At 70.0% G+C, this 114,215-nt stretch carries 96 protein-coding genes and 2 pseudogenes (1 of these 98 running past the window's edge); 42 read left to right on the top strand and 56 right to left on the bottom strand.

What is annotated here, in order from left to right:
- From Vqi01_RS13170 to Vqi01_RS13125, 10 genes are all read right to left on the bottom strand, one after another.
- Positions 1 to 737, bottom strand: partial view of a serine/threonine-protein kinase gene (locus tag Vqi01_RS13170; protein ID WP_204035047.1) — the beginning only. 1,000 nt of this gene lie to the left of the window's left edge; only the first 737 of its 1,737 coding nucleotides appear in the window; the start codon lies at positions 735 to 737; its stop codon lies off the left edge, out of view.
- A 124-nt stretch (positions 738 to 861) separates the two neighbouring features.
- Positions 862 to 2,691: an AMP-dependent synthetase/ligase gene (locus Vqi01_RS13165; protein WP_204035046.1), complete on the bottom strand. Its 1,830-nt coding sequence runs from the start codon at positions 2,689 to 2,691 to the stop codon at positions 862 to 864.
- Between the two features lie 179 nt (positions 2,692 to 2,870).
- Positions 2,871 to 3,422: a gluconokinase gene (locus Vqi01_RS13160; RefSeq protein WP_204035045.1), complete on the bottom strand. Its 552-nt coding sequence runs from the start codon at positions 3,420 to 3,422 to the stop codon at positions 2,871 to 2,873.
- The gene (gene manD / locus Vqi01_RS13155; RefSeq protein WP_204035044.1) at positions 3,412 to 4,641 is read right to left on the bottom strand and encodes a D-mannonate dehydratase ManD; all 1,230 of its coding nucleotides are present in this window, start codon (positions 4,639 to 4,641) and stop codon (positions 3,412 to 3,414) included. The genes Vqi01_RS13160 and manD overlap by 11 nt, the downstream gene beginning before the upstream one ends.
- A gap of 14 nt (positions 4,642 to 4,655) precedes the next feature.
- A complete protein-coding gene (locus Vqi01_RS13150; RefSeq protein ID WP_204035043.1) occupies positions 4,656 to 5,609 on the bottom strand; it encodes a sugar kinase in 954 nt (317 codons plus the stop codon).
- A complete protein-coding gene (locus tag Vqi01_RS13145; protein ID WP_239098371.1) occupies positions 5,606 to 6,241 on the bottom strand; it encodes a bifunctional 4-hydroxy-2-oxoglutarate aldolase/2-dehydro-3-deoxy-phosphogluconate aldolase in 636 nt (211 codons plus the stop codon). The genes Vqi01_RS13150 and Vqi01_RS13145 overlap by 4 nt, the downstream gene beginning before the upstream one ends.
- Positions 6,242 to 6,243: 2 nt before the next feature.
- The gene (dgoD, locus tag Vqi01_RS13140; protein WP_204035041.1) at positions 6,244 to 7,392 is read right to left on the bottom strand and encodes a galactonate dehydratase; all 1,149 of its coding nucleotides are present in this window, start codon (positions 7,390 to 7,392) and stop codon (positions 6,244 to 6,246) included.
- 6 nt (positions 7,393 to 7,398) lie between these two features.
- Positions 7,399 to 8,214 (bottom strand): carbohydrate ABC transporter permease, encoded by an 816-nt coding sequence (locus Vqi01_RS13135; protein ID WP_204035040.1) that lies wholly within the window; start codon positions 8,212 to 8,214, stop codon positions 7,399 to 7,401.
- Positions 8,211 to 9,113 carry a carbohydrate ABC transporter permease gene (locus tag Vqi01_RS13130; protein ID WP_204035039.1) on the bottom strand — a complete coding sequence of 301 codons (903 nt, stop codon included), beginning with the start codon at positions 9,111 to 9,113 and terminating at the stop codon, positions 8,211 to 8,213. The genes Vqi01_RS13135 and Vqi01_RS13130 overlap by 4 nt, the downstream gene beginning before the upstream one ends.
- A gap of 116 nt (positions 9,114 to 9,229) precedes the next feature.
- Entirely contained in the window at positions 9,230 to 10,471 is a 1,242-nt protein-coding gene (locus tag Vqi01_RS13125; protein ID WP_204035038.1) for an ABC transporter substrate-binding protein, read from the bottom strand.
- 188 nt (positions 10,472 to 10,659) lie between these two features.
- On the opposite strand from Vqi01_RS13125, the gene Vqi01_RS13120 reads away from it, so the two are divergent.
- Both Vqi01_RS13120 and Vqi01_RS13115 read left to right on the top strand, forming a co-directional pair.
- Positions 10,660 to 11,451, top strand: a complete 792-nt coding sequence (locus tag Vqi01_RS13120; protein WP_239098370.1) for a FadR/GntR family transcriptional regulator — start codon at positions 10,660 to 10,662, stop codon at positions 11,449 to 11,451.
- A 23-nt stretch (positions 11,452 to 11,474) separates the two neighbouring features.
- A complete protein-coding gene (locus Vqi01_RS13115) occupies positions 11,475 to 12,104 on the top strand; it encodes a CG0192-related protein (RefSeq protein ID WP_204035036.1) in 630 nt (209 codons plus the stop codon).
- Between the two features lie 23 nt (positions 12,105 to 12,127).
- Here Vqi01_RS13115 and Vqi01_RS13110 read toward each other — a convergent pair whose 3' ends face one another.
- The gene (locus Vqi01_RS13110; RefSeq protein WP_275408790.1) at positions 12,128 to 12,349 is read right to left on the bottom strand and encodes a BON domain-containing protein; all 222 of its coding nucleotides are present in this window, start codon (positions 12,347 to 12,349) and stop codon (positions 12,128 to 12,130) included.
- Between the two features lie 243 nt (positions 12,350 to 12,592).
- Between Vqi01_RS13110 and Vqi01_RS13105 the strand changes: the two genes are divergently transcribed.
- From Vqi01_RS13105 to Vqi01_RS13095, 3 genes are all read left to right on the top strand, one after another.
- Positions 12,593 to 13,522 carry a hypothetical protein gene (locus Vqi01_RS13105; protein WP_239098368.1) on the top strand — a complete coding sequence of 310 codons (930 nt, stop codon included), beginning with the start codon at positions 12,593 to 12,595 and terminating at the stop codon, positions 13,520 to 13,522.
- Between the two features lie 117 nt (positions 13,523 to 13,639).
- A complete protein-coding gene (locus tag Vqi01_RS13100; RefSeq protein WP_204035034.1) occupies positions 13,640 to 14,836 on the top strand; it encodes a sensor histidine kinase in 1,197 nt (398 codons plus the stop codon).
- Positions 14,833 to 15,459: a response regulator transcription factor gene (locus tag Vqi01_RS13095; RefSeq protein WP_204035033.1), complete on the top strand. Its 627-nt coding sequence runs from the start codon at positions 14,833 to 14,835 to the stop codon at positions 15,457 to 15,459. The genes Vqi01_RS13100 and Vqi01_RS13095 overlap by 4 nt, the downstream gene beginning before the upstream one ends.
- A 17-nt stretch (positions 15,460 to 15,476) precedes the next feature.
- On the opposite strand, the gene Vqi01_RS13090 is transcribed toward Vqi01_RS13095, so the two are convergent.
- From Vqi01_RS13090 to Vqi01_RS13075, 4 genes are all read right to left on the bottom strand, one after another.
- Positions 15,477 to 15,779, bottom strand: a complete 303-nt coding sequence (locus Vqi01_RS13090; protein ID WP_204035032.1) for a MoaD/ThiS family protein — start codon at positions 15,777 to 15,779, stop codon at positions 15,477 to 15,479.
- The gene (locus Vqi01_RS13085) at positions 15,776 to 16,891 is read right to left on the bottom strand and encodes a WD40/YVTN/BNR-like repeat-containing protein (protein WP_204035031.1); all 1,116 of its coding nucleotides are present in this window, start codon (positions 16,889 to 16,891) and stop codon (positions 15,776 to 15,778) included. Before Vqi01_RS13085 ends, Vqi01_RS13090 begins: the two co-directional genes overlap by 4 nt.
- Before the next feature lie 211 nt (positions 16,892 to 17,102).
- On the bottom strand, positions 17,103 to 17,612 hold the full coding sequence (locus tag Vqi01_RS13080) for a hypothetical protein (RefSeq protein ID WP_204035030.1): 510 nt from the start codon (positions 17,610 to 17,612) through the stop codon (positions 17,103 to 17,105).
- On the bottom strand, positions 17,602 to 19,407 hold the full coding sequence (locus Vqi01_RS13075) for a RyR domain-containing protein (protein ID WP_204035029.1): 1,806 nt from the start codon (positions 19,405 to 19,407) through the stop codon (positions 17,602 to 17,604). The genes Vqi01_RS13080 and Vqi01_RS13075 overlap by 11 nt, the downstream gene beginning before the upstream one ends.
- A gap of 360 nt (positions 19,408 to 19,767) precedes the next feature.
- Here Vqi01_RS13075 and Vqi01_RS13070 point away from each other — a divergent pair, with 360 nt between their 5' ends.
- From Vqi01_RS13070 to Vqi01_RS13060, 3 genes are all read left to right on the top strand, one after another.
- Entirely contained in the window at positions 19,768 to 20,349 is a 582-nt protein-coding gene (locus Vqi01_RS13070; RefSeq protein WP_204035028.1) for an IS607 family transposase, read from the top strand.
- Positions 20,346 to 21,326 (top strand): RNA-guided endonuclease TnpB family protein, encoded by a 981-nt coding sequence (locus Vqi01_RS13065; RefSeq protein WP_204035027.1) that lies wholly within the window; start codon positions 20,346 to 20,348, stop codon positions 21,324 to 21,326. Before Vqi01_RS13070 ends, Vqi01_RS13065 begins: the two co-directional genes overlap by 4 nt.
- A gap of 97 nt (positions 21,327 to 21,423) precedes the next feature.
- Entirely contained in the window at positions 21,424 to 23,604 is a 2,181-nt protein-coding gene (locus tag Vqi01_RS13060) for an AAA family ATPase (RefSeq protein ID WP_204035026.1), read from the top strand.
- A gap of 54 nt (positions 23,605 to 23,658) precedes the next feature.
- Here Vqi01_RS13060 and Vqi01_RS13055 read toward each other — a convergent pair whose 3' ends face one another.
- The 3 genes from Vqi01_RS13055 to fxsA are packed head-to-tail and all read right to left on the bottom strand — an operon-like array spanning position 23,659 to position 28,751.
- Complete coding sequence (locus Vqi01_RS13055; protein ID WP_204035025.1) at positions 23,659 to 24,660, bottom strand: hypothetical protein; 1,002 nt, start codon at positions 24,658 to 24,660, stop codon at positions 23,659 to 23,661.
- A 10-nt stretch (positions 24,661 to 24,670) separates the two neighbouring features.
- On the bottom strand, positions 24,671 to 28,582 hold the full coding sequence (gene fxsT, locus Vqi01_RS13050) for an FxSxx-COOH system tetratricopeptide repeat protein (protein ID WP_204035024.1): 3,912 nt from the start codon (positions 28,580 to 28,582) through the stop codon (positions 24,671 to 24,673).
- On the bottom strand, positions 28,569 to 28,751 hold the full coding sequence (gene fxsA, locus Vqi01_RS13045; RefSeq protein ID WP_204035023.1) for an FxSxx-COOH cyclophane-containing RiPP peptide: 183 nt from the start codon (positions 28,749 to 28,751) through the stop codon (positions 28,569 to 28,571). Before fxsA ends, fxsT begins: the two co-directional genes overlap by 14 nt.
- A gap of 308 nt (positions 28,752 to 29,059) precedes the next feature.
- Here fxsA and Vqi01_RS13040 point away from each other — a divergent pair, with 308 nt between their 5' ends.
- Genes Vqi01_RS13040 through Vqi01_RS13030 form a run of 3 tightly spaced genes read left to right on the top strand, consistent with a single transcriptional unit; the run spans position 29,060 to position 32,417 of the window.
- The gene (locus Vqi01_RS13040; RefSeq protein WP_204035022.1) at positions 29,060 to 30,265 is read left to right on the top strand and encodes an FxsB family cyclophane-forming radical SAM/SPASM peptide maturase; all 1,206 of its coding nucleotides are present in this window, start codon (positions 29,060 to 29,062) and stop codon (positions 30,263 to 30,265) included.
- A complete protein-coding gene (locus Vqi01_RS13035) occupies positions 30,262 to 31,587 on the top strand; it encodes an HEXXH motif domain-containing protein (RefSeq protein WP_204035021.1) in 1,326 nt (441 codons plus the stop codon). Before Vqi01_RS13040 ends, Vqi01_RS13035 begins: the two co-directional genes overlap by 4 nt.
- Before the next feature lie 23 nt (positions 31,588 to 31,610).
- Positions 31,611 to 32,417, top strand: coding sequence for a hypothetical protein (locus Vqi01_RS13030; RefSeq protein ID WP_204035020.1), 807 nt, complete (start codon positions 31,611 to 31,613; stop codon positions 32,415 to 32,417).
- On the opposite strand, the gene Vqi01_RS13025 is transcribed toward Vqi01_RS13030, so the two are convergent.
- The 3 genes from Vqi01_RS13025 to Vqi01_RS13015 all read right to left on the bottom strand — a co-directional run bounded on the left by Vqi01_RS13025 (position 32,414) and on the right by Vqi01_RS13015 (position 35,317).
- Positions 32,414 to 32,791: a TIGR02679 domain-containing protein gene (locus Vqi01_RS13025; RefSeq protein WP_204035019.1), complete on the bottom strand. Its 378-nt coding sequence runs from the start codon at positions 32,789 to 32,791 to the stop codon at positions 32,414 to 32,416. The two genes, Vqi01_RS13030 and Vqi01_RS13025, sit on opposite strands and share 4 nt — an antisense overlap.
- A gap of 336 nt (positions 32,792 to 33,127) precedes the next feature.
- Positions 33,128 to 33,748 (bottom strand): L-threonylcarbamoyladenylate synthase, encoded by a 621-nt coding sequence (locus Vqi01_RS13020; protein ID WP_204035018.1) that lies wholly within the window; start codon positions 33,746 to 33,748, stop codon positions 33,128 to 33,130.
- 45 nt (positions 33,749 to 33,793) lie between these two features.
- Positions 33,794 to 35,317, bottom strand: coding sequence for an NAD(P)/FAD-dependent oxidoreductase (locus Vqi01_RS13015; protein WP_204035017.1), 1,524 nt, complete (start codon positions 35,315 to 35,317; stop codon positions 33,794 to 33,796).
- A gap of 63 nt (positions 35,318 to 35,380) precedes the next feature.
- Here Vqi01_RS13015 and Vqi01_RS13010 point away from each other — a divergent pair, with 63 nt between their 5' ends.
- On the top strand, positions 35,381 to 36,757 hold the full coding sequence (locus Vqi01_RS13010; protein WP_239098367.1) for a hypothetical protein: 1,377 nt from the start codon (positions 35,381 to 35,383) through the stop codon (positions 36,755 to 36,757).
- On the opposite strand, the gene Vqi01_RS13005 is transcribed toward Vqi01_RS13010, so the two are convergent.
- The 9 genes from Vqi01_RS13005 to Vqi01_RS12965 form a co-directional block, all read right to left on the bottom strand.
- Complete coding sequence (locus tag Vqi01_RS13005) at positions 36,733 to 37,698, bottom strand: HAAS signaling domain-containing protein (protein ID WP_204035016.1); 966 nt, start codon at positions 37,696 to 37,698, stop codon at positions 36,733 to 36,735. The two genes, Vqi01_RS13010 and Vqi01_RS13005, sit on opposite strands and share 25 nt — an antisense overlap.
- Positions 37,695 to 38,033, bottom strand: a complete 339-nt coding sequence (locus tag Vqi01_RS13000; RefSeq protein ID WP_204035015.1) for a PadR family transcriptional regulator — start codon at positions 38,031 to 38,033, stop codon at positions 37,695 to 37,697. Before Vqi01_RS13000 ends, Vqi01_RS13005 begins: the two co-directional genes overlap by 4 nt.
- 324 nt (positions 38,034 to 38,357) lie before the next feature.
- On the bottom strand, positions 38,358 to 39,893 hold the full coding sequence (locus Vqi01_RS12995; RefSeq protein ID WP_204035014.1) for an arabinofuranosidase catalytic domain-containing protein: 1,536 nt from the start codon (positions 39,891 to 39,893) through the stop codon (positions 38,358 to 38,360).
- Positions 39,894 to 39,988: 95 nt separating this feature from the next.
- A complete protein-coding gene (locus tag Vqi01_RS12990) occupies positions 39,989 to 40,660 on the bottom strand; it encodes a response regulator (protein WP_204035013.1) in 672 nt (223 codons plus the stop codon).
- Positions 40,661 to 40,695: 35 nt separating this feature from the next.
- Positions 40,696 to 42,678: a sensor histidine kinase gene (locus Vqi01_RS12985; protein WP_239098366.1), complete on the bottom strand. Its 1,983-nt coding sequence runs from the start codon at positions 42,676 to 42,678 to the stop codon at positions 40,696 to 40,698.
- Between the two features lie 27 nt (positions 42,679 to 42,705).
- The gene (locus Vqi01_RS12980) at positions 42,706 to 43,167 is read right to left on the bottom strand and encodes a hypothetical protein (protein ID WP_204035012.1); all 462 of its coding nucleotides are present in this window, start codon (positions 43,165 to 43,167) and stop codon (positions 42,706 to 42,708) included.
- 157 nt (positions 43,168 to 43,324) lie between these two features.
- Positions 43,325 to 44,383, bottom strand: coding sequence for an ETX/MTX2 family pore-forming toxin (locus tag Vqi01_RS12975; RefSeq protein ID WP_204035011.1), 1,059 nt, complete (start codon positions 44,381 to 44,383; stop codon positions 43,325 to 43,327).
- An 899-nt stretch (positions 44,384 to 45,282) separates the two neighbouring features.
- On the bottom strand, positions 45,283 to 46,434 hold the full coding sequence (locus Vqi01_RS12970) for a serpin family protein (protein ID WP_204035010.1): 1,152 nt from the start codon (positions 46,432 to 46,434) through the stop codon (positions 45,283 to 45,285).
- A gap of 213 nt (positions 46,435 to 46,647) precedes the next feature.
- Positions 46,648 to 47,127: a MarR family winged helix-turn-helix transcriptional regulator gene (locus Vqi01_RS12965; protein ID WP_239098365.1), complete on the bottom strand. Its 480-nt coding sequence runs from the start codon at positions 47,125 to 47,127 to the stop codon at positions 46,648 to 46,650.
- Positions 47,128 to 47,236: 109 nt separating this feature from the next.
- On the opposite strand from Vqi01_RS12965, the gene Vqi01_RS12960 reads away from it, so the two are divergent.
- Positions 47,237 to 47,677, top strand: coding sequence for a MarR family winged helix-turn-helix transcriptional regulator (locus Vqi01_RS12960; protein ID WP_204035008.1), 441 nt, complete (start codon positions 47,237 to 47,239; stop codon positions 47,675 to 47,677).
- A gap of 11 nt (positions 47,678 to 47,688) precedes the next feature.
- Here Vqi01_RS12960 and Vqi01_RS12955 read toward each other — a convergent pair whose 3' ends face one another.
- From Vqi01_RS12955 to Vqi01_RS12945, 3 genes are read right to left on the bottom strand one after another with little or no spacing between them, the layout of a single operon-like run.
- Positions 47,689 to 48,924, bottom strand: a complete 1,236-nt coding sequence (locus Vqi01_RS12955; RefSeq protein WP_204035007.1) for an RNA polymerase sigma factor — start codon at positions 48,922 to 48,924, stop codon at positions 47,689 to 47,691.
- Complete coding sequence (locus tag Vqi01_RS12950) at positions 48,921 to 49,334, bottom strand: YciI family protein (RefSeq protein ID WP_204035006.1); 414 nt, start codon at positions 49,332 to 49,334, stop codon at positions 48,921 to 48,923. The genes Vqi01_RS12955 and Vqi01_RS12950 overlap by 4 nt, the downstream gene beginning before the upstream one ends.
- A gap of 2 nt (positions 49,335 to 49,336) precedes the next feature.
- On the bottom strand, positions 49,337 to 49,873 hold the full coding sequence (locus Vqi01_RS12945) for a dihydrofolate reductase family protein (RefSeq protein WP_204035005.1): 537 nt from the start codon (positions 49,871 to 49,873) through the stop codon (positions 49,337 to 49,339).
- 411 nt (positions 49,874 to 50,284) lie between these two features.
- On the opposite strand from Vqi01_RS12945, the gene Vqi01_RS12940 reads away from it, so the two are divergent.
- Entirely contained in the window at positions 50,285 to 50,791 is a 507-nt protein-coding gene (locus Vqi01_RS12940; protein WP_204035004.1) for a hypothetical protein, read from the top strand.
- A 31-nt stretch (positions 50,792 to 50,822) separates the two neighbouring features.
- Here Vqi01_RS12940 and Vqi01_RS12935 read toward each other — a convergent pair whose 3' ends face one another.
- The 6 genes from Vqi01_RS12935 to Vqi01_RS12910 form a co-directional block, all read right to left on the bottom strand.
- Positions 50,823 to 51,182 carry a hypothetical protein gene (locus Vqi01_RS12935; protein WP_204035057.1) on the bottom strand — a complete coding sequence of 120 codons (360 nt, stop codon included), beginning with the start codon at positions 51,180 to 51,182 and terminating at the stop codon, positions 50,823 to 50,825.
- A gap of 115 nt (positions 51,183 to 51,297) precedes the next feature.
- On the bottom strand, positions 51,298 to 52,572 hold the full coding sequence (locus tag Vqi01_RS12930; RefSeq protein WP_204035003.1) for a serine/threonine-protein kinase: 1,275 nt from the start codon (positions 52,570 to 52,572) through the stop codon (positions 51,298 to 51,300).
- Positions 52,573 to 52,658: 86 nt separating this feature from the next.
- Entirely contained in the window at positions 52,659 to 54,869 is a 2,211-nt protein-coding gene (locus Vqi01_RS12925) for a UvrD-helicase domain-containing protein (RefSeq protein WP_204035002.1), read from the bottom strand.
- Positions 54,866 to 61,294: a DEAD/DEAH box helicase gene (locus tag Vqi01_RS12920; protein ID WP_204035001.1), complete on the bottom strand. Its 6,429-nt coding sequence runs from the start codon at positions 61,292 to 61,294 to the stop codon at positions 54,866 to 54,868. Before Vqi01_RS12920 ends, Vqi01_RS12925 begins: the two co-directional genes overlap by 4 nt.
- Before the next feature lie 204 nt (positions 61,295 to 61,498).
- Entirely contained in the window at positions 61,499 to 62,437 is a 939-nt protein-coding gene (locus tag Vqi01_RS12915) for an NmrA family NAD(P)-binding protein (protein WP_204035000.1), read from the bottom strand.
- Positions 62,438 to 62,459: 22 nt separating this feature from the next.
- The gene (locus Vqi01_RS12910; RefSeq protein WP_204034999.1) at positions 62,460 to 63,350 is read right to left on the bottom strand and encodes a pirin family protein; all 891 of its coding nucleotides are present in this window, start codon (positions 63,348 to 63,350) and stop codon (positions 62,460 to 62,462) included.
- Between the two features lie 88 nt (positions 63,351 to 63,438).
- Between Vqi01_RS12910 and Vqi01_RS12905 the strand changes: the two genes are divergently transcribed.
- The 8 genes from Vqi01_RS12905 to Vqi01_RS12870 all read left to right on the top strand — a co-directional run bounded on the left by Vqi01_RS12905 (position 63,439) and on the right by Vqi01_RS12870 (position 71,511).
- Positions 63,439 to 63,783 (top strand): winged helix-turn-helix transcriptional regulator, encoded by a 345-nt coding sequence (locus Vqi01_RS12905; RefSeq protein WP_204034998.1) that lies wholly within the window; start codon positions 63,439 to 63,441, stop codon positions 63,781 to 63,783.
- 454 nt (positions 63,784 to 64,237) lie between these two features.
- Positions 64,238 to 65,716, top strand: coding sequence for an exonuclease domain-containing protein (locus Vqi01_RS12900; protein WP_204034997.1), 1,479 nt, complete (start codon positions 64,238 to 64,240; stop codon positions 65,714 to 65,716).
- 107 nt (positions 65,717 to 65,823) lie between these two features.
- Positions 65,824 to 66,126: a WXG100 family type VII secretion target gene (locus Vqi01_RS12895; protein ID WP_204034996.1), complete on the top strand. Its 303-nt coding sequence runs from the start codon at positions 65,824 to 65,826 to the stop codon at positions 66,124 to 66,126.
- Between the two features lie 7 nt (positions 66,127 to 66,133).
- Positions 66,134 to 67,798: an alpha/beta hydrolase gene (locus tag Vqi01_RS12890; protein WP_204034995.1), complete on the top strand. Its 1,665-nt coding sequence runs from the start codon at positions 66,134 to 66,136 to the stop codon at positions 67,796 to 67,798.
- Entirely contained in the window at positions 67,795 to 68,334 is a 540-nt protein-coding gene (locus tag Vqi01_RS30705) for a hypothetical protein (protein ID WP_239098364.1), read from the top strand. The genes Vqi01_RS12890 and Vqi01_RS30705 overlap by 4 nt, the downstream gene beginning before the upstream one ends.
- A gap of 360 nt (positions 68,335 to 68,694) precedes the next feature.
- Positions 68,695 to 69,576, top strand: coding sequence for a helix-turn-helix domain-containing protein (locus tag Vqi01_RS12880; protein WP_204034994.1), 882 nt, complete (start codon positions 68,695 to 68,697; stop codon positions 69,574 to 69,576).
- A complete protein-coding gene (locus Vqi01_RS12875; RefSeq protein WP_204034993.1) occupies positions 69,569 to 69,757 on the top strand; it encodes a DUF397 domain-containing protein in 189 nt (62 codons plus the stop codon). Before Vqi01_RS12880 ends, Vqi01_RS12875 begins: the two co-directional genes overlap by 8 nt.
- A 296-nt stretch (positions 69,758 to 70,053) precedes the next feature.
- Positions 70,054 to 71,511, top strand: coding sequence for a restriction system modified-DNA reader domain-containing protein (locus tag Vqi01_RS12870; RefSeq protein WP_204034992.1), 1,458 nt, complete (start codon positions 70,054 to 70,056; stop codon positions 71,509 to 71,511).
- Between the two features lie 620 nt (positions 71,512 to 72,131).
- Here the strand turns inward: Vqi01_RS12870 and Vqi01_RS12865 are convergent.
- The 3 genes from Vqi01_RS12865 to Vqi01_RS12855 are packed head-to-tail and all read right to left on the bottom strand — an operon-like array spanning position 72,132 to position 81,023.
- A complete protein-coding gene (locus tag Vqi01_RS12865; RefSeq protein ID WP_204034991.1) occupies positions 72,132 to 77,048 on the bottom strand; it encodes an Eco57I restriction-modification methylase domain-containing protein in 4,917 nt (1,638 codons plus the stop codon).
- Positions 77,045 to 79,867 carry an SNF2-related protein gene (locus Vqi01_RS12860; RefSeq protein ID WP_204034990.1) on the bottom strand — a complete coding sequence of 941 codons (2,823 nt, stop codon included), beginning with the start codon at positions 79,865 to 79,867 and terminating at the stop codon, positions 77,045 to 77,047. The genes Vqi01_RS12865 and Vqi01_RS12860 overlap by 4 nt, the downstream gene beginning before the upstream one ends.
- A gap of 16 nt (positions 79,868 to 79,883) precedes the next feature.
- Positions 79,884 to 81,023, bottom strand: a complete 1,140-nt coding sequence (locus Vqi01_RS12855) for a serine/threonine-protein kinase (RefSeq protein ID WP_204034989.1) — start codon at positions 81,021 to 81,023, stop codon at positions 79,884 to 79,886.
- Between the two features lie 487 nt (positions 81,024 to 81,510).
- Here Vqi01_RS12855 and Vqi01_RS12850 point away from each other — a divergent pair, with 487 nt between their 5' ends.
- From Vqi01_RS12850 to Vqi01_RS12840, 3 genes are all read left to right on the top strand, one after another.
- Positions 81,511 to 82,404, top strand: coding sequence for a hypothetical protein (locus Vqi01_RS12850; protein WP_239098375.1), 894 nt, complete (start codon positions 81,511 to 81,513; stop codon positions 82,402 to 82,404).
- A 41-nt stretch (positions 82,405 to 82,445) separates the two neighbouring features.
- Positions 82,446 to 82,832 (top strand): hypothetical protein, encoded by a 387-nt coding sequence (locus Vqi01_RS12845; RefSeq protein WP_204034988.1) that lies wholly within the window; start codon positions 82,446 to 82,448, stop codon positions 82,830 to 82,832.
- Between the two features lie 181 nt (positions 82,833 to 83,013).
- Complete coding sequence (locus tag Vqi01_RS12840) at positions 83,014 to 83,472, top strand: hypothetical protein (protein WP_204034987.1); 459 nt, start codon at positions 83,014 to 83,016, stop codon at positions 83,470 to 83,472.
- Between the two features lie 84 nt (positions 83,473 to 83,556).
- On the opposite strand, the gene Vqi01_RS12835 is transcribed toward Vqi01_RS12840, so the two are convergent.
- Genes Vqi01_RS12835 through Vqi01_RS12820 form a run of 4 tightly spaced genes read right to left on the bottom strand, consistent with a single transcriptional unit; the run spans position 83,557 to position 86,087 of the window.
- Positions 83,557 to 83,967, bottom strand: a complete 411-nt coding sequence (locus Vqi01_RS12835; protein WP_204034986.1) for a hypothetical protein — start codon at positions 83,965 to 83,967, stop codon at positions 83,557 to 83,559.
- Positions 83,967 to 85,349 (bottom strand): WXG100 family type VII secretion target, encoded by a 1,383-nt coding sequence (locus tag Vqi01_RS12830; RefSeq protein ID WP_204034985.1) that lies wholly within the window; start codon positions 85,347 to 85,349, stop codon positions 83,967 to 83,969. The genes Vqi01_RS12835 and Vqi01_RS12830 overlap by 1 nt, the downstream gene beginning before the upstream one ends.
- Positions 85,346 to 85,678 carry a type VII secretion target gene (locus Vqi01_RS12825; RefSeq protein WP_204034984.1) on the bottom strand — a complete coding sequence of 111 codons (333 nt, stop codon included), beginning with the start codon at positions 85,676 to 85,678 and terminating at the stop codon, positions 85,346 to 85,348. The genes Vqi01_RS12830 and Vqi01_RS12825 overlap by 4 nt, the downstream gene beginning before the upstream one ends.
- Positions 85,668 to 86,087 (bottom strand): YbaB/EbfC family nucleoid-associated protein, encoded by a 420-nt coding sequence (locus Vqi01_RS12820; RefSeq protein ID WP_204034983.1) that lies wholly within the window; start codon positions 86,085 to 86,087, stop codon positions 85,668 to 85,670. Before Vqi01_RS12820 ends, Vqi01_RS12825 begins: the two co-directional genes overlap by 11 nt.
- 353 nt (positions 86,088 to 86,440) lie before the next feature.
- Here Vqi01_RS12820 and Vqi01_RS31590 point away from each other — a divergent pair, with 353 nt between their 5' ends.
- On the top strand, positions 86,441 to 86,638 hold the full coding sequence (locus Vqi01_RS31590) for a type II toxin-antitoxin system HicA family toxin (protein ID WP_372444352.1): 198 nt from the start codon (positions 86,441 to 86,443) through the stop codon (positions 86,636 to 86,638).
- Positions 86,635 to 87,030: a hypothetical protein gene (locus tag Vqi01_RS12810; RefSeq protein WP_204034981.1), complete on the top strand. Its 396-nt coding sequence runs from the start codon at positions 86,635 to 86,637 to the stop codon at positions 87,028 to 87,030. The genes Vqi01_RS31590 and Vqi01_RS12810 overlap by 4 nt, the downstream gene beginning before the upstream one ends.
- 27 nt (positions 87,031 to 87,057) lie before the next feature.
- On the opposite strand, the gene Vqi01_RS12805 is transcribed toward Vqi01_RS12810, so the two are convergent.
- The gene (locus Vqi01_RS12805; protein WP_204034980.1) at positions 87,058 to 88,977 is read right to left on the bottom strand and encodes an N-6 DNA methylase; all 1,920 of its coding nucleotides are present in this window, start codon (positions 88,975 to 88,977) and stop codon (positions 87,058 to 87,060) included.
- Between the two features lie 99 nt (positions 88,978 to 89,076).
- Here Vqi01_RS12805 and Vqi01_RS12800 point away from each other — a divergent pair, with 99 nt between their 5' ends.
- The 9 genes from Vqi01_RS12800 to Vqi01_RS12760 all read left to right on the top strand — a co-directional run bounded on the left by Vqi01_RS12800 (position 89,077) and on the right by Vqi01_RS12760 (position 94,837).
- Positions 89,077 to 89,601, top strand: a complete 525-nt coding sequence (locus Vqi01_RS12800) for a DUF4352 domain-containing protein (RefSeq protein ID WP_204034979.1) — start codon at positions 89,077 to 89,079, stop codon at positions 89,599 to 89,601.
- A 95-nt stretch (positions 89,602 to 89,696) separates the two neighbouring features.
- Complete coding sequence (locus Vqi01_RS12795; protein WP_204034978.1) at positions 89,697 to 90,716, top strand: DUF6119 family protein; 1,020 nt, start codon at positions 89,697 to 89,699, stop codon at positions 90,714 to 90,716.
- A gap of 61 nt (positions 90,717 to 90,777) precedes the next feature.
- Complete coding sequence (locus Vqi01_RS12790) at positions 90,778 to 91,281, top strand: hypothetical protein (RefSeq protein WP_204034977.1); 504 nt, start codon at positions 90,778 to 90,780, stop codon at positions 91,279 to 91,281.
- A 41-nt stretch (positions 91,282 to 91,322) separates the two neighbouring features.
- Positions 91,323 to 92,108: an Rv1352/Rv1906c domain-containing protein gene (locus tag Vqi01_RS12785; protein WP_204034976.1), complete on the top strand. Its 786-nt coding sequence runs from the start codon at positions 91,323 to 91,325 to the stop codon at positions 92,106 to 92,108.
- Positions 92,109 to 92,295: 187 nt separating this feature from the next.
- Positions 92,296 to 92,865, top strand: coding sequence for a ribonuclease HI (locus Vqi01_RS12780; protein ID WP_204034975.1), 570 nt, complete (start codon positions 92,296 to 92,298; stop codon positions 92,863 to 92,865).
- 12 nt (positions 92,866 to 92,877) lie between these two features.
- Positions 92,878 to 93,138 (top strand): hypothetical protein, encoded by a 261-nt coding sequence (locus tag Vqi01_RS12775; RefSeq protein WP_204034974.1) that lies wholly within the window; start codon positions 92,878 to 92,880, stop codon positions 93,136 to 93,138.
- 97 nt (positions 93,139 to 93,235) lie between these two features.
- On the top strand, positions 93,236 to 93,784 hold the full coding sequence (locus tag Vqi01_RS12770; protein ID WP_204034973.1) for a hypothetical protein: 549 nt from the start codon (positions 93,236 to 93,238) through the stop codon (positions 93,782 to 93,784).
- Entirely contained in the window at positions 93,781 to 94,236 is a 456-nt protein-coding gene (locus Vqi01_RS12765; protein ID WP_204034972.1) for a phage holin family protein, read from the top strand. Before Vqi01_RS12770 ends, Vqi01_RS12765 begins: the two co-directional genes overlap by 4 nt.
- Positions 94,237 to 94,282: 46 nt before the next feature.
- Entirely contained in the window at positions 94,283 to 94,837 is a 555-nt protein-coding gene (locus tag Vqi01_RS12760; protein ID WP_504740169.1) for a DUF3618 domain-containing protein, read from the top strand.
- Positions 94,838 to 94,881: 44 nt separating this feature from the next.
- Here Vqi01_RS12760 and Vqi01_RS12755 read toward each other — a convergent pair whose 3' ends face one another.
- The 4 genes and pseudogenes from Vqi01_RS12755 to Vqi01_RS12740 all read right to left on the bottom strand — a co-directional run.
- Entirely contained in the window at positions 94,882 to 95,601 is a 720-nt protein-coding gene (locus tag Vqi01_RS12755; RefSeq protein WP_204034970.1) for a YqjF family protein, read from the bottom strand.
- A 253-nt stretch (positions 95,602 to 95,854) separates the two neighbouring features.
- Positions 95,855 to 97,624, bottom strand: coding sequence for a family 43 glycosylhydrolase (locus tag Vqi01_RS12750; protein ID WP_204035054.1), 1,770 nt, complete (start codon positions 97,622 to 97,624; stop codon positions 95,855 to 95,857).
- 332 nt (positions 97,625 to 97,956) lie between these two features.
- Positions 97,957 to 98,205, bottom strand: a pseudogene (locus tag Vqi01_RS12745) (hypothetical protein); the annotation flags it as partial.
- 360 nt (positions 98,206 to 98,565) lie between these two features.
- Positions 98,566 to 99,951, bottom strand: a pseudogene (locus tag Vqi01_RS12740) (LVIVD repeat-containing protein); the annotation flags it as partial.
- A 242-nt stretch (positions 99,952 to 100,193) separates the two neighbouring features.
- Between Vqi01_RS12740 and Vqi01_RS12735 the strand changes: the two are divergent.
- Positions 100,194 to 100,913, top strand: a complete 720-nt coding sequence (locus Vqi01_RS12735) for a DUF305 domain-containing protein (RefSeq protein WP_204034968.1) — start codon at positions 100,194 to 100,196, stop codon at positions 100,911 to 100,913.
- 30 nt (positions 100,914 to 100,943) lie between these two features.
- On the opposite strand, the gene Vqi01_RS12730 is transcribed toward Vqi01_RS12735, so the two are convergent.
- A complete protein-coding gene (locus tag Vqi01_RS12730) occupies positions 100,944 to 101,192 on the bottom strand; it encodes a GNAT family N-acetyltransferase (protein ID WP_204034967.1) in 249 nt (82 codons plus the stop codon).
- 287 nt (positions 101,193 to 101,479) lie between these two features.
- Here Vqi01_RS12730 and Vqi01_RS12725 point away from each other — a divergent pair, with 287 nt between their 5' ends.
- Positions 101,480 to 101,758: an RCC1 domain-containing protein gene (locus Vqi01_RS12725; protein ID WP_204035063.1), complete on the top strand. Its 279-nt coding sequence runs from the start codon at positions 101,480 to 101,482 to the stop codon at positions 101,756 to 101,758.
- Between the two features lie 78 nt (positions 101,759 to 101,836).
- Here Vqi01_RS12725 and abc-f read toward each other — a convergent pair whose 3' ends face one another.
- Both abc-f and Vqi01_RS12715 read right to left on the bottom strand, forming a co-directional pair.
- Positions 101,837 to 103,477: a ribosomal protection-like ABC-F family protein gene (gene abc-f / locus Vqi01_RS12720; protein WP_204034966.1), complete on the bottom strand. Its 1,641-nt coding sequence runs from the start codon at positions 103,475 to 103,477 to the stop codon at positions 101,837 to 101,839.
- Between the two features lie 316 nt (positions 103,478 to 103,793).
- Entirely contained in the window at positions 103,794 to 104,984 is a 1,191-nt protein-coding gene (locus Vqi01_RS12715; RefSeq protein WP_239098363.1) for a PucR family transcriptional regulator, read from the bottom strand.
- Between the two features lie 138 nt (positions 104,985 to 105,122).
- Here Vqi01_RS12715 and Vqi01_RS12710 point away from each other — a divergent pair, with 138 nt between their 5' ends.
- The 4 genes from Vqi01_RS12710 (at position 105,123) to Vqi01_RS12695 (ending at position 112,004) form a co-directional block, all read left to right on the top strand.
- The gene (locus tag Vqi01_RS12710; RefSeq protein WP_204034965.1) at positions 105,123 to 107,369 is read left to right on the top strand and encodes an aminotransferase class III-fold pyridoxal phosphate-dependent enzyme; all 2,247 of its coding nucleotides are present in this window, start codon (positions 105,123 to 105,125) and stop codon (positions 107,367 to 107,369) included.
- Positions 107,370 to 107,373: 4 nt separating this feature from the next.
- Positions 107,374 to 108,999, top strand: a complete 1,626-nt coding sequence (locus Vqi01_RS12705; protein ID WP_204034964.1) for a xylulokinase — start codon at positions 107,374 to 107,376, stop codon at positions 108,997 to 108,999.
- Between the two features lie 136 nt (positions 109,000 to 109,135).
- A complete protein-coding gene (locus Vqi01_RS12700) occupies positions 109,136 to 110,938 on the top strand; it encodes a hypothetical protein (RefSeq protein ID WP_239098374.1) in 1,803 nt (600 codons plus the stop codon).
- A gap of 64 nt (positions 110,939 to 111,002) precedes the next feature.
- Complete coding sequence (locus tag Vqi01_RS12695; RefSeq protein WP_204034962.1) at positions 111,003 to 112,004, top strand: glycosyltransferase family 2 protein; 1,002 nt, start codon at positions 111,003 to 111,005, stop codon at positions 112,002 to 112,004.
- Positions 112,005 to 112,018: 14 nt separating this feature from the next.
- Here Vqi01_RS12695 and Vqi01_RS12690 read toward each other — a convergent pair whose 3' ends face one another.
- A complete protein-coding gene (locus tag Vqi01_RS12690; protein ID WP_204034961.1) occupies positions 112,019 to 113,527 on the bottom strand; it encodes a glycoside hydrolase family 43 protein in 1,509 nt (502 codons plus the stop codon).
- A 123-nt stretch (positions 113,528 to 113,650) separates the two neighbouring features.
- Positions 113,651 to 113,917 carry a hypothetical protein gene (locus Vqi01_RS30700; protein ID WP_239098373.1) on the bottom strand — a complete coding sequence of 89 codons (267 nt, stop codon included), beginning with the start codon at positions 113,915 to 113,917 and terminating at the stop codon, positions 113,651 to 113,653.
- Positions 113,918 to 114,215 lie beyond the last annotated feature (298 nt).

Raw genomic sequence — 114,215 nt, 5'->3', positions numbered from 1 at the left:
GGTCGCTCGGCGGGACGCTTGGCCATGCCGAGACGTAGCATGTCGTGCACCGGACGCGGGGCCGGATCGGTGGGGATCGGCGCGCGGGCGTGCTGCTGGCGCAGGGTGGCCAGGTCCCGCCCGTCGTACGGGGGATGGCCGGTGAGGCACTCGAAGAAGGTGGCGGTGGCGGCGTAGATGTCGCACGCCGGGCTGGCGGAAGCCCCGGTCCACTGCTCGGGAGCCATGTAGCGCGGCGTGCCGGTGACGCTGCTGCCGGAGCTGGCACCGACCGGCATGGCGATGCCGAAGTCGGCGAGTTTGCTGGTGCCCTCGGCGGTGACCAGCACGTTCTCGGGCTTGTAGTCCCGGTGCACCACCCTGCGGGCGTGCGCCGCGCCGAGCCCGGCCAGCGAGCCCTTGAGCACACACAACGCCGACTCCGGCGTGGTCGAGCCCTTCGCACGCAGCAACTGCCGCAGCGAGACGCCGTTGACCAGCTCCATCACGATCGCCGAGCCGCCCGGGGCCTCGACGTACTCGTAGAGACGACAGACGTACGGGTCGTCGATGCCGGCGAGCAGCCGGGCCTCGTCGCGGAAGGCGGTGCGGAACGAGACGTCATCGAGTCGACCGGTCAGGTATTTGATCGCCACGGGGGTGCCGGTGGCGGCGTGGACGGCGAGGTCAACGCTGCCGGACGCGCCGGCACCGAGCCGGCGGACCGGGGTGTAGCCGGAAACCCGCCAGCCGGTCACGCCACCACTTCCCGGGTCTTGCACAGCTGGGCATCGAGCACGCTGAACATTGTCGTCTCCACGGCCCGCGCGGCCATCGTCCCCACAGTCGCCGTCACCGGCCGACCGGATACATTGTGGAGCGTCAGTGGCCGCGGTAAAGCGCCGCGATCTCGTCGGCGAAGTGGTCCTGCACCGCCTCCCGTTTGATCTTGAGGGTGGGGGTGAGTTCCCCGTCGGCCTCGGTGAGATCCCGGGGCAGGATCCGGAAGGTCTTCACCTGCTCGGCATGGGAGACGCTCCGGTTGGCCTGGTCGATCGCGCCCTGGATCTCGTCGCGCAGCTGCGGATCGTCGCGCAGGTCGGCCAGAGACGCGCCGGGGCACCCGTGCGCGTTGCGCCACCGCTGCCAGGCCTGTGGGTCCAGGGTGACCAGTGCGGCCACGTACGGCCGGCCGTCGGCGACGAGCATGGACTGGCTGACCAGCGGATGGGCCCGGATGCGCTCCTCGATCGGCGCGGGCGCGAGGTTCTTGCCCGCCGCCGTGACCATGATCTCCTTGGTCCGGCCGGTGATGTGCAGGAAGCCGTCGTCGTCGAGCCGGCCGAGGTCGCCGGTACGCAGCCACCCGTCGTCGGTGAACGCCTCCCGAGTGGCGTCCGGGTTGTTCCAGTAGCCGGCGAACACCGCCTGGCCACGGGCGAGGATCTCCCCGTCGTCGGCGATGCGGATCCGCACCCCCGGCAACGGGCGGCCGACCGTACCGATCCGCATCGCCGTCGGCAAATTCACCGCCAGCGCCGGGGAGGTTTCGGTCAACCCGTAGCCCTCCAGTACGGTGATGCCGGCGCCTCGGAAGAAGTGCCCGAGCCGCTCCGCCAGCGGCGCCCCGCCCACGATGGCCATCCGGCACCGGCCGCCGAGGGCGGCACGCAGCCTGCGGTACACGGCGACGTCGAACAGCAGGTGCGCCAGGCGCAGCGGTACGCCCGGTCCGCGCGGCCGGTCCAGCGCCCGGCTGTACCGCACGGCCACCTGGTCGGCGAGAGTGAACAGCCAACCGCGATGCGTGTCCTCGGCGGCGTGCCGGGCCTGGTCGTGCATCTTCTCGAACATTCTGGGCACGGCGAGGATGAAGGTGGGTCGGAACCGGCGCAGCTGATCGAGCATCCCGGCCGGATCAGGGCTGTGTACCAGGGTGGCGTGGTTGTGCACCATGCCGATCTGGATCAGCCGGGCGAAGGCGTGTGCCAGCGGCAGGAACAGCACCGTCGCCGCCCCCGGGCGCAGCAGTTGCGGCAGCACCTCGGTGGCGGCCCCGACGTCGGCGGAGATGTTGCGGTGGGTCAGCACACAGCCCTTCGGCGGGCCGGTGGTGCCGCTGGTGTAGACGATGGTGGCCATGTCCTCGCCGGTGACCGCAGCCCGGCGGGCGTCGACCTCGGCGACGTCGACGGCATCTCCCTGGGTCGTCAGCTCGATGAGCCCACCGGCGTCGATGCCCCAGACCTGCCGCACCGCAGGCAGGTCCGGCCGCAGCCCGTGCACCGTGGCGGCGTGGTCGGCGGTCTCCACCACGCAGGCCACCGCACCCGAGTCGCCGAGGATCCAGCGGATCTGGTCGACGCTGGAGGTGTCGTAGATCGGCACGGTCACCGCGCCGGCCGACCAGAGCGCGTAGTCGACGAGGGTCCATTCGTAGCGGGTGCGGCAGAGCAGCCCGATCCGGTCGCCGTGGGCCACCCCGGCGGCGACGAAGCCGCGGGCCAGGGCCAGCACGTCATCGCGGAACTGCCGGCAGGACACCGGCAGCGGGCCGCCTCCGGTCGTGCCCGGGACGGGCCACGACCGGGGGTCCGGCTCGGGGCGGACGAACTGCACGGTCTCGGCGTACGCCACGGCGTTGCGCCACACCTGCTCGGCCAGGTTGACGCCACCGTCGCCGACGTTCGGCTCAACCGTTGTCTCCCGCACGCCCGCCCACCCGCCGTTGTGTTCCGTCGCGCTGCGCTAGATGGTGGCTCCCGGCGGACCGGCGGACCGGCGAAACACCGAAACCCGCCCGCCTTCTTGTCGCGCGTGCTATGCCCGCTCCACCCCGACCTTCGTCACCTGCGGAGAGCAACGGGCGGGGTGGAGCGGGAGCGGGGACGTTACGTCGTGGGCTCGGGAGTTGATCTTTCGGGTACGGCGAGGTCGAGCTGCTCGACCGCTGCGGCGACCAACGCCTCCAGGGGCAGTCTGAGGTCGAGGACGATGCCCGGTTCGTCCGGCCAGAGCCGCTCCAGGGTCTCGATCTGCGAGTCGAGCAGGCTGGCCGGCATGTACGGATGGGTGCGGGTCGACATCCGCTCCCGTATCACCTCCGCCGGCCCGTCCAGGTGCACGAACTCCACACCCGGCGGGCCCTGACGCAGCACGTCACGGTAGGAGCGCTTGAGTGCCGAGCAGGCCAGCACCGTCGAGGTGCCCTCCCGGTGGCGGGAGGCCATCCAGTCGGCCAGGGCGCGCAGCCATGGCCAGCGGGCCTCGTCGTCCAGTGGTACACCGGCCCGCATCCGGGCCACGCCGGCCTCGGAGTGGAACTCGTCGGCCTCGGCGAAAGTCAGCCCGGTCGACGCGGCGATGCCCTGGGCCACGGTCGTCTTGCCCGCGCCGGAGACACCCATCACCACGACGTGCCGGGTCGGCCGATCACCAGTCATGGACGGTGCCGTCCATGAGCCGGTTGAACGGCAGGTACGCCGGCTGGTACGGGAACCGCGCCGCGGCCTCCTCGTCCAGTTCCACACCCAGGCCGGGCTGCTCGCCCGGGTGCAGGTAGCCGTCGTTGAAGGTGAACGACTGGCGGAACACCTCGTTGGTGAGCGGCCCGTGCCGCATGTACTCCTGAATGCCGAAGTTGTGGATGGCCAGGTCCAGGTGCAGCGCGGCGGCCATGCCGACCGGCGAGATGTCGGTCGGGCCGTGGATACCCGACTTGATCTGGTATTGGGCGGCGAAGTCGAGCAGCTTGCGCATCGCGGTGATGCCCCCGGTGTGAGTGACGGCGGAGCGCACGTAGTCGATCAGCTGTTCCCGGATCAGCGTCTGGTAGTCCCACACCGTGTTGAAGACCTCGCCGATCGCCAGCGGCGTGGTGGTGTGCTGGCGGACCAGCCGCAGCGCCTCCTGGTTCTCCGCCGGGGTGCAGTCCTCCAGCCAGAACAGGTCGTACGGCTCGAGGTCCTTGCCCAGCTTGGCGGCCTGGATCGGGGTCATCCGGTGGTGGCCGTCGTGCAGCAGCGGCAGCTCCGGGCCGAACTCGTTGCGGACCGCCTCGAAGACACCGGGCAGGTGCCGCAGGTACGCGCGGGTGTCCCAGTCCTCCTCGGCTGGCAGCGGGGTGCGCTGGGCCGGCTCGTAGTCGTACCGTTTGCCGTCGGCGCTGGGCTGGGCGGCGACCCCGTACACCGCGTTGATGCCGGGCACGGAGGTCTGCACCCGGATCGACCGGAAGCCGAGTTCCAGGTGCGCGCGGATCGAGTCGAACAGCTCCGGCAGGTCCCGGCCGGAGGCGTGCCCGTACGCCATGATGCCGTTTCGGGACGCACCGCCGAGCAACTGGTAGAGCGGCATGCCGGCGGCCTTGGCCTTGATGTCCCACAGCGCCACGTCCACCGCGGCGATGGCCGCCATGGTCACCGGCCCACGCCGCCAGTACGCCGAACGGTAGAGGAACTGCCAGGCGTCCTCGATCCGGTGCGCGTCCCGTCCGAGCAGCAGCGGAACGACGTGGTCGCGCAGGTAGGAGGCGACGGAGAGCTCACGCCCGTTGAGGGTGCCGTCGCCCAACCCGGTGATGCCGTCCTCGGTTGTGATCTTCAAGGTGACGAAGTTGCGATCCGGACTGCAGACGATGACGTCGGCGGCGACGATCTTCACGAGGGGTGCCTTTCTCAGCGCAGGGTGGTGCCGGCGGCGCTGCCGGTGATCAGGGACAACTCGTCGCGGCGGGGCAGGCCCTCCCAGTCGCCGTGACCGGCGACCGCGAAGGCCCCGAGCGCCACCGCGCGTCGGAGCCGGTCGACGAGGTCCAACCCGTCGAGGTACCCGGATAGATAGCCGGCGGTGAACGCGTCCCCCGCGCCGACGGTGTCCACGGCGGTGACCGGCACCGCCGGGACGTGCCGCACACCGTCGGCGGTGTGCGCGCGGGCACCGTCGGCACCGAGCTTGACCAGCACCGCCCGCACACCACGGCGGAGCAGGTCGGCGACGGCGGCGTTCTCGTCGGCGTCGGGCTCGGCGACCAGGTCCAGCTCGTCGGTGGAGGCGACGATGACGGAGGCGCACCCGGCCAGCGGAGCCAGGGTCGCCCGGGCCCGCTCCCGGGACCAGAGTCCGGCCCGGTAGTTGACGTCCAGGCAGACCGGGATGCCGGACTCGGCCGCCGTGCGTACCGCCCAGGTCGCGGCGTCGCGGGCGCTGTCGGACAGCGCCGGGGTGATCCCGCTCAGGTGCAGCAGGCGGGCGCCGGCCGCGAGCGGGGCGCGCAGGTCGTCGACGCAGAGCGCCGCCCCCGCCGAACCGGCCCGGTGGTAACGCACCCGGGACACGTCGGCGGTACGCCGCTCCAGGAACATCAACCCGGTCGGCCGGTCCGGGTCCCGGCGGACTCCGGCGGTGTCGACGCCCTCGGCGCGCAACTGCCGCAGCACGAACTCGCCCAGCTCGTCGTCGCTGACCCGGCCCACCCAGGCGGCCCGGTGACCGAGCCGAGCGAGGCCGATGGCCACGTTGGACTCGGCGCCGGCCAGGTGCATGGTCAGCGGCCCGCCGGCGGCCAGCGGGCCGGGCGAGCGCAGCGACACCAGCGCCTCGCCGACGGTGAGCAGATCCCGCTCGCTCATGACGGCACTCCACCGATCGCTGCGAGGTAGGACCGGGCGCGTTCGCGCAGCGCGTGCAGGTCGCCGCCGGAGGCGGCGTCGCCCACCAGCGGGCCGCCGACACCGACGGCGATCGCCCCGGCCGACAGGTAGGCGGGCAGCTCGGCCAGGCCCACCCCGCCGACCGCGACGAACGGGATGTCCGGGAACGGGTCGCGCACCGCCTTCAGGTACGCCGGCCCGCCCACCGAGGCCGGAAAGAGTTTGACCACGCTGGCCCCGAGCCGCATCGCCGTGTACGCCTCGGTGGGGGTGAGGGCGCCGGCCGCGACCGGCAGACCCCGACGGGCCGCCTCGGCGATCGAGTCGACCACGGCCGGGGTGACCACGAACTGCGCGCCGGCCGCCACCACGTCGGCGACGTCGGCGACAGTGAGCACGGTGCCGGCACCGACGAAGGTGTCGGCCGGGGCGTTCGCCCGGATGGCCGCGATGGCGTCGAGCGCCCCGGGGGTGGTCAGGGCCACCTCGACGATCGAGACGCCCTCGGCGAGCAGGGCGGTGCCGGTGGCGATCGCGGCGGCGGTGTCGCTGCCCCGGATGATCGCCAGCAGCCGGGTGGAGGCGAGTTCGGCGGTGAGGTCGACCGACATGCTCACCACTCCGCGTACGAGCCGTCGGGGTGCCGGAAGGTGGGGCTGCGCCAGGCGTGGCCGCGCTTGTCGGCCGCGCGTACCGCCTGCTCGTCGATCTCGATGCCCAGGCCGGGGGCGGTGAGTCGCTGCACGTACCCGTCGACGAAGGCCAGTGGCTGCTGGTCGACGCAGTAGTCGAGCACCTCGGCGCCGAGGTTGTAGTGGATGCCGATGCTCTGCTCCTGGATCAGGTAGTTCGGCGTGGCGAAGCCGACCTGGAGGCAGGCGGCCAGGGCGATCGGGCCGAGCGGGCAGTGCGGGGCGAGTTGCACGTCGTACACCTCGGCCAGCGCGGCGATCTTGCGTACCTCGGTGATGCCCCCGGCGTGCGCGAGGTCCGGCTGGGCCACCGCGATGCCGGCCTGGAGCACCGGCAGGAACTCCTGCCGGTTGTAGAGCCGCTCCCCCGTCGACACGGGGATGGTGGTGGAGCGGACGAACTCCCCGATCAGGTGGGAGTTCTCCGGCACCACCGGTTCCTCCAGGAACAGCGGCCGGTACGGCTCCAGCAGCGGCGCCACCCGGCGGGCGTTGGCGAGGGTGAACCGGCCGTGGAAGTCCACGGCCACGTCGCGGTGCTCGCCGAGCACCTCGCGGGCGGCGGCGACCCGCTGCACCACCGCGTCGAGTTCGGCGACGGAGCCGAGCGGGCTCATCCGCCCGGAGGCGTTCATCTTCACGGCGGTCAGCCCCGCCTCCACCCGCGCGGCGATCTGGTCGCGGACCTCGTCGGGCTCGTCACCGCCGACCCAGCCGTAGACCCGGATCCGGTCCCGGACGGGTCCGCCGAGCAGTTGGTGCACCGGGGCGCCGTACCGCTTGCCGGCGATGTCCCACAGCGCCTGGTCGAGGCCGGCGACGGCGCTGGCCAGGATCGGACCGCCCCGGTAGAAGGAGCCCTTGGTCATCACCTGCCAGTGGTCCTCGATGCGCAGCGCGTCCCGGCCGACGAGCAGCTCGCTGAGCTGCTCGACGGCGGTGCGTACGGTCTCGGAGCGGCCCTCGCAGGTCGCCTCGCCCCAGCCGACGAGCCCGTCGGTGGTCTCCACCCGGACGAACAGCCAGCGGGGTGCGACGAGGAAGGTCTCGACACGGGAAATGGTGGTCATGTTCGATCAGCCCTTCGTCGCGCCCGCGGTGAGTCCGGAGACGATGTACTTCTGCACGAACAGGGCGATGAGCATGATCGGCAGGGTGACCACGGTGGTCGCCGCCATCAGGCCGCCCCAGTCGATGCTGGCGTAGCCGACGAAGTCGAAGATCGCCACGGGCAGGGTCTTCGTGTCCGCGCCGGAGAGCACCAGGGCGAACATGAAGTTGTTCCAGGAGAAGATGAAGGACAGGATGCCGGCGGTGGCGATGCCCGGCAGGGACAGCGGCAACGTGATCCGGCGGAACGCGCCGATCGGGCTGAGCCCGTCGACCTGCGCCGCCTCCTCCAACTCCTCCGGCAGGCCGTCGAAGTAGCCCATCATGATGTAGACGATCAGCGGCAACGAGACGAACATGTGGCTCAGGATCAGCACGCTGAAGCCGCCGACCATGCGCAGGTTCGAGAAGACGTAGTACCACGGCACCAGCAGCGAGACGCCGGGGATGACCCGGGCCATCAGCACCACCAGCGCTGACTTGCGCATGTTGAACCGGCTCATCGAGTACGCGGCCGGCACGCCGAGCAGCAGCGACAGCACGGTCGCCGCGAAGGCCACCCAGAGGCTGTTGATGATGAACTGGACGTAGTTGGCCTGTTGCAGGACCGTCTCGTAGTTGGTCAGGGTGGGTGTGAAGACCAACGCCTTGCCGGAGTCGTAGATGTCCACGTTGGTCTTGAACGACGCGGCGACCATCCACAGCAGCGGCAGCAGCAGCGCGAGCACCACGAACACCAGCGCCACCGCACGGAAGACCTGGAACCCGGTACGCGGCTTCATCGGCCGGCCTCCTTCTTTCTCCGGGCGGTGAGGGCCCACATCAGGCCGATGATGATCAAGAAGAACAGGATCAGCACCGTCGAGGAGAGGCCGTACTCGTTGTAGTCGAAGCTCAGGCCGTAGGCGTACACGTTGAGCGTCTCCACCTCGTGGAACGAACCGCCGCCGCGGCCCTTGGTCGCGTAGAGGATGTCGAAGGTCTTCAGCGCGTCGATGCCGCGCAGCAGGACCGCGACGATCACGGTGGGCATCAGCAGCGGCAGGGTGACGTGCCGGAAGCGCTGCCAGGCGCTGGCGCCGTCGATCATCGCGGCTTCCTGCGGCTCGTTGGAGAGCGAGGTCAGCCCGGCGAGCAGAATCAGCACCACCATCGGCGTCCACTGCCAGATGTCGATGAAGATGGTGGTGGGCAGTGCGGTGTGCTGCCCGGCCAGCCACGGCTGCGGGCCGATGCCGACCCAGCCCAGCACCTGGTTGGCCATACCGATGTTGGGGTCGAAGATGAGCCGCCACATCATGCCGACGGCCACCGGGGTGGCCACCAGCGGCAGAAGGATGGCGACCCGGACCCACTTCTCGCCCCGGAACGGTCGCCACAGCAGCAGGGCGATCGCCATGCCGAGGACCACCTCGAAGAAGAGCGCGACGCCGGTGAACGCGGCGGTCCGCCCCACAGCGGGCCAGAACCGGGTGGTGTCGCTGAGGACGTCGAGGTAGTTGCGGAAGCCGATGAACTCCGACTCGGCGCGGACCGATCCCGACGAGTCGGTGAGGCTGAGGTACGCGGTCCAGGCGAGCGGAAAGATGATCAGCGCGGCGACGAAGGCCATGGCCGGGGCCGCGAAGAGCCACTTGCGATGGTCGTTGGCCCAACGCGCCCAGCCGGGTGTGTCGGGCATGACAGAGGCGCCGCGTGACGCTCTGCTGGGTGCGGTTACAGCTGGCATCTGATCTCCGTGGTGGGGAGGCCGGGCGTGGGTGGCGGGGCCGAAACCCGCCACCCACGCGCACGGACTTAGCGGGCCTCGTCGTCCAGGAACTTCTGGAACGCCTCGTGCGCGGTGTCGGCAGAGGCCGCGGCGTCCTTACCGGTGATGGCGTCGACGATCGGCTGACCGACGATCTCGCGGGCCTGGGCGACCCGCTCGACCAGCGGCCGGTCGTGGCCCACGCCGTTGGCGAGGCTCACCGTGATCGCGTCAGCCATGTCCTTCGGGTAGGTGGCGATGCCCTCCGGGTTCTCCCAGACGGAGGTACGCGCACCGGGGACGCCGGCCTTCTGCTGCTCGAGCGTCTGCTCCTTGCCGGCCGCCCACTCGATGAACTTCCAGGCGTTGCTCTGGTTCTTCGAGGCGTCGTTGATGGCCAGACCCCAGGACGGGACGTTGTACGGCTTCGAGCCGGCCGGACCGGCCGGGAACGGCGCGAACCCGACGGTCTCGGAGACCTTCGACTTGGCCGGGTCGGTGGCGTTCTTGTAGAGCGAGTTGGCCTCCGGGTAGAAGGCGGCCTGGCCCTGGGTGAAGATCGCCATCGCCTCGGACCAGCTCATGTCGGTGCTGATGTTGGCCGGTCCGTGCTCGCGCAGCATGCCGCCGTAGTAGGCGTACGCCTGCTTGGCGGCGTCGCTGTTGACGGTGGACTTGCCCGATTCGTCGACGAAGTCGCCGCCGAAGCTGAACAGGAAGCTGGAGAACTGGGTGACGGCCGCGGCCTTACCGGTACGGGCGACGAAGCCCGCCACGCCCGGGTTGTCCGCCTGGATCTTCGCGGCCTGGGTCTTCAGCTCGTCGAGCGTCTGCGGCGGGGCGGTGAAGCCGGACTTCTCCAGAAGGTCCTTGCGGTAGTAGAGCACCTGCTGCTCGGTGATGATCGGAATACCGACCACCTTCTGCTCGTAGCTGGTGGCGCTCAGCGGCGCCTCCTGGAAGTCGCCGAGGTCGAAGTCGCCGCTCTCCTTGGCCTTGTCGGTCAGGTCGGCGAGGTACTTGTTCTTGGCGAACAGCCGGCCCTCCTGCAGCGGCCGGTACATCATCACGTCGATGTCGCTGGAGCCGGCGTTGAGCTTGACGTTGTACTGGTCCGAGAGCTGGTCCTCGCCGAGCTGGGTCACCTCGACCTTGAGGCCGGACTGTTTCTCGAACTCCGGCAGCGCCTTGCGGATGTTCTCGGTCCAGACGTGGTTGACCAACGTCACCCGAACGGTGTCCGAGGCACCGCTGTCGTCACCACCGCCGCCACAGGCGGACAGCGTCATGGCGGCCACAACCGCCAGAGATGTCCCAATTTTCGATCGACGTCCCACGTCCGTCTCTCCTTCTGTCCTGGCCAGCGCCTCGGGGGGACGGGGCGCAAGTCGGCCTCTTACATCCGCTTATCGTCCGGATGCTAGGCCGATAAAGCAGACTTATACAAGAGGTAGACCCAACTGATATGATCCAGCCCGTGGATCTGACCTCCCCCGGGGTTGCAGCACCCGTCCAGACCGCCCCTGCCGAAGCCGGGCTGCACGGACGCGTCCTCGACCACCTCGGCACCGCCATCTGCGGTGGCGAACTGGTGGCGGGAGCGGTGCTCAACATCGACGAACTGGTCGACCGTTACGCGGTCTCCCGGTCGGTGATCCGCGAGGTGCTGCGGGTCCTCGCGTCGATGGGCTTCATCGAGACCCGCCGTCGGGTCGGCGTCCTGATCCGCCCGGCCCGCGACTGGAACGTCTTCGATCCACAGGTCATCCGATGGCGGCTGGCCTCGGCCGGGCGCATCGCCCAACTGCGCTCGATCACCGAGCTACGCACCGCGGTGGAGCCGCACGCCGCCTGGCTCGCGGCGCATCGGGTCAGCCACGACGACGCCAGTGACCTGGTCGGTCTCGCCGCCAAGATGTGGGCCGCCGGCAAGGCCGGCGACGATCAGCGCTTCCTCAGCCTGGACATCGAGTTCCACTGTCGGGTGCTGCGCGCCTCCGGCAACGAGATGTTCGTCAAGCTCCAGGACCTGGTCGCCGAGGTGCTCACCGGCCGCCACCATTACCACCTGATGCCGCGCCATCCGCACGAGGAAGCACTCCAACGGCACGCCGACGTCGCCCAGGCGATCCAACGCGGCGACGGCGACGGGGCCCGCCACGCCATGGTGCTGATCATGGAGCACGCCTTCGACGAGATGTCCTCGATGTGGACACAGGAGGCCGTCCCGTACGTCACCGGGCCTGATCCCGGGGCCATCGACGTCTGATTCTGCCGCGTACGATGCGGCGCATGGCCCTGCTGCACCGGGCGGACGTTCGCCCCTCCAAGCTAGAACTGTTGGCGGCCTGGTTGCCCGGACGCGACTGGCACCAGGGCGACATCGGCGCCGGGCTGGTACGCGTGGCCGCGTACCGGTTCGACGACCCGGCCGGCGAGGTCGGCATCGAGACCCTGCTCGTCCGCGCCGGCACCGGGCCGGTTCACCAGGTGCCGCTGACCTACCGTGGGGCACCGCTCGACGGCACCGAGGAGTGGCTGGTGGGCACCATGGAGCACTCGGTGCTGGGCACCCGCTGGGTCTACGACGCCTGCGGCGACCCGGTGTACGTCGCCGCGCTGGCCGACGCCATCCTCGCCGGTAGCGGCCAGGCGGAGGAGCACTTCGAGATCGACGGCGGGCGCGAGGTGCGTCCGCCCAGCATGGACATCGCCACCGACGCCGCCGGCGACGCCGAGGTCCCGGCCGCGGGGACGGTACGACGGGTGGTGCAGGGCGACCCGACGGTCATCGTCACCGACACCGTCGAGCTGGCCGTGGTCCGCCGCCCCGGCGCCGGTGGCACCCCCTCGGGCAAGGCCACGCTGACCGGCACCTGGGACGGTGTCAGCGCACCGCTGGCGTACGCCTCGGTGCGCTGATTCCGGGCGCAGCAGGCGCCGGGTCAGGAGACGCGGATCGGTTGCACGGGGAATGACGGGAAGCCGGGCAGTTCGCTGTCGTCGAAGTCGTAGCCCAGCTCGTTGATCACCTCGACGACCCCGCCGACCCGCGCGGCGAGCCGTCCCGCGACATCGACCGCCGAGCGCCGATCCAGCTTCCCGGACATGGTCACCACACCGCCGTACACCTCGACCCGGACCGTCCCGTCGCGCACCGCAAGCACCCGACGCAGCACCCGGCGACTGCCGGAAGCCCCACCACGGCTACCGGCAGAACTTTCGGCAGCCTGCTTGAGCGGCGCCTGCCGGCGCGGTGTTAATAAGGGGCCCTTCCTCTACACGAGGCGTTAAAAGGGGGCCCTTCCTTTCGTCTCCTACGGGGGTAGGAGGTGCGGTCCGACGGGTGGCCGGAGCTGGGGCTTGAGGTCGGGCGCGGTGGGCGTACGCGCCGACCAGCATCTGGTGACATGAGTAGTTACCTGCGCCAGGGTAGGACCTGGCACCGTCCGTTGATGGTGTTCGTCTGGGCGATGGCGGCGCTCGCCGTCGTCTCCGCCGTCGGTATCGTCGCCGACGAGCGGGTGCTGACCGGCGTGCCGATCTGGCTCAAGCCGTTCAAGTTCTCGGTGTCGTTCGTGCTGTACGGCATCACGCTGGCGTGGATGCTCTCCCTGCTGCGGCGGCGCAGCCGGGTCGCGGAGTGGGCAGCCACCCTCATCGTGGCGATGGGGGTGGTGGAGATGGCCGTCGTGGTCGGGCAGGTGCTGCGCGGTACGACCAGCCACTACAACGTGACCAGTCCGCTGAACGCGGCCCTGTGGCAGCTGATGGGCGCCGCGATCATGGTGCTGCTCGCGGCGCACCTCGTACTCGGCGTCGTGGTGCTGCGGCAGTCGATCGCGGACCGGGCCGGCCGGTACGCGATCGGGTTCGGGCTGGGTCTGACGGCACTCGGGATGCTGGTGGCGATCCCGATGGTGCTGCCCGGCCAGGCCCCGGCCGTCGAGGGAATCGCCGGGGCGCACAGCGTGGGCGTGGCCGACGGCGGTCCCGGGCTGCCGTTGGTGGGCTGGAGCACCACCGGCGGTGACCTGCGGATCGGTCACTTCGTGGGAATGCACGCGTTGCAGGTGCTGCCGATCCTGGCGATCCTGCTGAGCCGGTTCCTCGGTGACCGTCTGGACGGACGCACCCGGGCCCGGCTGATGCTCGTGGCGGGTGCCGCGTACGGGGTGCTGACCATCCTGTTGACCTGGCAGGCGCTGCGGGGGCAGCCGCTGCTGCGGCCGGACGCGCTCACGCTGGCCGCCGGGGCGGCGCTGATCGTCGCGACGGTGGCCGCCGCCGGTCTGGTGCTGGCCCGTGGCCGCCGGCCCGAAGTGGCGCTGGTGGCGTGAGCGGGCGGAGCGGGCGAGGAGGAGAGCAGGCATGAGCGGGTTGTTGTTCACGCTGGCGTTCGCGGTGGCCGCGGCCGGCGGTCGCCACCACGGCGAACCCGACCTAGGCTGATGATCGTGGGCTGGGCGGGACGACTGTTCGACGTGCGGGACCCCCTCGTGCGGATGGTGCTGATCATCCTCGCCGGCGTCGGGTATCTGTTCGTCGGAGTCCAGGGCACACCGACGGCCGCCCAGTGGATCCTCGCCGTGATCGCGTTCGCCACCGGGCTGGTGCTGCACCGTCGACCGCTGGTCAACCTGCTCGGGCAGACCGCGTTGCTGGCCGTCGCGATCTGGCTGTTGGACGACTGCACGGTCAACCAGGTCGGCGCCAGCTGGGCGCTGCTGGAGCTGACCATGCGGGCCGACCGGAGGCGGGTCGTCTGGCTGGCCGCCGGGCTGCTGGCCGCGGTCGACCTGACCGACTCGATCGGCGACCCGCTTCCCCGCTTCGTCTCCGGCATGTTCGGGCTGCTGGCGGAGGTGGGTGTCCCGCTGCTGCTCGGCCTGGTCATCCGGACCACCAGGGAACTGGCGGAGCAGGCGCAGCAGCGGGCGGCGGAGGAGGAGCAGCGCCGGCGCGAGTCGGAGGCGCGGGCCGCGCGGGCCGACGAACGCAGCGCCATCGCCCGCGAACTGCACGACGTGGTCGCGCATCACGTGGCCTCGATGGTGCTGCGGGTCGGTGTGGCCCGGCACGTGCTGACCGATCTGGACCCGAGGGTGGGTGAGGTCTTCGACGACGTGCACGGCAGCGGCACCGCGGCCCTGGCCGACCTGCGCCGGCTGGTCGCGGTGCTGCGCAAGCCCGACGGTGTACGCGGCGACGCGGCGCTGACCGCGATCGAGCCGTCGGCGCTGCCGGCCGCCCTCGGCGCGGCGGTCGACCGGGCCCGCCAGGCCGGGATCACCGTGGAGGCCGACATCGATCCGGCGATCGGTTCGATCGACGCGGTACGGGGTCTGGCGGTGCTGCGCCTGACCCAGGAGTCGCTGACGAACGTGGCCAAGCACGCCGGGGCGTCCGCGCTGGCGCGGCTGTCGGTCCGGCTGGTCGACCGGGCCGTGCACTGGGAGGTCGCGGACAACGGGCGGGGCTGGGTGCCGGCCGCGGTGCCGGCCGGTGGCGGCCACGGCATCATCGGAATGCGGGAACGCGTCGAGGTCCTCGGCGGCCGGTTGGAGGTGGGAGCGACGGGTGCGGGTTGGCGGGTGCGCAGCGTCCTGCCTGCCGCACCGGCCCCCTCCCCTACCCGAACGGAGCCGGCATGATCCGCGTCCTGCTCGTCGACGACCAGCACCTCATCCGCGCGGGGCTGCGCATGCTCTGCGACGCCCAGCCGGACATCGAGGTCGTCGGCGAGGCCGACAACGGCCGCGAGGCGATCACCCTCGCCGACCGGCTCCGGCCCGACGTCGTGGTCATGGACCTGCGCATGCCGGGCGTCGACGGGATCACCGCGACCAGCCGGATCCTCGCCGACCGGCCCGGCACCCGCGTGCTGGTGCTGACCACGTTCGGCGACGACGACCACCTCTATCCCGCGCTGACCGCCGGTGCCTGCGGGTTCCTGCTCAAGGACGCGCCGCCCACCGATCTGCTGGACGGCATCCGCCGCGCCGCCGCCGGCGACAGCCCGTTCAGCCAGGAGGTGCTGCGGCGCCTGGTGCAGCGCGCGGTGCACGCCCGCGCCGAGGTGCCTCCGCCGGTGGACGGGCTGACCGCCCGCGAGCAGGAGGTGCTGGACCTGGTTGCCGAGGGGCTCTCCAACGCGGAGATCGCCGAGCGGTTGCACATCGGCGTCACCACGGTGAAGACCCACATCACCAGCCTGATGACCAAGACCGGCAGCCCGAACCGGGTGCGCCTGGCGCTGTTCGCCCGCGGCGTCTGAGCACCGTCGCCGGCGGCCTATCCACCGGCCATCGCACCGAGGATGATCAGCGGTTCCTCACCGGCGACGACCCGCTCGGGCAGGGGTGCGTCCGGTGCGGAGTTGGAAAGATCCTCCTCGCAGGCGTAGAAGCGGACGAACGCGCGGCGCTGGCCGCTGTGCCGGTCGCGGATGGTGCCGAGCAGCATCGGATAGCGCGCCTCCAGGGCGTCCAGCACCCGGCGCTGGGTGGCCGGCTCGGGGCCGGCCACCTCGACGCGTACCTCGCCGGTGACGTTCGCCAGAGTCTTCAGGTGCGCCGGAAGGACCACTCGGATCACGGAAGCACCTGGACTTCGACGGAGAGCACGGGCGGCAGGTCCCGGACGATGGGCGCCCAACTGTCGCCGCCGTCGGCCGAGTGGTAGACCTGCCCGCCGGTGGTGCCGAAATAGATCCCGCACGGGTCCAGCGTGTCGACCGCCATCGCGTCGCGGAGCACGTTGACGTAGCAGTGCGACTGCGGCAGGCCCGTGGTCAGCGGCTCCCACTCGTCGCCGCCGGTGCGGCTGCGGTAGACGCGCAGTTTGCCCTCCGGCGGGTAGTGCTCGGAGTCGCTCTTGATCGGTACGACGTAGATCGTCTCGGGGTCGTTCGCGTCCACCGCGATCGGAAACCCGAAGTCCGACGGCAGGTTGCCGCTGATCTCGCGCCAGATCCCCCCGGCGTCGTCGCTGCGCATCACATCCCAGTGTTTCTGCATGAACAGCGTGTCCGGCCGGGAGGGGTGCTGGGTGATGTGGTGCACGCAGTGGCCGACCTCGGCGTCGTCGTCGGGGATCTCCCCCGAACTCAGCCCCTTGTTGATCGGTAGCCAGCTGGCGCCGGCGTCGTCGCTGCGGAACGCGCCCGCCGCCGAGACGGCGACGTAGATCCGGCCGCGGTGCACCGGGTCCAGGATGATGGTGTGCAGGCAGAGGCCACCGGCGCCGGGCTGCCACGACGGCCCGCTCGGGTGGGTACGCAGGGCGGTCAGCTCGCTCCACTGCTGGCCGCCGTCGGCGGACACGTAGAGGGCGGCGTCCTCCGCGCCCGCGTACACGGTGTCGGGGTCGTCGCGCGACGGCTCCAGGTGCCAGACGCGCTTGAACTCCCACGGCCGCAGCGTGCCGTCGAACCACAGGTGCTCGCCCACGTCACCGGCGTAGGCGAAGTCGTTGCCGACCGTGCGCCAGCTCCGGCCGCCGTCGTCCGAGCGCTGGATCAGCTGCCCGAACCAGCCGCCGGACTGCGAGGCGTAGAGCCGGTCCGGGTCGGCCGGTGACCCGGTCAGGTGGAAGATCTCCCAGCCGCCGAAGTGCGGGCCGTCGACCGTCCAGTCGCCGCGCCGGCCGTCGGAGGTCAGGATGAACGCGCCCTTGCGGGTGCCGACGAGCACCCGTACGCCGCTCATGCCGCCCTGCCTTCCACCGCAGCAAGCCCGGCGATGGTGTTCGTGCGGCCCGGCGGAATCGCTGGCTGCTGGTCGCTCATGTTCGGTGCGTCCTCTCGTCCGGTTCGGCGACCTGCCCGGCGGACCGGCCCGGCGTGCCGAAGCTCCTGCGTCACGTCCTACCCTCCGGGTACGACGATTTCGCCGCGCCAGTGCCGGACCACGAGCACGGTCAGCGGTCGCGGGACGCCCGGCGGGCGTCGGCGGGCCAGATGACCGTGGTCGGGATGGACCGCTGCCGGGCCATGCGCACGGTCCGGTCGGTCGACGCCGCGTGGCAGCCCGGCTCGCCGTCCCAGACCGCCACCAGCCGCTCCACCCGGTTGAGCAGTTCCCGGTTGGCCGCCACGTAGGCGGCGGTGCCGGAGTTGCGGTGGCCGGTGTGCACGACCAGCGTCGCCCGGTCCAGCAATTCGTCGAAGGCGGCCCGGTACGCCGGGTCGATGGTGTCCCGGTAGTCCAGGGCCGGCAGGACCACCTCATAGCTGCCGCCGGTGGCCAGGACCACCCGCGCGAAGACCTGGTCGGTGCCGGCCGCCAGGCAGGTGACGCCGTGCACCGGCCGGGCGCTGATCCGGCGCAGCTCGACGCGGAGGGCGTCGGCCACCAGCCGTTCGGTGGCCGGAGTCAGGTTGATGTGCCCGGCGACGCCGACGCGAACCGGCGCGGGATCAGTCGCCATCGGCCGATCCTCTCCGCTGCCCGGGCACGGCGGAACTCAGCCGGATCAACTCGAACCCGCTGTCGGACAGCACGTCCGGCAGCGTACGGATCTCCTCCCGGTTCTGCTCCTGCACGGCAGGGCTCAGCTCCTCCCACGGCCGCAGTTCCGGGTGCCGCTGCCGAACGTCGTCGCGCGGCTCGCCGTAGCTCCACCCCTCGCCGCGCCGTTCCCGGCACCACCGCTCGTGTTCGAGTCGGGCCAACTGGTCGATCCGGTCGTCGATGGCCTGCCCGGCCGCCGAGGCGTCGCCGCTGCTGCCGTGCCGGGGAGCCACCACGCAGCCGAGGTCCAGCAGCTTGGCCGCGATGTCCTGGACGTAGCTGCGGTTGGCCTGCCGCAGCGACTCGGGCAGCCGGGCCCAGCTGACCATCGCGGGCGCCGCACCGAGGCGGACCCCGGCGCGCATCCTGGCGTGCAGGTAGCGTTCGTGGATCTGTTCGGCCAGTCGCTCGGTGAGGTCCTCGGCGATCAACCGGGCGTCGCAGGCGTGGGTCAGCACCGGATACAGACGCAGCTTTCCGTGCACCTCGTCGAGCAGGTCGTGGTGGGGATCGCCGTGAAAGGCGGCGGCGAGCGCGGCCTGCCGGTAGACCGGCACGAACACCGCGCTGCGCGCTTGCTGCCACAGCGCGGGCGTGTCCAGCACGAACTGGAGGCCGCTGCTCTCGTCCGGGGCGCAGACGTAGATCCGGTCGTAGCCGCCCGCGCCGAACTGGTCCGGCTCGGTCAGATCGCCGATGTCCCGGTCGTACGCCGAGCCCTGGCAGACCGTGTTCAAGAACGGGTAGCGCGAGGTGGCGAGGGCCAGTTCGACGCTGGCGTCCGGAGCCAGGAGTTCGACCCGTAGCGGCGGCGGCGAAGGGCGGCCGGGCTCGGTCCGGTGCCCGCGCCAGTGTCGGGCCGTCTCCACCAGCAGCGCCCGCCGGAAGCTGCCGCTGCCGACGATGAGCACCCGGGTCGGGCGACCCGCGGCGGGCAGCAACGGATGGTGTCGGTACAGCGCGCGGGCGGCGATGTCGTCGACGTGGAAGTAGTCCAGCCGCAGCCGGCTGGACCCGGCGGCGCCCAGCCGCCGGGCCTGCAACGACAGGCACATCTCGGGGTCGTGGACCTGGACGTAGACCCGGGGCGGTCGACGGTTGTCGGCGATCAGCCGGCTGGCGGTGTTGGCGATCGCGTGGTTCAGGTCGTCGTCGTGGGTGCAGGCGTAGATGGTGTGGGCGCGGGGCAGGCCGGCGCCGCGCAGCACTTCGGCGCTGGTCGGGTCGCCGATGACGCCGAGGTAGCGGCGTCGGCGGTACTCCAACGGCCCGAACGGTTCGGAGCGCACCACGACCACCCGCGCGCCGTCGGCGAAGAGCCGGTCGGCGAGCATCTGGGCGAACTGGGAGTCGCCGCAGACCAGCGCGTGACCGCTCGCCCGCCGGGCGCGCAGGCGGCGGATCTCGGCGGCCAGCAGCAGCCGGCTGGCCTCGGCCACGGCGAGCAGGGTGAACAGCGGGGCGAGGAAGCGGGCCACCTGCAGCTGCCACGGCAGCGGGCCCGGTTCCTCGAAGGGTTCGGCGCTGAGGACGAAGAGTTGGAGGGTGTAGTAGTGGACGTCGTACTGGTCGTTGATGGTGCCCGGCCGCACCTGCCCGAAGCGCTGGAAGCCGAGGTGGCCGAGGACCAGGGCGGTCAGCCCGACGATCGCGAAGGCCAGCCGCAGCCACCACACGGCCGGACGGGCGAAGCCGGTTACCGGGTGCGTCATCGAGCGGCGCCCTCGGCCGACGGGCCGGGGCGAGACAGGCCGGCCCGCTCGGGCGAACGACGCCGGCTGCGCGGCCACCGGATCGCGACCATTGGCCCATCGTATTTGACGTAGTCGATCAAGAGAAGCTTCGACGTCCTGCCCTTTTTCGCAGGTGAGACTGAGCCGCCCACCGACGGGGGCCGCCGAAATGGCTACCGAAGGCTACGATTTGAGGACGTTCCGGAGGCGGCGGACGAGGGGCCGGCCTGCGACGTGGGACTGCCTGGTGCCCAGAGCAGAGCTACCGGAGGATCAGGGGGTAACAACTGGTGCCGTGTTGGGGATCTTTAGCGCTCTCTGGACTCCGATAGTGGCGGTGTGAACTTGAAGGAATGGGCAGCGTCTACTGGCGTGGCGTACATCGCCGCCCGGCGGCAGTACGCGGCTGGGACGTTGCCTGTTCCGACGTACCGGGTCGGTCGCCTGGTCCTGGTCGGCGAGCCGGTGACGGGCACCGCGCCGGGTGGCGGGCAGGTGGTGGTGTACGCCTGGGTGTCATCAGCCGAGCAGGAGGCGGATCTGGAGCGGCAGGTCGCCCGGGTCACGGTGTGGGCCACCGAGCAGAAGTTCTCTGTGGATCGGGTGGTGACCGAGGTGGGCTCGGCGCTCAACGGGCACCGCGAGAAGTTCCTCGCCCTGCTGCGTGATGCGCAGGTGTCGACGATCGTGGTCGAGCATCGCGGCCGGTTCGCCCGATTCGGTGCCGAGGGCGTCGAAGCCGCGCTGTCGGCGCAGGGTCGCCGCCTGCTGGTGGTCGACCCGGCCGAGGTCGATGACGACCTCGTGCGCGACGTGACCGAGATCCTGACGTCGCTGTGTGCCCGACGGTACGGCCGCCGCGCCGCCGCGAACCGCGTCCGCCGCGCCGTCGAAGCGGCCACCGGGGGCGGCCCGGTGTGAAGACGATCCAGGCATACCGATTCGCCCTTGACCTCACACCCGGTCAGGAACGCGATGTGCTCGCGCACGCCGGAGCCGCGCGGGTCGCGCACAACTGGGCGCTGGCCCGAGTCAAGGCGGTGATGGACCAGCGGGCGGCGGAACGTTCCTACGCAGTGCCGGAGGAGTTGTTGACGCCGTCACCGTCGTGGTCGCTGGCCGGTCTGCGTAAAGCGTGGAACGCCGCGAAGGACGAGGTGGCACCGTGGTGGCGGGAATGCTCCAAGGAGGCGTTCAACACTGGTCTGGACGCGCTGGCCCGCGCACTCGTGAATTGGCGCCCCAGCTCCGTGGTCGGCGTGGACGTCGGGATCACGCACCTGGCGGTGCTGTCCACCGGTGAACTGGTGGATAACCCACGCCACCTGGCAGCCGCGCATGCCCGGCTGCGGCAGCTCGGCCGGGCGCTGTCGCGCAAGACCGGTCCGGACCGGCGTACGGGGCGGCGTCCGTCGAAACGCTGGCAACGCACGTCCGCCCGACTGGGCCGCGCCCACGCCCGCGTGAGCAATCTGCGCCGTGACGGGCTGCACAAACTCACCACCCGCCTTGCCCGAGAGCACGCCACGATCGTGGTGGAAGACCTCAACGTGGCCGGGATGCTACGCAACCGCAGACTCGCCCGACACATCGCCGACGCCGGGTTCGGCGAGATCCGCCGCCAGTTGACATACAAGGCGCAATGGAACGGCGGCCAACTGATCGTGGCTGACCGCTGGTATCCATCCAGCAAGACCTGCTCAGGCTGCGGCGCGGTGAAAACCAAGCTGGCCCTGTCCGAGCGCGAGTACGAATGCAAGACGTGCGGCCTGGTCATCGACCAACGCCTCGCTCAACCTCGCCGCCCTCGCGGCAGCAACCGCCGGGAGTGGCCCGGTGGCAGCACGTGGAGCCAACCAGAAGACCCGCACACGCGGGCAGGTGGCCGTGAAGCGTGAACCCGGCACGACGCCAGTCGATCAGACCGGGACCGTCCCACCGCAAGACGGGACTATCGATCGTGTGCTCACCAGAGCGCGCTGAAAGGTAACGGCAATGGACGCAATGGAAGATCCTCCGCCAGCCGTCGGCCCGGTCAATCCGTTCTCCCCCACGGCGGTCGCCCGGGTGTCCGAAGGTGACCCGCAGGCGACCACCGTGGTCACCGTGGCCATCCGCGACGCGCTCGCCCACCTCGACAACTACCTGCACACCGGCACCGGCGGGGCGGTCGCCGTGGTGGGCGACTACGGCACCGGCAAGACGCATCTCGCGGCCGAGTTGCTGGCCCACGCCCGCCGGGTCACGGACACCGCCGACCAGGCCGTCTACCTCGACGCCCCGGCCGACACGTTCCTGTCGCTGAGCCGCCGCTTCCTGGGCCGGCTGTCCCGCGACGCGGTGCGCGCCCTGCTCGACGAGTACCGAGCGGATCCGCCCGCCACCGCCGAGACCGGCGGGCGACACCCGGCCATCGAGCTGCTCGCCGAACGGCTGCGCGGGGAACTGACCGAGGTCACCACCGACCCGTCCGTCGGCACCGTGCTGGCGATGCTGGTCGATCCCGCCACCGAGGTGATGGCGTGGGACTGGCTGATGGGTTATCCGCCGGGCCCGGCCCTGACCGCCAAGGGAGTCACCGCGCGACCGGACGTGGAGTCGGCCGCCGTGGAGACGATGGGTGCCCTCGCCCTGCTGTACGGGCGCCGGCACGAGCGCTTCGTGCTCGTGCTCGACGAGCTTGACAAGATCCTCTCCGCGGCCGGGCGCCCCGCCGAGGAGACGATGGCCCGGTTCTCGCGGATGATCGGAGTCTTCGCGTCGGCCGGCGCGTTCCTGGTGATCGCCGGGCTGCCGGACATGCTGCACCTGCTCAGCCCGGAGGTGCGCCAACGGATCGGGCCGATCGTGCGGATGTCCGCGCTGACCGCGGCGGACGTGCGGGACTTCATCCGGCAGAGCCAGGCGCGGGCGTTCGGCCAGGCGCGGCTGACGCCGTTCACGGTGGAGACCACCGAGTACCTGACGAACCTGACCGACGGGGTGCCACGCCGGTTGATCCGGCTCTGCTACCACCTCTACCAGCGGGCGGTGCAGGCCGGTACGCCGGTCACCCACCTGATGGTGCGCGAGGCGGTACGCATCCAGTTCGACCTGGCCAGCCGGCAGGACGTCGCCGCCGACGTCCGGCGGGTGCTCACCCAGGACGGCTGGTCGTACCAGCGGGATCATCTGCTGGGTTCGCTGCGCGACCTGCCGGTCGACTTCTGGGTGCCGCTGGACGAGTTGGGCGCCGGCTGCTGTGTGCTGCTCTCCGAGTCGGTGCTCAAGTCCGAGGAGGTCGACGAGCTCAACCGCCGGGTCGTGACGATCCGGGCCGCGATGCCGGACAGCGAGGTGATCCTGGTCGTCGTCGGGCACCTGCCGGCGGAGTTCGCCGCGGACCTCGCCGAGACGTTCAGCGTCGAGCCGATCGTCTACGACCCGCAGACCTTCGCCGAGGATCTCTCGGGCAGCGTCAAGGCCTCCATGCGCCGGCTGGAGCAGGCGTTGGGCGCCGACGCGCTGACCTCCGTACGGCAGCGGGTCGAACGGATTCAGCGCCAACAGACCAACACCCAACGCTCCATCGAGCGGCTGTCGTACCAGCTCGACGAGATTCGGGGCGACCTGCGCCCCGACTCCCGGGCCTCGGCGCACCGCGACGGTGACGCGGCCCGGCGACGACCGGTGACGGCCGGCGGCACGACCCCGCTGCCGGGCCGGGTGGCCCGCGTCTTCGTCGAGGCCATCAAGGCGTTGGACCAGCTCACCGGCTTCGAAAGCCACCTGCGGGACGCGTTCGCGCCGCCGCGGCCCGAGGCCGGCGGTCGGGCCGGCGGCGGGGCGCCGCTGCGCTCGGGGCTGCGTTCCCGGGACGTACAGCGGGCGTTGGGCACGTCGCTGGTGCTGCGTCGGCTGATCGAGGCGTTCCGGGACGGCGTCCAACAGTGGTACGAGAGCCACCACCGCATGCCCCACCCGGCCGACCTGGAACGGCTGGACCGGCTCTGCGAAACCTACGACGGCATCGCCGAATACCTGCCCCTGTTCCAGCTGGACGTGCTGGGTGACCTGGCCGTACCCGGCCACGACGGCGCGGTCGAGCCGGTGGACCGGTCGCGCAGTTGGTCGGAGGCGCGTTCGGTGTTCGACGGTTTGAGCGGCCGGGTGCGGCAACTGGTGGTGGACGGCTGAGCGGTGCTGCTCGGGCCGCCGACGCTGTGCCGCAGCCGCCGCTGCCCGCCGGGTTCAGCCCGCCGCAGCAGCGAGCTGCCGTCCCAGGGCCGACATGTCCTGATCGGCCTGGCTGACCCAGTCCTGGTCGAGGACCACCCCGAAGAGATAGTTGTCCGGAGCGATCAGGTAGTAGAAAAGCGCCCCGATCTCCAGGTCGAGCACGAGCCGCTCGACCTCGCCCGGAACGGCGCGGCGCAGGTCCCGGGCGACCTGCAACGCCACCAGCGAGAGATCCTCACCCAGGCGCTCGTAGCTGGCTCGCCGGTCGGCCACGGTGCTGCCCCGACTGAAGAACGGTTCCAGCTCCGGGTGGTGCAGGATGTCGACCGCCGCCGTCTGCTCGCCCAGCCGGTGGTGGCTCAGGTAGTGCAGCCCGGTGGTCCGCAACGCCGCGGCGAGCGGCGCGGCGACGTCTGCGGCCCCGTTCACGTACGGCGGCACCGTCTCGCCGTCCGGCGCGTGCGAGGCCGGTTGGCCGTCGGCGGTCGACCAGCCGCCCGGGTTCTGCGAGGGCAGCCGGACCAGCTGACGCAGGTCGGTGGCGAGTCGGGCGGCGGCCCGGTCGATTTCGCTCGCCCGGGCCGGATCAGCCACCTCGTCGGCCGCAGCCGGAGGCAGCGTCGCGAAGCCCACCACGTATTCGCCACCGACCACCGTGTTGCAGAAGACGTAGTCCGTCCGGGTCTGGACGGCCAACCGGACCAGCCCGCCGCACTGCAGCTCCCACACCCGCCGGCTGAGTTCGGCTGCCCGGTAGGCCAGCTGGGCGCCCACCCGGCGGTGGGCGTCGCGGCGCTGCGCCGGGTCGGCCCCCTCGACGGCGGGCGGCGCGCAGGCGTGCGCCAGCAGGTCCAGCGCGAAGTCGAGCACCCCGCCGGTGTAGTACGCGACGTGGTAGCCGCCGCAGCCGCTGAGCAACAGCTGGCGGCACAGGTCCCGCTTCCGGCCGAGGCCGGGTATCTCCTGTTCGGCCGTCTCCTCCACCAGGGCGTCGAGCAGCTGCGGATCGGTCACGTCGTGCTCCTCAGCTTCTCGGCACGTCGATGTCGGTGTCGGTCAGGGCGGCCAGGCCGCCCTCGGCGGTGCCGTCGCGTAGCGCGTGGACGGCGGCGAGGTTGGCGACCGCGTCGATGCTGCACGGGTGCTGCCGACCGAGGTAACGCAGGCTGGTCCGCCGTGCCTCGTCCTGGATCCGGGCGGCATCGGCCAGGTCGCCTCGGGCGGCGAGGTGACCGGCCTGGGCCGTCGTCGCGGTCAACGTCCACGGATGGGCGTCACCCAGCCGGGCGCGCAGCGTACGCAGGCCCCGTTCGCCGTCGCGCACGGCCTGGTCGTACTCGCCGGCACCGCGCTGGAACAGCCCGAGGTTGACCGAGCAGACCGCGGTGAACGGGTGGCCCGATTCCAGCGTCCGCTCGTAGCCGCGCAGACAGCGGAGGGCGTGCTGGACGGCGACCCCGGCGTCGCCGGTCCGGTAGTAGTCCACCGCCAGGCTGAGCAGGCTCGCCCGGGTGAGGGGATGATCCTCGCCGAGCTGGTCCCGGTAGCCGCGGAACGCCTCCGCGCTGCGTTTTTTGGCCGCGATGGTGTGGCCCAGCCGCCGCTCGGTCACCGCGAGGCTGCGGTTGACGTGCAGCTCGTCGAGGTGACCGGCGGAGCGCAGCTCGTGCACCCACGCCAGCGCCTCACGCAGAGTGGCCAGCGACAGGTCGTACTCACCGGCCTCCCGCTCGAAAGTGCCCACCAGGCACGACGCCCGCCACGTCCACGGATCCTCCGGGCCGTACAGCGCCATCAACCGGCCCCGCAACTCGTGGGCGAGTCGCAGCGCCTCCCGCGCATCGCCGGTCAACAGGAACGAGATGGCGAGGTTGTTGATCGCCATCCGGGTGTTCGGGTGATTGTCGCCGAGCACCGTCTGGAAGCCGACGAGGGTGGCCTGGTCCTCGACGAGGGCGTCCTCGAAGCGGCCCAGGCCGCGCAGGTCACCGCCCCGGCCCCGGCCGGCGATCAGCGTCCGGAAGTGCCGCAGCCCGTAGCGGCGGCGCTGTTCGGTGAGCACCTGCTCGTCGAGGCGCAGGGCCTGCGAGTAGTGGCCCAGCGCCCGGTGCAGGTTCGCGGTCTGCACGAACAACCGCATGGTCAGCTGGTCGAACTCGCCGTTGGCCGTCCACCGCTCGCAGGCCGGCTGCGCCAACTGCACCGCGGACTGCCAGGCGTCGCTGTCGTTGAGCAGATAGAGGTAGCGGATCTGCTTGACCACCCAGTGCCGGATGGGTCGCTCGTCAGCGGTCAACGCGTCGGAGGGCACCAGATGCCGTTGCAGCTCGTCGAAGACGGCGGCGTAGCGGGGGTCGTCGGCCTCCGGGTCGGTCGGCGCGTACCCGGCCAGGCCGTAGAGGACCTGCCGGTGCCGTTCCTGCCGCTGCGGTTCCGGGATCGTCTCGCGCAGCAGGACCTGGACGGCCCGGTGCATCCGCAGCGCGGCACCGCGTCCCCAGTCGACGTCGAAGAGCGCGAACCGGGCGCCCACGGTCAGCACCAGGTCGATCTCTCCGGCGGTGAGCAGCAGTTCCTCGGCGTCCACATCGGCCGCGGCGGCGAGTTGGGTGAGCATCGACACCGACCGCAGCAGGGGCAGCCCGATCCCCTCGGGCGAGAGGAACGCGCCGAGCTCGGCCACCCGGATCGCCAACGGCCCGAACTCGGTGTCCCGCAGCGTGGCCAGGGTGATGTCCAGGACCTTGGCGACGGTGGCGGTACGCGAACCCGGTATCCGCTCGGCCGGCTCGCCGTCGGCGCCGCCGCGCAGTCGCTCCAGCAGCTCCGCCACGCACCGGTTGACCGCCTCCAGGTTGGGTACGCCGTCGTGCTCCAGCGACCGGATGCGCTCACGGATCCAGGCGGTGGCCAGCCGCAGGGCCAACGGCAGGTGCTCCAGCGCGCCCGCGATGGCCCGCGCGTCGTCGGCTCGGATGCCCAGCACCCGCCGGAGCATGGCGATGCTCTCGTCACCGCTGAACGCCGCGACCTCCAGCGGCGCGGGCAGATTGGAGGAGCCGTCGTCCCGCGAGGTGATCAACACATGCCCGCTGCCGGGGCGGGGTTGCAGCCCGGTCAGCACGTCCGCGTCGTCGGCGTTGTCGTAGATCAGCAGCCAGCGGGCCACGGCACCACGCGACGCCGAGAGCGCCGCCAGGGCCGCCTCCGCCGCGCCGGCACCGTCGACCGCGTTGATCTCCTCGGCCAGGTCGCCGAGTGCCGCCTGCACCGTCTCCCGATCCTGCGCCGGGATCCACCAGACCACGTCGTAGTCGTAGGCGAAACGGTGGGCGAACTCGCGGGCGAGTTCGCTCTTGCCGACGCCCGCGCCGCCAGCGAGGGTGACCGGGCCGCCGCCGTCGGTGAGCCGGTCACGCAGCCGTTCCAGGTACGCGCCGCGCCCGACGAACGCCTCGTTGCGGGGCGGCAGGTTGCTGCGCAGGCGGCGGTCCATCTCGGCCGGGTACCGGGGCGCGGTCCGCGAGTCGTCAGCGGGCTGCACCGGCGCGATGAGTCCGAGCCGGCTGAGCAGCACCGGCTGGGCCCGACCCGGATCGGCCTGCCGTAGGTCGATCACCCGGCTCGGGTCGAGGTGCTGCTCGGGGTGGTGACGCGGGGTGAGCACGCCGAGCAACTCGGCGTCGTCGGGACCCGGCGCGGTGGAGAGGTCGGCGCCGACCAGCCGGAGCACACGTTCGGACACGATGGCCAGCACGGTGGCGTCCGCCGGGTAGGCCGGCTCGACGCCGGACCGGACGACATGGCGGTGGACCCGGACGTTGGCCCGCCGCAGCTGCCCACCGATCCAGTCGGCCCACGGCCGGTCCACCGGCTCGTACAACACCACGATCTCGTCGGCGCTCTCGGCGCGCTCGAGCAGCACGCCGCGGCGGTAGCGGCGGCGGATCCGCTCCGGCACGGCGGCGGTGCGGGCCACCGCGCCGCCACTGATCCAGGAGGTCATCTGTTCGTAGGCCGCCAGCAGGCTGGTCTCCGCACCGGGCGGATCGGCCAGCACGGCCAGTACGTCGTCGTAGGTGTCGTACGCCTGCTCGGGCACCTCGACGATCTCCACCGCGGGCGACGACGAGGTGCCGTGGGCGGCCTCGTCGAGCAGCTTGGCGAACGCCTTGCGGGCCGAGTCGCGGACCTCGCCATACCACGGTTGGCTGACGTCGCGCAGGGTCGGCGCCGCGAGCACCCGGATGCCGCCGGTGGCATGCCGCTGAAGCTGACCGGCGAGCTCGGCGGCCTGCAGCATCGCCTGGCGTCGAGGCGGCATGCAGACCACCGCGACATCGCTGAGCAACGCGGTGTAGGTGATGCCCGGCAGGCTCAGATCCACCGGGGTGTCGATCAGGACGTAGTCATAGGAGGCGTGCCGCTGCAACATCTGCCGGATGCGCGCCGGGTCGCCGGCCGGCACACCGTCGCTGTCCAGGCCGACACCGACCATGTCGAAGGTGAAGCCCGACCCGGGAATCGCGTAGCGGTAGAGGATGCCCTGCTCCGGCGCGGGCGGGGCGATCACCGGGGCGCTGCGGTGCGACGGCCCGTCCGAATGGGGGTTGATCACGGCGCCGAGATCGCCGCCGAGCACCTCGGCGGCGGCGACGGCGTCCACCCGGAACGGACGAAGGTAGTCGTAGATCCGAGGGGTCCGGGTGCACCAGTCCACAGCGAGCACCCGCTTGCCGTTCGAGGCGAGGATCCAGGCGATGTTGGCCAGCGCGCTGCTGCGCCCGGTGCCGCTGGCGGGTGAGACGAACGAGACGATGGTGCAGGTGCTCGCCGCTTCGTCGCCGCCGGCCGGGCCGGCCTTGCCGGGCGCGGGACGGCGCTGCGGTACGCCGGCCCGGGTGGCCGGACCGCTGCGGGGCTCAGTCTTCGCCATCGAGTGCACTCTGGAAACCGGCGTACTGGTCGCCGGGGTCGGCGCTGCGCCGCTCCAGCCGGCGCAGCGCGGCCAACAGGACCGCGCTCGGCACGGCGTCGAGCGCGGCCGGATCCACCTCGGCCAGATCGATCAGATCGGAGCGCAACATGTCCTCCCCGGTCTCCATCCGGCGATCACCGCCCGTCTGCGTCTCGCACCGATCGCGTCGCCATGAAGCCGGACATCGACCGTTGGCCAGATCCGCTGCGTATGCCCATGATAACGGTGCGCCGCAGCGGCCATCGCCCCCACACCCCGCGAGCCGGACCGTGGGGAGCGGAAAGTACGCCGATCCGCCCCGGGCACCGGCGCCTTCGCAGACGCCGGCCCGGTCGAGCACGGTCACGGACAGCCGATCGAGCGGTCCACATCGATGTATGCTGGTCATCTTCGACGGTGGCCGAAGCGGCCGCCGCCAGAAGGGCGGAGCCCCTGATGCCCGGATCCGACGACGGCCGCCGTCGCGCCGCTGGTCCCGGTGCGGCAGCCCCGCGCACCCCGCCCGTCGCGTTCCGGCAGTTCGTGCTCAAGCTGCACAGCCGGTGCGACCTGGCCTGCGACCACTGCTACGTGTACACGATGGCCGACCAGCGCTGGCAGGCCCTGCCCCGGGTCATGCCGCGGCCGGTGCTCGACGCGACCGCCCGGCGGATCGGCGAACACGCCCACGCGCACGGGCTGCACCGGGTGGAGGTCATCCTGCACGGCGGCGAGCCGCTGCTGGCCGGGCCGGCGATGATCGAGCACGCCGTGGTCACGCTGCGCCGACAGGCGGCACCGGTGCCGGTCCGGGTGACGGTGCAGACCAACGGCACCCGCCTGGACGAGACGTACCTGCGCTTGTTCGACCGGCTCGACGTACGGATCAGCGTCAGCCTCGACGGTGACCGGGCCGCACACGACCGGCACCGGCGCGGGCCGGACGGGCAGGGCAGCCACGAGCGGGTCGAGGCGGCCCTGCGGCGGTTGCTCGCCGGGCCCCGCCACCTGTTCAACGGTCTGCTGTGCACGGTCGACCTGCGCAACGACCCGCTCGCCACGTACCGCGCCCTGCTGGCGCACCGTCCGCCGGCGATCGATTTCCTGCTGCCGCACGGCACCTGGAGCACACCACCGCCGGGTCGTCTCCCCGACACCCGACAGGTGCCGTACGCGCGGTGGCTGACCGCGATCTTCGACCGGTGGTACCGCGAGCCGGGTCCGCCGGTGCGGATCCGGCTCTTCGACGAGATCATCCAGGTGCTGCTCGGTGGCGTCTCCCGGCTGACCGGGGTGGGCACCAGCCCGGTCGCCGTGGCGGTGGTGCAGACCGACGGCGCGATCGAACTGGACGACACGCTCGGCGCCGCGTACGCCGGCGCGGCCCGGACCGGCCGGCACGTGACCCGGGACCCGTTCGACGCCGCGCTCGCCCTGCCGGCGGTACGCGCACAGCAGGCCGGTACGGCCGGGCTCAACGCCACCTGCCGCGCCTGTGACCTGGGCCGGGTGTGCGGTGGTGGGCTGCGCACCCACCGCTACCGCGCCGGCGACGGCTTCGACAACCCGTCGGTCTACTGCCCCGACCTGTACGCCCTCATCAGCCACATCCGGCGCGCGGTGGCCCGGGACGCGGCGCAGTGGCGAGGAGCAGTGCGGTGATCCCGGACGGCCACCGGCTGCCGACCTGGGTGCTGGACGAACTCGCCGCCGGCCGGGGCGGGGCGGCGGCCGTCGAGCGGCTGCGGGCCGCGCAACGCAGCAAGACGCTGCTGGCGGTACGCACGCTCGTGCTGCTCGTCCGCGAGATTCGGCATCCGGATGAGGCGGCGGTCTGCTCGGCGTACCGTCTGTTGGCGGCACTGCCGCCGGCGGAGCGCACGACCGCGCTCGGGCATCCGCCGGTCGCCGCGTGGGCGTTCGACACCGCGTCCCTGCTGCGGCGGGGCGAACCCGGAGCGACCCATCCGGGGTTGCTCGCGGCGGTGGCGGCGACCGCGGCCGTACGCGCCGGCACCGACGCCGACCTCGACGTCCCGCTCGACCCCGGCGCGGCCGGCCGGCTGGACCTGCCCGGCCTCGGCACGGTGCTGCTGCCCCCGTCGGCCACCCGCGCCCGGGTCCGGGTCAGCCACGGCCGGGCGCGGGCGTACGGCGCGGGCGAACGGATCGACATCGGCACCGACCGGCCCGACCCGCGATGGCGGCCGGCGCCCCGGCTGGACGTCGCGCACCGCGGGCTGCCGCTGTCCCTGCTGGTGGACACGCCGACCTGGCGGCATGTCCCGGCCGCCGGTGCCGGCCACCGGATCGGCGGCACGGTCACCGGTGCCTGGCGGGCCCGCCTGGCCGGGGCGTGGCGGCTCCTGGTCGAGCACCATCGGCCGGTCGCCGGGGAGATCTCCGCCGCGCTGCGCGCGCTGGCCCCGATAGCCGCGCCCCCCACCGGTACCCGCAGCGGCACCTTCCACCACGCCTTCGGCTCGGTGGCCATGTCGATGCCGCCGGACGCCCGGTCGGCGGCCGTCACCCTGGCCCACGAGATCCAGCACCTCAAGCTGGCCGCGTTGACCGACATGTTCGCGCTGCTGGAGCCGGGCCCCCGGGAGCTGTTCTACGCGCCGTGGCGCCGCGATCCACGACCGTTGGACGGCCTGCTGCACGGCGCGTACGCCCATCTGGGGGTGGCGGACTTCTGGCGCCGGCAGGCCCGGGTGGTCCGGGCCGGTGCGCCGCGGCACCACGCCGAGGTCGAGTTCGTCCGCTGGCGCCGGGCGACCGATGAGACGATCCGGGTGCTGATCGCGCAGCGCCGGTTGACCCCGGTGGGTCGACGCCTGGTCCACGGCATGGCCGGGGTGCTCGACCAGTGGGCCGACGAACCGGTGTCGCGGGAGGCGACGACCGAGGCCGGCCGGTTGCTGGACGCGCACCGGGCACGCTGGGAGCGGACCCGGGCACCGACCGGGCCGACACGGGGTTGACCGGTCTCCCTTACGCTGTGTCCATGGGGGAGGGTAACGGTGAGTCCGCACGTCGTGAGTGTTTCGTGATCGCACCGATCGGCCCGGAGGGGTCGGAGATCCGCAAACGCAGCGACCAGATCCTCAAGCACGTCATCCGCCCGGTGGTGGAGGAACGGGGTTTCGTCGCTGTACGGGGCGACGAGATCGAACGCGCCGGTCTGATCACCTCGCAGGTGCTGGACCGCATCATCCGCAACGACCTGGTCATCGCCGACCTGACCGACCAGAACGCCAACGTCTTCTACGAGCTGGCGGTCCGGCACGCGCTGCGCAAGCCGTTCGTGCAGTTGATGGCGAAGGACCAGCAGCTTCCCTTCGACGTGCAGGGCATGCGCACCATCCTCGTCGACCACACCGATCTCGACAGCGTGCACGCCGCGAAGGAGCAGCTGGGCCGGGCCATCGACGCGATCGGCCGGGAGGCCGACATCGTCACCCCGATGTCGGTCGCCCTCACTCTCCAGGACCTGCGCGGGTCCTCCAGCCCGCACGAGGCGGGCCTGTCGCAGATCATCGAGACCCTGCCGCAGATGATGGACATCCTCCAGGACGTGCAGCGCCACCTGGGCACGGGCGGCTACCGCGACGGGTCGGCCGAGGACGACCACCGGCGGTTGCGGACCCTCGTCGAGGCGCTGGTCGCCCGGGGCGGGGTGAGCGCGTACGAGCTGTCCGGCCTGCTCGGTGGGGGCAGCAACAAGTTCGAACGCTGGGTGACGCATCTGATCCAGGTGGCCGGGCCCGAGGCGACGGGCCCCGCCAACGACCATCCACCGGGTGACGCCTAGTACCGGGCGGCGTCGCGCAGATCGTCGAGGAGGAGGGCGAGCAGGCGCTCCTCCATCACGGCCCGAAGCAGGGCGTCCCGGGCCACCGCTTCCCGCTTCGCCTCGGTGGGCCGGCTGCGCAGCGGCACCGAGGCGGTGAGCAGATCGCGCAGCCCGACCCCGTGGACCGCGCGAAGCTGGTCGTCCACGTCGGCCAGCCGCACGGTGAGTCGGGTCGATCCGGCGAACCGGTGGGCATCGGTGATCCCGATGATGACGATCCGCTCGTCGTCGCTGGGCGACTGGAGGCTCACCGTGCCGTCGAGTCGTCCACCGTTGCGTTCGAGGCTGCGCCGCGCTGCGGCCAACAGCCGCCGCCAGCCCGGATCCTCCACCAGCCGCTGCCACCCCGCCCCTCTCCCGCGAGCCCTTTGCTCTGCTTCACCGGACGCAACGGTTTCGGCCGCCGGCCGTTGCGTGGGTTGAAGCAGAGCAAAGGGCGGCGGTGTGGGGGCGGTCGCCGCCCGGCTGCGGCCCGCGGCCACTGGCCGGGGGCGAGGTCGAGGACGAGCGGCGGCCAGCACCGGCGGCGGGGCGGGCGGCGGCCGGTGCCCGGCGGGTTTCCGGGGAGCCGATTTCCGGGGAGCCGAGCGCGCAGGCCAGCGTCCCGTCGAAGTCCCAGCATGTGGTAGAAGCGGGCCGCACGCCGGCTCGGAGGGCCGGGCAGCCGATCACTCGAAGCGGGACGGATCGCCGGCGCCCCGGCGCAGGATCTCCGGCTCGTCCTCGGAGAGGTCGACCACGGTGGTCGGCTCCTTGCCGCACTCCCCCGCGTCGACCACCGCGTCGAGCTGGTGGTCCAGCCGCTCCTTGATCTCCCAGCCCTGGGTGAGCGGCTCCTCCTCCCCGGGCAGGATCAGCGTGCTCGACACCAGCGGCTCGCCCAACTCGGCCAGCAGCGCCTGGGCGACGGTGTGCGCGGGTACGCGGACGCCGACGGTGCGTTTGCGCGGGTGCAGCATCCGGCGCGGCACCTCCCGGGTGGCGGGCAGGATGAAGGTGTAGCTGCCCGGGGTGGACGCCTTCACCAGGCGGAAGATCGCGTTGCTGACCTGCACGAACTGGCCGAGCTGGGCGAAGTCCCGGCACACCAGCGTGAAGTGGTGCCGGTCGTCCAGGTGCCGGATCTCGCGGATGCGGTCCAGCCCCTCCCGGTTGTCCAGTCGACAGCCCAGGGCGAAGCAGGAATCCGTGGGATAGGCGATCAGACCGCCGTCGCGGACGAGGTCGACGGCCTGCCGGATGATCCGGGGCTGGGGATTGTCCGGGTGCACGTCGTAGTACCTCGCCATGCCCACCACCCTAGAGTTCCGGCCCGAGACGGCAAACCACGCCGGTCACGGCCGGTCGCGGGCAGGCGACACGGTGGCCGCGGAGGGCGGCGGCGGGGCCGGCATCAGCGGAGCGTCGCGCCCGGTGCCCCGGCGCTCGTCGCGGCGGGCCGTCTCCTCGTGGTAGTCCTTCTCCACGTTGACCGACCAGACGTCGTGGCCGGCGTCGTGGGCGATGTTCTCAGCGGTCAGCATCGCCGTCAGCATCGAGTGGTCCTGGTTGTTGTAGCGGTGCATGCCGTTGCGCCCGACCGGGTGCACGTTCGGCACCTCGCGCGCCAGCCACTGCCGGATCACGTCGACGTTGTGCTGGTAGCGCTCGTCGTAGACCGGGTACGCCTTCGGCATCCGCACCACGTAGCCGGCCTCGACGGCCCCGGGCCGGATCAACCCCAACTGCTCCAGCTCCCTGGTCGCGGAGGCGATCAGGTCGGCGTCGGGCGTACGCCAGGTCTCGTCGTCCACCGACACGAAGTACTCCAGCCCCAGGCAGGTGCGGCCGTCCTTCACCAGGTACGGCGACCAGGAGCCGAAGTTCTGGATCCGGCCCACCCGCACATCGGGGTCGTGAACGTAGATCCAGTTGTCGGGGAAGGAGAACTCGGCGGGCACCACCAGCGCCACGGTGAGGAAGTCCCGGTAGCGCAAATCCTCGGCGGCGGCCCGGACCTCCGGCGGCGGAGCAGGACGCAGCGTCGCCACCAGTTCGGAGATGGGCATCGAGGAGACCACGTGGTCGGCCGCCTCGGTGCGCGGCCCGCCGGCGCCCTCGACGCTGACGGCGACCGCGCGGCGCCGCTCCGGGTCGCGGTGCACGGCGGTCACCCGGGTGCCGATCTCCACCGTGCCGCCGCCCCGGCGTACCTCCTCGGCGCAGCGTTCCCACATCATCCCGGGTCCCAGCTTCGGGTACTGGAACTCCTGGATCAGGCTCGCCACGTCCTTGCGGTTACGTCTCGGCAGCACCGCGTTGCGGACCGCCTTGGCCAGCGACAGGTTCTTGATCCGCTGCGCCGCCCAGTCCGCCTGCAGCTGGTCGGCCGGGATGCCCCACACCTTCTCCGTGTACGTCTTGAAGAAGATCGAGTACAGCCGCCAACCGAACCGGGCCGAGACCCACCCCTCGAAGTGCGACTGGTCCGCCGGTGGCCGCAGCCGCGCCCGCGCGTACGAGCCCATGCACCGGGCCGCCTCCCAGAGCCCCAGGTTGCGCAGCGCGTTGCCGGCGTTCAACGGGTAGTCGTAGAGCGCCCCCCGGTAGTAGATCCGGCTCATCCGGGGCCGGAGCAGGAAGTCCTCGTCGGGCAGGATCTCGTGCCAGAAGTCCTCGACCCGGGACACCTTCGTGAAGAACCGGTGCCCGCCGATGTCGAAGCGCCACCCGTCGCGCTCCACGGTCCGGCTGATGCCACCGACCACCTCGTCGGCCTCGAACACCCGCACCGGGGCGCCACGGCGGCGCAGCTCGTACGCCGCGGTCAGCCCCGCCGGACCCGCGCCGATCACCACGGTGCCGTGTTCGTCGCCCATGCTTCCGCCGCCTCCGTACGCCCATCGGCCAGAACGGTTGGCCGGTTACCCGACCTGCCGCAGATGTCACCTGCGGCGGCGGGCGTGATCGGCTCCGGCGCGGGTACGCGGCACCGGTTCGAGGCGGGTACGGTCGGGGGGCGGATGGTCGGGACGGGCCGGATGCGCCGGCTGCTCGCGCGGGTGCCCGCGCCCTGGCCGTACGTGCTCATCGTCTTCGTCGGCACGAAGATCATCCTCAGTCTGGTCGGGGTGCTCGCGCTCGCCGCCTTCGACGCGATCCACTGGGCGCCGCCGCCCGACGACCTGACCCGTCACCAGCAGCGGGACATCTCGCCGCACCGGTGGCTGTCGCTCTGGTTCGCCTGGGACTCGTTCCTCTACGACCACCTGGCCCGGCTGCCGCTGGACGAGCCGTGGCGCGAGTTCGCCTTTCCCCTGCTGTACCCGTTCCTCGCCCGGCCGCTCGCCCCGCTGCTGGGCGGTGACACCGCGCTGGCGCTGCTGGTCGTCGCCAACGCGGCCTTCCTCGGCGTGCTCTACTACGCCTACCGACTCGGCGAGCGCCTGCTGATCACCGCCACGGGTCAGGACGCCGCCGGTCAGGACGCCGCTGGTCGGGACGCCGCCGGTCAGGACGCCGCCGGTCAGGACGCCGCCGGTCAGGACGCCGCTGGTCGGGACGCTGCCGGGCACGGCCAGGCGGCCCGGCGGTTCGTGCGGTACCTGGTGCTGCTGCCCACCGCCTTCCTGTTCCACGCGGCGCTCACCGAGTCGCTCTTCCTCTGCCTGGCGCTGGCGACCTTCTACTACGCGGAGAAACGGCGATGGCTGCTGGTCGGCGTGGTCGGCTTCTTTCTCGCGCTGAGCCGGTCGGCCGGGTTCTTCGTGGCCCTTCCGCTGGCCCTGGTACTGCTCGGACAGGGCGGTTACCGGCTGGGCCCGCGCGCCCTGAGGGGCTACCTGCGGTCCGGCTGGCCGCTGGTGCTGCTGCCCGCCGGTTGGCTCACCTTCATGGCGTTCTGCCGTTGGCAGGGCGGGGACTGGTTCGCCTACAAGCACGCGCAGGAGCAGGGCTGGAACATCCGCGTGCAGAATCCGCTCGGCGTACTCTGGGGCGGTCTGACCGGGGCGGCGCCGGACGCGGCACGGGTCTGGGTCGCCGTCGGGGTCCTGGCCGTTCTCGTCGCCGGCACCCGTCGCCTGGGCCTGCCCTATCTGGTGTACGGGCTGATGATGGTGCTGGTGCCGCTGTCGATGGGCCAACCCGTCTACAAGAGCCTGCTGCGCTACCTGCTCGCCGTGTTCCCGGTTGCTCTCGTGCTGGCCGGCTGGGCGCGGCGGCCGATGGTCGACGTCTGGTTGACCGCCGCGCTCGCGCTGCTCCAGGGCGCCCTGTTCGTCGTCTGGCTCGCCTACTGGACGCGCTTCATCATCTGACGCGGCGCCGCCTCGCGCGCCCGTACCGCGACGAACCCGCTGGCTCCGATCGTCAGGTACAGCCCGCCGAACAGCCAGAAGGCCGCGAAGAGCAGGCCGGGCTGGACCATCGAAAGGATCATGACCAGGGCGCCGGCCAGCGCGGTCACCGCGTACCCGGCCCGGAGTCCGTACCCGCACAGCACGCCGAGGACCAGCGGCCCGACGCCCCACAGCGCCACGCCGACCCAGTCCACACCGACCGTTCCGGTGGCGATCGAGGACCCGACCAGTATCGCGGGCAGGGCCACGAACGCCGCGGCGACGAGGTGCCACGCCCGTACGGCGACCCGGCCGATCCCGCGCCGCGCCGCCGACGGCACGATCACCGCCGCCCAGAGCAGGAGCACGAGCGGGAAGTAGTACAGACCGATCTCGCCCGAGACGAACGTGAAGGCGGTGAGAACCACGGCGCCGACCGTGCCGGCCACCCGGCGTGCCCGGGCGGGCAGCGCGAACGGCGCCGCCGCGATGAGCGCCGGCAGCAGGGTGAGCAACGCGAACCCGGGGCCGTACCGCTGCACGATGCTCTGCCCGTCCGGACCGACCTGAGCCAGGTCCAGCGGCAGAGCCGCGAACGGCAGCAGGAAACTCACGCACACAGCGGCCAGCACGCCGACCGCCACCGCGACCGCGCGCAGGGTCCGGCCGGCACGCTCCGCGTGGTCGGCAGCGCCACCGGCAAGTGCGAGCTCGTCGCGCGCCTGGCCCGCCACGGCCTGCGGGCTGCCGAGCCCGGCCAGCGCCTGGTCCATGGTCCGGCCGCTGCCCAGCGCGTCGGTGAGGTGCGCGCGGACGTCCTCGACGATCTCCCGTACGGTGTCGGGCGGCGCGTCCGACAACTCCGCACCGAGCGCCCGCAGGTAGGTCTCCGCCGCCTCGGGTAGGGCGTGGCTGGTCATGCTTCCTCCGTTATCAGTTCGTCCACGTGCGGCTGGATGTCGCGCCACACCGCCGCGAACACGCGCAACTGCGCCCGCCCCTGGTCCGTGATCGCGTAGTACCGCCGCGCATGCCCCTGCTCCGGGGTCAGCCAGCGGGTCTCGACGCTGCCCGCCTGCCGCATGCGGGCGAGCAGCGGGTACAGGCTGCCTTCACTCGCGGTCAGACCGCGGGCGACGAGGGTGTCGGCCAACTCCAGGCCGTACATGTCGCGCTGGGAGAGCAGCGCGAGGACGCAGTATTCGAGGACGCCCTTGCGAATGTTGGTGGTGATCCGCTCGCGCGCTCCGTCCATGCCGACAAGATACCTTGCATAACAAGATAACTGTCAAGCCCGCATCCAACCCGTGATCGTTGGCGGCTCAGCGGTCATCGCCCCGGCGTGTCGAACCGCTGAGCTGCCAACGATCACGACCGCGTCTGTTCTGGGGAACCTGCCAGCCCGCTGGTCAGTTCGCTCGCGGAAACCGGAAGCCGAAGTGGGCGAGCTGCCATTCGCTCTGAAGGCGTCATGTCACACAGACATGTGTCACCGCTCAACCAGACAAAGCACCTCCGACCAGGGCGCCCTACGGCATGGGTGTGCCATAGGGCGCCCACAGGCGTCGGAACAAGACCGCTAGCGATAGCCGGCGGCGATGATGTTGGCGTGCACGGCGTTCTCGGTGGCGTCGGAGGGGTAGCCGGCGACCATGGCGCCCTCGTAGAAGGTGCCGGCGCTGAGGTTGGCCCCGCCGTCGGGTTTGCAGCAGTCCCCGCCGCTGCCCAGGATGATCGCGCCCTGCTTCTTCATCGGGCTGTATCCGGGAGGAAGCGGTCCTTCGTAGAGCGTGTAGAGGCTGCCGGACTGGGCGTTGCTGCCCTTGATGGCGAAGCGGGTGGTGCCGTTGTTCTTCAGGGTGGCGGTGACGAACTTGTGGGGGAAGGCCCGCTGGTTCGGGTTCCAGGACTGGCTGCCGCCGGGGTAGAGCCCCCATTCCAGGTCAGCCTGCACCCACGGACCCGACCCCGAGCAGCCGCCGAACCAGCACTGGGTGCTGAAGTTGATCGCGTCCATCGCGCCGGCCGCGTCGGCTTTGCGGGTCGTCTCGCTGTTTCCGTAGTCGAAGCAGCAGCCGTTGTTGACGTGCGTGCCACTGGTCACCATGTACATGCCCTCGGGGGCGCTGCCGGTCGGCACACCAGTGAGGTGACCGTCGCGCCAGTAGCTGTTGCCCGGATTGATGTACAGCGAGTATGCCTTGCTGCCCCCGATGGTCAGCGACTCGGAGGTGGCGATCGCCGGCCGGCTCTGCGGAGAGCCGGGGACGACGCTGGAGCCCTGGTACCACAGGTCGTTGCCGCGGCCGGACTGGTCGTAGATCACGGTGATCACACACTGCGTGCCGGCGCAGAACGAGTCCTGGGTCGCCGCGTTGGACGTACCGCCGGTGGTCAACAGGCCGATGTCGCGGGTGGTGTTGTCCGACGAGCGCCGGACCTGGTACAGGTTCCCGCGGTACGCGGCATACAGCGCTCGGGTCGTGCTGTGCGCCGCCACGCACGGCGTGCCGCCGGCCGCGTAGATGTCACAGGGCAGTGACCCGGCCGGTGGCGAGGGCGGTGGGCTCGTCGGCGGGGGCGTCGGCGAGGTCCACTGCTGGTTGGTGTTGCCGTGGCAGGACCAGAGGATGATCTTCGTGCCGTTGCCGGTGCCGGCGCCGTTGGCGTCCAGGCAGAGTCCGGACTGTACGCCGGTGATGGTGCCGTTGGCGTTGACGTTCCACTGCTGGTTGGTGCCGCCGTGGCAGTCCCAGATGATGACCTGGGTGCCGTTGCTGGTGCCAGCGCCGTTGGCGTCCAGGCACTTGTTGCCGTACACCTGAAGTTGCCTCGCGGCGGTGTAGGTCCAGGTCTGGTTGGTGGCGCCGGTGCAGTCCCACAACTGGGTCTGGATGCCGTTGCTGGTGCTGGAGTTCGGCACCTCCAGGCATCGTCCGGACGCCACGCCGGTGATCGCGGCGCTCTGACCGGGGGCGATGGCCGCAGCGACCGGCGCGGCGATCGCGGCATGGAGCTGGGGAGCCAGGACGGCGCCGCCGACCAGGGTGAGCACTGACGCGCCGATCACCGCCAGCCGTCGGGGGCGATGGCGCCGAAATCTCGCAACGATCATGATGCTTCCTCGGGGTGGTGGAGGGCTGGGTCAGTTGCGTGATCTTGCCTCGATAAGGGTGACCGATTTCCGCAAAGCATAGAGCAACTTAAACGTCATTGGTATGACGTCTTCGTCGTGGCGCAGATGCCGGCGTTCCGGGCGAGCAGCGCCGCCTGCACCCGGTCGGAGACGCCCAGCTTTCCGAGGATCGCCGAGACCTGGTTGCGGATGGTCTTCGTGCTCAGCCCGAACCGGCGGGCGATCTGTGCGTTGTCCTCACCGGCGGCCAGGTGCCCCAGGATGTCCCGCTCGCGCGGGGTGAGCCGGTCGAACGGCGGTGGCAGACTGGCGGCTGCCGTCGGCTGCGCCCGGCCCAGCCCGGCGACACCGATCCCCGGGCCCAGCACCAGACCCCCGCCGGCCACGGTCCGCAGCGCATCCACCACCAGGTCGGGGTCGGTGTCCTTGAGCAGGTAACCTCGGGCACCGATCCGCAGGGCGCGGGCGACCAGCTCCTCCTCGTCGGCCATGGTCAGCATCAACACCCGGATCTCCGGCCGGTGCCGCAGGATCTGACCGGTCGCCTGCACCCCGTCGCCGTCCGGCAGCGCTATGTCCATCGCCACGACGGTGACCTGTCCGTGCGCGACCGCGGCGACCGCCTCGGCGCAGGAGGCCGCCTCCATCACCTCCGCCACCCACGACTCGCCCTCCAGCATGGTGCGCAGGCCGCGGCGCACCACCGGATGGTCGTCCACGATCAACACCCGGGCCCGTTCCGACATGCTCGTCCCCTCACGGTCGTCCCCGCCGTCGCCGGCTACGTCTCCTCGACCCAGGGCAGCCGGACCCGCACCAGGGTCCCACCCCGCGCCCCGGCGGTGATCTCGCAGCTGCCACCGAGTTCGGCCGCCCGGTGCCGGATCGAGTCCAGCCCCACCCCGCCGGGTCGCGGGCCGGCCACTCCGACCCCGTCGTCGGCCACCTCCACCAGCAGCCCGCCGTCACGGCAAACCCGGACCTCGCATCGGCTGGCCCGGGCGTGACGCGCCACGTTGGACAGTGCCTCGGCCACTATCCGGTACGCCGCCACCTCCACCGCGGCAGGCAGCGCCCGCAGGTCACCATCGATGCGTAGGTGCGTTGCCAGCTGCGGGCCGTCGAAGCGCTGACATTCCGCCCGCAGCGCCGACTCCAAACCCTGGTCCAGCGCGGCCGGCCGCAACTGGTCCACCAGCCGACGCACCTCCGCGGTGCAGGTGCGCAGGTCGTCCGCGAGCCCGTCGAGGATCAGCCCGAGCCGTGGCGACCCGGCGGGAAGTTTGCTCGCTGCGCGGACCTGCATCGACATGCCGGCGAACGTGGGCCCCAGCCCGTCGTGCAGATCCCGGCGCAGCCGGCGGCGCTCCTCCTCCCGGGCCAGCACCAGCGCCTCCCGCGACTGGCGCAGTTGGCGGATCAGCCGGGCGGTCGCCACCGCGACCGTGGCCTGCCGCGCCACATCGGTGAGGATCCGGCGCTCCCTCGGGGTGAACCGTTCACCGGTACGGCGATGGGCCACCACCAACTGGCCGACCCGCTCACCGTGGATGAGCATGTCGAACCGCTCCACCGAGGTGGTCGGCGTGCCGTGCACCGCCTGCGGGCGGGGCACCGCGCCGCCGTCGGGCGGGTCGCCTCCCTCGGGATCGTCCACCTCCACCGCCACATAGGGCACCTGCAGGGACCGGGCGATGGTGTCGGTCAGCAGCGCCGGCACCGCGTGCGGCTGCCCGGTCCGCTCCAGCAGGCCGCCGAGACGGGTCAGCATCCCGTACGGATCGTCCCGGTCTCCGTAGAGCAACCGGTTGACGCCCCGCTGCACCCGGCCGCGCAGTGGCTCGAAGGTGATCGCGATCAGTCCGGTGGCGACCAGGGAGGCGTTCGAGGTGTCCGCGCCGACGACCAAATCCCGCAGCAGCGCGACGATGGCCACGAAACCGGCGATCACCAGCAGGCTCATCACCAGCCACACCAGCGTCCGGTTGATCACCTGTTCCAGCTGGTAGAGCCGGTAACGCAGCACGGCGAGGGTGATCGCGCCCGGGATGGCGACCACCATCAGCACCCATGCCCCGGCCAGGTTGAGCATGTCGAGCACACCGCCGAGCAGGAACAGGGCACCCGCCACCAGCAGGCAGGCCAACTGCTGGCGGGTCTGGCCCGTCGCCCGGCGCCATCGTCCGGCCAACGACACCAGGACCGCCACCACCAGCAGCGCCTGCGCGGCGATCGCCAACAGGGCGATGCGTACCAGCACCTGCGCCCGCCCGGTCGCCGCAAGCTCGCCGGAGAAGAGCAGACCGCGCGGGTCGTCGAGGGCGGCGATGGCGAAGGCGCCGGTGGTCAGCCCGGCGCAGCCGACGAGACCCGCGGCGACGACGCGCCACCGCGGGCCGGGTAGCTTCCCGTCGGGGAAGACCAGCAGCGCCAGGAAGACCAGGGCGTACGGCGGCCACCACAGCCACTGGCCCAACCAGGCCAGCGGCAGCCACGACGACCAGCTCAACGCAAGCACCGCGACCGTGGCGACCAGGCCGGCGGCGAGCATCAACCGGCCCACCGGATGGGCGGGCACCCCGGCCAGCACCAGGGCGCCGAGTGCGGTGAACGCGGCGGCGAAGACCGCGGTCAGCGTACTGGGCCCGAACAGCAGCGGGTCCCGCTGGTAAAGCTGGCCGGCCAGGACGAGCAGCGCCACCGCCACCGCCGCGCCGGCCAGCAGGCCGCGCCGACTCGATATGAATCCCTCACCCGGCGCCACGGTGGGCCTCCTGGTCACTGATGCCGGTCAGTGCGCCCAGCCGGCAGCGTGCATGGCGTTGTGCAGGAAGTTGCCCCTGTGCGAGCGGTGGTGCCACGGCATCTCGTCGATGGCGTCGGTCAGCGTGCCGTCCAACAGCGGCAGGGCGTCCACCGCCTCGGCGACGCCGAGCCGGTAGGGGGCCAGGAGCTCCGGGTTTGCCCGCAGGAACCGTTCGAGGTGGTCACGCACCGCCTCCAGCCGCCGCCGCACCGCCGCCGGATCGGCGGGTTCGCTGCTCGGCCGCAGGTCGACCAGGCGCCACTGCGCGTCGAGCACCGGCGCCAGCCGCCGCCCGGTGGTGTCGAAGAACTCCACCGCGCCGCGCAACTCGTCGCCCTCGGACTGCTCCGCCAACAGCTGGTGAAGGTCCAGGTAGGTGTGCGCGAAGGTGTCGTCGTTGGCGATCAGCAGGATACGGCCGTCCGTTTCCGCCGGGACCAGGCTCATCTCGCTCTCCTTTTCGGTGAATCGGACCGACCGTAGGGCACCAGTCCAAACGGTGGTCGGGACGGCTCGGGAAGCCCCCCGGTCGCCCCGAGCCGCCGCCGTCCGGCTGCCGTGGCGGCTTTTCGAGGCCACGGCAGCCGGCTCATCTGCTGTCCTACTACGCTTGCGTGATCTTGAGCAGCTTGGCCTGCGGCTGCACGACCGGGGCGGCGGCGGGCGTACCGTCCAGGTTGTACTGCTTCAGGTTGACCTGAACGTTCTCACTGTTGCCGCCGGCGAACGAGCCACCGACCGTTCCCCAGAGCCGGGCGCCGCTGCGGTAGATGAACTCGCCGCTGAGCGAGTACGGCACCCTGATGGTCGCGTGCGTGACCGTGACCGTCGCCTCCACGATCGATCGCGCCGGCACCACCACGGGCTGCCGCCAGGACACCGTGCGGCTGCGGGAGGTGGAACCGTTCTGCGTCCAGCTGAACGACCCCTCGGCCGAGACCGTCACCTTGCCGTCGGCGAAGATCGGGACTCCGGCTCTGATGCTGGTCGACACCGACACCCGGACGCCGGTGGTGTCCGACCATCCTTCGGTGTCCGTCACCGTCTTCGTACCGCTGATCTCGGTCGTCTGCGTCACCGTCGTGTCGTTCTTGTTCGTCACCTTGTCCAACTGCTGCAGCGTCGTGCCCACCAGTTGCGCCCGCGCCAGGTCGTAGCTGACGTTGTAGGCCATGAACTCGACGATCTCGTCCATCTGACGGCAGCTCGACTTGTTCGGTCCACCGCCGACACTGATCGCCGTCACGCAGATGTTGTGGGGGGCGGCCGAGGCGGGCAGCACCACGTCGAAGCCGTGTGCCGCACCGTACTTCGGATAGGCGGCGGCGACGTCCGACCGGTTCTGGTTGGCGACCATGGACCGGGCCAGGACGCCGTCGATGGTGATGTTCACGGTCAGCGGCGTGGTCGGCGCGTCGTCGTCCGCCGTCCAGCCCCAGACGTGCACCCCGGAGGGGGACACCGTCTGCCGTGCGCCGTCGAAGGCCAGAACCGGAGCGTACGTCGGCGGCGGCGGATCCTCCGGCAGCTCGAAATCGCAGATCGGCGGCGGCGTAGGCACGTCACAGTTGGGTGCTGCGGACGCCGGCTGCGCCATCACCAGGGCCATGGCCCATCCGGTCACGACGGCACTCAGGAGCGCCGCATTTCTTCGTACTCGCATCGAACCTCGATTCCTCGTCGCGCCTCGTGCAGAGGCGTGCCATCCGCCGGAGCGCCGGCAGCGGCCGTTTCGCGTGGGAAGTCTGTTCGGGCGGCAGACCCGAGCACCAGGGACAGCTGTCCCGGCGGGTCGGGATGTTGTCCCGGCCCGCCGAGGCTGGCCGAGTGACGAGGGCGCACTGCTTCTGTCGACCTGACAGCACAAACGAATCGGGCGACCTTGATCATCGCCGCTCGCCGTTCCGCCGCGATGGCGGTGTCCCGGCCGATCGGAGACCGCCATACCGACGAAACGGAGTCGATCAAGGAGACCGGCCGACCGCACGAAAGCTTCTACGCGCCGCCGGACCGGTTTTTCTGCCTCACCCGGCGAGGGTGTCGGCGAACGGGCGCTGGCAAGCTGCGCTTCGCTCCGAGAGCGTGATGTCACAGGGACATGAATATTTCACAGTGACATGACGCTCAACCAGACAAGCGCCTCCGAGTTCGCTGCCTTGGACGATCGCGTCCTGCCGCGACGATTGGTCGCCGCACTACCGGTCTTGGAGGTTTACCGACGTAGTGGGCGGGAAGGGCTGTCCAAGACAGGTGAGGGTTCTATCGACGTCTAGCGAAGGATGACCTGGTGGGTGGCGCACGCGGAACAGAGATCGTCAACGGCTGGCCGGAAGAATCCCGTGAGGCAGCTCGGCTGGTCATCGACGCGTACGGCGAGCCACACGAAGCGACCGAGTCGCTGCTCGTCTGGCACGATGTCGGCCCCTGGAAGCGTATGGTCGCCTCGCGCGACTTCTACGCCCACGAATTCCCTACGTCGCACACCGATTCGGTCGAGTCCTTCATCGACTACCGGGTGCCGGCGGACATGCTCGCCCAGCTCGCTGAGTTCGCTGGAAGCTGCTACGGGCCGGTGACCAGCGGGTCGTGGACCCGGCCGAGAAACAGCGGTACGCCGGTGAACCAATCGTGGATGACGTACAGGAACGGCCGGTTCACGAAGAACTGCGGCCCCTGCGGGACCGACGGCGGCCGGACGATGACAGCCGATCCGGCTGCCGCCTCGGTGCCCTTCTCGTCCACCGCGATGAACGTCTCGTGCATCACGTCGTCGATGCACAGGGCCGGATCGGTGCTCATGGCGGTGAAGTCAGCCTGCGACGTGAATGCCGTGGGCATGCCGAGGCTACTCAGCACGGCAGCCAGCTCGGCCGGCAGGCGGAACGCCCACCGAGGCAGGCGCAGCTCGACGGTGGCGATCCGGAACCCGGCCAGCAACGCGCCCAGCCACGCCACGTCGAGGTTGGCCTCGACCGCGGCGAGGTCGTCCCGGGTCGGCATGACGATGGCCATGCCCAGACCGTCGCCCGCGAACGGCACGTCGACCGCACGCCACCCGTCGCCCTCCAGGTAACCCATCGCGTCGAACGGGCCGCGCATCATCGCAACGTCGACAACGCTGCCGTCATCCCGGGTGAACGGCGCCGTCGCCGTGGCCATGGCGTTGAACGGATACCTCCAGGCCGCCTTGAGGTAGGTCGTGTTGGTGAGGATCAGGCTGGTGTCGGCGCCCACGACGCCGGACGGCAACAGTTCCGGGATCTTCGCGTTGGTCCGGTCGGACACCCAGGTGTTGATCTGCTGGCGGGTCGCCTCCGGCGCGCCGCGGAAGTCGACCGGGTGCGGCGCGGCACCGTAGTAGCCGGCCAAAGTGTCCTGGAAGCCGGGCCGCAGGCCCAGGTCGAGTCGCGTCCACAGGGCGTTGGCGGTGGTCAGCAGAGGCCGCGCGATTCCGTCGCCGTCCTGGTACCGGTCGGCGAGCACCTGATCGATCGTGTTGAGCCCGCTGTCGAGCGCGCCGGGTCGTGGATTTGGCGCGTGGAGCACCGCATCCATTTCGTCCGCCGTGGTCGAGCCGGCACCCGCCCTGGTCATCGCGAGCGCGAGCCCGACCGAGTACGGCGCGCACACCACGTTGCCGCTGGCACGGGTCGACGCCAACGCGCGGTAGAGGTCGGCCGTGAAGCCGCGTACCGCGGTCGCGGCGGCACCCATCGCGGCAGGATCAGGGGGTACGCGTACCGGATCCGTTGTTGTGGCCGACCGGCCGAGCCAACGGGATTTACCTGGGGCGGCGGTGAGGGCGGCTGCTGCGAGCGGCACCGTCCGCAGAACCGATCTACGCGAGACCATGCCGCGACGGTAGTGCAGTCTTGTCGGGATGCACCAGGTCAAGACCGCAAATACATCGAAGTCTGATAATTTTCATTACGGCGAGTGGTGGTCCAGTAGGCGGGTGAGTAGTTGCACGAACTGGTCGCGTTCGGCGGGGAGCAGCGGGGCGAGTAGCTTCTCGTGAAGGTCGTCCAGGACCTTGTCGAGGCGGCGCAGATGCCGGCGGCCCTGGATGGTGATCGTGATGACGTTGCGGCGGCGGTCACCGGGATCCGGCGCCCGCTCGACGAGGCCGCGCTCCGCCAGTTCGTTGAGGACGCCCACCATGTCGCTGCGGTAGATGCCGGCACGTCGGCTCAACGTCGCCTGGCTGCCCGGGCCGTACTCCTGCAACGAGGCGAGCACAGCGTAGTGCCACCTGCGGGCGTCGGCCTTGGCCAGCCCTTCGGTCACCAGCCGATCCGACTGGGCGGTCAGTTGTGACAGCAGGCGGCTGGCACGTCGGCGCAGCCTGTCCGGCGTCTTCATGCCGCCGTGGTCGGGCATGTGCGCGGCTTCGGCTCTGCTGGTCATGACGCCGATCATACCCCGTTGCGTTAGTCGGGCTAACGATGTACGTTCGCTCCCATCACAAACGTTAGAGCGATAAACGTTATCGTAACGAACGAGTTTGGAGGTCACCGTGACGACCACTACGCCTGCCTTCGGCACCGCGCTCATCGGCCAGACCGAGAAGGCGCTCAACGCGATCCTGGACCGGCAGCTCGCCGGGACAGGCATCACCGAAGCCCAGTGGGTGACCCTCACGCTGATCGTGGTCAGCGGCGAAAACATCGACCGGGCCGAGCTCATTCGCCGCATCAGCGCTGCCACCCAGTTCAGCCCGGCGGCGGTGGCCGAACGCGTCACCGAGTTGACCGCCGCAGGGTTCCTGCGCGACGGCGGCGACGGCCGCGTCCAGGTCACCGACGAAGGGCAGGCGCGCTGGACGAACCTCCGCACCGCGATCGGCCCGATCACCCAGCGACTGTGGGGCGACCTGCCGGCCGAGGATCTGGCCACCGCGGGCCGTGTCCTGGGCATCGTCCTGGACAGGGCGAACGAGCTGCTGGTCGACTCCTGAACCCTCAGGGTTCATGTCAGGACGGTTGCGGCCTGTCGGTGGCCATGAGGCGCTTGGCGAACAGCAGGCGCGGCGCCTGCGCGGCGGCCCTCACCAGCGCGGCTTTCGTGCCGCAATCGGGCCGCTTGCTTGGTGAGGTAGTCCCGCTCGGCGGTGTTACGCGCCCTGGCCGCCGCGCGGTGGTAGTGCTCGGCGGCGACGTCGAGGTGTCCCGCCCGCTCGTGCAAGCGGGCCCGCACCGCGTCGAGCCGGTGATGGTCGCCGAGCCGCGCCGCAAGTTTCTCGACGGCGCTCAGACCGGCGAAGGGGCCGTCGACTTCGCCGACGGCGACTGCGCGGCTGAGCGCGGCCACCGGACTGTCGGTGAGGTCGAGGAGTTCGTCGTACCAGGCGAGAATCTGTGTCCAGTCGGTTTCCTCAGCGGTGCGGGCGCCGTCGTGCAGCGCGGCGATGGCGGCCTGGAGCTGGTACTCGCCGCGCCGGTCGCGGGCCAGGGCCGCCTGCAAGATGCCCACGCCTTCGGCGATCTCGGCCTCGTTCCACCGGGTGCGATCCTGCTTGTCAAGGGGAATGAGGCTGCCGTGTTCGTCGGTACGCGCGGCGCGGCGGGCGTGGTGCAGCAGCATCAGCGCGAGCAGCCCGGCGACCTCAGGCTCATCGCAGGCGCGCGCCAGCTGGCGGGTGAGGCGGATGGCCTCGGCGGACAGGTCGACCCGGCCGGAATAGCCCTCGTTGAACATCAGATACAGCACGCGCAGCACGACCGCGACGTCGCTGGGCTGCACGAACGGCTGACCGCTGACCGTTCGTTTCGCGCGGCTGATGCGCTGCGCCATCGTCGACTCCGGCACCAGGAACGCGTCGGCGATCTCTCTGGTGGTCAGCCCACCGACGGCGCGCAGCGTGAGCGCGATCGCCGACGCCGGGCTCAGCGCCGGATGGCAGCACAGGAACAGCAGCAGCAACGTGTCGTCGGCCTGCTCGGCCGGTCCGGGCTCAGGCTCGTGGTTCAGCGTGTCCTCGCGCCGCCGCCGCGCCGCCTCGGACCGCCGAGCGTCGATCAGCTTGCGGCCGGCGACGGTGAGCAGCCAACCCAACGGTTCGCCGGGAGGCGCGTCGCCCCAGGACCGATACGCTTCCAACAGCGCATCCTGCACGGCATCCTCGGCCGCCGCGAAGTCGTTCCCGCGACGGACGAGGACGCCGAGCACCTGCGGCGCGAGGACGCGTACGACGTCCTCGTTCATTCCACCGCGGCCGGGGCGCCGCTCATCACCGGCCGCACCTCGATCCACTCGTAGAGCGGTTGCCCGCCCTTACCCGGCGCGGACGACAGGTACGCCGCAACCTCGTACGCCCGCGCTTCGGACTCGACGTCGATCATGAACCAGCCGGCGGCGAGTTCCTTGGTCTCCGGAAACGGACCATCCGTGGTCACCGGGGCCGCGCCCGGCCCGCCGTAGCGGACGTACGTCCCTTCTGGGCTCAGCGCCTGCACATCGACGAACTCGCCCCGCTTGCGCAGCAGCTCGCCCACGTGACGCTGGAACGCCATGTGCGCGGTGATCTCGTCCTCGGTCCACTCGCTCATCGGCACGAAGTTCGGATGGTGCTCCGGCCCACCCGTGTAGCGCTTGAGCAGAAGATACTTCGGCATTGTCACTCCTCGTGTTCCGTGGCAGCCATCGAGCCCTGACCGGTCGCGTTGGCCGGGGCGGCGGTGGCACGGCGCCGCCGCTGGCCGTCGGCGGCGTACGTCGCAATGATCGCGCCCGTGCTGGTCACCTGGCTGTCGACCAGCCGCAGCGGTCGGTGTGCGTTGTCCTCGCGGAAGAGGCGCTTGCCGCCTCCCACCAGCACCGGATCGATCATCAGCCGGAGCTCGTCCACCAGATCCAGGGCCAGCAGGGTCTGGACGAGCCCGGGGCTGCCGATGACATGCAGGTCCCGCCCCGGCTTCGCCTTCAGCCTGCGCACCGCCGCACCGATGTCGCCTGCCAGCAGCATCGAGTTCGGCCAGCCGAGCGGCTCGGCGAGGGTCGCCGAGGCGACAAACTTGGGCAACGTGTTCAGGGGCTCGGCGAGCACCTGCTGCTCCTGCGGCGCGTTCGGCCAATGAGCAGCGAAAATTTCGTACGTGCCGCGCCCCAGCAGGTAGCCGCCCGCACCCCGTACGTTCTCGATCACCTTCCGCACCCGAATCCTCCTACCGGTCGTCGTCCGCCACTCCACCTGCACGGCGGAGCGGCTCTGTCACCGGCTAGGACGGAGCCAACCGCCCGACTTCGACATGCAGCACGGGCCAGGGCACGCCCCGGTTCAGGAATCCTGACCCACGGCGTTCCGGCCGCTGCTGCCGAAGGCGCGCTGCTCCTGTCGACCTGACAGCACAAACGAATCGGGCGACCGGCGGCTCGTCGTGGGAGTGAGGCCCCATCGGCGTGACAGCACCAACGGTTCAGCTCGACAGGCTCCGGCGCGAGGCAGCGGTAGCAGGGCGTGGCGCGACCACGCCGCGTTAGCATCGATGCGGCGCGAACGGGCCACTGCCCGACTGAAGGGAGGCCAGTGGCGGCGACACAAACATCGCTCCGGCGGTGGGCCGGCGTGCCCAAGTGGGTTCAGGTTGTGGTGTTCACCTCTGTCGGTGTCTTCGCGTACGGGGGGATCGTTCACCTGGGCGACCTGCTCGGGGTCCGGCCGGGTGGCCCAAACCCGTCCACGCCCATCTGGCTGATGTGGTACTTCGCCTTGCTGACCGTGTTCGACCCGCTCGCGGCGCTGTTACTGGCGCTGCGTCGGATCGAAGGGCTGTTGCTCGGCTGCGTCGTGCTCGCCAGCGACGCGGTGGCGAACGGCTATGCCAACTACGTGCTGGACACCGCTCCGGGGGTCACGCTCGGCCGGATCGGCCAAGCGTTCATCGCGGCGCTCGCGGTCGCCCTTGTCGCGGCGGTGCCCAGGGCTGCGCCCTGGCTGCATCGGCCGGGACGTTTCCGGCCAGAGAGAAGCGCCCCGGCGGGCCGGCAACATGTCGGGGACCCGCGCCAGCACTCCCAGCATCCGCAAGGTGGAGCCGTCGTCCATGAGCGGGGTGGCGGAAGTCAACCGTAGCGGCTCGTTCCCACCAAAGCTGCGGGCCTGCCTACTGGCCGAATGTGTAGCGCAGGTTCGCGTTGATCAGTTCGTTGAGCCGCTTGCGCAGGTGTCCCAGCAGCGACGGGTCGGGCAATGGCTCGGCGACCAGCAGCGTCCAGCGCAGCTGCGTGCCTTCGCTCCCGTCGGGCAGCAGGTCGAAACGCACCTGAGCGTCCGGTCGCCTGGGCCACAGCGACGACCATACGACCAGGCGCGGGTGCTCGGCGTGCAGGATCTGCGGCGATTGCTCGTCGTCGAGTAGCCGCAGCCAGGGACGCGCTGGGTCGCGGTCGGGCTCGGTGAGCGCTTCGAAGACGACGGCCGGTGGAGGTGGTTGGCCGCGCATGCGGCTGCCGGCTTCGAGCATGCCCAAGACTAAAGGCGAACAGCCCATCGTGCGCAGCGATGACGTCAGGCGGTCGGCGCGGGTAGCGCGGCGACTCGGGCCAGCACCGGCCGCCACGCACCCTCCTCCCCGTTGATCAGCGCCGCGAGGAAGGAACAGCGGCGGCGGTTGACAAGGTTGGATCGGCGAGCTCCTGCCGGCAGATCGTCGCGTGCTGCCGGCACTCGTCGGCGAGGTCGGCATCGGTCCCCGCCTGATCCAGGTCGTCCGCCAGCGCCTCGAACTCCTGGCACGCTCGCCTGAAGTCGCCGGCGAGCAGGTGCAGGTTGGCGATGTCCATCCGGAGGGCGACGGTCTCGGCGGCGTGGGGCTGCCCACCGGCTGCGCGGAGGATGCGCCCCAACAGCTCGGCCGCCTGGACGAAGCGTTCGTGCTCGGCGAGCTGCTGTGCCTGCGCACGCGCCTCGCTCAGTTGCTGCGGCGACAACCGCACCGGCGCAGGGCCGGCCGCCGACGACGCAGGCCGGGCCGGCACGGGTACGGGTACGGCCGGCAGTGACGCGTTCGGGGCGTCCTCGTCAGCGAAGGGCACAAGCAGCTTCTCGACCTGGGCGGCCGACGGCGGCCGCTCGGCGGGCTCCTTGGCGAGCAGGCAGAACAGGAGGTGCGCCAGATCGTCCGGCACGTCGGGCCGATGTTCGGTGACGACGGGGATCGGCGAGTGCATGTGCCGGCGCAGCATCTCGGGCGCGTTGGCCGCCTCGTAGGGCGGCCTGCCGGTGAGCATCTCGTAGAGGACGCAGCCCAGGGCGTAGAGGTCGGCAGCCGGTCCGACCAGGTCGCCGGCGGCCTGTTCGGGAGCGATGTAGGCGGGCGTGCCGAGGGTACGGCCGGTGGTGGTGAGACGGGACGCGTCGGCCGGCCCGAGCAGCGCGGCAACGCCGAAATCCAGGACCTTCACCGCGCCGCTGGAAGTGATCATAAGATTCTGCGGCTTCAGGTCCCGATGCACGAGGGACGCGCCATGGGCGGCGGCGAGCACGGAACAGATCTGCGCGGCGATCGATGCCGCCTCGCGCACCGGCAGCCGCTCCTGCTCGGCGATGTGGTCACCGAGGACGATTCCCCGGACCAGCTGCATGACCAGGTAGAGGTCGTCACCGTGCTCGCCGAGGTCGTACACCACCGGCACGCCGGGATGGTCGAGCCGGGCGGTGGCACGTGCTTCCCGCCGAAACCGCTTGACCGCGATGTCCCGCTCATCCTCCGGCACCTCCAGCTGCCGGAGGAACTTGACGGCCACCGGCCGGTCGAGCCGCTCGTCGTAGCCCGCCCAGACCTGTCCCATCCCGCCGCGTCCGATCGGATACGTCAACTCGTACCGGTCGCCGATGCGGTCCCGTGCCTGCAACCCTGGCCTCCCCTTGTCGCCCGCCGGCCCCGCGGCGTCGCCCGCCGGCCCCCAGGGCAGGGGCGCCGGCCGGCAGGGGCCGGCTGTCACGGTAACTGGCGTTGCACGAGCCGGCTGGTGAGAAACGGGCTGGGCGTGCCGTGCCAGGACACCACCAGCTCGTCGCGAGCACGGGTCGCCGCGACGAAGAGCAACGACCGGTCTCGCTGGCGTTCGCGCTGGTAGCGCTTGGGGTCGGTGTCCCGGTAGCGGCTGATCAACTGCCGGGGTACCAGCCCATCGCTGACCCCGGCGATGATCATCCGTTGGTATTCAAGGCCCTTGAACCGGTGCATGGTGCCGACGTGGATACCGTCAGGCTGCTTCGGGCCGTCGGGGCCGATCTCCACGGCCGGCAGGCCGTCGGCTTCCAGGCGCGCGATCACGTCGGCCGCGAACTCCCTGGTCGGTACGCAGAGCGCCACCGAACCGTCGATCGGGTTGCCCCAGGCGCGCACCTGCTCGGCGAGAAGATCGCGCTCCTGCGCCCACGTCGCCGCGCCTCGGAAGGAGGGCTGGCCACCACGCAGCAACGAACGGTAGCCGGCCAGATCTTCCTCGCCGCCGTCCAGGTCGTCGTAGACCTCACCGGTCATGATCTGTAGTGCGTCGGCGAGGATCTGACGGGTGGTGCGGTAGCTCAGCGTCAGCCGCGAGGACCGGCCACGAATGTTGATGCCGAGGCTGCTCAGCGTCACGTGGTTGTCGTAGATCCGCTGGTGGGTGTCGCCGGTGAGGAACATGTCGTCCGGGCCGGAGGCGACCATCGCCCGCAGCATCTTCCAGTGGGCCGCGCTGAGGTCCTGCGCCTCGTCCACCACCACGTGGCGGTAGCGGGGGCGATGGCGACTGCCGGAGGACTCTGCCGAGCTGGCGGCGGCACGGTCCATCTCGAGTCGGGCGGCGCGTTCGGCGATCTGTCGCCACGTCCAGATGCCCTGTCCTTCCAACCAGGTGGTGAACCGCTCGGCGAGCCGCCAGATCTGGTCGCGTTCCATCCGGTTGAGGCTGCGTCCGCGGTTTGGGCGCCGGGCCTTGAAGTAGTCGGTTCGGGAGTTGAGTACCTGGCCGAGGATCACCTGGGTCCATTCGGCGGCCAGGAAGTCGGCGTCCCAGCCCGCGTCGCCGGTCTCGATCAGGAAGTCGGCCCACAGCTGCGGCACGTCGTTGTCGTTGACGACCCGCCGCCCACCGCCGGCCCTGGCCTCCGAGACGACCCGGCTGGCCAGCCGGTCGATGTTGACGATGTCGACCCGGGCGACGAGTTCCTCGCCGCCGAGTGCCATGAGACGGGTGCGCAGGTCGGCCGCGAGGTTCCGGTTGAAGGTGGTGAGCAGGATGGGTTTGTCTGTGCCGGGCGGCAACTGCCGGGCGAGGTACGCCACGCGGTGCAGGGCCACGATGGTCTTTCCGGTGCCCGGTCCGCCACCGACCCGGGCGGGGCCGTTGTACCGCCGCTCCACCAGCTTGCGCTGGGTGGGGTGCAGGAAGATCTGCCACCGTCCGAAGGACTCGACAAGCATCGCCTGCAGGGCTTCGTCGTCGGAGGTCACCTGGGTGGCCGGCCGGGCCACTGCGGCCTCGAAGTCCTCCGGGTCGATCGGTTCCTCGGCCCGGACCGGGTCGGTGACCTGGGCGCGTACCTCTTCGTAGGTCTTGCCGTCGAAGAGGGCGAAGAGCACGTCGGTGGTGAGCTGCGGTGCCCGGTCGAGCAGCTCCAGCAGTTCCGCCTCGGTGGTCAGGGCGCGGATCTGCGGTAGCAGCGGCTCGGCGACGCCCAGTTCCAGGAGTTGGGCGTCGGAGTAGTGGCCAAAGATCGGTTGTGACCTCGGCCGCGGCTCGACCACCGACGGATCAGCCACCGCAGGGACGGCCACGGACGAATCCGCGGAGACGACCCGGCCGACGATGCTGTCGCCGACCGGCGCCAGGTCGATGACTTCGATACCGCCGGTGACCCGGTTGATGCGGTACGCGTACCGGCTCAGGTCGTCGTACACCTCGCTGCGGTGCTTGACCGCGACGAGCAGGAAGTCCCGCTCGGCGACGTTCAGCAGCAGCGCGCGGTAATCCCGGTTGATCCGCGCGGACATCAGCCGCGAGTCGCCGTGGAGTGACTTGAGATGGAGGCCCGGGTTGTCCGGGTTGTGGCGGAACTTGTGGGTGAACTCGTAGACCGCCCCCTTGTCCGCGCGGCTCAGCTTCATCACCTCCCTGTCGGCCCGATCGAGCATCCGCAGCATCGCTCCGGTCTTCATCGGTCTGCTCCCCCACTCGTCGCGGACAGCCGCGCCGCCAACTCGTCCACCGACCATTGCCGCGCAGTTCCGGCACGCCAGCCCGCCTCGGCGTACGCCCGATCCCGGTCCTCGATCTCCGGATCGTCCGGCGACCCGCTGAGCACGATGGCGATCCGCCGCTCGGGCCAGGCCAGTTCCGCCTGCCAGCCCTGGTCCCCGAGTTCGTAACCGACGACCGGCAGCGGCAGGTCCCGCTCGGCCAACTGCTGGACCAGACCCTCCAGGGTGCCCTCGTCGGGATCCACGTAACGCAGCACGTCGCCCCAGGGCGAGCCCTCCTGCACCGGCTGCGCCGGGGTCGGCTGGGTGACCGCACCGAGCCAGGTCGCCGTCTCCTCGTCCAGCGGCAGGGCGCGTCGGGTCAGGGAGAGCCCGGTGCCCTCGGCGACGGCCATCGACGCCGGTTCGAACGTGTCGAGGCTGGAGACCACGAGCTGTCCGGCGTCGCCGCCTCCCTCGGCCAGGAACTGGATGACGTTGCCCCACGCCAACCAGCCCGCCCAGCGCTGCTTGTGCCCGTCTGCGGCGACCGCCGCTGGCAGGTCGTCGAGCACCGCCAGCGCCGACCATGTCGGCAGCGGCTTGTTGCGGCCGTCAACGAGGAGCGCCAGGGTACAGTCGGCGGCGTCGCGGGCCCGCACGACCATGATCTTTCCTTGGGCGGCGGGTGGCGGCAGTGGCTCGCCACGCAGCGCCGCGAGGAGCCGGTCGGCGACGCCGCCGGAGTCACAGCGGCTGTTCTCCCGGGCCTGCGGGAGCAGACCGGCGAGGACGGCCTCGGCCCGCCGCTGCCAGCGGTGCAGGTCGGGCTCGGCGAGGAAGCGCAGCAGTTGCTCGATCGGGTTGGCCCAGACCGTCGTCTCCAGTTCGTCCGGGTCGGCGCCCGGCAGGAAGGTGCGGTACCGCTCGCGGGCGGTCTGCCGGCTGATGCCGCCGTACGGCAACCAGCGACCGGGCCGCTCCGCGTTGCCCCACGTCGCCACGTCGTCCCAGGTGGCGGCGAAGACCAGGTAGCCGTGGGCGCGCAGCCTGGCCCGTTTCTCGGCGTCGTCGGCGAGCCGGTTGTACTGGCTGGAGGCGTGGTACTTGAAGCCGTCGAGGTAGACGGCGACCTCGGGCGACGGCGCGTCGAGGCGTGTGAAGTGCACGTCCGGTCGGGTGCCCTGGACGGTGTTCTGGAGCTTCATCTGCCAGTGGGTGACGTTCTGCCCGCCGTCGGTGACGAACCGGAGATCAGCGATGCGGGCGCCGTCGTGGTCGGTGCGCTTCTCGACCCGCAGGCCGGAGTTCGGCGTGGCGCCGAGGGCCAGCAGCTTGGTGAGGAAACGCATTTCCAGCTCGCTCTCCACCTGGTGGATCAGCGAGATCTCGTCGGTGCGGGTGCCCTTCTCCACATTCCAGCTGTCCAGGAGCTTGTCCAGCATGCCCAGCGCCTCGTCGCGGCTCATCAGGGCGAACTGCTCGTTACGGGCGTAGCGCAGCAGGCAGCGGTGGCAGACGGGCTTGGCCTGGCGGCGGCACTCGCAGTTGGCGATCCGCTGCCGGGCCAGTTCCAGCACGCGGCGGAACTCGTCCGGTTCGGCGAGCCGGTGCAGGTATCCGGTGCCCTGCGGCTGGGTGTCGAAGACCACGACGAAGTTGCGCGTGCCGTCGCTCTGCCCGTCCGGCATGGTGGCCGAGACTGCTTGAAGGTGCGCCGGGTCGCCACCGTACTGGGCGGCGATGCCGAGCCGGATCGCCGCGGCGAGGGAGACGACCCGCTCCGCCACCAGCGCGGTCGCCGCCGGGATCAGGATGCGCAGCGCCTCGGTCTCCAGCTCGTGGGCGAGGATCAGGTCGACGTGGGCGTCCGGCGCGGCCGGCGAACGCCGGTACGGGCACCAGGGCCGGTGGTGCTCGGCGCCCTGCACCACCGTCGCCCCGGACGCCTGCGCGGCGAGTTGCTGGCTGATCGCCGGAGCGCCGTCGACGGTGGTGCCGCCGCACGAGGTGCAGGTGTGGAAGCGGTTGATCCGCACCTCCTCGCCGGCGAACACCTCGGCGGCCCGGTCGAAACGTTGGGCGCCCAGGTTGAAGTGGCGGATCATGGCGTGCCGGCTGTAGTCGACACCGAAGGTCTCGTGGGCGTGCCGCCAGGACGAGTCGACCTTCGCCGGGTCGATGTCGACCGCGACCGTGGTGGCGTAGAAGCGGCGCGTACGGTCGTCACTGTCGTCGCGGATGCGCGCGTCGTCGCGCTTGTCGCGGCTGTAGACGCGGCTCGGCTGGAGGACCTGGAAGAGTCGCCCGTGATCGGCGATGCCCCGGTCCTCGCAGCGCGGGCAGGGGCTGGTGTCCTCCTGTGCCAGGTGGGTGCGGACGTAGCCGCACTGGGCGCAGACCCGCCACTGCTCGTACGCGGGCCGATCGGCCGGGCCGACCTCCAAGCCGGAGATCTCATGCTGGTAGCCCCGCACGTAGTAGCTGTTACCGGGGACGATCTCCACCAGCGCCTGACGGGCGGGGCGGGCGTACTCGCGCAGCTCGCTGTGGAAGCGGCGGTCGCCGTTGACCTGTTCCTCCCAGGTGAGGGTGGCCTCGAGGTCGGTGCGGGTGTCGGTGAGGGCGTAGTTGGGCAGCAGTCCGAACTCGACCAGGGTGCCGTGCGCGGCGGCGCCGCTGATCTCCCGCAGCCGGCGTCGTGCGGCGGCCTCCTCCGCCTTGAGCATCTTCAGCTCGCGGGCGTGGTCCGGGTCGCTGGCCACCAGCGCGCCCCGGGCGGCGGCGATCTCCTGGAGCCGGCGCCGCAGATCGGCCAGGCGCAGCTCCCAGTGCTCGTCGGCCTCCTTGACCCGGTGGACGACGCCGTCGACGGCGAACTCGCGCAGTTGATCGGCGGCGGTCCGCAGGATCTTGTCGCCGAAGAGGGCCAGGAAGTCCTCGACCAGGCGTGCCCCGTCGCGGCGACCGGCCTCGGCGAGGTGGGCCAGCCAGCCGCTCGGGCCGAAGAGGACGTGCGCCCGGCGGGGCATCGGCAGCACACCGGGCAGGTGGCCGCGGGCGGCCAGGTCGATCAGGTGGGCGAGGTACTGCCGGCGCAGGATCTCCACGGCGGAGAGGAAGCAGCCGGGTGGCACGATCTGCCCGGCGATCATGTCGCGCGGCTCGGTGAGGTAGTAGCGGTCCCGTTCGGTGCGACCGACCAGGGTGAGCACGAGCGCGTTGCCGCTCTTGCGGCCGGCGCGACCGGCCCGCTGGACGTAGTTGGCGGGCCCGTGCGGCAGCGACGCCAGCACCACCGCGGAGAGCGCGCCGATGTCGATGCCCATCTCCAGCGTCGGGGTGCAGGAGAGGACGTTCGGGTCGGTGTAGCGGCTGCCGTCACGGAACTGCTGCTCGACCTTTTCCCGCTGGGGCCGGGTGAGCATGCCGGTGTGCTCGCCGGTCACCACCCGGAAGACGTCGCTCTCCAGGTAGAGCCGCCGGTAGTAGTCGTGCGGCGCGGTGTCGTCGGGTGCGGGTCGGAGGCGACCACGGCAGCGGTACTGCCGGCACGGCTGGCCGTCCCAGTCGGCGACCCGGTCGGGATGCTCGGTCTGCTGCCACTGGCAGGTGTCGCAGCCGACGCCGGCCGCGACGGCGGCGGTGTCGTCGAGGCGGGTGACCCGCAGGTGACCGGGGAGCAGCCCGTACACGGTGTTGCCGTCCTCGGTGTCGCCGGTGGCGACGATGCCGGCAGCGGCCAGGGCCGGCATCAGCCGGCTCAGGTAGCCGGCGGCCTCGCCCAGGTCCAGGCCGAGGCAGCGGGCGGTCCAGTCCTGGTACCAGTTGCCGCGGGCGGTGATCGCGTCGAACTCGGAGCGGGATTTCGGGGTCGCCAGCAGGAAGGCGGGCGCGGAGACGCCTCGGGGGAAGGCGGGCATGCCGGCGGGACGGCCACCCCACACCTGCCACCGGGTGCCGCCGCGCCGCAGGTACGGCACCAGCCACTCGTGGTAGACCGCGCCCCGGATGCGCAGCCGTTCCAGCAGGCCGCGCAGGAAGGCCAGGTAGCGGGCGTCGTCGGGTGCCGCGCCGTCGAGCTGGCCGGGGCCGGTGAGCTGCACGTCGCGGCAGAGCGCGATCGCCGTCGCCGGGTCGTCGAGCGCCACCTCGACGGCCACGGTCCGGGTCAACTCCAGGGTGCGGCCCTGCCGGGAGCGCAACCCGGCCTCCAGCAACGTGGCGAAGACGAGCCGTTCGCCGATCAGCGACCAGGTCTGCCGGCTGCCGGTCTCGTCCCCGGCGAGCAGGCCGTCCACGCCCGGCTGGCCGTGCAGGTCCGGCGGTACGACGGTGGAGAGGATCTCCGGCCGGGCTGCCTCCGCGACCATCTGCACGACCAGGTCGTCCAGCCCGACGGGCTGGCCGGGGGTGAGCTGGTCGGCCAGCAGCGAACGCAGCGAGAAGGCGTACGACCGGTTGGCGACGAACCCGGCCCGGTGTGCCGCGTCCTGGACGGAGTCGTTGAAGAGCAACGTCTTCCGTTCCGCCCGGTCCAGCTCACCGCCGGTGAAGAGCTGGGTGATGGCCACCGACGCGAGAGTGGCCAGGCCGGCACCGAGGAAGCGGATGCCATGGTCGAGCTGGCAGGAGGGGCAGCGGTCCTTCTCGGCCGCGTCGATGCCGAGCAGGTCACCGAGCACCACGATCTCGTCGTCGCCCGACGTCCGGTCGCGTTGCTCGTCGTAGGGGCGCACCCGGCGGCCGTACTCCAGCACCAGCAGGCCACTCACCCGCTGCCGGATCTCGTCGTCGGTGGCCGCGATCAGCGCCCGCACCCGGCGCTTGTCCCGCCCGACGCTGGCCCGGTAGATCTTGTCCGGGTCGGTCTCCAGCTCCTGCGGGTCCTTTTCCGGCGACAGCGCCATCCAGCCGGAGCGTCCGCAGTGCCGGCAGTAGACGGCCGGCAGCCGCAGGTGACGGTTGTCGGCGATGACCGTGTCGCGCTCGGTGGCGTAGGGGTCCAGCTCGCGGGGCGCTTCGCCGTACCAGCCGAAGGTGGCCTGGTGGGAGGTGCCGCGCAGCAGCCGGGAGACGGCGCGTACCCACAGGTGGGTTTCGATGTTGAGCAGTGGTCTGCGCGGATCGTGCGGGTTGCGGGCCATGGACAGCAGCCCGACGAATCGGGCCAGGGCTTTCGCGGTGGTCTCGGGTCGGCTCTTCATCGCGCTGCCCCAGCCGGTGGCGTTCTTGCGCGGCAGCACGTCGATGATCTCGTCGAAGGTGCGCGGGGCCGGGCCGAGCGAGTCGAGCACCGCCTTGGTCAGCGGATGCTTGAGCAGCAGCTGCCCGAGTTGCTTCGGCTTGCCGAGGCAGTCCTCGCCGAGCACCAACTCGGCGACCTCGGCCATCATCTTCGCCGGATCCCGGCCGTCGACGGCGGCGATCTGCTCGGGGCTGGGCAGCGGCAGGCTGAAATCCTGTCCGGCCATGAACTCGCCGGGCTCGTAGCGCTCCTCCCCCACCAGGGAGTCCGGGTCGAACGCGATGCCGAAGACCTGCTCGGCGACCTCCCGGATGGCGGTCCGGCCGTCCCGGCCGCCGCCTTCGCCGAGGGTGGCGGAGGTGGCCACCGGGCAGATCGGCCCCAGCGGGCGGTCCGGCTCGGCCAGGCCGAGCGCGGCGGCCAGCCGGCGCAGCAGCATCGCCACGTCGGTGCCTTGCGCGCCGTCGTAGGTGTGGAACTCGTCGAGCACCACGTACGCCGGCTCGGCGCCCTCCCACAGCGGCAGGTCGTCGGCGCGCTGAAGCAGCAGGTCGAGCATCTTGTAGTTGGTGATCAGGATGTCCGGCGGGGTGCGGCGCATCTCCGAGCGCCGGTTCATCACGCGCGAGTACTCGATCTCCGAGACGTCGCCGATGTAGAGGCCGGCGGTGACCTCGGCCAGCGCCGGGTCCTTGGTGAGCAGTTCGTTGATGCGCTGGGTCTGGTCGGTGGCCAGGGCGTTCATCGGGTAGAGCAGGATCGCCTTGACGCCGGCCCGTCCCTGCTGCCTGCGCCGGCGGCAGTGATCCAGGACGGGGATCAGGAACGACTCGGTCTTGCCGGAGCCGGTGCCGGTGGTGATCAGCGTCGGCTCGGCGGCCTTTCCCCTGGTCGACAGGCGGGCGAACGCCTTGGCCTGGTGCCGGTAGGGGGTGAAGTCTTCCGGCGCCCAGTCCAGGCACGCCCGCCAATCACCGTCCGCCGGGCGGAAGGGGGTGCGGATCCGCAGGTACGGTCCGCGAAAGATGCCCTGCTCCGGGTGGGAGAGAAAACCCTCCAAGCCCTGGCGTACGCCCTCCTCGGTCAACCCGAAGGTGGTGGTCAGGTACTGCGTGAGGGTCCGGCGCAGGGTGTCGGCGGCGATCGTCGGCCTCATGAGCGCATCACCCGCGGCATGCTACGTCAATATCCACTGTGGTTGACTGGGCGATCAGCCATAGTGGAGCCTAGGTCAGATACGCGACACCCCTTCGCAGCTCCGGATGCCAGCCCAGTGGTCGGGACAGCCTGCGTCAGATGGGCGCAGCCTTCTGCCCTGAGCGATCCGAGAACCACGCTCGCTCAGGGCATCGACAGCCGCTCAGACCGCGGTGGGCCACTCATCCTGCCGCCAGTTCTCTTCCGGCACCGCGAAGTGTGCCGCGCCTGAGCCGGCAAGGTAGGCGGTGACCGAGGTCGGCAGCACGTCCGGATAATCCGCGTTGCGGACGTCCCGCAGCGAGGCCGTCCCGTCGAACATGGCGATCTGGTATTGCAGGGCCAGGTACTCGAACATGCTGGACGCCGTGAACTGGCGGCGGGCGATCTCCGCGCGTAGGTCCCGCAGGGTGCCCTTGCGCACCAATTTCCACCGGCGTCCGGACGCTGCCTCGACCTCGTTGCGAAGTTCCAGCATGGAAAGCTGCTGACCGACCACATGCACCTCGCGGCCCGCGGTCTTGGGGTCGAGCGCGATCGCGGCCGTGTACGCGGCGGTGTCCGGGATCGTGGTGATGTCGATCGGGCGGGTGCCGTCGCCCCATATCGAGAAGGTGCCCGCCACCGGGTCGAGGATCTCGTGGACGTCGGCGAGGAAGTACTCCGGGAACGCGCCGATCGACACCGACGTACGCGCGACAGTCGATGAATCGAACTCGTCGGCGAACCTGCGGCGCAGGTCGGACAGCACGTTGATGCCGTACCCGTAACCGTGGAGGTTGATCGAGAAGTCCGATGGGATCATCCGATGCACACCTGCGCGCTCCGCCGCCCGCAGCAGTTCCCGCTGCCCGTCGATGATGATCTCCGGACCGCCCTGTACCGCGGACACCACGACCTCCACGCCGTCGACGAGCGGCTGGAGCGCGGCGGCGCCGTCGGTCAGGTCGCCGACGTACGGCGTCAGGCGGGGATGGGTCGGCAGTTTGTCCTTCGAGGGCCCACGGACCAGGGCCCGGACATCGGCGCCTCGTTCCAGCAGGTTCTTCACGATCAGGCTCCCGAGACTTCCGGTCGCACCTGCTACCAGGACAGTCGTCATCGTCGTAACTCCTCAGGTTTCTTCAGTTGCCCGCAGGCAGGCGCGTATGGCGAGGGATGCTGCCGAACTTTCCGGAGTGGAAGTCGCGGTAGGCCTGTTCGATCTCGGCCCGGGTGTTCATGACGAACGGGCCGCTGGCGACGACGGACTCACCGATCGGCCGGCCCGCGAACAGCAACACGGTGGTCCGCTCGTCCCCGTCGCCGGTGGTCAGCGTCAGTGTGGTCGCGTCGCCCTGACCGGATACGGGATCGGACCAGGCGGTCTGTCCGGTGCCCACCGAGCGTCCCCCGATCGTCAGCCGCCCCACGATCACGTACGCGAAGGCGCGCTCGGCGCCGTCGATGACCTGCCGGTACTCGGTGCGCGGATCGAGGGTGATCACCGCACCGAGGATGGGCCACTGGTTGACCGCCGGGCCGCGTGCGGCCCCGGTCTCGCCGGAGATCACCTGGACGAGCACACCCGGCTCGGTATGCACGGCCTGCCTGCCGGCCCGTAGGTCCTGGTAACCGGTGGGGACGAACTTCAGGTGCGACGGCAGGTTGAGCCACAGTTGGATCACGCGAGCGTGTTCGGCGCGGACGGCGACCTCGCGGTGGATGACGCCCCGGCCCGCGGTCATCCACTGCACATCGCCCGGCCCGAGCACTCCGGCGTTGCCCAGGGAGTCGCCGTGCTCGAGGGCGCCGTCGAGGACCAGGGTCACGGTCTCCAGTCCACGGTGCGGATGCCAGTCGAACCCCGGCTGGTTGACCAGTTCCTCTCCCATCAGCAGGAACGGGTCGGTCCAGGCGTCGTTGCCGGGGGCGATGGCCAGGGTGCTGCGCGCTGACATGGGCGTCGGGCCCAGGTCGACCTGGTCGACGACCCGATTCACCCGCCGGGCCGCCGGTGCGGAAAGTGTGGTCATGATGCCTTTGCCTCTCGTCGGTCGGAGAAAGCGTCCCGCTTCCCGACAGGCGTTGGCAAACAGCATCCAAGTTGCTTACCTTTTAGAAGTGACTTTGCCACCCAGCACGGCCGTCGACGAGGACAGTTGCCACCACATCCTGCGCGCCATCGCCATCATCGGCACCCGTTGGACCGGGCCGATCCTGCTCGCTGGGGCCCGCGGGGCACGCCGATTCAAGGAGTACCGGGCTCTCGTCCCGGGCATCTCCGATCCACAACTGGCGCTGCGGCTCAAACAGCTTCAGGAGCGCGGGCTCATCGCGCGCACCGTCGTTCCAAGCACCCCGGTCCAGATCACGTACGCCCTCACCGCCGACGGCAGAGAGCTGATCGCCGCCCTACAACCTCTGGCGGACTGGAGCGAACGGAATCTCCCGCACAGCGACGCGTAACGGACCCATTGGGCCAGAACGGACCGAAAGCCGACCGAACGACAGACGTGAGGGGAGCGTTCGAGAGAAACAGACTGGCGGTTGTCTATCGTCCGATGTGGAGCGTTGCCCGCCCGCCCGACGAGTGGCTGGTCCCACCGGGCACGACCGCTTGCCTGAGCGGAGGCGAGCATCGTCCCTTTGCAATCGTCTTCGACCCGTCCGGTCGACGGGATAAGCAATTCCGCTTACCGTCGCCACATCATCACCTGATCTTGGATGTCATGCCTGCGCGGCACCAGGTCAGCATGACGACGCACCACCCCGCGTGATGACCCGGACGAGAGGACGAGTCTTGGGACTGTTGGAGTCATTTCGTCGCCGTAAGCAACAGCCCTCACTGCCGACCACGGACCTTGAGGCAGTAAGGCAGCAGAGCCGAGCAGTTGAGCTGTATGCCGGGATCGGCTTCGCCGTGATCGATGTCGAGACCACGGGATTGTCCGCAGGCCGGGACCGGGTGGTAGAGATCGCGGTGGTCAACACCGACATGTCCGGCAGGATTGTCGACACCTGGACCACGCTGATCAACCCGGGCGGCTCCGTCGGCGCCACCCGTATCCACGGCATCACCAACGCGGATGTCAGGCACGCACCGAGCTTCGCCGACGTGGCGGGTGAGATCACGAGCCGGCTGGCAGGCCGCGCCCTGGTCGCCCACAACGCCCCCTTCGACCTGGCGTTCCTCCGAGCCGAGTACGCCCGAGCCGGCTGGCAGCTGCCCGCCTGCCCGTACCTGTGCACTCTGGATGCGAGCTGGTCATACCTGCCGCACTTGAGCCGGCGGCGGCTGCCCGACTGCTGCTACGCATCCGGCATCGAGCTGAATGACGCCCACTCGGCCCTCGGGGATGCCAGCGCGACCGCGGCGCTGCTTGCCTCGTTTCTGCACCCACATCGGCAGCCGCGACACCAGCACACCCAACTGCCGCTACAGGCCGTTGACGTGGCGTGGCCGTCGGTCCCCCGAAATGCAGTCGCCACCGTTCCCCGTACGCCACGCGTCGAGGCCACACCGGCAGTGCCCGGCACTCTGGCCGCACTGCTGGACGATCTGCCGCTGTCGTCGGTGATGGAAGAGGGAGCGCCGCAGGCCACGACCGCATACGTGGAACTACTCGCGGAGGCCCTCGAAGACGGCATCCTGACCGACGACGAGGCCAGCGCGCTGGCCGAGTTGGCCAAGACGTACGTGCTGACCCGCCAGCAGGTCGACGCCGCCCACCGTGGCTTCCTCCTCGCCCTGGCGCACAAGGCGGTCGAGGACGGCAAGGTGACCCGGGCTGAGCGCAACGACCTACTCGCCACGGCCGCTGTCCTGGGCTTTGCCGACGGCATCGTCAAGGCCGTACTCGACGAGGCGACGGCCGCGTTGCACGAGGCGCGGAGCAATGAGTGCCGTCCGTTGCCTGATTCGTGGCCGCACGGTGAACCGCTGCGTATCGGACAGGGCGTAGCGTTCACCGGATGCGACGAACTGGAGCGCGCCCGGCTGGAGGGGCGGGCACAGGCCGCTGGCCTCCGGGTGACCGGCGCCGTGTCCCGCAAGACCGCGGTGCTGGTCACGGATGGCGCCGACGTCGGCACGTCCAAAGCCAGATCGGCCCGCCAGTACGGCACCAGAATCGTCACCCCGACGGTCTTCGCTGAACTCGTCGCCTACGTCCAACCAGTCACGCCTCCGGATCCGCCCCCGGCATCCCGGTCCGCCTCCTCCGTCGAACCCCGGGAGGTGGCTACGCCTGCAAACATGGCGCAGCCAGACGGTTTGCCCACAGTGGATCCGTCAGCGGTGCGATCCTGGGCACGTCAGCAGGGCTGGCCCATCGGGTTGCGCGGACGACTTCCCGCCGACGTCGTGGCCGCATACCACGCCGCGCACACCGAGCGATGACTGTCCTGACCGACTCCGCCGAGCGATCCAGGAGCATGAGCTCGCTGGCGCTTTTTGCGAGCGCGCGACTACTGTAGGTTCACCTTGCGAGCGGGGGAGGCCAGCAGGTGACGGAAGTGCGCGTCGAGCCGGAGGTGCTGGCGAAGGCAGGCGGCGCATGCGTGGAGCTACGCGACGCGCTGCGACGCAGCGCCACGGATGTCGATGGCGAAACGTTGGCGGCGGTTGCGGGCCTGCCGGGGTGGCGCACCCGGGCGGCGTTGGAGCAGGTGGCGGTCTCCTGGCAGGACGATCTGCGAAAGCTCGTGGGATACCTGTCGACGCTGAGCGAGGCGTTCGACGAATGCGCGAGGGATTACCGCTACAGCGACAACACGTCCGCCGCCCGGTTCGACATTCGCGGCCGGTGAGGGTCCGATGGTCACGTACGCGGATCTGCGGGACGCGCACGTCGCTCCACTGCGGTACGCCGCTCATGCCTGGACGGAGCTGGCGCGGGCCTGCGCGGATCTGGAACAGCGGTGTGGTGCCGAGCTGACCGGGCCGTTGCGTGCCTCGGGCTGGGCCGGGCCGGCGGCGAACGCGGCGATGGGTCGGCTCGATGTGCTCGACGACGAGTTCGAGGTGGCGAGCCTGCAGACCCGCACCGCCGCGAGTGTGTTGCGGGCCGCCGCCGACGACTTCGCCGATGTGCAGCGGCGGCTGGCTGCCGCGGTGGACGCTGCCCGCGGTGTGGGTCTCACCGTCGACGACCACGGACGGGTGTCTCCTCGGCCGATGCCGCCGGCGGCCAGGAACGATCCGGACGCCGCCCTGCTGCACGACAGGGATCAACAGAACGCCGCCATCTACACGGACCTCATCGCGCGGATCGTCGCCGAGGCCACCGAGACCGACAACCGGGTCGCTCGGGCGTTGACCCAGTTGACGGCGGCTTTTCCTGGGCAGCGGCCCTGGGAGTACAACAACGCCCAGCAGGGCGCCCTGGCCGCCGCCGCGGCCCTCGGGCTGGACGACGGCGACATCCCCGCCCCGGGCAGCAGCCCGGTGGAGGTCAACGCGTGGTGGGGCAGGTTGTCCGACGACGAACGGCAGGTTTACCTGACCGCGTACCCGCAGCGGATCGGCGCTCTCGACGGTCTTCCCGCCGCCGACCGGGACGCGGCGAACCAACTGGCCTTGCGGACCTTCATCGGCGACAACGTCAACGTGCACAGCAGCGGGCAGAGCGCGCAGTACACGACGGCGCTGATGCTGCTGGACAAGCTCGAAGCCGCGGAGCACGCGCCACCGCACAAGCGGCTGTACCTGCTGTCGATCGACCCGGTGGGAGACGGGAAAGCGGCCGTGGCGATCGGCAACCCCGACACGGCTGACCACACGGCCGTGCTCGTTCCGGGCGTCGGTACGGAACTGGCTGGCATTCGTGGTCTGCTCGGTCGCGCGAACGATCTGCAGGACGCGGCGATGGACCTGGCGCCCACCGGCAGCGAGGTCGCGGCCGTGGCGTGGCTCGGTTACGACACCCCGTCGATCGGAACGGACGTCGTCACCGCCCCGTTCGGCGGCAAGTCCGAGGCTGGCGCCCGCGCCCTGGACGGTTTCGTCGACGGTCTGCGTGCCGCCCACGACAGCGGGACGTCGCACCTGACCGTCGTGGCGCACAGCTACGGCTCCACCGTCCTCGGGGAGGCGGCCGGCACCGGCGACGGTCTGGCCGCCGACGACATGATCGCGGTCGGCAGTCCGGGGATGCGCGTCGACCGGGCCCAGGATCTGGGTGTCGATCCTCGACATGTGTGGGCCGCCGCCGCGGCGGATGACACTTTCGTGGCCCGGCCCGAGGAGAACGCCCGCTGGCTGACCGGAGTACCTTTGGTCGGCGGTTGGGCCGCCGCGGGCGCGGTGGGCATTCACGGACCTGGCCCGCATCTGCCCGAGTTCGGCGGGAACGTCCTGCACGTCGACACGTCCGGGCACAGCGGATACTGGACCAGGGGCAGCCAGGCCCTGCTATCTCAGGGAGCCATCATCGCCGGCAACTACGAAGCCGCCGTACTCGATCATGGTCAGCGGCCATGACCCGTACCCTCCGCCGGCTCTGGCGGCCCACCGCGGTCCTGGCCGTTGTCGCGCTGCTCGGCGCCGCGTGCACGCGCGGTGGTGACAGCGCCGTACCGGGAAAGGACGATCCGTTGCAGACCAAAGCTGTCGCCGAGGTGCGGAGCCTGGCCGAAGCGCATGCCCAGGCGGTCTCCGCCGCTGCCGGGGTGGCGTTGGAGAACTGGCGGACCAACACCGCGCCCTGTGAGGGCCGAGGCGGCGAGATCGCCGACGACGGACGCTGGACCCTGACCGGCTTCGCCCGACTGCCGGTCGCACCCGACGACCAGATCACCACGTTGCAGCGCGTCCGCGACGCCTGGCGGGAGCAGGGCCACGAGATCACCGAAGACCGTACCTTCACCGAGGGCGACGGCGGCGTGGTCTCCATGCGGGAGGCCGCCACCTCGGTCACGATCAGCCTCGCCACCAACGCCAGCCGAGACCGCATCGCCCTGATCGTCGCCACCGGCTGCTACCTGCCCACCGAGGGCGAAGACCCCGCCAACCCGTAGCCGGCGACACCGCACGCCCCGTCCACGGCGAGGACGTCAAGCACCACCCGCAGCAGCGGCCGGCACCCCTCGATGTGGGGGCGTCCCTGCCGGCATGTCGGCGCTGCGGCCAGCAGATGAGAGTACGCAGAAAAAGGCGAGCCGCCTCCGCTCACCGCTCATCGGCCCGCGCTTCCGACACCCCCACAGCCGCGGATGGGAATTGCGCGGTGATGACTGCTGTCAGGGGTGTCTTGTATGGTCAGAGGCACAATATCTCTTGCGCGGACGGTGCAGAGAGCAATCAATTTCCAGGCAACCGTTCGACGTTTCACCAATGGCGTCCGGATGTAACAAAATGCAACACGAGAGGGGTGGCCGATGGCCGAAGACATGGGATCGACAGTCCCCAGGCGACAGCTCGGGCGAGCACTACGCGACCTGCGCACCGAAGCACGCATGACCCTCGACGGCGCGGCCGAGGCCATGCAGTGCAGCCGACAGAAGATGTGGCGCATCGAGAGCGGCCTCGGCGCGACCCGCGCCGCCGACGTCAAGGCCATGTGCGAGCTGTACGCCGCCACCCCCGACCTGACCGCCGCCCTCGTCGCCCTGGCCAACGAAACCAAAGCCAAGGGCTGGTGGCACTCCTACGGCGACGCCATCCCCGACTGGTTCGAGATGTACGTCGGCCTCGAATCCGCCGCGTCATCGATCCGACGCTACGACGAGGCACTGATCCCCGGTCTGTTCCAGACGCGGGAGTACGCGATGGCGGTCTACCAGCATCGCTCGCGCATGTCGGCCGACGAACGTGACCGGCTGGTAGAGGTGCGGTTACGACGTCAGACTCTCCTGGAACGCCGCCTGCCTCCTGCCCCGAAGTTCGAGGCAGTCCTCTCCGAGGCTGCCCTGATCCGTGTGGTTGGCGATCCGGCCACCATGGCCGGGCAGCTACGTCACCTGCTCGACCTGGACCGGCTTCCTCATGTGGTGATCCGGGTGCTTCCTCTCAGCGCCGGTCTCCACTTTGGCGCTGTGGCCGGGGCGTTCGTGATGCTGGACTTCCCGCTCCGTAACCGAGTCGAGCCCGAACCATCCGTCGTCTACAGCGAGTCGCTCACCGGAGCGCTCTACCTCGACCGCAAGGACGAAATCGCGATCTACGAAGAAGTGTGGGCGAGCCTCACGTCCCTGGCCCTCGATGAGCAACAATCGAGGCAACTGATCAACAAGATCGCCAGAGAGGTCCACCATGACTAAGCTGACCGGCGCCAAGTGGCGCAAGAGCACCCGCAGCGGCGACAACGGCGGCGACTGCGTCGAGGTCGCCGACAACCTTCCCAGCCTCGTCGCCGTCCGCGACAGCAAGGACCCTGCCGGCCCCACCCTCACCTTCTCCCCCAGAGCTTGGGCCACATTCGTCCGGACAACCAAGCTCTGAGCTCTGGCACGTGTGGCGGTGACTAGAGCGCGCTCGGCACACCGCGTGGCGCGCTCCCACCAGCGCGAGCGGGTGGAGTTTTTGGCCTCGGCTTTACGCCCCGATCGAACCAGGGGTTTGCCACCCTTGAAGTCGGCCAGCTTGGTCGTGGTGTTCCAACCATGGCACCCGAGCGGCAGACGCAGGTGGTCTGGCGAGAGAGCATCTCGTCCTGTAGATTTGCGCTGCGCTGCGCGGGGCGATCGCGTCGCCTCTGCTAGCGAAATCAATCTCTGCGGCACCTGGGGGGCAGCGGCATGTCGTCGACAGATAATCCGTCCCGGAACCGCCGCAAACTTCTGTTCTTGCTGAATGGGCGGCGCGTACGCATCTCCGACCTCCTCGAAGCCAAGCTGCTGACTCAGGGACAGACGTTATATTTTCAGCAGTATCGCGGCCAAGAGCCGCACAAGGCGGTGGTAACCGACAGAGCGCAACTCCGCTTAGTTGACGGGCGTGAGTTCGATAGTCCGTCGGCCGCTGCTGCAGCTGCTGGCGAGCTCCGCGCCGCACCAGGCTGGTCCATTTGGCGCGTCGGATCGAACGGCCCCACCTTGCATCAGCTTCGGCGACGGCTGTTAGATTCAGTTGCCAAGGAAGCGGCAAACGAAAAAGATACCATCCCGGATCTTGATATCGAGGGAATTGCGGCTGCAGTGGAGAGGGAAATTTTTCTCCATGGGGCCAGCGATAGCGCCAAAATAGGCGTTCCCAAGGAGCTTTCGGTACGGGAGCTGCTCAGGATTTGGGGCTTGGACGAACGAGATCGCGCAGGGAACGCCGAGATCGACGCTGACCTCGCAAACCACGACCTGACGACCGTGCCCGACTTCCGGGCGGTCAACCTCGATCGAGTCATTCAGATCGTTCCCCTCACTGAAGCCAAATCTGAGACGGCATCCACCTCCGCAGTCAGGGATGAGCCTGAGGAGTTAGGAGCCGAGGTGGACCAGGAAGCCGGCGATATTGGCCTTACGCTGGGTCAACTCTTGCGCCCCGACCACGTTCTCCAATGGGTGCCGCCTTCGGCTACATTTGAAGAGGCAATCACCATCATGCATATGAATGATTACTCTCAACTTGCCGTCCTTGCTGACCCACGCACGCTTCATGGAGCGATCTCCTGGAAATCCATCGCGGAAGCTAAGAACGCCGATACCGGGGCCATTTTTAGCGATGCAATCGATCGCGCAGCGAAGGTGTTTAGTTACGACACCCGCCTCCTAGACGTTTTGGCTACTCTTCAGCGCGAGGAGTTCATCTTCGTTCGCGATCACACCCGCACCATTGTTGGCATCATCACCGCAACTGATGTCGTGGCAACATATGATGCTACCGCGACGCCATTTTTCCTGATTGGAGAAATCGACCAGGAGCTGCGTCAGCTCATACAGAGCCTCTTTGACGAGGAGGCCGTGCGGGAAGCATGTAGAGGGGCAAGGCTTTCCTTTCAGGGATTTGACTCGATGACGTTCGCGCAGTATCGCGCCGTTTTTGACGACCTTGATTGTTGGAAGCGGCTCGGCTGGAAGCTTCACAGAGAATCAGTTGTCACCCACCTCGACGAGGTCCGAAAGATCCGCAACAGAGTTATGCATTTTAATGCCGACACGATCGAACCTGTCGAGGTAAAAAAGCTCAACAACTTCCTAAAAACCGTCCGCACTTACGGCAGGCGCTCCTCAGTCTCTACCGAATCAACGCCCCTTTTCTGAACCATCAGAATACTCCGCCATTCCTACTGCAGAGGCTGAATGGTCAGGATTATGGGGGTTCTGGGTCGAGGGCCAGGCCGGTGTGGTGAGGAAGCTAGTCGGGAGGTCGGGATGCGATTGAGCCGTGTGACCAGACGCCTTCGGTCGGGGGCGTAGGCAGGGTCGCTGATCACGTGGAGCCAGTCGCGGTTCGCGACGAGTTCACGCATGGTGGCGCTGACGTGGGTGTTGAGGTCGTCCCAGATCAGCGCGATCGGCGCTTATGAGGTACTTGTGCGCAGCATCGAGCAGGGCGGCGTAGTAGGTCTCGGCGAGAGTGCACCCCTCGCCCTTGCGGGGTGCCTCGATCGACACCGCCGACTCTCTCCGCCAGTTCTTGAATGGCGCCACAGATATGCCGGACACCCGCATGGCCCTGATCGCCACGGCGAGGTAGCGGTGCGGCGAGGAGGCGTTGAGGAGTCGGCGGATCTCGGCTACGTTGCCGGTCTGGAAGACATTTCGCCCAGATTCGCCGCCAGTCCCAAGACCCTCCGAGGCAACCTGTCGCGGTAAGCTGGCTCAAGCCTACACGTCGAGCCGGACCTGACGCAGTTCTTACATGGTAGGCCGCGAAGAAACTACGACGGCCGCCAACCCGCCTCTATCGCATCCTGAAGCCGCTTGCTGAACACGGCATGCGCCTGCCGATACTCGTTCTCCCGATCAGCCTTGTAGAACGGTCCGATGTACCCCTCAGGAGTTGGGTTCCGCTCCGGATCTTCCAGATAAGCCTGGAAAGCGGTCCAGTGCTCCTTGGTCTGCCCGTATCCGTACGTGTAAGAATCGGCGGCAATCTTTCGTCCATGAGCGTCGAACCACATCTGGTCCTCCCGCTCAGTCAATGTGAAGTAACGAGACCGAAGCATAGCCATTAGCTCTTCGATGCCCACCCCTAGCCACACCGCTACCAAGGCATCGATTTCTACTAACGCGGTTCGCCGCTCCCGCTCCGTCCGAAGTGGGGTGTCGTATGTCCACGTCGGCTTGACGTCTCCAATTTGATTCATCCGTGCCGAATCAACAACCCACTGCTCGGAGAGCCATCGATGGTCGAACAACTCTTCCCACAGCTGGACATACGCCTCCGTGAGGCAGTTCAGTCGAAGTGTTCGCAGCAAGAGGCTAGACGCAAGGGGATGATCCGTGCAAGGTGATGGCATCGCTTTGACTTCACCTTGCTGCAGATCGGATCGGGCGGTGATACGGAGCAAATAGTCCAGCGGCAACGCTGCGAAGAATCCGGCCGTCAGCGTCGTCGCCTTATCGTCGCTTAGGGCGAGACTTTGTACGGCATGCACATGCGTGGGACCCGGAGGGATCAAAGCCGAAAAAAGCGATCGCTCCATGTTGAAAGCAATCATTCTACGCCAAGCTAGACGATAGTACTCGGTGTAGCGGCGACCATTCCAAAGATCGTGGCCCGATCGACTTGCCGACTCTTCTGGGCTCGGCAAATAATTTGTTGCAGGCACAAAATCTTCAGGCAACGTAGTGAGGTCCACTGAATCCCAGTCGTGATTGTTGCGATAGGGAACACGGGGCTGTTTAGCAAAAGGTGTGGCTATCCCGAAGTGCGGACCTTGGACAACGACGTCAGCCAAGCAATCTGGCTGCGCCTGAATCCATCGAATCAATCCGTCCCTCTTGGCATTGGCCTCGTCGTAGCCCCGGCTGATATGCGGATTGTCTATTGAGAGGCGGCGCTTGACCGACGCCAGCGCTGTAATTGCCCGCTCCTCCGCAACAGTGATGGGTTGCAGAAGGGGTGCGCTCGAGGACGAGTTCTCATCCTGATTGCCGCGTAACCGCTGCCATGTAGTCAAGGTCGCCTGGTCGACCTGCACGACTCGAGCCCGGTGCGGTCGGTTGTCCCACGATCCACGGTACCGCTGGCTCGGCAACGGCCCGTCTCCCGGATGTTCCAGCGACTCGGCCAATGGAGAGGCAGCATAGAGTCGGCTGAGGTGGCTAAAGTTGATCGCTCCCGGCGAACCATAGACATGCACACCGAACTCGATGTTTCTGTTCGCGTCAGCGAAGGCCCAGTTGGCACCGTTTACGAAGCCCGCATGAACCCGTAGATGCCGGTAGGATGCACCGCGAAGCAATGCTTCCTTGGCGCCGCCAAAGTGAGTGTCTGGATGCACTAAACCTGCAGTTCCGTACACCCCGAGATGGGTCCATACTCGGCACATCATTGCCCGGTAAAGATTTGGTCGCGTGCCAGTTAGTAACGGATATGCCGTCGGGTGAGAGAGCGCTTCCACCGTTCCGGCGTTCGAGACCATCTCTGCAAGAAAACTAGGCTTGACTGCGAAGGACCGTAAAAGGTCCTTCTTTCGCACTCGCCAAGTCTCTACAGGCACCCGTTCAACTAGGCGGAACCAGGGATCATGCTCGGCAAGCACCTCGTCCTCTTTCCAGTCGGGACGCACCCAGGGTGGGTTGCCGACTTGAACGTCGAAGCCGCCCTTCGCGAACGCCTGGGCGAAGGCCAACTCCCAGTGGAAGAAGCCCTGTTGGTCGGCGATGTGTTCCGCGGTGAGGAACCAGGGGAAGCGGTCGGACAACGTCCAGGGGGAGTCGACGCCGATGACGCCGTCGAGCTTTTGCTCGAAGTCGCTCATCTCGTCGAGGCTGGTGAGTCTACGGCCGTAGAACGCCTCGGTGGCCGCGTCGGCGTCGGTGCGGCCGATGAGGGCCTCCGCGAAGGTCAGCCAGTCGTCCAGGTTGGTCAGGGGGACCTGCTGGCGGAGCTGTTCAGCCACGGTCGTGCGCCGGGTGCCGGTCGCCTTGGTCGGCAGCTTCGTCTGCTGCGGTTGCACGTTGCCATAGAGGTCGGCGACCTCGTAGACGGCCGGTTCCTCGTACGCGGGGATGTCTTTGACGTGCGCGACCTCGACGGGCGTGGCCGGGTAGGCGGGGTCGGAGCCGTCGAGGAGGCCGACCTTGTCCAGCGGCCAGAACCATAGCGCGCACCAGACGTCCATCAGGGTCTTGAGTCGCCAGTACGGGGTGCCGGGCGCGGTCAGGTCGGCGAGGATGTCCTCGCGGGCCACCGCCTCACGCACCTCGGGCAGGTCGTCAGCGCCCCAGACGGTGATGTCGCGGCGGATCTCCCGCTCGGAGATGGCGAGGCGCTGCTGCACCAGCCCCCACAGGAACTCGACCCGGCCGCCCAGCGCCTGCAAGCGTTTGACCTGGGAATTTTTGCCCTTGGTGGACGGGGTGCGCTTCATCGCCGTACGCCAGGCTTTGAGTTTTGCGGTTTCGACCGGGGCCAGTTCGCGGGCCTCTTTCTCCCCCGCTACCGCGCCCCAGCCGTCGGCGGGGAGCAGGAAGTGGTGGATGGTGCCAGCGTCGATCGGGCCGTCGCGGAAGGGTTTCTCGGCCGGGGCGGTGGTGAGCCAGGATTTGTCGGCGAGTTGCTTCGCCTCGTAGGTCTTGCGTCCGCAGCCGATGAGGGAGTTGCCACGTTGCAGGTGCAGGCCGAACCAGGGGGCCTGGAGGCCGGCGTGCATGACGTTGAGCCAGAGGGAGACCTCGGCCAGCTCGACGGCGGTGCGGTTGAGGTCGACGCCGTAGCAGTTGTGCAGCGCGATGTACGCCTTCACCCGCTGGAGTTCGAGGTGGTACTGCTCCGGGTCGAGGGTGACCGCCAGTTCCTTCTGGCGGCGGCGCAGGTATTCGGCGGCGACCTGGTTGATGGCCTCGTTGAGGAACGCGCCGGAGCCGAGCGCCGGCTCGCAGATCGTCCAGTCCAGCAGCTCGCGGGCCGGCGTGACCGTGTCGTCCTGGTCGAGGCGGTACTTCAGGGCGAGCTGGACGGTGACCTCGGTCAGGGACTGCGGCGTGTAGTAGGAGGCGCTGGTCTGCCGGTCCCGGCCGGCGAGCCGGTAGACGAACTGGCCGGGGTCGTAGCTGACCCGGCTGCGCACGCCCGTGTAGGCGTTCTCGCGGTAGACGAAGACGTTGTCGTCGTACTCGTCGGCCTTGGAGGCGGGGATCATCCACGAGCCATCCTTCGGGTCGCCGTTCTTGGCGACCTCGTAGAGCTGCTCGGTGGCGACGAAACCGGTGTACGACATCAGGCCCTCGTAGACCGCGCCGAGCTGGTTGATGCCGAGCTGGGCGTACGAGATGAAGCCGCCGCGCCGCCGCTTGCCGCCCCTGGTGAGCATCAGCCGGCGCAGCACCTCGTAGAGGACCTTGTTGCGCAGCCGGGTGTCGATCTTCGGGCCGTCGGGGTCGTCCTCGTCGCTGCCGGGGACCGGGATCAGCCGGCCGATGAGTCGGGTCTTCTCCGGCAGGAACAGGTCCGACCTCATGGGTTCGAAGCGCAGGCCCTCCCCTTCGCTGGCCTTTTCCGCGACCTCGGCGCCGCCGCGCGGGCGGTGGCCCTCGTTGACCATGCGGAACAGCAGGTTCAGCGACTCGTACAGGTGGGTGCCGTCCTCGGCGGAGGCCGGCAGGCGGCGGGAGACCAGGTCGCCGATGCGGGCCAGGCTGTAGCCCTCGACGTACTGCGGGTCGTTGACCGGCAGCACGCCCAACTCGGGGCGGGCCTCGGCGTAGAGCAGGAAGAGGATCCGGTAGAGGTAACGCAGCGCCTCCCGGCCGAGTTCCTTGGCCAGCTCGTCCAGCACCATCACCTGCTGCGGCTGGTAGCCAGCCTGCCGGATGCGGTCCAGCACCTCGTTGGCGATGAGTTCGACGGAGACCTTCAGGCCCTCGCGGAGTTCGCTGGAAACGCCGACGGCGTGCTGGCGGGAGCCGGCGACCAGGTCGGCGAGGGGTTCGGTGCCGCCCTCGGCGGGCGGTCGCAGCGAGTCGGCACCGAAGAGGGCGGCGACAACGTCGTACTCCCGGTCGTCGTTTCGGGCGTACGCGGTGTCCAGGCTGACGGCCAGGTAGCGGCCCTCACCCCAGGCGGCCCGGTCGGCGAGGGTGACCACTCCCCCGCTGAGGATCAGCACGTAGCGGGGTGGTTGCTCGGCGGCGAAGAGCCAGGAGGCGAGCTTCGCCCCGGTGGCGACGGTCTCGTTGCCGGGCAGGGTCACCGGGTCGAGCAGCCGGCCGGCGCCGTCCGGGTCCTGGGCGGCCTCGGTGTCGACGGCCCAGCCGCAGTCCAACGCGACGATGCCGTGTGCGGTGCCCAGCTCGGCGTGCGCGACGATGATCTGCTGTTCGTGGCCGGCGCGTTCGACGGTGATGGTCTGCGGGGCCGGCTCGAAGCCGAGGGCCTTCAGCAACTCGTGGTGCAGCTTGCGGAGCCGCTCCGGGTCGAAGAACTCCTCGTCGGCCAGCTCGGTCTTCGCGTCGAAGTAGGGCCGGCGCAGGCTCCGCAGGCCGGTGCGGGGGGTCTGCCCGCCGGACTTCTCGGTTTTGATCCAGCCCTTGACCAGGTCGCTGCTCTTGAGGGTGGTGGGCAGGATCTCGGCGAGGTAGTGCGCGGAAAGGTACTCGCCACGGTTGGTCAGCGACTCGAAACTCATGCTGGCACTCCGTGCTCAGGGGCGGATTCCGGGGAGGGGACGAGGACGGCGAGGACGCGGAGCAGCGGTTCGCCGTCGGTTTCCAGACGGTCGAGCAGGTCGTGCTGCTCGGCGACGGTGGCGTCGACGCGCTGGCGGCGTCGCTCGCGGTGCGCGCCGGGCAGCTCGTCGACCAGGCTGGCCTGCTGGAAGGCGGCCAACCGTTCGCGGTGGCGGCGCAGCGGCTCGGCGTTGGCGGCGTCGAACTCGGCGCGCTTGCCTTCCAGGTGGTCACGGGCGGCGGCCACCGCCCGCGCCAGCAGCTCGCTCAGCGCGGCGGTGTCGATGGCCTCGGCCCGGTTGACCATGTCGGGGCCGACGCCGGCCGCCCGCAGCACCTCGTCCATCGGCGCGATGGTGGGCTCGGCGGGCAGACCGGAGACGGCCATCCACTGCACCACCGTGGGCTGGCCGAGCCGGTTGGCGTAGACGCCCTGGATCAGGAAGGTCGGGCTGGTCACCTCGGCGGTGAGCACCGGGGCCTGCTGGCGGCCCAGCCGGATCAGCACCTTGTCGACCAGCCAGTCGACCATCGGGTGCACGTCGCTGAGGAAGGCGATCTCCGGCCACATCGGGGTCCTGCTCTGGCGCGCCTGGTCGAGCTTGCGTTGGGCGAGCGGGCGGTCGAAGGTCACCTTCAGCCGCAGGTCGTCGCCCTCGCGGTGGGCGCGCAGGTAGGAGCGGGGCAGGTCGGTGAGCCGGTGCACCAGGTCGTCGGGGGCGAGGAAGGTCAGCAGTTCGTCCTCGCGGCGCAGGTCGATGCGGTCCTCGGGCCGGTCATCGTAGATCTCGTGCAGGGCGGCGTCGACGAAGTCCCGAGTCGAGTCGAAGAGCTTCGGCACCCGGGCCTGCGGCACCTCTTCGACAACCGGCGCGCTGCCGACATCGCCGAAGAGGTCGGCCATCACGTCGATCTCGGCGTGCACGTCCGCGTACGACTGGTCGACGGTCCTGCCGTGCAGCAGGTCACGGACAAGGCGGTCCTCCTCGGCCTTCGCGTCGTAGAGGCCGGTCGCGGCCTCCACGCTGCCGAGGGTGCGGTGCGCTGTTTCCTCGCGCCGCAGAAGCACCTGGGAGACCGTGCGGTCGTCCTTGGCGTCCTCGCGGGCGGAGGTGAGGATCAGCGCCCGGAACTGCGGCTGGTGGCGCTGCCCGTAGCGGTCGATGCGGCCGTTGCGCTGCTCGATGCGGATCAGGCTCCACGGGATGTCGTAGTGGATCAGGTGGTGGCACTGCTGGTGCAGGTTGACGCCCTCGGAGGCCACGTCGCCGGTGAAGAGCAGCCGCACCCCGCTGCCGGCCAGCTCGAACTCCTGGAGGATCTTCTGCTCGTCGGAGTCGGCCACGCCGCCGTGCAGCACCCGCACGGCGTCCGGCTTGAGCCCGAGCAGGCCGGGGACGGTCTCGGCGAGCCACGTGACGGTCGGCACCCGCTCGGAGAAGACCACCGCCCGGGTGTCGCTGCCCCGACCGACCCCGATCCGCCTCAGCTCCTCGACCAGGTGGCGCAGCTTGCTGGAATCCTGGTCGGTCATCGCCGAGGTCAGCTCCGCGAGCCGGTCCAGCGCCGCGCGCTCTCCGCCGGTGGCCTTCCTGCTCCGGTTCGTCACCGTCTCGTGCAGCGCGCGGTGTGAGGAGAGAAAAGACTTCAACAGGGTGTACGGGAAGAGCCGGTGCTGACCGGTGACCGCCTCGTCGCTCCACTTGCCGGCCAGCCACACGTCGGTCAGCTCGTCGAAGATCTGCTCCTCGATCGGGCCGGCCGGGCAGTGGATGGCCTGCGACGGGCCACGGTCGGCCCAGCGGTCGCCGATCTGGTCGCGTACCTCCGGGCTGATCTTCGTACGCCGCAGGTAGAGGTGGGCGATGTCGCTGGCCTGGTAGTCCTTCGGGTTGGCGATGGCGGCCGGGTCGAGCAGCGAGATGAGTTGGGCGAAGGACTCCTTGTCGCCGTTGTGCGGGGTGGCGCTGGCCAGCAGCAGCGCGTCGGTTTTCGCGGCCAGCCGGCGGGCCAGCTCGTTGCGCTGGGTGCCCTTGTTGATCAGGTTGTGCGACTCGTCGATGACCACCGCGTCCCAGGTGGTGGCCTCGAGGTGGTGGCCGAACTGGCCGGCGTCCTTGAGCGTGTCGACGGAGATGATGGCCCGCTTGAAGTGGGTGAACGGGTTACGCCCGGCCGGGATTTCCTGCTGGATGCGCTGGATGCCGGTGGAGTCGAGGCGGACCAGCGGGATGGCGAACCGGGTCCACAGCTCCCGCTGGAACTGTTCGAGCACCTGCTGCGGCGAGACCACGAGGATGCGGTCGCCCCGGCCCCGACGGATCAGTTCGGCCAGGATCAGCCCGATCTCCAGGGTCTTGCCCAGGCCGACCACGTCGGCGAGCAGGATCCGTGGGCGCAGACCGGCCAGCGCCAGCTCGACCGGGCGCTGCTGGTAGGTCAGCGGGTCGAGCAGGAACCGGTCGGTCAGCGCCAGGCCGCGCTCGGTGCGGGGCAGGGGTGTACGCCGCAGCACCGCCTCCAGGAAGAGTCGGCTCTGCCGGAAGCGGGAGGAAGTGTCCCGGACGAGTTGAGTCTCCTCCGGCCGCATCGCCTGGATGTCTTTGTCGAGTTGGGTGAAGAAGGTCGCCTCGACGTCCTGAACGAACTCGGAGACACCCACCGCCTTGATCATGGTGCCGTCGGCGGTGCCGGTCTTGACGCTGCGTACCAGCCATTCCTCATCGCGGACGACGATGCGGGAGCCGGGCGCGAAGGTCGCGTCCTGGGGGGTGGTCATCGGTGGTGCGGCCTTCCTACAGCGTGGATCGGCGGGCGTACTGGCGGCGCAGCTTGTCGACCAGCCAGGTCACGTCGACAGGCGGGCCGACGGACCGCTCGGGGTCGACCTTCGTGGATGATGTCTCCGGCGCCGCAGCGGTGCTTGCCGCCTCGACGCTGCTGTCGCGCTCGGCGCTGCTGTCGTGCTCGACGCTGCTTTCGCGCTCGGTGCTGCCTGCCTGCTCGAACACGGGCGGGCCCTCGGGATCCCGCTTCGGGTCCTGAAGGTCCGGCGGGATCAGCAGTTCCGCCGCATCGTCGTAGGTGGCCGCGGCGACCTCCTGCCGCAGGTCGTGCACGCTCATGCCGCTGGTGGTGGTGGCGACGGCCAGCAGCCGGGCCTGGACGTCGGCGAGTGCGGGCCGGGCGGTCGGATCGAAGGCGAGCATCGCGCCGAGCAGCGGCACCAGTTCCGCCGGCACGCCGGAGAGGTCGGGCAGGTCGCTCGGTTCGGTGATCCGCAGCAGCAGGTTCCACGAGTTGGTCGGCGGGTAGAGGTGATGGCCGGTCAGCGCGAAGACCAGGATCGCGGCCAGACCGTAGACGTCCACCGCGGGAGTCAGCTTGCGCTCACCCCGGACCTGCTCCGGTGACATGTAGGCCGGAGTGCCGACCAGGGCGCCCGGCTCGGTCAGGTAGTCGTTACGGTCGATGAGCACCGCCAGGCCGAAGTCGATGAGCTTCGGGCCGTCCGGACCGAGGACGATGTTCTGCGGCTTGAGGTCGCGGTGCAGCAACCCGGCCTGGTGCACCTTGATCAACCCTTCGGCGAGCATCGCGCCGGCCATCGCGGCAAGCCGCAGCGGGAGCGGGCCCCGGGCGTCGAGGTGTTGGCGCAGGGTGGCACCGGGGACGTACTCGACCGCCAGCCAGGCAGGGTCACCGTCGGTGTCGGCGTCCTCCAGACGGGCAACCCGGGAGCCGAAGACCAGCTTCAGGCTCTCCACCTCGGCGGCGAACCGCTCCCGGATCGTCGGCGTCGCGATGAGGTGCTTCCTGATCACCTTGAGCGCGACCCGTTGGGCGATCGGCGACACCGCGAAGAAAACGTCGCCCATGCCGCCTGACCCGAGCGGTTTGACCAACACGTAGCCGCCGACGTTGCCCAGCGTCATCCGCCCCCCTCACGATGGTCCACACCCGACGCGTTGGCGGGATTCAGGCCGTACGGACGCACGACCGTACATCGATGTGCCATTGAGAGCCACCGGCCGTTCGGTGCGATGCGGTATCCCGGCGGCCCACAGTCGACTGTCAGCTCTGGTAGACATCAGGTCACGCGCTTGCCGCAAACACGCGGTCAACTCCGGCACACTTTCGGCAGCAACTCGATTCACGACCTGCGGAGCGAGGATGACTCGCCGCCCGGTTCCCAGGCGATGCCCACAAAATCGTCTGGATCGAGGAAGGCCAGCGACTACGGCTGCGCGGCCTCAACGCCCGAGTCCCTTCGGCGCGACAATCGGGATAGGCGACACCGTTACCGGAGGCGCTCAGTTCGATCCGCTACCCGTCATCATTCGGGGCACAGTCGACACCAGAGGGCGCACAGATCGCGAGGTGGTGACGCGACATCGCTGGTGGTGAGATCTTTGGCGGGTGATGGAGGTTGCCCGGCGTGAGCTGGCCCGGATGCGAAGTCTGCTCGCCGAGCATCAACGGGTGGAGGACGTGTGGCTGCACTGGAAGATCAAGCGTGCCAACTTCGACACCTGGTGTGGCTACGACATCGAGCACCTGTTTGCTGCCGGGGCGCAGGCCACCGTCGCTTTCGTGCGCGACAGCGAGCACCCCGACCGGGACGATGTGCTGGAGCGCCTGCTGGACGAGGAAGGCCAGCCGCATGTGTCCGAGGACGATCTGGCGGCGTGGTTGCAGCGTGAGCGGTCGCGTTTCCCGCTCGGCCCGGCCGCCGAGGACCCGCTTCGGTGGGTGCACCGAGCCAAATTTATCGGTGACGGCGAGCTCGCCCGCCAGTGGCTGGACCGCTGGGCTTCCGGCCGCCAGAGAGACGAGGAAACGCTGAGCCAGCTTCGATACCAGTTGGCCGATCTGGGGGCGTTTGCGGAGGCAGCCAAGGCGCAGCGGGAGAGCTTGGTGTTCGCCGACAACCCTTGGGACACCGCCTCGGCCTGGCAGTCCCTGGCCCAGTTGGAACGCCAGGCCGGCGGCCATCATGCCGCCTGGGAGGCGCTGCGTGAGTGCCGCCGAGCCCTCGACGGCGTGTCCGGCTGGACGACGGTGGGCCTTGGTCGGATGTACGTGGAGGAACTGTTCCGCTTGGCCGCTGCCGCAACCGGCACGTTGGCCGGCGTGGTGTTCGCCGAGGCGGAGAGGCAGGCGCTCCAGGTGCCCGGACTGCCCCTGGTGGTGTTGCAGGCCGCCACCGAAGCCGCCGACAACGTCGGAGACCAAACGAGGGCAGCGCACTACCAGAAGCTCCGCCACGCGGAGCAACGGCGCATCGACGTCGAAATGGGCTGGGCCAGCTCCTGATCGCAGGTCACCTCCGACGACCCTCGCCACCTGACAGCGAGTTGGTCGATCACACCGGCCTGCTGCTGACGATCATGGCTGACAGCGGCGGCACGGGCATCACACTCGATCATTATCCGCCCGCGCCCGCCGTTCTGGAGGCTTACTGCGCACACGCCGGCCGCCTGGAGCCATCAGTGCAGCGTTTCTTCATCGCCGCGCAACTGGCCCAGCATCTTCATCAATCAGCAACGGGACGAATGGTATGGCCCGAGAATGGACGAGAACGCGTCCTGGACGGCTATCTCTCCCTCCTCAACCGCGACGACTGGTGCACGATCGCCCGCACCGGACTGGCCACCGGTGATCACCGGGTCACCTGGCTTGCCGAAGCACTGGCACCAGGCCTTGGGCTTCGAGCGTTCACCGACGCCGCGAACGACGAGTAACGCCCGGAGGCCGGCGGAGAGGGCGTCCGCGTTCTCCGCGCCGGCCTGCCGATCGGCGCAGGACGTGCCTGGAGCCGCCGCAGAAGCGCTCAGCGCTGGCTGAGCACGGCTTGACCAGATCGCGCGAGGTGCAGCAGACGCTGGTCCGGCAGGCATAGAGGCGAAGGCCGCGCGTGATGAGATGGCAGCTGCGGTAGTCAGCGAAGTGGACGGCTGGCCGGTGGGCGAAACCCCCGAGGACCTCACCGAGTACGCGATGGCGCAAGGTGCTGAGGGGTACGACGTGCACGAGGTACGGCTGTGCAGGTGCGCGGCGTGTGGCGGGCATGTCTTCGGCGTTCGTGGTGATCTCGAGGAGCACGCAGCGAAGCGCATCTGTCGCAGCTGCGGTGCGGAGCATTTCATCGCGGACAGCGGCCAGTATTGGGATGACGCCAGGTCCGGCATCATGGTCTGCGAGTGCGACGGGGACGGCGACGAAGAGGACTTCAACGTTGCGGTGGGCTACTCCCTCTACGCCGACGGTGACGGAATCCGGGCGATCGCCATCACAAGCCGCTGTGTCGCGTGCGGTCGGCTCGGCTACTGGGACGACTGGATGATCCGCGGTGGCGAGATGCACCTGTTGGACCTCGCGTAGGCCTGAGCGGCCGGGCGCACCGTTCGCAACCTCTTCGACTGGCGCCAGCGCCGCCATGGCCACTGTGGCGGTGCGGGCCGACGGTCAGCTCTGCCAGAACATCAGGTCACGCGCCTGCCGGGAGCACGCGGTCAACTCTGGCACACTCCGAGGTGGGACGGCGTAGTCGCGGTCGCGGATGAGGATCAGGAACTCCTCGGGCACCGCGACCCGGTGGCGACGCACGTAGTAGGCGAGGTCCTTGCGCCACAACCAGTCGCCGTCGGTCAGCACCGTCGACCCGTTGAGCACCTGCTGGCCAGGGTCGAACGGGTCGTCGGCGACGTCCATCACGTCGATGAGAATGTGACCCGAGTTCAAGTAGCCGACCACCTGGGCGAGGTCGGGCAGCTCGGAATCGGCGACGCTGTCGAAGATGCTCGGCTGCGGCTCGGGGGCACGCACCGGCCCGAACTCGACGAACATCCCCGCCGTGCGCAATCGACCGCTGCTCATTACCGCGCGCCCTTCGGGTAGAAGGTCTTCCACTCGCCGTCACCCCGGATCACCGGGCTCTGCCCTACGGGACCATACCGGTCCACACCGACCGCGTCGGTCGGCGCTGTCACGGGTACACCGAGGGCGTCGGCGACCTGCTGTGCCGCCGGTGGTACGCCGGCTTCGGGATCCACGGCCCCGGTGTGACAGGCCACCAGGCGGACCGGTCCGCCGTCGTACTGCGGGTTGTCGCGGATCGCGTTGGCGATCTGCTGCGGGTGGGTGTAGCCGGAGGCGTGGTCCCCGCCGTCGGCACCCAGCAGGCCGGGGCGGAACATGCCGTTGCGCTCGCCGTGCACCACGACGTCATGGTGACCAGGCAGCGGGGCAACCATGTCGAAGTTGTTCATCGTGGCGCTGTCGTAGCCGATCGCGGTGCTGGTCGGCCGGTAGTACACCGGATCTCCCGCCAGGAGATTCGCGTCCGGCGGTGGCGGCGACTGCGGATGTACTGTCGGGTCGCTCCAGTCCGAGCGGTGCCCCATTGGCTCCAGATCCGCCGCACCACGCGGCGCGGCATTTCCCTCGCGTGCGGCACAGCCAGCCGGAGCGACGGGGCCGGTGTGCGACGCTCGGCGCAGCAGGCCATTCAGCTCGTCGATCAGGTCACCCATGCGCCAGAGCAGCGGCACCAGCCGGCGCAGACTGCCGATCAAGGCGTTGACCAGTTTGCCGATGCGGGCCGCCCACTTGGCCACCAGACTGCTCACCCGGGAGACGACCAGTGGGGTGGCCGCGCCCAGCGTCACTCCGGTCTCGGCGAGCCACAGCGGCATCCTGACCGCCAGCACGGACACGAAGTCCGCGATCAGGTCCCGGACCAGCTCGCGCACCAGCGCGACCAGGAGGCCAGCGCTTTCCACCAGCGTGGCTATGCCGTTGGCGGCCCGGGCGAGGCCGTCCATCGCCCGGATCTGGCTGGTCAGGTGGTCCTGGTACGCCTGCGCCGACGCGCCCTCCCAATCGGCCAGCTGCCCGGCCAGCGCCGTCTGCAGGTCGGTCGCCGTGCCGGTGCTCTCCGCCGCGATGTTGCGCCAGGTCTGCGCGTACGCGGTGATCTGGTCCGGGTCGCCGGCCAGCCAGTCCAGCACCTCCGACAGCGGCTTGACGTGCTCCAGCAGCCAACCGACGCCCCAACTGACCAACGAGCCCAACGGGTCCAGCACGGTGGCCAGCGCGTCCAACGAGGTGGCCACACCTCCGATCGTGCTGTCGATCCAGCTACCCGACTCGATGCCCGCCACCGTGTCGGCGATGTCCTCGATCAGCCCCAGCCCCGAGTACCAGCGGGTCGAGTCGAGACGCGGCGCCACCAGGGGGTTGATGGCTGCGTCCGTCACAGCGGCAACTCCAGCCGACCGGCGGCGCCGAGGACCCGCCGTGCGGAACTCTGATCGGTCGACTCGGTCGCGGCGGCAGCCTCCCGAAGATTCGTCGCCGTCTCCCGCAGCGCCGTCGCGGCCTCGTCCAACGCGGCCACCGTCCGGTTGCCCAGCGGATCGATCAGCCGGGGCAGGAAAGCACAGATCTGCCCGTACGCCTCCGTACCCATGTGCACCTGCGCCGCCGCGCTCCGGGCGGTCTGCATCCGGTCGGCGGCGTCGTCCACCGCTGCGGCGTGCCGCACCACCCCGGCGGCCGACATCCGCATGCCCGCGTCACCGAACATTGCCGGCCTCCGGCCGATGTCGGTTCGTCGGTTCCTCGGGCGGTGCGGGGAATCGTCGTGCGAACGAGTCGACGACCGTCCGCCCGGTCTCCGAGTCGGTGCCGACAGTGTCATGGACCGCCGACGTCACCTGCTCGGTCAGTTTGGCCTGTGCCCAGGCGATCGTCGTCATGACGATGTCTGCGAGGTCACCGCCACGCATCCGTTGCACGCGATCGTCGAATCTGAGATCGGTCAATGCACCAGTGGCGGCGACCGTCACGCGCACCGCGCCGTCCACACTGCTAGCCGAGGCGGTCAGGCCGGCGACCCGGTCGGACAGTTCGGCGGCTGCCCGTGCCCGCGTCGACACCTGCGCCGCCCACGACTGCATCCGCTCCTGCGCCTCGTCCGGATCCTGGCTCAGCATCACGCCCCCGGCAACTACAGCCGCCGACGCTGTCATCAAATCCAGCGCGCTGGCGGTTACTCCACGATGCACCATAGTCGCCGTACGTCTGCGTTCGTGGGCCCTGGGCAGGGATGGTGTGGCCGCGTTTCCCGACGACGAGATCTACCGGCGAGGTCACGCCGCACGATGGCACAAACGGTTCAGCTCGACAGGGATAGATGAGGAGGACCATCCTGGCCGGGCCTATCAATTCGCGGATCTCGGGAAGGATTCCGTCGGGACGGATCGGTTCCGAATCAGGACCAGTTGCCCAGGTCAGCTAGACAGCTTCCGTCTAGAGGCACTAGACTCGGCGCGTGGTGTTCAAGTCAATGAAGCGCCGCGACGTCGAGTCCGTGATGACCAAGCACGACTGTGCCTGGCTCCGGTCAGGTGGGCAGCACGACATCTGGGTTTGCCCGTGTGGTAGCCACCAGGTGCCCATCCCTCGGCATACGACCATCTCGGCGGGCGTCGTCGCGAACATTGAGAAGAGGCTATCCTGCCTGCCGCAGAGGTGGTTGTCATGAAGAGCTATCTGGTTCATGCCGAGCGCGAGGGTAGGTTCTGGCTGCTGAGGGTGCCAGAACTCGACATCATGACCCAGGCTCGACGGCTCACTGAGGCAGACGAGATGGCCCGGGATCTGATTGCGACCTGGCTCGACATCGCCCCCGATACGTTCACCATCGATCTGGAGGTCGCTCTGCCGGATGAGCTGGCCCAGCGACGCGACCATGCCCGTCAACTACGCGACGAGGCTGACCGGCTGCGCACCTTGGCCGCCGACGAATTTCGCGACGTGGTTCGTGAAGCCCATGAGGCAGGGCTGTCCGTCCGCGAACTCGCAGTGGCGCTGAAGCTCTCGCACCAGCGCGCTCAGCAGATCCTCACCGAGGCTCGTGAGCGTCGCTCGGCCTGACCATCCTGGCATTGCTGATCGGTTGACTCAGCGCGAGTTCTCGTCGGGCCGGATCGTTCCCCGGGCCAGGCCGTCGGCGGTGAGCTGCACCAGTTCCGCGCCGAGCAGCGCCGCCTGTCGGACCGCTGACTCGAATTTGTCCAGCCGCTGGAACGCCGCCCCGTGCATCCGCTGCTCGTCCAGCGGCAGTCGGCGTACCTGGGCCCGCCTGATGTCGAAGCGCAACGTGCCGGAGAGGCTTGACGCCTGCTTCTCGTTGGTCGAGGTGCGCAGCTGCCCGGCGAGGAACCACGGGTCCAGCGCCGCCGGGTTGGGGCGCAGCAGGTAGAGGTTGCGCCCCAGCAGAGCGCCTTCGGCGGTGATCACCCGGGCGGTGAGCTGCCGGGCGACCATCGGGACCACCACGTCGCCGACGGCGAGTGGGATCTGCTGGCCGAGTCGGCCGTCGTCGTGGCCGGAGGGTGGTTCTCCGTCGAGCACGTCCTGCACGGTCAGCACCGGCGGGCCACCCGCCGTCGGCTCACCGGCCGGGGCGGACTCGCCGGTGGCGCGGATCGGGCCGAGCAGGTGCAGCGCGCCGGAGCGGGCCAGCTCCCCCACCGTCAGGAACTCCCCGTCCGGCCCTTCGGGGGCGGGCGTGACCTGGGGCATCAGCGCCGGCAGGTCGGCGACGACGGCGACCAGCCGCTCTCTGGTGCGTACCACTTGTTCTCCGGTGGCCTCGCCCGCGACGGCGGGTTGCCGGCGCGCGGGGGTGAGGTCGACCTCCTCGTCCAGCAGCTCGATCGTCGGCATCGCGCGGGCGAAGCCGGCCTGGTCGACCTCGGCGTCAGCGCTGAAGCTCCGCCAGGCGGCGAGCACGCGCGGGCCGGTCGCGGCCAGGTCGCCGGCGGCGGCGTCGATCAGCAGCGTCCGCGCCGGTGGTGGCGCGTCGGGCGCGGGCCGCCGCAGCACCCACAGATGCAGCGGTACGCCGTGCGGCGCGGCCACCCCCGCCGGCAGCGCGATCACCGCGCGTAGCGCGCCACGGCGCAGCAGCTCAGCGCGGATCCGCCGGCCGGCACGGCGGCTGGCCACCGTGGGTGGCATCAGGAGTACGGCGTGCCCGCCGACCCGCAGGTGGGCCAGGGCATGCTGGACCCAGGCCAGCTCCGGTTCGGTACGCGGAGTGCTGCCGACGATCCACCGTGGATCGTGGCCGAGTTCGTCGTCGCCCCAGTTCGTGGCGCCGAACGGCGGGTGGCAGAGCACGGCGTCGAAGGTGCGGCCGGTGAACTCGTCGGCGCGCAGCGAGTCGCCGGGGCTCACCTCGCCGGGCACCTCGCGCAGGGCCAGCCAGAGTCCGGCGAGCCGGGCCAGGTCCCCGTCGAGTTCCTGCCCGTACGCCGAGGTGCAGCCGGCGCGCACGGCGGCGCGCAGCAGGGCGCCGGAGCCGGCGGCCGGGTCCAGCACGGCGCCGCCGCCGACGCCGGCCAGCCCGACCATCAGGTCGGCGAGGTCGTCGGGAGTGACCGACGGGCGGCCCGGGGCCGGGGCAGCGAACCGCTGCCACAGGACGTCGAAGGCGTCCTGCGGGCCGAGTTCGTCGGCGAGCGCGTCGAGGTCAGGCAGCAGTGGTGCCAGGTAAGGCGCGGCCGGGCGGCGGGGGCGTTGACCGCGTTGCCGTGCCAGCAGCAGCGCGCCGACGGCGGCGAGGCCGGCTGCCGGGGAGTCGCTGGACGGCGCGAGGCGGCGCCAGAGCCGGTCGGCGGTGCTCAGCTCAGGGAGCTTGCCCTGGGCGCGTAGCCAGTGCTCGACCTGGGTCAGGTCGAACTCGGGGCTGGCGGCCGTGCCGCCCACCGGCACCGGGAAGTCCGGGTGTCGTTTGCGCCAGTTGCTGACCGCGGCCCGACCGACCCCGGCGAGCCGGGCGATCTCCGCCGCCGTGATGGTCGGTGTCTCCTGCACGTTCGGAGTGTGTCACACCTGTCAACCATCATGTCCGTTGACGTGGTTCACAGATGATGCTCTTATTGACGCCGCCACGTTCCGATCAGGAGGACAACGATGCGCAAGACCACGACGATCGCCCTACTCGCCACCGCCCTCGTCGCGCTCGGCTGCGGCGCCGGAGCCACCGACGACGCCGGCAGTTCCGGTGGCGGCGACGCTGCCGAAGACAAGCCCGCCAAGACCGCGAAGATCGGCCAGGCGGCCCGGGACGGGAAGTTCGAGTTCACCGTCAAGTCGGCCAAGTGTGGCGTCAGCAAGGTCGGCAGCGACCTGCTCGGCGCCAAGGCCCAGGGCCAGTTCTGCCTGATCACGGTCAACGTCAAGAACATCGGCAAGGAGCCGCAGACGCTGATCGACAGCAGCCAGAAGGCGTACGACGCCGACGGCACCGAGTACTCCACCGACTCGGCGGCCGCGATCTACGCCAACGAGGACCAGCAGACCCTGTTCAACGAGATCAACCCCGGCAACCAGGTGACCGGCGTCCTCGTCTTCGACATCCCGAAGAAGGTCAAGCTCACCAAACTCGAGCTGCACGACTCGCCGTTCTCCGGCGGCGTCGAAGTCGCCCTGAGCTGACCCCGCGTGTCGAGGGCGGGTCCCGCGAAGCCCGCCCTCGATTCCCGGCACCGCCGCCCGACCGCCACCACGAATCTCTACGCGAGGAGATCGAGATGCGCAGTGCGACCAAGCGGATTCCGCCCAACTCCAGCACCCGCCCGGCGGGTCGGAAGGACCGCCGCGGCCCCAACCCGGAACAGCCCACCCTCTTCGACGGTCCGGAGCTGACCAAAACCCTCGACGAGCAGTTGGGACTTGCCGATCCGCCCGCTCTCGGCGTGGCGGTGCCCGGCGATCTCGTCAGCGACATCGAGCACGTCCGGTCGTACCAGATTCAGGTCCCCAAGTCCGGTCGACGCCCGACCCTGGCTACGGAGCTGGACCTGCCCGCCATCCTCGCCCACACCAACGGGGCGCTGGACGACGATCGGTGGAGCGGACTGCGCAACGGGACCGTCACGCTCTTCGCCGATGCTCGTGGTTCCGAGGAAATGGGGTCGACCCGGGCTTTCCGTTGGCTCACGGCGGAGGTGGCCGTCGGCACCAGCCACCTGCTGCTTCATGAGGGCGAGTGGTACGAGATCGGCGACCGACACCGGGACTTCCTGCGCCAGGAGATCGACGAGATCCTGGCCCGGCCGTCCGCCATCACGCTGCCGCCCTGGACGGCGGACCTTCGGGATGAGGACGCCTACAACCGGGAGGCGGCCCGCCGTGACCCCAGCCTGGTGCTGCTGGACAAGAAGCTGCTGCGAACGACACAACACCGCCGCGGCATCGAGGCGTGCGACCTGCTCGGACCTGGCGGCGAACTGATTCACGTCAAGCGCGCGAAGAGCAGCTCCCCGCTCAGCCACCTCTTCGCCCAGGGCATCGTCTCCTACGAGGCGCTGCGCTACCAGCAGGACGCGCGCGCCAAGTTCCTCGACGCGGTGCGGCGGCAGCCCAACGGACGTGACCTCGGCCAGGATTTCCGGCCCACCAAAGTCGTCTACGCCATCGCACTCGGTGCCGGCCGGACGGTCACCGTCAATTCGCTCTTCACCTTCGCTCAGGTGGCGCTCTATCAGGCGATGAAGACGCTGCGCAACGAAGGCGTGGAGATCCACGTCATCGGCATCCCGCCCGCCTGATCCGCACCCACACTCGCCCGAGCCCGCCCTCCATGATTCGTGTCCATAAGGGAGCTCCTCCATGACCGATCCTTCTCAGCTCATGCCGCCGGACCAGCCCGAGGTCATCACGAGCGCTGAAACCGCTCCGGATTCCGTGCCGACCAGCCGGCGGCACACGTACCTGATCGCCGCTGCCGGGGTAGCCGTCCTCATCGCCGCCATCGGGATCACCCTTCTTCTCGCCGGTGCCGGACACGACGAGCCGGGCGCGGAGCAGCCGACCCGCAGGGTGGTCGAGGCCGCCCACGCGAGGTGCGGCCCCACTGGGACCGAATATGCGCGGGTAGGTGATGGGGGCCGGACCCTCACGCTCAACAGCCACGGCAAGAAGAGCTCCGGCCTCGCGTATGCGCAGCTTGAGTGCTACTGGACCATGCTGGAGATGCCGGACTCCGTACGCGCAGAGGTCGAGGCGACCAGGGCGCTGGACGGCCGGCGATCCGGGGAGTGGGACGGCATCCGGGTCTCCTGGAGCTACCACCCCGACAGCGGCATCCAGATGGTCTTCACGCTCGCGGACTGATCAGCACCTCAACTCCCCCTCCCCGACCCCAGGAGGCCCTCGTGCGTCCCGAAGTCCCCTCCGACCTGCCCACCCGTCGGTGGTTCGGTCCATCGCTGGTCACCGCCGCGCTGACGGCCATCGTGCTGGCCGGCTGCGGCGACGGCCAGGTTGTCGCCGAGGCCGAGCCGACGAAATCGGTCAGCCCGTCAGTCTCGGCGAGCCCGTCCCCGACCCCGTCCCCGACACCGCCCGCCGACCGTGACGGCGACGGGATGCCGGACAGCACCGACCCCTACCCCGACGACCCGAAGAACGTTCCCCAGCAGAAGCCGTTCACGATCGCCTGCGACCTGGACCAGACGCTCCACCCGGTCGGCGCCGCCGAGAAGGCCGCCTACAAGACCTCGAAGTACGACGACGAGGAGGACATCTCCACCCTCTACCGCATCTGCGCCGAGGTCGACCCGGACGACGTCTACGCCGAACCCGGGTTCTCGGCGAGCGAGAGCCAGATCTCGGAGATCAACGGCGCCTTGACCCTCTGCCCCAAGCACCCGTACGCAAAGAAGTGGCGCGGGGCGGCCAAGCGCGGCCAGCACGATATCGAACTGGAGGCCCAGGGCCGACTCTTCGGATCCGGCACCTTCCGGGTCGGCAAGGAAATCAAGCCCGGCACCTACGTCACCCACGACGTCGACGGCTGCTACTGGGAGCGACAGAACCGCTCCGGCAACATCATCGACAACTACTTCACCAACAGGGCTCGGCGGGTGCAGGTCACCATCCGTTCCTCCGACTACGCCTTCAGCTCCCAGCGATGCGGCGAATGGCGGCCGGTGAGCTGACACCGCTGATCGCACCAGCGCCGCAACTCGACGGCGCAGATCGACGGCGCAGGGAGCAGCTTCCAGCGCGCCCAGGCTGATCCGTTTGTGCTCTCAGCTCGACAGCGTCCGCGCAGCAGTCATCCGCCCCGCGCGGCCGATCCTTCCACCCCCACCGCTCGAAACTCAGGAGGCGTCATGCGTCCCGATGAGCTCCTTCGCGCCCTCGACCTGCTCCCCGAACCACTGCACGACGGACGCGAGCTGGAAGGGGCGTGCCGGCGGCATCGGGTACGTCACCAGCGACGGCCGGTACGGGCTGCGCAGCCGCCGGCCGGGGCGCTCCGACCCGACCGGGCAGGCCCGGGTACTGGTCAGCGAGTTGCGCGCGGTCGAGTTCCTGCTGACCGCGTACGAGTCGCCGCCGATCGGAATGACGGTGCTGGTCGACAGCCGCAGCGCGCTGACGTACCTGCACGGCTGGCAGGGCGGACACACCTCGGCGATGCCGACCGGCTACGACCTGCGGGCACGCCGGGCCGGGGCGACACCGACGCTGGTGCGGCTGGCAGCCCTGGTCGCCTGGCGGCGGGACCTGTCGTTCCGGCACGTCAAGGCGCACGACCACCACGCCCTCAACGAGGCCGCCGACAGCCTGGCGCACATGGCCCGACGCCGGGTGGAGGAGCCCTTCGACCCGTACCCACGTGCTCAGTCCCTGGTCGCGGCATTTCTGCGCGAGTGGCACGCCGCGAGACCCGGCCTGACCATCGGCTGAAGGGAGCAGCCCGTGCCGAACGAACGAGAGCCGCGCCCGGGTGACGAGGACGCCGTCCCGGACCGGATCATGACGCGCCGGTACGTGCAGGCGCGGCTGGCCGAGCTGCCGTCGCGGCCGGAGGACGCCGACACCCGGCTGCGGGGCCTGCTGGAGATCTACGAGGAACTGAACGCCAGCGGCCATCCGGAGCCGTTGACGCTGCTGGCCGGGGTGCTGGGCATCCCGGCGGAGATCCTGGTCGTACACCTGCGGGCCGCCGGCCGCAGGTGAGCCCGGCGCCCTGGTTGGGTTGGTTAGCTCTGCGTAGTTCCGGGTATGCGCCGCCGTCCGCTGACGGGCGGGCGTCGCCCACAGAAAGGGCACCGACATGACCAAGCAACAGAGCCCGGCGATGGGTGGCACCCAGTCGAAGGTCCAGGCCGCTCGATCACAGGCACCCGCAGCCGCTCACAGCGTGCAGCATGCGGGCAGCGAGGTGGCGCATGGCGCCGTCGAGCAGGGCAAGGCCACTGCCGCCGAAGCGAACCGGCAGGTCCGTAACCTGCTCGGTCAGGCTTCCAATGAGCTCGCTCAACAAGCCAACACCCAGCAGAAACGTGCGGCCGCCGGGTTGCGGTCGCTGGGCGACGAACTGGCGTCGATGTCCAGCGGGGATGATCGGCACGGGCTTGCCGGCGATCTGGCCCGGCAGGCGGCGGAGCAGGCCCACCGGGCGGCAGACTGGCTGGACGAGCGCGAGCCTGGTGCCGTGGTGGCGGAGGTACGGGATTTCGCGCGCCGCCGCCCCGGCCTCTTCCTGGCCGGGGCAGCGGTGGCCGGCATGCTGGCCGGACGGTTGACCCGCAGCCTCGCCGCCGACGGCCAGGTGGGTACCGATCAACCACCCTCGTCCCACCGGGGTGAGGTGGGCGCATGAGTGCGTCAGCACGGGGCCGAGCCGACGCCCCGACCGATCGGGCGCAGGCATCGCTCGGTGAGCTGCTCGGTGACGTCACCCGTGACGTGTCGACGCTTGTGCGTCAGGAGGTGCAGCTCGCCAAGGCCGAGGCGCGCCAGGAGGTACGCGCTGCCGGTCAGACGGTCGGGATGTTCGGTGGTGCCGCCCTGGCGGGGTTCATGATCGTGCTGTTCCTGTCGTTCGCGCTCTGGTGGGCGCTGGCGAACGTGATGGATCAGGGGTGGGCGGCGCTGATCGTCGCTGGAGTGTGGGTTGTCATCGGTGCTGTCCTGTTCACGGTGGCGCGCGGCCGGCTTCGTCGGGTCAAGGCCGGCCTGCCCCGTACCTCCGAGACGGTCCGCCAGGTTCCGGACGCTTTCACCCACCATCGGAACGCAGGAAGGAACGACGGTGACAACCGATCCAGATGAGATCCGCTCCGACATCGAAATCACCCGGACCCGCCTCAGCAGCGACGTGGACGTGTTGACCGACAAGGTCGATCCACGCCGGATCGCCGATCGGAAGATGCACGAGACGCGGGGCCGACTATCCGCGATCAAGGATCGGATCATGGGCAGCGCGTCCCACGCGGGTGGTACCGGCCGGGCGAAGACCTCGTCCGCCGCCCATCAGGTGGCCACTGCCGGCTCGCAGGCCAAACAGACGGTGGAAACACTTCCGCAGAAACAACGCGAAGCCACGCAGGGCAACCCGCTGGCTGCTGGACTGATCGCGTTTGGGCTCGGTGCTCTCATCTCGTCCCTGCTGCCCCCGTCAGAGCCGGAACGACGTGCGGCCGGCCAGGCGAAGAGCAAGGTCGCCGAGCACTCCGAGGACATCAAGCAACAGATGAACACCACCGCCCACCAGATGCAGGACAGCCTGCGCCAGCCCGCGCAGGAAGCAGCCGGTGCGGTGAAAGACCGGGCGGCCAAGGGCGCCTCGTCAGTACGCGAGCAGGGACAGTCCGCCGCCGGGGATCTGCGTGGGCAAGCGGAAGAGACCAGGGAGAACATCCGCCGCCAGTGACGGTGAGCGACGGAGAGGCAGCGCCGGGCCGCGTGACGAGCGGCTCACCGGCGCCACCTCCCTACCCGCACCCGCACGCCTGCCGAGGCGTGGGCGAGAACGTCGCCCCGGGGCGGCGGAAGTCCGCCGGCGGCGAGCAGATTCTCGTCCAGCCGCAACGGTTCGGCGTGATGCAGGAGCCAGGGCGGGTGCTCGGCCTCAGCGGCGACAAGCTGTCCAGCGAACACCGAGAAAAGCCGATACCGCGCGGTCAGGAAGTGGGCCAGCGGGTCCACTTCGACGCCGCTCAGGGCGGCGCCGATCCGGACCTCGGTGTCGCAGCGCGCGCCGCGGGGCCCCGGCCAACGACGCCGGGACCGATAACTGAGCCGGTCGCCGTTGGCGTGGACCCGCATCCTCGACCAGAAGTACGGCAGCCCGTACGTGGCCCTGGCGGCGAGCACGGCCGGCAGGCGGGCCGCGTCCAGGGAGAAGAACCAGATGCCGCTTCGCCCGCGCTGGTCCCGCACGTACGTACGGACGTTGGTCTCGGGAAACTGCGACAGCCACGGCGCGGCGGGCACCAGCGGTGGCCGTACGTCCCGCATGAGAAACGGCACCAGGCCGACCCACGCGGAACCGTCCCAGGTCTCCGCTTCCAGACCAGGCGGCAGCAGCGCCTGGACGGTTTCCGGTCGGTAGCGCCAGTGCAGGAAGGTGAGCCGCCTCCATTCCTGGTACATGACGGGCCGGGACACCCGCGGGGGCGGAGGTGGCGTTGTCATGGCCCACCCTCGTTCTTCGGTGACTCAGGCTTGCCTCGGTGCATAGGGGATCGGGTTTTCCAGCAGATCGTTGATGGTCCCCGTGATCCTCGATATCCGGAAACTCCTGCACACTGGCCCCCGACGTCGCCTGCCGCCCGCTTGGAGGTTAGCCGGGAGGAAACACGGGTGCGGGGTTTGCGGCGGGTTCACCCTCAGGAGGTGGACGACTGCGGGCCCGGTCGGCGGCCGGGCCCGCAGTCGGGTCAACGGGTCACTGGATGGTGACGTCGTCGAGGTAGAAGCTGTCGGTGCCGGACGCGGTCTCGACGTAGAATCGGGCGTTGGTCAGGCTGCCGCTCCACGACACCGTCGCCGTGCCGGTGAGCTGGGTCCAGCCGTTCGCGTTCACCGTCGCCGACGGCGTCAGCTGGAGGTAGCTCGTGGTGCCGTTGGCGGTCAGCGCCAGCGTCGGTCGCACCGAGGGGGTGCCGCTCTGCGACCGTACCCAGAGCGTCGTGGTGTACGTCCGGCCGTTGGTCAACTGCGACGTCAGGTCCTGGCTGGGACCGTTCCACGACCCGGTGCGCCCGGTGTGCAGCAGCGACCGGGAGCCGCTGCGGACGACGCTGGTGTTGGACGACAGCGTGCCGCTGCCGAAGACCGACCAGCCGGTGGTGCCGCTCTCCATGTTGCCGTTGGTCACCAGGCTCCCGCCGGTGCCGCTGCCGGCGGTGAACCGCCAGTTGTTGATGTTGAACAGGTAGCCGCTGCCGCCGGTGAAGCGAAGGTAGAGGTCGCGGGTGCCGGTGGCTCCGCTGACGTTGCAGGTGGTGTTCGTCCAGTTCTGCCAGCCTCCGGTGCCGGTCACGGCGCAGGTGCCGACCAGCGGACCGGTGACGCTGTCCAGCCGCAGCTCGATGTTGCCGCCGCTGGAGCCCGAGGCCACCCGGGCGGTGAAGGACGACGCGCCGGTGCCGAACGCCACGCCCCGGACCCGGATCCAGTCGCCGTTCTCGATCCAGCCGACGTTCACCCCGCCCTCGCTGGACGGTTCGGTCTCGATGCCGTTGGCCCAGTTGATGGTCTCGGCCTCCTGCGTGACGTACGGGTTCAGCGTGCCGATCTGGGGCGGGCCGGCGCTGGTCATGTTCATGGTCGGGATCGACCCGTCGGCGTTGTAGGAGAATCGTTCCACCGCGACCGAGCGGGTGTAGCCACCGCCGCCGGGCAACGCGCCGTTGTGGTAGAAGAAGTACGAGTTACCGGCGTAGTCGATGATCCCGGGGTGGTTGGTGAAGCTGGTGCCCTGCCGGGGCATGACCGTGCCACGGTAGGTCCACGGCCCGGTCGGACCGGGCGCGGTCGAGTAGCCGATGAACTCGCTGCAGCACTCCGCCGCGAAGACGTTGTAGTAGATGCCGTTGCGCTTGTAGACCCAGGGGCCTTCCTCGTACAGCGTCGGTCGGCTCGCGTTGCCGGTCCGGGTGCCGAAGCCCGCGGTGGTCAGCGGGATCTGCGTCGGGCTACCGGAGTAGGAAATCATGTCCTGGTTCAGCCGGACATACCACAGATTCGGGTTGCCCCAGTAGAGGTAGGCCTGCCCGTTGTCGTCGATGAAGGCGTGCGGGTCGATCTCGCCGTTGCCGACCAGCGGACGGCCGAGCGCGTCCCGGAACGGCCCGGTCGGGGAGTTGGAGACCCCGACACCGATCGCCCTTGCCCCGGTCGACCGCTGGCGCACCGGCACGTACCAGTAGAACTGACCGTTGCGTTCGATGACGTGCCCGGCCCAGGCGTCGGCGTCTGCCCAGCTGAACGTGGCCAGGCTCATCGGCACGCCGTGGTCGGTCCAGTTCGACATGTCGGTGGTCGAGAAGACCCGCCACTCCCGCATGGTGAAGTACGTCGAACCGTCCTCGTCGCGGCCGGTGTAGAGGTACAGCCGACCGTTGTGCACCATCGGCGCCGGGTCGGCGGTGTAGACGTGCTGGACGACGGGATTGTCCGCCCTGGCCGGGACGGCGAAGAAGGTCGCCAGCATCAGGGGAACCAGCACCAGGGCGAGCCGACGCCTGGTCCTGCCGCCGCGCGGTGGCGGGGATGCGAGGTTCACAACGGGCTCCTGTGGTGGTGTGCGTCCGTCACGCAGCCGGTCCGGGACGTGACCGCCGCGCCGGGCTTGGTCGCGGGTGCGGGGAGCTCGCATTTGCCGAGCCATGCAGGAGGGTGGATGTTAGCGCCAACACCGATCGTCACAAACAGCACCAGCAAGCTGTGCGAGCAACGCTAACATGTGAGCGATAACATAGACAAGGACTCATTGACTTCGATTGCAGCCTCAGGCGTCCGCCGTTCGCGCGCCGCACCGTCAAGCTCGGCGGCGAGAGTCTCGGGTGCTCGCATCCGCCACGCGTCGGTCACCAACTCCTCGAGGCGGTCGACGTCCACCCGGGCCAGCCACAGCATGACCAGGGGCAGCCCGTCGTATCCGGGGGTGGTGAAGAACCTCTCCGGCTCGCCCAGGAGCAACGCCTGTTTCTCGGCCTCGTCCCCGACGTACAGCACCGCGATGTCGGTGCGCACGACCCGCGGCTTGCCGGGCCGGCGTTCGGGATAGGACCAGGGTCGGACATCGCCTCGCCCGCGCTCCGGCCCGACGGGAGACCGCCGGGCCGGAGCTACTGCTGTCGACCGGGGGGATCAGCTGTTCCGTACCGATCCGTTGATCGTGCTGTCCCGGATGACGGCACCGGGGGCGTTCACCGAGCCGTTCACACTGCTCTCCACGATCGACACCACCGAGGCGTCGACGGCGTGCAGCGAGCCGTCGAGGCTCGAGTTGAACACGATCAGACCGGCGCCGGGATTGACCTTGATCGCGCCGTTCTGGTTCACCCGGTCGAAGCAGGTGATGCCGGACTTGATGGTGAGGCTACCGTTCTGCCGGCCACGCAGGACGGTGGTGCAGGCCGGGTAGCTGGGCTGGGTCTGGACGTTCAGCTCCGCGAAGGCGATGGCCCGCGCGTTGTTGGTACGCGCGTCGTCCAGCTTCAGAACGTCCAGGCCCTTCTGGATGTCGTTGGAGTAGAGGTACCCGTTGTGCCAGTACGTCGACCAGGATCCACCGAGGACGGAACGGGTGTCCGAAAGCGGACCCCGCTCCCAGTAGGCGAGCTCGACCGGGTTGGCCGAGTCGGTGAAGTCGATCACCGAGACGCCGCCCTGGTACCACGCCTGGACCATGATGTCGCGGCCCATCGCCGGGATCAGCGAGCCGTTGTGGGCGACGCAGTTCTCCCGAGGGCTGTTCAGCCGCGGAATCTTGAAGTAGCTCCGGAAGACCAACTGCCGGTCGGCACCGGAGCCCACGATGTCGTAGATCGCGTTGGCGCCCTGGTTGGTCCGGTAGTTGGCGGTGCAGATCGCGCCGCTGCCACCGCCCAGCTCGTCAGTGAAGACGACCTTGGTGCCGGCGTTGTTGAACGTGGCCGAGTGCCAGAAGGCGAAGTTGGTGTCCCGGACCTGGCTCAGGATCACCGGATTCTCCCGGTCGGAGATGTCCATCAGCACCCCGTCACCCATGCAGGCGCCGGCGGCCAGGTCCAGCGCCGGGTAGACGGTGATGTCGTGGCATCCGCTGGTGGAGTTGGCGCCGCTGGTTCCCGGGAACAGCACCGGAGCCGCCACCACGGCGGCGCTGGTCGGTGCGTCCAGCGGAACCTTGATGATCGAGACCTTGTCGTGCGGCGGCTTGCAGTACGCCCCACTGCCGTTGGCCGGCGGGCCGTACGACTGGACGTAGACGTACACGTCCTTGTCGTCCTTGCTCGGCACCACCGTCAACGTGTGCGAACCGCAGTCGGTGCGGACCGACTTGATGTACCGCGGGTTGGCCTTGTCGCTGATGTCGAAGATCCGGACGCCCTCCCAGTGGGCCGGATTGCTCACCGAGCCACCCGTGCTGTTGCACGAGTCGTCGCTGCGGGGCGCGTCCACGGCGAGGAACAGCAGGTCGCCGAAGACCGACGGGTCGCCCTGCCCACCGGGACAGACGACCTGGCTGACCACCTGCGGTGACGCCGGGTCACTGACGTCGAAGACGTTGAACCCGTTGTAGTTGCCGGCGAAGACGTAGTCGCCCTGGAATGCCAGGTCGCTGTTGTACGCCGACTCGTCGGCGAACGCGCCGAACTTCGGGACGTTGGCGATCTGGGTGAGGTTCGAGCTGCTGACGATCTCGTCAACGCCCGGGATCTCGTTCGCGGCGGCGCTGGCCGGCACCGCCGCGACGGTGGTCAGGAGCAGGGCGCCGGTTGCGGCCAAGCCGAGAACCAGGTTCCGTCTCCCTCGTGGGGATGATTGGGACATGTAGGAAACCCTTCCTCATGGGTGAGCGGGGTAGCGGGACGATAACCCGATGTCACCATCAGGTTTTGTGACTCAGCTCACAGTCAGCCCGGTCGATGGGTCACGATTAGGCAACAGCGGGAACACGGAGAACCGCGAGCACGACTAATAACGCTTTTTTGCCGGGCCCAACCCCTGCTGTCACATCCCGGTGCCGCGTTACGATCCCGGCCAACCTCGGTCCCCATGGCGGGAGGCAAGTTGTGCTACGCGTACCGATCCGCAGGTTTCTCCGCCAGTCACGGCCGGTTGTGCTGATCGAGGTGGGCGTGCTGGTGCTGGCCGTCGGGGCGGCAGTGTTCCTCTGGCTGCCCGACGACGGGCCGGAACCGGCAGCGAGCCCGTCGACCTCCATCGAGCTGCCCGGCCTGCCGGACTCCACCGCGCCGGTGCTGATGCCCGGTCGCCCCGGTGAGCCGGCGAAGACGGCTGCGGCGAACGACATCTCCGCCTTGCCGCGCCAGCCGCACAACAACGCCGACGTGCGCTTCGTCACCATGATGATTCCGCATCACGAGCAGGCGCTGGTGATGGCCCGACTGGTGGCCGACCGCGGCGAGAACCCCCAACTCAAGAGCATCGCGGAGCGGATCCTGGCGGCTCAGGGGCCCGAGATCAAGTTCCTGGAGGTCTGGCTCGCCGACCGGGGCCTGGACCGCGACTCCGGCGGCGACCACCGGCACACCATGTCCGGCATGCAGTCGGCGGAGGCGCTGAACCGTCTCACCGCGGCTCGCGGCGTCGAGTTCGACCGGATGTTCGTCGCCATGATGACCGATCATCATCAGGGCGCGATCGAGATGGCGGACGAGGTGCTCGCGCTCGGCACCGACGGCATCGTCAACGAGATGGCCAGCAGCGTCGTGGTGGAACAGGCAGTCGAGATCAACCGGATGCGCGAGGCACTGGCCGGCGGCAGGTAGCGGGCTGTACGACCTCCGATGTCCCGGCGCTCAGTAAGCGATCGTCCGGTGCAGCCGGAGGAACGTCTCGGTGAAGCCGAGCCTCGGCCAGGTACGGGAGGACAGCAGGTTGGTCACCCGCCAGTCGGTGACCACGCTGCCGAAGCCGCTGTCGGCGGCCCAGTCGATGACGGCTGTCCCGAGTGCCCGGCCGGCGCCGACCCCACGGGCGGGCGGGAGGACCGCGGCGCGGCCCTCGTCGACCCAGCGGGTCGCGGCGACGCCGTACAGGTCGCGCATCACCTCGGCGTCGGGACCGCCTCGCGACGAGGTGCCATGGCCCGGGCCTACCTGCGCTGCCGTTTCCGGTGCAGGTGGTCCGCCAGGTGGAGGCACTCGGCCGGATCAGCCGCAACTGCTTGCCGCCTGCGACCCTGTCGAGCTGAACCGTTCGTGCTATCGCGCCACAGCCTCCACCGGTGGCAGGCCGCCGCGATCCGTTCACGCCATCAGCTCGACAGGGCCGCCCCCACCATCCCTCGTTCCCGGGTGTCACCCACCCGACATCACACAGAGCAGCCACTCGAATGCATTCAGTCACAGACGGACCGGTGTACGTCATCGGCCGGTGCACCGGCCTCCTGGCCGTACTGTTGGCTCTGGTCATGATTCTGCCGGCGGGCGTTGCGATGGCGCACCCGCGCTCCCTGCTCGACCGGGTGATCGCGGTTGCGGCCAGCTCGCACAACCTCGCCCTCCGTGCGGACGGCACGGTCGTCGCCTGGGGCTCTGGTTACCTCGGCGACGACGGCGACCCGAACGAGATCAGGACCACACCGGTACGTGTCCTGGCGCCCCGCCCTTGAGCCGTGTCTGGACACGGCTTGCGGCAGGTCGGGCCGTCCCGCTGGCGGGACGGCCCGACCTGCCGCGACTCTGACGGATCAACCCTCGGGGCTGGGCGCCGGGATCTCGCGCAGGCCGGCGCCGTCGAGCCGCAGCCACCGGCGTACGCCGATGTCGCGCAGGAACCGCTCGTCGTGGCTGACCACCAGGAACGCGCCCCGGTAGGCGTCCAACGCGTTCTGCAACTGGCCCACGCTGACCAGGTCGAGATTGTTGGTGGGCTCGTCGAGCAGCAGCAGGTGCGGCGCCGGCTGGGCGTAGAGGACACAGGCCAGGGTGGCGCGCAGGCGCTCGCCGCCGGAGAGCACGCCGACCGGCAGGTGGGCCCGATTGCCCCGGAACAGGAACCGGGCCAGCAGGTTCATCCGCTCGGCCGGCAAGCGCTCCGGGGCGTACGCGGCGAGGTTCTCCGCGACCGTACGCTCGTCGTCGAGCAGGTCCAGCCGCTGCGACAGGTACGCCACCCGCCCGTCGGCCCGGCGTACCTGACCGCCCTCCGGTGCCAGTTCGCCGCAGAGCAGGCGCAGCAGCGTCGACTTGCCGGCACCGTTGGGTCCGGTCAACGCGATCCGCTCCGGCCCCCGGATGGTCAACTCGACACCGTCGCCGGCGAACAACGGCCGGTCGGCGTGCCACACCTGCGCTCGTTCGGCCTCGATCAACGTCCGGCCGGCCGGCACGTCGGTCTCCGGTAGGTCCAGCGTCAGCGTCTGGTCCTCCCGCAGCGCCCGGCTGGCCTCGTCGAGCCGGCCCTGCGCCTCGCTGACCCGGCTGGCGTGGGCCTGCCGGGCCCGCCCGGCCGACTCCTGGGCGCTGCGCTTGAGCCCACCGGCGACGATCCGGGCCAGGCCGGCGTTGCCGAGGTTGCGGGCGGCGTTGCCGGCCCGGCGCTCGGCCCGCTCGCGGGCCTGCTGCATCTCCCGCTTCTCCCGCTTGACCTCCTGCTCGGCGCTGCGCACGTTGCGCTCCGCCGCCTCCCGGGCGGCCTGTGCCGCCTCCTCGTAGGCGGTGAAGTTCCCGCCGAACAGCCGCAGCTGCCCGCCGTCGAGTTCGGCGATGCGATCCATCCGGTCCAGCAGCATCCGATCGTGGCTGACCAGCAGCAGGCACCCCGACCAGTGCTCCAACACCTCGTACAGCCGGTGCCGGGCGTCGATGTCGAGGTTGTTGGTCGGTTCGTCGAGCAGCAGCACGTCCGGACGCCGCAGCAGCTGCGCGGCCAGGCCGAGCGAGACGACCTGCCCGCCGCTGAGAGTCCACAGTCGCCGGTCCAGGGCGACTTCGCCCAGCCCGAGCCGGTCGAGTTCGGCGCGGCTACGTTCTTCGACGTCCCAGTCGTCGCCGATGGCGGCGAAGTTCTCCTCGCTGGCGTCGCCGGACTCGATGGCCCGCAACGCCGCCAACGCCGGGGCGACGCCCAGCACCTCCGCCACGGTCAGCTCGCCGGCCAGCGGCAGGTGCTGCGGCAGGTAGCCGAGCACGCCCTCGACGGTCACGTTGCCGCCGGTGGGGGTCAGGTCACCCGCGATCAGGCGCAGCAGAGTGGACTTGCCGGCTCCGTTCGGCGCGACCAGGCCGGTCCGGCCCGGCGGCACGGTGAAGGACAGATCCCGGAACACCGGAGTGTCGTCGGGCCAGGAAAAGGAGAGGTTGGTGCAGACAACGCAGACGTCGAACATGACAGGCAGACCTCGGGAAGAAGCCGGGACGCGACCGGCGCCCCGGTCGGGAAGACAGGGCTACGACTGGGCAGCTGACCGCACGGCCAGCTGCTGGGCTGCTCACCCAGAGATGTCGTCGTCTCCCGACAGCATGTCGCGCTCCCCATTCCCGCCGCGCGGTCCCCCGCGCCACGCCCCCAGGCTAACAACCCCCCACCCACCCCACCCCCCAGCCCCCACCCCGCCCACCCCCCACCACAGCACCCCCAGTCCGCGCCGTTGATCATGAAGTTATTGCCCCGGAAAGCGCTTGCCGATGGCGATAACTTCATGATCAACGGCGCCGGCGGGGTGGGTGTGGGTGGGCCAGGCGGCTGGACAGCACCACCAGCAGCTCGAAACGCGCGGTGGGATCGTCGAGGTCGGCGCCGTAGAGGTCGCGTAGGCGCTTGAGCCGGTAGCTGACCGTCTGCGGGTGCACGAACAGCTCGGCGGAGACCTCGGCGCGCGCGCCCCAGTGCCGCAGCCAACTGTGCAGGGTCACCAGCAGGTTCTCCCGCTGGGCCGGGCGCAGCTCGGCCAGTGGCGCCAGACGGCGGGCGGTGAGCACCGCCAGGGCGCCCGTCTCGCCGCGCAGGGCCAGCGCGATCAGGTGGTCGTCGGCGAAGAGCGGGCCGGGAGCCGGCCCGGCCAGCCCGGCGACCAGCTCGGCGAGCCGGACCGCCGCCGGCACCTGGGGCCAGGGCAACTCGGGACCGACCATGACCCACCGCCCGGCAAGCGCCTCGGTCAGCGCGGCCCGGGTTGCCCGGGGGCCGGCCCGCAGCAGCAGCACCGCGTCGCGCCCACGTTCGACGACCAGGCCGTCCGGGCCGTACCGGAACCGCACGTCGCGAGCCTGGTCCAGTGGCAGCAGGACGGGCACCACGGCGTCGAGGTCGGGCCAGCCGATCCGGGCCGCCGCGGCGTCGACGGCGCTGGGCATGCCGTCGCCGCGCAGCAGCAGCTCGGCGAGTTGACGGCGCCGGTCGCCCTCGCCGGCCTGCTCGCGCAGTTGCAGGGCGTACCCGTCGGTGCTCGCCGCGGCCAGCTCGTCCACGTACGCGGTGATCGCGTCGGACAGGTCGATCAGTTCCTCGGTGCCGACCGGACGGAGCCGGCCCAGCGACTGCGACGCCGTACGCAGCAGTTGCCGCGCCGCCATCCGCAGCGCGGCGAGCAGCGCCTCCGGTCCGCGCTCCTCACGGGCCTCGGCGGCGCCCAACCCGACGAAGACCTCCCGGATGGGCGGCGGCAGCGCCGGCTCGCCGGTGCCGACCAGGTCGAGGAAGCGGTCGAGGGCGACCTGGACAGCGCGGTGCACGTCCCGGGTGAACTTGTCGTCGGCGATGCCGGCGAAGGCCGGTGTGGCCTCGGTGACCGCCACTGCCACGGCGGCCACCGCCACCGGCAGGTGTGGGCGCATCGCGGTGGCCAGGTCGGCGGGCAGGCGCCGCCAGGGAAGCACGGACCCGGGCGCGGTCACGCCACGATTTTGTCACGGCGGGACAAGAACAGCCCGGATTATCGCTGCCGGCGGGACGGTGTTTCGGCGCGGTCGTCCGGGCGATCATGAATGCCCGGATGCACCCGCGCACCGGCGAACCGACCGGAGGAGAGCGCCGTGCAGCATCGACGGTCCCGCCAGCACGTCGTCGACATGTGCCGGACGATGCTCGCCCGGGGCTACCTGAAGGCGACCGAGGGCAACGTCTCGGTCCGCGTCCCCGGCCACCGGCTGTACGCGGTGACCCCGAGCAACTACGACTACGACCGGATGCGGGTCGAGGACATCTGCCTCGTCGACTTCGACGGAAAGCACGTGCCCGACGACTCCGGTGCCGGCCTGAAGCCGTCGATCGAGTGCGGGATGCACGCCAACATCTACCGGGAACGCCCGGACGTCAACGCCATCGTGCACACCCATCAGCCGTACGCCTCGGCGCTGGCCTTCCTGCGCAAGCCGATCCCGGCGCTCACCGACGAGCAGGTGCGCTTCCTCGGCCGGGAGGTGGCCATCATCGACTACGCCCCGTCGGGCACCTCGTTCCTGGCCCGCAACGTGCAGAAGAAGGTGGCCGGCGGGGACAACGCGTTCATCCTCGCCAACCACGGCGTCGTGGCGGTGGGCACCGACCCGGACCGGGCGGTGTTCAACATGGCGCTGCTGGAGAAGGTCTCCATCGCGTACCTGCTGGCGCTGACCAGCGAGGCGGGCAAGGTGCACACCATCCCGACCGCGATCCGCGAGATCGCCTTCGGCAAGCTGCGGGCCGACGAGAAGCGCATCGCCGCGCAGATCACCGAGGCCGTCGAGCCGGTGCGGGTGCCGGCCGACGAGGAGCTGCCCAGTGTGGACGCCGCCGTCGCAGCCGAGGCGCCGCAGCCCGAACCGGACGAGGCCCCGGGCGCCGAAGCGGCCCGACTCGGGTACGCGATCAGCGAGTACCCGGACGTCGACGACGTGATGCGCCGGCTGAAGGCGCTGACCGCCCAGCCGGTGCGCGGGCTGCGCCACGACGCGCTGCTCGACGTGCTGAACTACTTCGACACCAGCTGCCGGGCCAGCAGAGAGATCACCGACCGGGCCAAGCGGCGCATTCCCGGCGGGGTGCAGCACAATCTGGCCTTCAACTATCCCTTCCCGCTCGCCGTCGACCGGGCCGAGGGGGCGCACCTGGTCGACCGGGACGGCAACACCTACATCGACTTTCTCCAGGCCGGCGGGCCGACGATCCTGGGCAGCAACTACGGCCCGGTCAACGAACAGGTCGCCGAGGTGGTCCGCGCCAGTGGCCCGGTGACCGGCCTGTTCCACGAGTACGAACTCAAACTCGCCGAGATCATCCACCGGTTCATGCCGCACGTGGAGATGTACCGGTCGCTCGGATCCGGCACGGAGGCGGTGATGGCGGCGGTACGCGGCGCCCGCGCCTTCACCGGCAAGAAGATGGTGATCAAGGTCGGCGGCGCCTACCACGGCTGGTCCGACACGATGGTGTACGGGCTGCGGGTGCCCGGCACGTACCGGATGAACGCCAAGGGCATCCCGTTCGGCGCCACCGCCCGCACCCGCGAGGCGTTCCCGCACGACCTCGGGCAGCTCAAGCGCAAGCTGATCGAGAATCGGCTGCGCGGCGGCACGGCGGCGGTGGTCGTCGAGCCGGTCGGCCCGGAGTCCGGCACCCGACCGGCGCCACGCGACTTCAACGCCAAGGTCCGCGAGTTGTGCGACGAGTTCGGCGCGCTGCTGATCTTCGACGAGGTGGTCACCGGTTTCCGTCTCGGCCTGGGCGGGGCGGCCGGCTACTTCGGCGTCACCCCCGACCTGACGGTGCTGGGCAAGGCGGTCTCCGGCGGCTATCCGATGGCCGGTGGCGTCGGCGGCCGGGCCGACGTGATGGCGGTCTTCGGTTCCGGGTTGGACGGTCGCAGCGGCGCGCACATCCAGGTCGGAGGGACGCTGTCGGCCAACCCGCTGTCCTGCGCGGCGGGCTATTTCGCCATCGAGGAGATGGCCCGCACCAACGCCCCGGTCATCGCCGGCCGGGCCGGCGACCGGCTGACCCGGGGACTGCAACGGCTGATCGACTCCTACGGCCTGCCGTACGTCGCGTACAACCAGGGCTCGATCGTGCACCTGGAGTGCAGCGGCGTGATGCTGTTGGACATGCGCAACCCGGTGAAGCTGCTGAAGGAGAACAAGGCCCGCAAGCGGCTGATGGAGCAGATGGGGGCCGCCTACACCGCGCACGGCATCATCACCCTGGCCGGTTCGCGGATGTACACCTCGATGGCCGACACCGATCAGGTCATCGACGACGCGCTCGCCCGGTTCGACCGGGTCTTCGCGCTGGTCGAAGGGGTCTGAGCCGGTGGCCGCCAGCCCGCCGCAGGTGCTCGCGATCGACCTGGGCACCTCGGCGATGAAGGCGGCCCTGGTCGCCGCCGACGGCACGGTCACCGGCTGGGCCGAGCGGCCGGTCCCGCTGCGGGTACTGCCCGGCGGCGGTGCCGAACAGGATCCGCTGGCCTGGTGGACGGCGCTCGGCGAGGTCACCGCCGAACTGGGCCGCACCCACCCCGAACAGCTGCGCGCGGTCGGCACGGTGTGCGCCTCCACCCAGGGCGAAGGGACCATCGCGGTGGACGACGCCGGGCAACCTTTGACCGCGTGCATCAGCTGGCTCGACATGCGCGGCGCGGAGCACCTGCGGCGACAGTTCGGCGGCTTCCCCGCGTACCGGGGAATGTCGCTGCGCCGGGTCGCGCGCTGGCTGCGGCTCACCGGCGGGATGCCGTCGCCCACCGGCAAGGACCCGGCCGCCCACATGCTGCTGGTCCGCGACAGCATGCCGCAGGTGTACGCGCGCACCGCGGCGTTCCTCAACGTGCTCGACTGGATCAACCTCAAGCTGACCGGGCGGACGGTGGCCACCGTCGACTCGATCCTGACCTCGTGGGTGACCGACAACCGGCGGCCCGGTGCCATCCGCTACTCCCCCACCCTGGTCGCCGACTGTGGCATCGACGCCGACAAGCTGCCGCCGATCGTCGCCTGCACCGACGTGATCGGCACGCTGACCCCGGCCGCCGCCGCGCACCTGGGGCTGCCGGCGTCGGTCCGGGTCGTCGCCGGGGCGATCGACAACACCGCGGCGGCCATCGGCGCCGGCACCACCGGCGACAACGAACCGCACCTATACGTCGGTACCTCCTCGTGGATCGCGGCCCACGTGCCACGAAAGAAGACCGACATCTTTGCCGGCATCGCCTCGGTGCCCTGCGCCATCAGCGACCGCTACCTGATGACCGCCCTCCAGGCCACCGCCGGCGCCAACCTCACCTGGCTCCGCGACAAAATCGTCGAGTACGACGACCCGCTGCTCGGCGCCGGCCACGTCAGCCGCGACGAGGGATCCATCTTCGACGCGTTCGACACGATCATCCCGACCGTGCCGCCGGGCGCGGGCGGCGTGCTCTACACCCCCTGGCTGTACGGCGAGCGAGCCCCGGTGGACGACGCGAACCTGCGCGCCGGCTTCTTCAACATCTCCCTCGACACCACCCGCTCGGACCTGCTGCGGGCGGTCTTCGAGGGGGTCGCGCTGAACACCCGCTGGCTGGCCGGCGCGGTGGACCGGTTCCTCGGCGCACCGGTCACCTCGCTGGCCATCACCGGCGGCGGCGCGCTGTCGGACTCCTGGTGCCAGATCTTCGCCGACGTGCTCGGCGTCGAGATCCGACGCGACGCCCAGCCCCTCGCCGTCAACGCCCGAGGCGCGGGCTGGATCGGCGCGGTCGGCGCCGGGCTGCTCACCTTCGCCGACGTCCCCGGCCTGATGCGTACCGATCGGGTCTTCGCGCCGAACCCCGCCCATCAGGCCACGTACGACGAGATCTTCGACGTCTACCGGCAACTGCACAGGCGGCTGGCCCCGGTGTACCGGCGTTTCGCCAGTCATCGATCTAGCGCTAACCCTTCACGGATGCGACGCTAGGGCGCGGCGCCGGTCATCGACAGGGGGACACGTGCAGGCGATACGTCGAAAGCTTCTCGGAACCTCTTCCGGTGGCGATCAGTCCGGCCCGAATCAGGCGGACCCGCCACCCCGGCCCGGTGGTGAACCGGGCCGGCTGGCGACGGTCGGCCGGAGGGCGTGGGGCCTGCTGCGCCACGAGTGGGTGGTGGCGACATTCGCCGGCGTGGCGCTGGCCGTGCTCCTCACCTGGCCGACCCTGAGGCATCCCTGGACGACGATTCCGGGCGACATCGGCGATCCCACCCTGCAGGCATGGCAGGTCGCCTGGGCCGGGCACGCCCTGCTCACCGATCCGCTCGCGCTCTGGCACTCCAACACGTTCTTCCCGGAGTCGTACACCTACGTCTACAGCGACACACTGCTCGGCTACGCCCCCGCCGGTCTGCTCGGTCATGGCGTCGAGGCGGCCGTGTTCCGCTACAACCTGCTGTACGTCCTGGCCCACGCACTCGCCTTCGTCGGGGCGTACGCCCTGGTCCGCCAGTTGGGCAGTGGCCGGACGGCGGCGGCGGTCGCGGGCGTCGCCTGGGCCTTCGCGCCGTGGCGGCTCGCCCACAGCGGTCACCTGAACATCCTCTCCATCGGCGGCATCGCGCTGTGCCTGGCGATGCTGGCCCGTGGCCACGGCTGGTCCCTGCGCCACGGTCACCGACCGGCGCTGCACCGCCCCGGGTGGATCGTCGCCGGTTGGCTGGTCGCCGCGTGGCAGGTGAGTCTCGGCTTCGGGATCGGTCTGCCGCTGGTGTACTTCCTCGCCGGCACCGGGCTGGTGGTGGCCGCGGGCCTCGCCTGGTCCCGGTGGCGCAACGGCCGGTGGGTGCTGGGCCGCCGGGTGGTGCTGGCCAACCTGATCGGTGGTGCCGTCTTCGGTGGCGTCTGCCTGTGGCTCGCGACCACCTTCCTGCAGGTGGTCAAGCTGAATCCGCAGGCTCGCCGCGACCTGACCTGGACCGAGTGGTTCTCCCCACCGCTGCGGGGATACTTCGTCGCGCCCGCCGACTCGTGGCTGTGGGGTGACTATCACGAGGCCGGCCGCGCGGAGTTGTCCTGGCCACCGGAGATGGCGCTGCTGCCGGGTGTCACGTTGATCGTGCTGGCCGCTGTCGGGCTGAGCTATTCGGTGTTCCGGGTTCGGCACCGCGTCCTGCTCGGGCTCGGTGTGTTGATCACCGGGGCTCTCGGGCTGGGCAGCAATCTCGGCGATCGGGGCGACCCGGGGTACCTGACCCTGTCGCGACTGCTCCCCGGCTGGGATGCGCTCCGCACCCCGGGACGGATGATGGTGTGGACGAGTCTGCTGCTCGCCATTCTCGCGGCGGGCGCGATCACCCAGTTCGGCAGCGAACTCTCCCGCAGGGCCACACCGCTCGACGCGACTGGGAGTCAAGCCGCGGAAACCGCCCCGCCGAGGACGCCACGTCCGCGACCGGCGTGGCCGCGACTGGCCGGGCGCGTCGCTCTCCTGCTGCCCCTGCTGCTGGTTCTCGTCGAAGGCGTCAACCGGACACCACACCCCGCCGTGCCGCCAGCGCCGGCAGCGCTCCGGTCGGCGGCCGAGCCGCTGCTGGTGCTGCCCAGCGATGGTCTGGGCGAACTTCATGTCATGCTCTGGTCCACCGACGGGTTCCCCCGCATCGCCAACGGTCTCGCCGCGTTCGTGCCAGATCGGCAGGAGCAGATCCGCTCGATGAGCATGTCGTTCCCCGACCCGGGCAGCATCGAGTTCCTCCGGCAGACCGGCATCCGGTCGGTGGTCGTGATGCCGGATCGGCTCGCCGGCACACCCTGGGACGGCGTCGCCACCCGACCGGTGGACGGCCTCGGCATCACTCGCGAGGAGGTGCACGGGGTGCTCATCTACCACCTCGACCCGGGTGACGGCGAGCAGCCGCGCTGACCCCCGGTTCACTCGCCCGCGCCAGTGGCAACGGCCTGGCGGACATGGCAGATTGGAGCAGACGGTGCGGCTGTCGATAGTGGTGCCGTGCTACAACGAGGAATCGTCCATCGATCCACTCCACGCGGCGGTGACCGCCGCCGCTGCGGCGCTGCCCGACGACGAGGTGGAGATCCTCTTCGTGGACGACGGCAGCACCGACCGGACCCTCGCGGCCCTGCGTGACCTCGCCACCCGTGACCCGGCTGTTCGGTACGTGTCATTCAGCCGCAACTTCGGTAAAGAGGCGGCGATGCTCGCGGGCCTGCAACGCGCGGACGGGGACGCGGTCGTCCTGCTCGACGCCGACCTGCAACATCCGCCCCACCTGCTGCCTCAGATGGTCGCGCTGCACAAGCAGGGCTACGACCAGGTTGTCGCGTGCCGCGACCGGCAGGGCGAGCCGGCGCTCCGCCGGCTTCCGGCCCGCCTGTTCTACCGGACGGTCAACCGCTGGGTCGATGTCCAGTTGCACGACGGCGCGGGTGACTTCCGACTGCTGTCGCGGGCGGTGGTGGACGCCCTGCTCTCGCTGCCCGAATACCACCGTTTCTCCAAGGGGCTGTTCTCCTGGGTCGGCTTCAGCACCGTCACGCTGACGTTCCGTCACGAGGCACGACAGGCCGGCACCAGCACCTGGAGCTTCGGCAAGCTGGTCAACTACGCCCTGGACGGGATGCTCTCGTTCAACAACAAGCCGCTGCGTCTCGCCGTGTACGCGGGCCTGCTCCAAACTCTGCTGGCCACCGGCTACGCCGCCTGGGTGATCGTCAACGCGCTGGTCGAAGGCGTGGACATGCCCGGCTACGCGACGCTGATCAGCGCCGTGGTCGGGATGGGCGGAATCCAACTGATGGTGCTCGGTGTGATCGGCGAATACATCGGACGGATCTACTACGAGAGCAAGCACCGCCCGCATTTCCTCATTCGTGAGACCGACAGCCGCCCAGCAGGACGTGGCCCGTCGGCTGCGCCACGGGCGCGATCGGACGGTGATTCCCCGGCGGCGGAGGTCGGAACCGCCTGACCGCTCGTCCCGCCTTACGAGGTGAGGCGGAACGTCGCGTCGTTGCGTGCCTGGGTGTCGCCGATCGGGTCGAGGCGGAGCAGGTAGTCGTAGTGCCGGATGTAGCGATCGGGATAGTTGTACGACTGGAACGACGACCAGGCCGCGTTGCCCAACCCGGCGACCTGCCGGAAGGTGGCGTCGGCGGCGAAGATGGAGTTGCCGTCGTTGGCCGCCAGCACGAAATCGAACCCGTAGTGCCGCAGGTAGTAGCCCGGGTAGTTGACGGACTCGAACGACACGTACCCGGAGTTGTTGGCCAGGCCGGGCACCACCCGGAACTGGGCGTCCTGGGCGGGGTTGACGTTGGCGTCGATGCGTACGTCGAAGTTGGCGTGCCGCACGTACCGGTCCTGGTGGGTGTACGCCTGGATCCGGTTGACGGTGGTGGTGGAGGGCCAGCGGGCGAGCACCCGACTCTCCTCGGCCGCGGTCAGGTTCAGGATCGAGCCGTGCCGTTTGCGGCTGGCGCCCATGTTGTAGTCCGTGCGGGTCCGGAAGTTGGTGACGCTGCCCAGGTTCGTCGACGTGATCGGCATGTAGCCGCGGCCGGTGGCGAACTGGTCGAGGTAGAGCGCCCACTCGTTGCGGCCGTTGAACTGCATCCACATCGGCCCCTCGACCACGTTGCCGCCGCCCGTGCCGTTGGAGATGCCCAGGTGCGACAGGTTCCCCAGGCTTGTCCAGGACCCGAGGATCGAGTTGCTGGCCTCGATCGGGATGTGCCCGTCGGCCGAGGCCCGGTAGTAGCGGTAGCCGCCGACACTGTTCGGCACCTCGATGATCTGGGTGTCGATGATGCCCTGGCTGCCGGGGCGGTCGATGAACAACTGCGGGGCGGTGAAGGTGCGGAAGTCAGCGGTCCGCACGTACCAGATCCGGTTCTTGGTGACGCCGTTGCGCGGCGAGTTCGTCGCCCAGTAGACGACGTAGTCGCCGGTCGCCGAATTGTAGATGGCCTCCGGCGCCCAGGCGTTGCCGGCACCCGGGATCGCGCCGGCCACGTTGATCAGCCAGGGAGCGGACCAGTTCACCAGGTCACGGGACTCCCACACGACCAGCGAGGTGCTGCCCCGGTTCACCGCGTCGCTCCACGAGGTGCCGCTGGCGATGCGCAGGTCGGTGGCGACGATCCAGTACCGGTCGCCGGCGGGCGAGCGGACCAGGGCCGGGTCACGGACGCCGCGGGTGCCGAGCGTGGAGAGCAGCACGGGCGAGCCGTTGTTCAGATCCCGCCAGGTCAGCCCGTCGCGGCTGTGCGCGAGGTAGATCTGCTCGCCGTTGGCCGACTCCCCGGTGAAGTGGGCCAACAGATAACCGGTGAACGGGTCCAGCGCGGCGGCCTCGGCCCGGGACGCCTGCGCAGCGGCCTCGGCCCGGGACGCCTGCGCAGCGGCCTCGGCCCGGGACGCCTGCGCGGCGGGCAGCAACAGCAGGCAGATCGCGGCGAGCAGAGCGCTCACCCTGGCGGTGACTCTCGACATCCAGGCTCTCCTTACCGCCGCGGCACGGGCAGGCTTTGTGAGCGTTAACGTCACCGACGGCCATATCGGCGTTGATCGCTGTTCCGGGCTTGGGTCGAAGTGTTGACCGACGACTCCACGCTGTCAAGGCATCGACGCGATGCTTTCAGGCCGAGCCCGCGCAGCGACTTCCGGTGCACCGGTGCACGGCGCAGCGGCGACGCGTGGCGGAACGAATCGTCGCCGCCATGCCCCCGCTTGATTAGTCCGTGCGGCGCTGGCGCCGCGGCTGCCGGTCTCCGCGGCGAGGCCGAGCAGCTCGGCGCGGTCGTCGGGGCTGGTGTCGTACAGCTCGCACATCGCCTTGACCTCGATGTCGCGGAACTTTACCCGATGATCGCCGGCTTCGATGCAATGAATCGTCGCGGGGCTGCGTTGCAGAAGCTCAGCCGCCTTCCTCTCGGCTCATCCCGGCTTCCTTACACAGCGCCGCCACCTTGCGGCCGGTTCTTCGCCTCAGCAGGGCCGATCCGTCCGTGTCGGACACTGAGCGCCTCCTATCACCATTTTGCCAACCCTCGGCACACAAACAATGGATCACTTGATCAAATTTCCGCCTTGCCACCTTGACCGGGGAAAACGTCAAACAGGGCAACCAAATGTGTAATTCCTTTCGCGAGTTTCTTTAGAGCGACCGGCCGGCAATAGG

It is taken from the genome of Micromonospora qiuiae (assembly GCF_016863555.1).
GTDB lineage: Bacteria > Actinomycetota > Actinomycetes > Mycobacteriales > Micromonosporaceae > Micromonospora > Micromonospora qiuiae.
This window is presented reverse-complemented; position numbering and strand designations above follow the sequence as displayed.

What these genes read in the sequence shown, in the direction of transcription:
- Vqi01_RS13160 (WP_204035045.1), bottom strand. Translation starts at nt 3,422, where the DNA reads ATGACTGGTGATCGGCCGACCCGGCACGTCGTGGTGATGGGTGTCTCC.
- Vqi01_RS13150 (WP_204035043.1), bottom strand. Translation starts at nt 5,609, where the DNA reads ATGAGCGAGCGGGATCTGCTCACCGTCGGCGAGGCGCTGGTGTCGCTG.
- Vqi01_RS13145 (WP_239098371.1), bottom strand. Translation starts at nt 6,241, where the DNA reads ATGTCGGTCGACCTCACCGCCGAACTCGCCTCCACCCGGCTGCTGGCG.
- dgoD (WP_204035041.1), bottom strand. Translation starts at nt 7,392, where the DNA reads ATGACCACCATTTCCCGTGTCGAGACCTTCCTCGTCGCACCCCGCTGG.
- Vqi01_RS13135 (WP_204035040.1), bottom strand. Translation starts at nt 8,214, where the DNA reads ATGAAGCCGCGTACCGGGTTCCAGGTCTTCCGTGCGGTGGCGCTGGTG.
- Vqi01_RS13130 (WP_204035039.1), bottom strand. Translation starts at nt 9,113, where the DNA reads ATGCCCGACACACCCGGCTGGGCGCGTTGGGCCAACGACCATCGCAAG.
- Vqi01_RS13125 (WP_204035038.1), bottom strand. Translation starts at nt 10,471, where the DNA reads ATGACGCTGTCCGCCTGTGGCGGCGGTGGTGACGACAGCGGTGCCTCG.
- Vqi01_RS13115 (WP_204035036.1), top strand. Translation starts at nt 11,475, where the DNA reads ATGGCCCTGCTGCACCGGGCGGACGTTCGCCCCTCCAAGCTAGAACTG.
- Vqi01_RS13105 (WP_239098368.1), top strand. Translation starts at nt 12,593, where the DNA reads ATGAGTAGTTACCTGCGCCAGGGTAGGACCTGGCACCGTCCGTTGATG.
- Vqi01_RS13095 (WP_204035033.1), top strand. Translation starts at nt 14,833, where the DNA reads ATGATCCGCGTCCTGCTCGTCGACGACCAGCACCTCATCCGCGCGGGG.
- Vqi01_RS13085 (WP_204035031.1), bottom strand. Translation starts at nt 16,891, where the DNA reads ATGAGCGGCGTACGGGTGCTCGTCGGCACCCGCAAGGGCGCGTTCATC.
- Vqi01_RS13080 (WP_204035030.1), bottom strand. Translation starts at nt 17,612, where the DNA reads ATGGCGACTGATCCCGCGCCGGTTCGCGTCGGCGTCGCCGGGCACATC.
- Vqi01_RS13075 (WP_204035029.1), bottom strand. Translation starts at nt 19,407, where the DNA reads ATGACGCACCCGGTAACCGGCTTCGCCCGTCCGGCCGTGTGGTGGCTG.
- Vqi01_RS13060 (WP_204035026.1), top strand. Translation starts at nt 21,424, where the DNA reads ATGGACGCAATGGAAGATCCTCCGCCAGCCGTCGGCCCGGTCAATCCG.
- fxsT (WP_204035024.1), bottom strand. Translation starts at nt 28,582, where the DNA reads ATGGCGAAGACTGAGCCCCGCAGCGGTCCGGCCACCCGGGCCGGCGTA.
- fxsA (WP_204035023.1), bottom strand. Translation starts at nt 28,751, where the DNA reads ATGGAGACCGGGGAGGACATGTTGCGCTCCGATCTGATCGATCTGGCC.
- Vqi01_RS13040 (WP_204035022.1), top strand. Translation starts at nt 29,060, where the DNA reads ATGCCCGGATCCGACGACGGCCGCCGTCGCGCCGCTGGTCCCGGTGCG.
- Vqi01_RS13030 (WP_204035020.1), top strand. Translation starts at nt 31,611, where the DNA reads ATGGGGGAGGGTAACGGTGAGTCCGCACGTCGTGAGTGTTTCGTGATC.
- Vqi01_RS13020 (WP_204035018.1), bottom strand. Translation starts at nt 33,748, where the DNA reads ATGGCGAGGTACTACGACGTGCACCCGGACAATCCCCAGCCCCGGATC.
- Vqi01_RS13015 (WP_204035017.1), bottom strand. Translation starts at nt 35,317, where the DNA reads ATGGGCGACGAACACGGCACCGTGGTGATCGGCGCGGGTCCGGCGGGG.
- Vqi01_RS13010 (WP_239098367.1), top strand. Translation starts at nt 35,381, where the DNA reads ATGTCACCTGCGGCGGCGGGCGTGATCGGCTCCGGCGCGGGTACGCGG.
- Vqi01_RS13005 (WP_204035016.1), bottom strand. Translation starts at nt 37,698, where the DNA reads ATGACCAGCCACGCCCTACCCGAGGCGGCGGAGACCTACCTGCGGGCG.
- Vqi01_RS13000 (WP_204035015.1), bottom strand. Translation starts at nt 38,033, where the DNA reads ATGGACGGAGCGCGCGAGCGGATCACCACCAACATTCGCAAGGGCGTC.
- Vqi01_RS12995 (WP_204035014.1), bottom strand. Translation starts at nt 39,893, where the DNA reads ATGATCGTTGCGAGATTTCGGCGCCATCGCCCCCGACGGCTGGCGGTG.
- Vqi01_RS12990 (WP_204035013.1), bottom strand. Translation starts at nt 40,660, where the DNA reads ATGTCGGAACGGGCCCGGGTGTTGATCGTGGACGACCATCCGGTGGTG.
- Vqi01_RS12980 (WP_204035012.1), bottom strand. Translation starts at nt 43,167, where the DNA reads ATGAGCCTGGTCCCGGCGGAAACGGACGGCCGTATCCTGCTGATCGCC.
- Vqi01_RS12975 (WP_204035011.1), bottom strand. Translation starts at nt 44,383, where the DNA reads ATGCGAGTACGAAGAAATGCGGCGCTCCTGAGTGCCGTCGTGACCGGA.
- Vqi01_RS12970 (WP_204035010.1), bottom strand. Translation starts at nt 46,434, where the DNA reads ATGGGTGCCGCCGCGACCGCGGTACGCGGCTTCACGGCCGACCTCTAC.
- Vqi01_RS12965 (WP_239098365.1), bottom strand. Translation starts at nt 47,127, where the DNA reads ATGACCAGCAGAGCCGAAGCCGCGCACATGCCCGACCACGGCGGCATG.
- Vqi01_RS12955 (WP_204035007.1), bottom strand. Translation starts at nt 48,924, where the DNA reads ATGAACGAGGACGTCGTACGCGTCCTCGCGCCGCAGGTGCTCGGCGTC.
- Vqi01_RS12950 (WP_204035006.1), bottom strand. Translation starts at nt 49,334, where the DNA reads ATGCCGAAGTATCTTCTGCTCAAGCGCTACACGGGTGGGCCGGAGCAC.
- Vqi01_RS12935 (WP_204035057.1), bottom strand. Translation starts at nt 51,182, where the DNA reads ATGCTCGAAGCCGGCAGCCGCATGCGCGGCCAACCACCTCCACCGGCC.
- Vqi01_RS12925 (WP_204035002.1), bottom strand. Translation starts at nt 54,869, where the DNA reads ATGAAGACCGGAGCGATGCTGCGGATGCTCGATCGGGCCGACAGGGAG.
- Vqi01_RS12920 (WP_204035001.1), bottom strand. Translation starts at nt 61,294, where the DNA reads ATGAGGCCGACGATCGCCGCCGACACCCTGCGCCGGACCCTCACGCAG.
- Vqi01_RS12915 (WP_204035000.1), bottom strand. Translation starts at nt 62,437, where the DNA reads ATGACGACTGTCCTGGTAGCAGGTGCGACCGGAAGTCTCGGGAGCCTG.
- Vqi01_RS12910 (WP_204034999.1), bottom strand. Translation starts at nt 63,350, where the DNA reads ATGACCACACTTTCCGCACCGGCGGCCCGGCGGGTGAATCGGGTCGTC.
- Vqi01_RS12890 (WP_204034995.1), top strand. Translation starts at nt 66,134, where the DNA reads ATGGTCACGTACGCGGATCTGCGGGACGCGCACGTCGCTCCACTGCGG.
- Vqi01_RS30705 (WP_239098364.1), top strand. Translation starts at nt 67,795, where the DNA reads ATGACCCGTACCCTCCGCCGGCTCTGGCGGCCCACCGCGGTCCTGGCC.
- Vqi01_RS12880 (WP_204034994.1), top strand. Translation starts at nt 68,695, where the DNA reads ATGGCCGAAGACATGGGATCGACAGTCCCCAGGCGACAGCTCGGGCGA.
- Vqi01_RS12875 (WP_204034993.1), top strand. Translation starts at nt 69,569, where the DNA reads ATGACTAAGCTGACCGGCGCCAAGTGGCGCAAGAGCACCCGCAGCGGC.
- Vqi01_RS12870 (WP_204034992.1), top strand. Translation starts at nt 70,054, where the DNA reads ATGTCGTCGACAGATAATCCGTCCCGGAACCGCCGCAAACTTCTGTTC.
- Vqi01_RS12865 (WP_204034991.1), bottom strand. Translation starts at nt 77,048, where the DNA reads ATGAGTTTCGAGTCGCTGACCAACCGTGGCGAGTACCTTTCCGCGCAC.
- Vqi01_RS12860 (WP_204034990.1), bottom strand. Translation starts at nt 79,867, where the DNA reads ATGACCACCCCCCAGGACGCGACCTTCGCGCCCGGCTCCCGCATCGTC.
- Vqi01_RS12855 (WP_204034989.1), bottom strand. Translation starts at nt 81,023, where the DNA reads ATGACGCTGGGCAACGTCGGCGGCTACGTGTTGGTCAAACCGCTCGGG.
- Vqi01_RS12850 (WP_239098375.1), top strand. Translation starts at nt 81,511, where the DNA reads ATGGAGGTTGCCCGGCGTGAGCTGGCCCGGATGCGAAGTCTGCTCGCC.
- Vqi01_RS12840 (WP_204034987.1), top strand. Translation starts at nt 83,014, where the DNA reads ATGGCAGCTGCGGTAGTCAGCGAAGTGGACGGCTGGCCGGTGGGCGAA.
- Vqi01_RS12835 (WP_204034986.1), bottom strand. Translation starts at nt 83,967, where the DNA reads ATGAGCAGCGGTCGATTGCGCACGGCGGGGATGTTCGTCGAGTTCGGG.
- Vqi01_RS12825 (WP_204034984.1), bottom strand. Translation starts at nt 85,678, where the DNA reads ATGTTCGGTGACGCGGGCATGCGGATGTCGGCCGCCGGGGTGGTGCGG.
- Vqi01_RS12820 (WP_204034983.1), bottom strand. Translation starts at nt 86,087, where the DNA reads ATGCTGAGCCAGGATCCGGACGAGGCGCAGGAGCGGATGCAGTCGTGG.
- Vqi01_RS31590 (WP_372444352.1), top strand. Translation starts at nt 86,441, where the DNA reads ATGAAGCGCCGCGACGTCGAGTCCGTGATGACCAAGCACGACTGTGCC.
- Vqi01_RS12810 (WP_204034981.1), top strand. Translation starts at nt 86,635, where the DNA reads ATGAAGAGCTATCTGGTTCATGCCGAGCGCGAGGGTAGGTTCTGGCTG.
- Vqi01_RS12800 (WP_204034979.1), top strand. Translation starts at nt 89,077, where the DNA reads ATGCGCAAGACCACGACGATCGCCCTACTCGCCACCGCCCTCGTCGCG.
- Vqi01_RS12795 (WP_204034978.1), top strand. Translation starts at nt 89,697, where the DNA reads ATGCGCAGTGCGACCAAGCGGATTCCGCCCAACTCCAGCACCCGCCCG.
- Vqi01_RS12790 (WP_204034977.1), top strand. Translation starts at nt 90,778, where the DNA reads ATGACCGATCCTTCTCAGCTCATGCCGCCGGACCAGCCCGAGGTCATC.
- Vqi01_RS12780 (WP_204034975.1), top strand. Translation starts at nt 92,296, where the DNA reads ATGAGCTCCTTCGCGCCCTCGACCTGCTCCCCGAACCACTGCACGACG.
- Vqi01_RS12770 (WP_204034973.1), top strand. Translation starts at nt 93,236, where the DNA reads ATGACCAAGCAACAGAGCCCGGCGATGGGTGGCACCCAGTCGAAGGTC.
- Vqi01_RS12765 (WP_204034972.1), top strand. Translation starts at nt 93,781, where the DNA reads ATGAGTGCGTCAGCACGGGGCCGAGCCGACGCCCCGACCGATCGGGCG.
- Vqi01_RS12755 (WP_204034970.1), bottom strand. Translation starts at nt 95,601, where the DNA reads ATGACAACGCCACCTCCGCCCCCGCGGGTGTCCCGGCCCGTCATGTAC.
- Vqi01_RS12750 (WP_204035054.1), bottom strand. Translation starts at nt 97,624, where the DNA reads ATGCTGGCGACCTTCTTCGCCGTCCCGGCCAGGGCGGACAATCCCGTC.
- Vqi01_RS12730 (WP_204034967.1), bottom strand. Translation starts at nt 101,192, where the DNA reads ATGCGCGACCTGTACGGCGTCGCCGCGACCCGCTGGGTCGACGAGGGC.
- Vqi01_RS12725 (WP_204035063.1), top strand. Translation starts at nt 101,480, where the DNA reads ATGCATTCAGTCACAGACGGACCGGTGTACGTCATCGGCCGGTGCACC.
- abc-f (WP_204034966.1), bottom strand. Translation starts at nt 103,477, where the DNA reads ATGTTCGACGTCTGCGTTGTCTGCACCAACCTCTCCTTTTCCTGGCCC.
- Vqi01_RS12690 (WP_204034961.1), bottom strand. Translation starts at nt 113,527, where the DNA reads ATGTCGAGAGTCACCGCCAGGGTGAGCGCTCTGCTCGCCGCGATCTGC.